93 protein-coding genes (1 of these 93 cut by a window edge) are annotated in these 114,709 nt (G+C 65.2%); 53 read left to right on the top strand and 40 right to left on the bottom strand.

The genetic code is table 11. From position 1 onward, the window contains the following. Positions 1-479, top strand: partial view of a porin gene (locus U5A57_RS07080; protein ID WP_321909389.1) — the 3' portion only. The gene continues 691 nt to the left of window position 1, outside the view; only the last 479 of its 1,170 coding nucleotides appear in the window; its start codon lies off the left edge, out of view; it ends in the stop codon at positions 477-479. A 119-nt stretch (positions 480-598) separates the two neighbouring features. After that, entirely contained in the window at positions 599-1,357 is a 759-nt protein-coding gene (locus U5A57_RS07075) for a class I SAM-dependent DNA methyltransferase (RefSeq protein WP_321909833.1), read from the top strand. A 32-nt stretch (positions 1,358-1,389) separates the two neighbouring features. Here the strand turns inward: U5A57_RS07075 and U5A57_RS07070 are convergent, their stop codons facing one another. Further along, positions 1,390-2,535, bottom strand: a complete 1,146-nt coding sequence (locus tag U5A57_RS07070) for an alanine--glyoxylate aminotransferase family protein (protein ID WP_321909832.1) — start codon at positions 2,533-2,535, stop codon at positions 1,390-1,392. A 345-nt stretch (positions 2,536-2,880) separates the two neighbouring features. Here U5A57_RS07070 and U5A57_RS07065 point away from each other — a divergent pair, with 345 nt between their 5' ends. After that, on the top strand, positions 2,881-3,282 hold the full coding sequence (locus U5A57_RS07065) for a PaaI family thioesterase (protein WP_321909387.1): 402 nt from the start codon (positions 2,881-2,883) through the stop codon (positions 3,280-3,282). Between the two features lie 85 nt (positions 3,283-3,367). Here U5A57_RS07065 and U5A57_RS07060 read toward each other — a convergent pair whose 3' ends face one another. The 3 genes from U5A57_RS07060 to U5A57_RS07050 all read right to left on the bottom strand — a co-directional run bounded on the left by U5A57_RS07060 (position 3,368) and on the right by U5A57_RS07050 (position 6,211). Beyond that, entirely contained in the window at positions 3,368-4,162 is a 795-nt protein-coding gene (locus tag U5A57_RS07060; protein WP_321909385.1) for an ABC transporter ATP-binding protein, read from the bottom strand. Position 4,163: 1 nt separating this feature from the next. After that, positions 4,164-5,060: an ABC transporter permease gene (locus U5A57_RS07055; protein WP_321909381.1), complete on the bottom strand. Its 897-nt coding sequence runs from the start codon at positions 5,058-5,060 to the stop codon at positions 4,164-4,166. Between the two features lie 161 nt (positions 5,061-5,221). Beyond that, positions 5,222-6,211 carry an ABC transporter substrate-binding protein gene (locus U5A57_RS07050; RefSeq protein WP_321909379.1) on the bottom strand — a complete coding sequence of 330 codons (990 nt, stop codon included), beginning with the start codon at positions 6,209-6,211 and terminating at the stop codon, positions 5,222-5,224. 1,007 nt (positions 6,212-7,218) lie between these two features. Between U5A57_RS07050 and U5A57_RS07045 the strand changes: the two genes are divergently transcribed. The 5 genes from U5A57_RS07045 to U5A57_RS07025 all read left to right on the top strand — a co-directional run bounded on the left by U5A57_RS07045 (position 7,219) and on the right by U5A57_RS07025 (position 12,151). Continuing rightward, a complete protein-coding gene (locus U5A57_RS07045; RefSeq protein ID WP_321909377.1) occupies positions 7,219-8,334 on the top strand; it encodes a branched-chain amino acid ABC transporter substrate-binding protein in 1,116 nt (371 codons plus the stop codon). 143 nt (positions 8,335-8,477) lie between these two features. After that, positions 8,478-9,404 (top strand): high-affinity branched-chain amino acid ABC transporter permease LivH, encoded by a 927-nt coding sequence (gene livH / locus U5A57_RS07040; protein ID WP_028213765.1) that lies wholly within the window; start codon positions 8,478-8,480, stop codon positions 9,402-9,404. Between the two features lie 7 nt (positions 9,405-9,411). Next, complete coding sequence (locus U5A57_RS07035; protein WP_321909374.1) at positions 9,412-10,683, top strand: high-affinity branched-chain amino acid ABC transporter permease LivM; 1,272 nt, start codon at positions 9,412-9,414, stop codon at positions 10,681-10,683. Beyond that, a complete protein-coding gene (gene livG, locus U5A57_RS07030) occupies positions 10,680-11,450 on the top strand; it encodes a high-affinity branched-chain amino acid ABC transporter ATP-binding protein LivG (RefSeq protein ID WP_321909372.1) in 771 nt (256 codons plus the stop codon). Before U5A57_RS07035 ends, livG begins: the two co-directional genes overlap by 4 nt. Beyond that, entirely contained in the window at positions 11,450-12,151 is a 702-nt protein-coding gene (locus U5A57_RS07025; protein WP_321909370.1) for an ABC transporter ATP-binding protein, read from the top strand. The genes livG and U5A57_RS07025 overlap by 1 nt, the downstream gene beginning before the upstream one ends. A gap of 95 nt (positions 12,152-12,246) precedes the next feature. Here the strand turns inward: U5A57_RS07025 and U5A57_RS07020 are convergent, their stop codons facing one another. Continuing rightward, positions 12,247-13,458 (bottom strand): helix-turn-helix transcriptional regulator, encoded by a 1,212-nt coding sequence (locus tag U5A57_RS07020; protein ID WP_321909368.1) that lies wholly within the window; start codon positions 13,456-13,458, stop codon positions 12,247-12,249. A gap of 409 nt (positions 13,459-13,867) precedes the next feature. On the opposite strand from U5A57_RS07020, the gene U5A57_RS07015 reads away from it, so the two are divergent. Next, on the top strand, positions 13,868-14,470 hold the full coding sequence (locus U5A57_RS07015; protein WP_321909367.1) for a DUF4337 domain-containing protein: 603 nt from the start codon (positions 13,868-13,870) through the stop codon (positions 14,468-14,470). A 5-nt stretch (positions 14,471-14,475) separates the two neighbouring features. On the opposite strand, the gene U5A57_RS07010 is transcribed toward U5A57_RS07015, so the two are convergent. Beyond that, a complete protein-coding gene (locus U5A57_RS07010; RefSeq protein ID WP_321909365.1) occupies positions 14,476-14,961 on the bottom strand; it encodes a hypothetical protein in 486 nt (161 codons plus the stop codon). 135 nt (positions 14,962-15,096) lie between these two features. Then, positions 15,097-15,525: a DUF2501 domain-containing protein gene (locus U5A57_RS07005; RefSeq protein ID WP_321909830.1), complete on the bottom strand. Its 429-nt coding sequence runs from the start codon at positions 15,523-15,525 to the stop codon at positions 15,097-15,099. A 710-nt stretch (positions 15,526-16,235) separates the two neighbouring features. Here U5A57_RS07005 and U5A57_RS07000 point away from each other — a divergent pair. Next, the gene (locus U5A57_RS07000) at positions 16,236-17,480 is read left to right on the top strand and encodes a transposase (protein WP_321909363.1); all 1,245 of its coding nucleotides are present in this window, start codon (positions 16,236-16,238) and stop codon (positions 17,478-17,480) included. A 57-nt stretch (positions 17,481-17,537) separates the two neighbouring features. On the opposite strand, the gene U5A57_RS06995 is transcribed toward U5A57_RS07000, so the two are convergent. Continuing rightward, positions 17,538-19,058, bottom strand: coding sequence for a mannose-1-phosphate guanylyltransferase/mannose-6-phosphate isomerase (locus U5A57_RS06995; RefSeq protein WP_321909361.1), 1,521 nt, complete (start codon positions 19,056-19,058; stop codon positions 17,538-17,540). 498 nt (positions 19,059-19,556) lie between these two features. Between U5A57_RS06995 and U5A57_RS06990 the strand changes: the two genes are divergently transcribed. From U5A57_RS06990 to U5A57_RS06945, 10 genes are all read left to right on the top strand, one after another. Then, positions 19,557-20,936 carry an undecaprenyl-phosphate glucose phosphotransferase gene (locus U5A57_RS06990; protein WP_321909359.1) on the top strand — a complete coding sequence of 460 codons (1,380 nt, stop codon included), beginning with the start codon at positions 19,557-19,559 and terminating at the stop codon, positions 20,934-20,936. A 77-nt stretch (positions 20,937-21,013) separates the two neighbouring features. Beyond that, entirely contained in the window at positions 21,014-22,429 is a 1,416-nt protein-coding gene (locus U5A57_RS06985; RefSeq protein ID WP_321909356.1) for a UDP-glucose/GDP-mannose dehydrogenase family protein, read from the top strand. Between the two features lie 50 nt (positions 22,430-22,479). Beyond that, positions 22,480-22,929 (top strand): low molecular weight phosphotyrosine protein phosphatase, encoded by a 450-nt coding sequence (locus U5A57_RS06980; protein ID WP_321909354.1) that lies wholly within the window; start codon positions 22,480-22,482, stop codon positions 22,927-22,929. Further along, complete coding sequence (locus U5A57_RS06975; RefSeq protein WP_321909352.1) at positions 22,926-24,101, top strand: polysaccharide biosynthesis/export family protein; 1,176 nt, start codon at positions 22,926-22,928, stop codon at positions 24,099-24,101. The genes U5A57_RS06980 and U5A57_RS06975 overlap by 4 nt, the downstream gene beginning before the upstream one ends. A 60-nt stretch (positions 24,102-24,161) precedes the next feature. Further along, positions 24,162-26,408, top strand: a complete 2,247-nt coding sequence (locus tag U5A57_RS06970) for a polysaccharide biosynthesis tyrosine autokinase (RefSeq protein WP_415764722.1) — start codon at positions 24,162-24,164, stop codon at positions 26,406-26,408. Between the two features lie 40 nt (positions 26,409-26,448). Next, the gene (locus tag U5A57_RS06965) at positions 26,449-27,375 is read left to right on the top strand and encodes a glycosyltransferase family 2 protein (RefSeq protein ID WP_321909347.1); all 927 of its coding nucleotides are present in this window, start codon (positions 26,449-26,451) and stop codon (positions 27,373-27,375) included. A 34-nt stretch (positions 27,376-27,409) separates the two neighbouring features. Next, positions 27,410-28,555: a glycosyltransferase gene (locus U5A57_RS06960; protein ID WP_321909346.1), complete on the top strand. Its 1,146-nt coding sequence runs from the start codon at positions 27,410-27,412 to the stop codon at positions 28,553-28,555. 2 nt (positions 28,556-28,557) lie between these two features. Then, on the top strand, positions 28,558-30,051 hold the full coding sequence (locus U5A57_RS06955) for an O-antigen ligase family protein (RefSeq protein ID WP_415764586.1): 1,494 nt from the start codon (positions 28,558-28,560) through the stop codon (positions 30,049-30,051). Further along, positions 30,048-31,268 carry a glycosyltransferase family 4 protein gene (locus tag U5A57_RS06950; RefSeq protein ID WP_321909344.1) on the top strand — a complete coding sequence of 407 codons (1,221 nt, stop codon included), beginning with the start codon at positions 30,048-30,050 and terminating at the stop codon, positions 31,266-31,268. Before U5A57_RS06955 ends, U5A57_RS06950 begins: the two co-directional genes overlap by 4 nt. A gap of 31 nt (positions 31,269-31,299) precedes the next feature. Then, positions 31,300-32,457 carry a glycosyltransferase family 4 protein gene (locus U5A57_RS06945; RefSeq protein WP_321909343.1) on the top strand — a complete coding sequence of 386 codons (1,158 nt, stop codon included), beginning with the start codon at positions 31,300-31,302 and terminating at the stop codon, positions 32,455-32,457. Positions 32,458-32,539: 82 nt separating this feature from the next. On the opposite strand, the gene U5A57_RS06940 is transcribed toward U5A57_RS06945, so the two are convergent. The 3 genes from U5A57_RS06940 to U5A57_RS06930 are packed head-to-tail and all read right to left on the bottom strand — an operon-like array spanning position 32,540 to position 35,658. Next, positions 32,540-33,496 carry a GDP-mannose 4,6-dehydratase gene (locus tag U5A57_RS06940; protein WP_321909342.1) on the bottom strand — a complete coding sequence of 319 codons (957 nt, stop codon included), beginning with the start codon at positions 33,494-33,496 and terminating at the stop codon, positions 32,540-32,542. Next, a complete protein-coding gene (gene gmd, locus U5A57_RS06935) occupies positions 33,483-34,526 on the bottom strand; it encodes a GDP-mannose 4,6-dehydratase (protein ID WP_321909340.1) in 1,044 nt (347 codons plus the stop codon). Before gmd ends, U5A57_RS06940 begins: the two co-directional genes overlap by 14 nt. Positions 34,527-34,563: 37 nt before the next feature. Further along, positions 34,564-35,658 carry an acyltransferase gene (locus U5A57_RS06930; RefSeq protein ID WP_321909338.1) on the bottom strand — a complete coding sequence of 365 codons (1,095 nt, stop codon included), beginning with the start codon at positions 35,656-35,658 and terminating at the stop codon, positions 34,564-34,566. Positions 35,659-36,003: 345 nt separating this feature from the next. Between U5A57_RS06930 and U5A57_RS06925 the strand changes: the two genes are divergently transcribed. Genes U5A57_RS06925 through U5A57_RS06915 form a run of 3 tightly spaced genes read left to right on the top strand, consistent with a single transcriptional unit; the run spans position 36,004 to position 42,214 of the window. Then, positions 36,004-38,235 carry a hypothetical protein gene (locus tag U5A57_RS06925; protein WP_415774587.1) on the top strand — a complete coding sequence of 744 codons (2,232 nt, stop codon included), beginning with the start codon at positions 36,004-36,006 and terminating at the stop codon, positions 38,233-38,235. A gap of 29 nt (positions 38,236-38,264) precedes the next feature. After that, on the top strand, positions 38,265-39,731 hold the full coding sequence (locus tag U5A57_RS06920; RefSeq protein WP_321909336.1) for a flippase: 1,467 nt from the start codon (positions 38,265-38,267) through the stop codon (positions 39,729-39,731). Beyond that, entirely contained in the window at positions 39,728-42,214 is a 2,487-nt protein-coding gene (locus U5A57_RS06915) for a glycosyltransferase family 4 protein (protein WP_321909334.1), read from the top strand. Before U5A57_RS06920 ends, U5A57_RS06915 begins: the two co-directional genes overlap by 4 nt. A 595-nt stretch (positions 42,215-42,809) precedes the next feature. Here U5A57_RS06915 and U5A57_RS06910 read toward each other — a convergent pair. Beyond that, positions 42,810-43,991 (bottom strand): acyltransferase, encoded by a 1,182-nt coding sequence (locus tag U5A57_RS06910; protein WP_321909332.1) that lies wholly within the window; start codon positions 43,989-43,991, stop codon positions 42,810-42,812. Positions 43,992-44,190: 199 nt separating this feature from the next. Here U5A57_RS06910 and U5A57_RS06905 point away from each other — a divergent pair, with 199 nt between their 5' ends. The 4 genes from U5A57_RS06905 (at position 44,191) to U5A57_RS06890 (ending at position 49,281) form a co-directional block, all read left to right on the top strand. Continuing rightward, entirely contained in the window at positions 44,191-44,334 is a 144-nt protein-coding gene (locus tag U5A57_RS06905) for a hypothetical protein (protein ID WP_199272116.1), read from the top strand. Between the two features lie 264 nt (positions 44,335-44,598). Beyond that, entirely contained in the window at positions 44,599-45,489 is an 891-nt protein-coding gene (gene galU / locus U5A57_RS06900) for a UTP--glucose-1-phosphate uridylyltransferase GalU (protein WP_321909330.1), read from the top strand. A 372-nt stretch (positions 45,490-45,861) separates the two neighbouring features. Further along, on the top strand, positions 45,862-47,484 hold the full coding sequence (locus U5A57_RS06895; protein ID WP_321909328.1) for a S53 family peptidase: 1,623 nt from the start codon (positions 45,862-45,864) through the stop codon (positions 47,482-47,484). Positions 47,485-47,607: 123 nt separating this feature from the next. Then, a complete protein-coding gene (locus U5A57_RS06890) occupies positions 47,608-49,281 on the top strand; it encodes a S10 family serine carboxypeptidase-like protein (RefSeq protein WP_321909326.1) in 1,674 nt (557 codons plus the stop codon). Between the two features lie 17 nt (positions 49,282-49,298). On the opposite strand, the gene U5A57_RS06885 is transcribed toward U5A57_RS06890, so the two are convergent. Beyond that, positions 49,299-49,823: a nucleoside 2-deoxyribosyltransferase gene (locus U5A57_RS06885; RefSeq protein ID WP_321909324.1), complete on the bottom strand. Its 525-nt coding sequence runs from the start codon at positions 49,821-49,823 to the stop codon at positions 49,299-49,301. Between the two features lie 308 nt (positions 49,824-50,131). Here U5A57_RS06885 and U5A57_RS06880 point away from each other — a divergent pair, with 308 nt between their 5' ends. From U5A57_RS06880 to recD, 10 genes are all read left to right on the top strand, one after another. Continuing rightward, positions 50,132-51,439: an MFS transporter gene (locus tag U5A57_RS06880; protein ID WP_321909322.1), complete on the top strand. Its 1,308-nt coding sequence runs from the start codon at positions 50,132-50,134 to the stop codon at positions 51,437-51,439. 193 nt (positions 51,440-51,632) lie between these two features. Beyond that, positions 51,633-52,541 carry a transporter substrate-binding domain-containing protein gene (locus tag U5A57_RS06875; protein ID WP_321909320.1) on the top strand — a complete coding sequence of 303 codons (909 nt, stop codon included), beginning with the start codon at positions 51,633-51,635 and terminating at the stop codon, positions 52,539-52,541. A gap of 145 nt (positions 52,542-52,686) precedes the next feature. Beyond that, on the top strand, positions 52,687-53,928 hold the full coding sequence (locus tag U5A57_RS06870; protein ID WP_321909317.1) for an NAD(P)/FAD-dependent oxidoreductase: 1,242 nt from the start codon (positions 52,687-52,689) through the stop codon (positions 53,926-53,928). Between the two features lie 103 nt (positions 53,929-54,031). Continuing rightward, positions 54,032-55,267, top strand: coding sequence for an autotransporter strand-loop-strand O-heptosyltransferase (locus U5A57_RS06865; protein WP_321909315.1), 1,236 nt, complete (start codon positions 54,032-54,034; stop codon positions 55,265-55,267). A gap of 151 nt (positions 55,268-55,418) precedes the next feature. Next, positions 55,419-56,300: a sn-glycerol-3-phosphate ABC transporter permease UgpA gene (gene ugpA / locus U5A57_RS06860; RefSeq protein WP_321909313.1), complete on the top strand. Its 882-nt coding sequence runs from the start codon at positions 55,419-55,421 to the stop codon at positions 56,298-56,300. Between the two features lie 13 nt (positions 56,301-56,313). Then, on the top strand, positions 56,314-57,159 hold the full coding sequence (ugpE, locus tag U5A57_RS06855; RefSeq protein ID WP_321909311.1) for a sn-glycerol-3-phosphate ABC transporter permease UgpE: 846 nt from the start codon (positions 56,314-56,316) through the stop codon (positions 57,157-57,159). A gap of 25 nt (positions 57,160-57,184) precedes the next feature. Next, on the top strand, positions 57,185-58,276 hold the full coding sequence (locus tag U5A57_RS06850) for a sn-glycerol-3-phosphate import ATP-binding protein UgpC (protein WP_321909310.1): 1,092 nt from the start codon (positions 57,185-57,187) through the stop codon (positions 58,274-58,276). Between the two features lie 228 nt (positions 58,277-58,504). Then, positions 58,505-62,089 carry an exodeoxyribonuclease V subunit gamma gene (gene recC / locus U5A57_RS06845; protein WP_321909307.1) on the top strand — a complete coding sequence of 1,195 codons (3,585 nt, stop codon included), beginning with the start codon at positions 58,505-58,507 and terminating at the stop codon, positions 62,087-62,089. Then, positions 62,086-65,922 (top strand): exodeoxyribonuclease V subunit beta, encoded by a 3,837-nt coding sequence (gene recB / locus U5A57_RS06840; RefSeq protein ID WP_321909305.1) that lies wholly within the window; start codon positions 62,086-62,088, stop codon positions 65,920-65,922. Before recC ends, recB begins: the two co-directional genes overlap by 4 nt. Further along, positions 65,919-68,120, top strand: coding sequence for an exodeoxyribonuclease V subunit alpha (recD, locus tag U5A57_RS06835; RefSeq protein ID WP_321909301.1), 2,202 nt, complete (start codon positions 65,919-65,921; stop codon positions 68,118-68,120). Before recB ends, recD begins: the two co-directional genes overlap by 4 nt. Positions 68,121-68,198: 78 nt before the next feature. On the opposite strand, the gene U5A57_RS06830 is transcribed toward recD, so the two are convergent. From U5A57_RS06830 to U5A57_RS06810, 5 genes are all read right to left on the bottom strand, one after another. Then, positions 68,199-68,624, bottom strand: coding sequence for an organic hydroperoxide resistance protein (locus tag U5A57_RS06830; RefSeq protein WP_092000433.1), 426 nt, complete (start codon positions 68,622-68,624; stop codon positions 68,199-68,201). 69 nt (positions 68,625-68,693) lie between these two features. Next, positions 68,694-68,822: a hypothetical protein gene (locus U5A57_RS06825; protein ID WP_321909297.1), complete on the bottom strand. Its 129-nt coding sequence runs from the start codon at positions 68,820-68,822 to the stop codon at positions 68,694-68,696. A gap of 93 nt (positions 68,823-68,915) precedes the next feature. Next, positions 68,916-69,482: a TetR/AcrR family transcriptional regulator gene (locus U5A57_RS06820; protein WP_321909295.1), complete on the bottom strand. Its 567-nt coding sequence runs from the start codon at positions 69,480-69,482 to the stop codon at positions 68,916-68,918. Positions 69,483-69,584: 102 nt separating this feature from the next. Continuing rightward, positions 69,585-70,220 (bottom strand): LysE family translocator, encoded by a 636-nt coding sequence (locus U5A57_RS06815; RefSeq protein WP_321909292.1) that lies wholly within the window; start codon positions 70,218-70,220, stop codon positions 69,585-69,587. Between the two features lie 112 nt (positions 70,221-70,332). Then, positions 70,333-71,055 carry a CerR family C-terminal domain-containing protein gene (locus U5A57_RS06810; RefSeq protein WP_321909290.1) on the bottom strand — a complete coding sequence of 241 codons (723 nt, stop codon included), beginning with the start codon at positions 71,053-71,055 and terminating at the stop codon, positions 70,333-70,335. Between the two features lie 95 nt (positions 71,056-71,150). Between U5A57_RS06810 and U5A57_RS06805 the strand changes: the two genes are divergently transcribed. Genes U5A57_RS06805 through U5A57_RS06795 form a run of 3 tightly spaced genes read left to right on the top strand, consistent with a single transcriptional unit; the run spans position 71,151 to position 75,391 of the window. Next, on the top strand, positions 71,151-72,290 hold the full coding sequence (locus tag U5A57_RS06805; RefSeq protein WP_321909289.1) for an HlyD family secretion protein: 1,140 nt from the start codon (positions 71,151-71,153) through the stop codon (positions 72,288-72,290). Continuing rightward, the gene (locus U5A57_RS06800) at positions 72,223-73,869 is read left to right on the top strand and encodes an MDR family MFS transporter (RefSeq protein WP_321909288.1); all 1,647 of its coding nucleotides are present in this window, start codon (positions 72,223-72,225) and stop codon (positions 73,867-73,869) included. The genes U5A57_RS06805 and U5A57_RS06800 overlap by 68 nt, the downstream gene beginning before the upstream one ends. A gap of 16 nt (positions 73,870-73,885) precedes the next feature. After that, positions 73,886-75,391: an efflux transporter outer membrane subunit gene (locus U5A57_RS06795; protein WP_321909286.1), complete on the top strand. Its 1,506-nt coding sequence runs from the start codon at positions 73,886-73,888 to the stop codon at positions 75,389-75,391. Here U5A57_RS06795 and kdgR read toward each other — a convergent pair. The 3 genes from kdgR to kduI all read right to left on the bottom strand — a co-directional run bounded on the left by kdgR (position 75,388) and on the right by kduI (position 77,987). After that, positions 75,388-76,209: a DNA-binding transcriptional regulator KdgR gene (gene kdgR, locus U5A57_RS06790; RefSeq protein ID WP_321909284.1), complete on the bottom strand. Its 822-nt coding sequence runs from the start codon at positions 76,207-76,209 to the stop codon at positions 75,388-75,390. The genes U5A57_RS06795 and kdgR overlap by 4 nt on opposite strands. A 127-nt stretch (positions 76,210-76,336) precedes the next feature. Continuing rightward, positions 76,337-77,107: a 2-dehydro-3-deoxy-D-gluconate 5-dehydrogenase KduD gene (gene kduD / locus U5A57_RS06785; protein ID WP_321909282.1), complete on the bottom strand. Its 771-nt coding sequence runs from the start codon at positions 77,105-77,107 to the stop codon at positions 76,337-76,339. 43 nt (positions 77,108-77,150) lie between these two features. Continuing rightward, positions 77,151-77,987 (bottom strand): 5-dehydro-4-deoxy-D-glucuronate isomerase, encoded by an 837-nt coding sequence (gene kduI, locus U5A57_RS06780; RefSeq protein WP_321909280.1) that lies wholly within the window; start codon positions 77,985-77,987, stop codon positions 77,151-77,153. 289 nt (positions 77,988-78,276) lie between these two features. Here kduI and kdgT point away from each other — a divergent pair, with 289 nt between their 5' ends. Beyond that, complete coding sequence (gene kdgT, locus U5A57_RS06775; RefSeq protein WP_321909278.1) at positions 78,277-79,293, top strand: 2-keto-3-deoxygluconate transporter; 1,017 nt, start codon at positions 78,277-78,279, stop codon at positions 79,291-79,293. A 51-nt stretch (positions 79,294-79,344) separates the two neighbouring features. On the opposite strand, the gene U5A57_RS06770 is transcribed toward kdgT, so the two are convergent. Together U5A57_RS06770 and U5A57_RS06765 are read right to left on the bottom strand one after the other, a co-directional pair. Further along, entirely contained in the window at positions 79,345-79,887 is a 543-nt protein-coding gene (locus U5A57_RS06770) for a cytochrome b (RefSeq protein WP_321909276.1), read from the bottom strand. Further along, a complete protein-coding gene (locus tag U5A57_RS06765; RefSeq protein ID WP_321909274.1) occupies positions 79,884-80,942 on the bottom strand; it encodes a catalase family peroxidase in 1,059 nt (352 codons plus the stop codon). Before U5A57_RS06765 ends, U5A57_RS06770 begins: the two co-directional genes overlap by 4 nt. A gap of 224 nt (positions 80,943-81,166) precedes the next feature. Here U5A57_RS06765 and U5A57_RS06760 point away from each other — a divergent pair, with 224 nt between their 5' ends. Then, the gene (locus tag U5A57_RS06760) at positions 81,167-81,565 is read left to right on the top strand and encodes a GFA family protein (RefSeq protein ID WP_321909272.1); all 399 of its coding nucleotides are present in this window, start codon (positions 81,167-81,169) and stop codon (positions 81,563-81,565) included. A 32-nt stretch (positions 81,566-81,597) separates the two neighbouring features. Here U5A57_RS06760 and U5A57_RS06755 read toward each other — a convergent pair whose 3' ends face one another. Both U5A57_RS06755 and U5A57_RS06750 read right to left on the bottom strand, forming a co-directional pair. Beyond that, a complete protein-coding gene (locus U5A57_RS06755) occupies positions 81,598-83,040 on the bottom strand; it encodes an NAD-dependent succinate-semialdehyde dehydrogenase (RefSeq protein ID WP_158760264.1) in 1,443 nt (480 codons plus the stop codon). 200 nt (positions 83,041-83,240) lie between these two features. Further along, positions 83,241-85,481, bottom strand: coding sequence for a TonB-dependent receptor (locus U5A57_RS06750; RefSeq protein WP_321909270.1), 2,241 nt, complete (start codon positions 85,479-85,481; stop codon positions 83,241-83,243). Positions 85,482-85,564: 83 nt separating this feature from the next. Here U5A57_RS06750 and U5A57_RS06745 point away from each other — a divergent pair, with 83 nt between their 5' ends. Continuing rightward, positions 85,565-85,783 carry a hypothetical protein gene (locus U5A57_RS06745; protein ID WP_321909269.1) on the top strand — a complete coding sequence of 73 codons (219 nt, stop codon included), beginning with the start codon at positions 85,565-85,567 and terminating at the stop codon, positions 85,781-85,783. On the opposite strand, the gene U5A57_RS06740 is transcribed toward U5A57_RS06745, so the two are convergent. Continuing rightward, the gene (locus U5A57_RS06740) at positions 85,780-87,909 is read right to left on the bottom strand and encodes a phosphocholine-specific phospholipase C (RefSeq protein WP_321909268.1); all 2,130 of its coding nucleotides are present in this window, start codon (positions 87,907-87,909) and stop codon (positions 85,780-85,782) included. The two genes, U5A57_RS06745 and U5A57_RS06740, sit on opposite strands and share 4 nt — an antisense overlap. Before the next feature lie 161 nt (positions 87,910-88,070). On the opposite strand from U5A57_RS06740, the gene U5A57_RS06735 reads away from it, so the two are divergent. After that, positions 88,071-88,379: a hypothetical protein gene (locus U5A57_RS06735; protein WP_321909266.1), complete on the top strand. Its 309-nt coding sequence runs from the start codon at positions 88,071-88,073 to the stop codon at positions 88,377-88,379. A gap of 252 nt (positions 88,380-88,631) precedes the next feature. Here the strand turns inward: U5A57_RS06735 and U5A57_RS06730 are convergent, their stop codons facing one another. Then, entirely contained in the window at positions 88,632-88,979 is a 348-nt protein-coding gene (locus U5A57_RS06730) for a DUF1330 domain-containing protein (protein WP_321909264.1), read from the bottom strand. Between the two features lie 164 nt (positions 88,980-89,143). Here U5A57_RS06730 and U5A57_RS06725 point away from each other — a divergent pair, with 164 nt between their 5' ends. Beyond that, positions 89,144-89,362 (top strand): hypothetical protein, encoded by a 219-nt coding sequence (locus tag U5A57_RS06725; RefSeq protein ID WP_321909262.1) that lies wholly within the window; start codon positions 89,144-89,146, stop codon positions 89,360-89,362. A 67-nt stretch (positions 89,363-89,429) separates the two neighbouring features. On the opposite strand, the gene U5A57_RS06720 is transcribed toward U5A57_RS06725, so the two are convergent. Next, positions 89,430-91,550, bottom strand: coding sequence for a tetratricopeptide repeat protein (locus tag U5A57_RS06720; RefSeq protein ID WP_321909261.1), 2,121 nt, complete (start codon positions 91,548-91,550; stop codon positions 89,430-89,432). Here U5A57_RS06720 and U5A57_RS06715 point away from each other — a divergent pair. Further along, on the top strand, positions 91,549-91,752 hold the full coding sequence (locus U5A57_RS06715) for a hypothetical protein (RefSeq protein ID WP_321909259.1): 204 nt from the start codon (positions 91,549-91,551) through the stop codon (positions 91,750-91,752). The two genes, U5A57_RS06720 and U5A57_RS06715, sit on opposite strands and share 2 nt — an antisense overlap. A gap of 115 nt (positions 91,753-91,867) precedes the next feature. Further along, positions 91,868-93,244: an LLM class flavin-dependent oxidoreductase gene (locus U5A57_RS06710; protein WP_321909257.1), complete on the top strand. Its 1,377-nt coding sequence runs from the start codon at positions 91,868-91,870 to the stop codon at positions 93,242-93,244. Positions 93,245-93,397: 153 nt separating this feature from the next. On the opposite strand, the gene U5A57_RS06705 is transcribed toward U5A57_RS06710, so the two are convergent. Beyond that, positions 93,398-94,462: an alcohol dehydrogenase gene (locus U5A57_RS06705; protein ID WP_321909825.1), complete on the bottom strand. Its 1,065-nt coding sequence runs from the start codon at positions 94,460-94,462 to the stop codon at positions 93,398-93,400. Between the two features lie 192 nt (positions 94,463-94,654). On the opposite strand from U5A57_RS06705, the gene U5A57_RS06700 reads away from it, so the two are divergent. Continuing rightward, positions 94,655-95,071 carry a MarR family winged helix-turn-helix transcriptional regulator gene (locus U5A57_RS06700; RefSeq protein ID WP_321909255.1) on the top strand — a complete coding sequence of 139 codons (417 nt, stop codon included), beginning with the start codon at positions 94,655-94,657 and terminating at the stop codon, positions 95,069-95,071. A 64-nt stretch (positions 95,072-95,135) separates the two neighbouring features. After that, complete coding sequence (locus U5A57_RS06695; RefSeq protein ID WP_321909253.1) at positions 95,136-95,285, top strand: hypothetical protein; 150 nt, start codon at positions 95,136-95,138, stop codon at positions 95,283-95,285. A 50-nt stretch (positions 95,286-95,335) separates the two neighbouring features. Here the strand turns inward: U5A57_RS06695 and zwf are convergent, their stop codons facing one another. Together zwf and U5A57_RS06685 are read right to left on the bottom strand one after the other, a co-directional pair. Then, positions 95,336-96,811: a glucose-6-phosphate dehydrogenase gene (gene zwf, locus U5A57_RS06690; protein WP_321909251.1), complete on the bottom strand. Its 1,476-nt coding sequence runs from the start codon at positions 96,809-96,811 to the stop codon at positions 95,336-95,338. Between the two features lie 234 nt (positions 96,812-97,045). Continuing rightward, positions 97,046-98,389, bottom strand: coding sequence for an Nramp family divalent metal transporter (locus tag U5A57_RS06685; protein ID WP_321909249.1), 1,344 nt, complete (start codon positions 98,387-98,389; stop codon positions 97,046-97,048). Positions 98,390-98,647: 258 nt separating this feature from the next. On the opposite strand from U5A57_RS06685, the gene U5A57_RS06680 reads away from it, so the two are divergent. The 3 genes from U5A57_RS06680 (at position 98,648) to U5A57_RS06670 (ending at position 101,944) form a co-directional block, all read left to right on the top strand. Then, positions 98,648-99,634, top strand: coding sequence for a beta-propeller fold lactonase family protein (locus U5A57_RS06680; RefSeq protein ID WP_321909247.1), 987 nt, complete (start codon positions 98,648-98,650; stop codon positions 99,632-99,634). Between the two features lie 13 nt (positions 99,635-99,647). After that, on the top strand, positions 99,648-100,655 hold the full coding sequence (locus U5A57_RS06675; protein WP_321909245.1) for a sterol desaturase family protein: 1,008 nt from the start codon (positions 99,648-99,650) through the stop codon (positions 100,653-100,655). Positions 100,656-100,822: 167 nt separating this feature from the next. Next, positions 100,823-101,944, top strand: a complete 1,122-nt coding sequence (locus U5A57_RS06670; RefSeq protein ID WP_321909243.1) for a 3-deoxy-7-phosphoheptulonate synthase — start codon at positions 100,823-100,825, stop codon at positions 101,942-101,944. Between the two features lie 14 nt (positions 101,945-101,958). Here the strand turns inward: U5A57_RS06670 and U5A57_RS06665 are convergent, their stop codons facing one another. From U5A57_RS06665 to dbpA, 6 genes are all read right to left on the bottom strand, one after another. Next, positions 101,959-102,594, bottom strand: coding sequence for a DUF2894 domain-containing protein (locus tag U5A57_RS06665; protein WP_321909241.1), 636 nt, complete (start codon positions 102,592-102,594; stop codon positions 101,959-101,961). Beyond that, positions 102,584-103,231, bottom strand: coding sequence for an OmpA family protein (locus U5A57_RS06660; RefSeq protein ID WP_321909240.1), 648 nt, complete (start codon positions 103,229-103,231; stop codon positions 102,584-102,586). The genes U5A57_RS06665 and U5A57_RS06660 overlap by 11 nt, the downstream gene beginning before the upstream one ends. After that, positions 103,228-106,107, bottom strand: coding sequence for a DUF802 domain-containing protein (locus U5A57_RS06655; protein WP_321909238.1), 2,880 nt, complete (start codon positions 106,105-106,107; stop codon positions 103,228-103,230). The genes U5A57_RS06660 and U5A57_RS06655 overlap by 4 nt, the downstream gene beginning before the upstream one ends. 22 nt (positions 106,108-106,129) lie before the next feature. After that, complete coding sequence (locus tag U5A57_RS06650) at positions 106,130-106,843, bottom strand: DUF3348 domain-containing protein (RefSeq protein WP_321909237.1); 714 nt, start codon at positions 106,841-106,843, stop codon at positions 106,130-106,132. Between the two features lie 145 nt (positions 106,844-106,988). Continuing rightward, positions 106,989-107,639: a DsbA family oxidoreductase gene (locus tag U5A57_RS06645; RefSeq protein ID WP_321909236.1), complete on the bottom strand. Its 651-nt coding sequence runs from the start codon at positions 107,637-107,639 to the stop codon at positions 106,989-106,991. 107 nt (positions 107,640-107,746) lie between these two features. Continuing rightward, positions 107,747-109,144 (bottom strand): ATP-dependent RNA helicase DbpA, encoded by a 1,398-nt coding sequence (dbpA, locus tag U5A57_RS06640; protein ID WP_321909235.1) that lies wholly within the window; start codon positions 109,142-109,144, stop codon positions 107,747-107,749. Between the two features lie 596 nt (positions 109,145-109,740). Between dbpA and U5A57_RS06635 the strand changes: the two genes are divergently transcribed. Next, on the top strand, positions 109,741-110,898 hold the full coding sequence (locus U5A57_RS06635) for a porin (RefSeq protein ID WP_321909233.1): 1,158 nt from the start codon (positions 109,741-109,743) through the stop codon (positions 110,896-110,898). A gap of 192 nt (positions 110,899-111,090) precedes the next feature. On the opposite strand, the gene U5A57_RS06630 is transcribed toward U5A57_RS06635, so the two are convergent. The 3 genes from U5A57_RS06630 to U5A57_RS06620 form a co-directional block, all read right to left on the bottom strand. Then, entirely contained in the window at positions 111,091-112,359 is a 1,269-nt protein-coding gene (locus U5A57_RS06630) for an MFS transporter (protein WP_321909232.1), read from the bottom strand. Positions 112,360-112,420: 61 nt separating this feature from the next. Beyond that, a complete protein-coding gene (locus U5A57_RS06625) occupies positions 112,421-113,230 on the bottom strand; it encodes a siderophore-interacting protein (RefSeq protein WP_321909229.1) in 810 nt (269 codons plus the stop codon). A 68-nt stretch (positions 113,231-113,298) separates the two neighbouring features. Continuing rightward, positions 113,299-114,033 (bottom strand): PadR family transcriptional regulator, encoded by a 735-nt coding sequence (locus U5A57_RS06620; protein ID WP_415764611.1) that lies wholly within the window; start codon positions 114,031-114,033, stop codon positions 113,299-113,301. Positions 114,034-114,709: the final 676 nt, after the last annotated feature.

Below are 114,709 nucleotides of genomic sequence, written 5' to 3'. Positions count from 1 at the left end.
CGGCGGTGAATCGCGGCTATGCGTCGGCGCGCGCGGTGCAGAACATCGCCGCCGCCGGCAACTACACGCTGGGCGATTTCACTTTCGGCTTGAATTACACCAACGTGCAATATCTGGCGGGCGGCAGCGCGGCGTTCGCGAACACGGCCGTGTTCAACACGTACGGCGCACTGGCCGCATGGCGCGCGACACCGGCGTTCGATCTCGCGGGCGCGTTCTCGTACACCATGGCGGCGAAGGCGAACGGCATCGCGAACGCAGCGCGCTACCAGCAATACTCGCTGCGCGAGTCGTGGCATCTTTCGAAGCGCACCACGCTCTATGCGCTGCAGGCGTATCAGCGCGCGAACGGTCAGACGCTCGGCGCCACAGGCGCTATCACCGGCGCCGTGGCGACAGTGGGGGACTCGCAGAACGCAACGCCTTCGTCGACGAACGCGCAGTTTGTCGGCATGGCGGGGATTTCGGTGCTGTTCTAGTCCGGCCGGACCTACCCGGCCAGGTAGGTCCGGCTGGGTAGGTGTAGCCTGATGCGGCGTTGGTCCGCAGGCGTGAAACGATGGACAATAGCGTACCCAATCGCCATCCAACCGCTCTCATGTCCACCGACGACAAGAACACCACCCCAGCGCCCAACGAACCGCCCGGCCGCGCCAGCTACACGCAGTTCGCCGATCGCTACGCCGAGCAGGCCCCCGTCAAGCCGCACAACGCGCTCTACGAGCGTCCCGCCACGCGCTCCCTGCTGGGCGCGGTGGCGGGACTCGACGTGCTCGACGCGGGCTGCGGGCCCGGCATCGTGAGCGCGGAGCTGGCGGGCGAGGGTGCGCGCGTGCAGGCCTTCGACGTTACGCCAGCGATGGTCGAACTGGCGAAGACGCGTTGCGCGGGCCTTGCCGTCGAGCTCACGCAGGGCGATCTCGCGCAGCCGCTTGAATGGCTCGCGAGCGCTTCGGTCGACCGTATCGTGTGCTCGCTCGCACTCGATTATGTCGAGCACCTCACGCCGACGTTTCAGGAGTTTCACCGCGTGGCGCGCCCAGGCGCACTGCTGGTGTTTTCGATGTCCCATCCCATGCGCGACTGGATCGACACGCGCACGCGCGGTTCGCGCACCTACTTCGAGACGACGCGCTTCGGCCTGCATTGGGGCGGCTTTGGCGAGCCGAAGCCTTGGGTGGAAGCATTCAGGCGCCCGCTTGCCGATATCTTCAACGCGCTCATGGAAACGGGTTGGGCCATCGACCGCGTGCTCGAACCCGTGCCGCAAGCGGAAATGAAGGCGGTATCGCCGGCGCTGCACGCAGAACTCGTGCAGTCGCCGGCGTTCATCTGCGTTCGCGCGCGGCGTGTTTGAGTGTTTGAGCGGCCGTGCGGCGCAATGAGCGCTTAACGGCGTGTTTCGCGCGAGCCGGCCGAAAGCGACTCTTCGAGCGCGGCAACACCGGCAGGCAGATCGACCTTCACGCCGAGGTCGCTCATCGTGCGGCCAAGCGCGTGCACGGTGCGGAAGAGATTGTGCTCGCGGCACTGCTCGCCCATTTGCCCGATGCGAACGATCGGGAGACCGAACGATCCGGCAATCTCAACCTGATATTGCTGCGAGATGTGGTTGCACACCTCGCGCGCGGTCGCGCCTTCGGGCAGCTCGATGCCGACCACGGAATTCAGGCGGCACGTTGGCGGCGTATAGAGCGCGAGGCCCAGCGCGCTCACGCCGCTTTGCAGCGCGAGCGAGCAGCGCAGGTGGCGCGCAAAGCGCTTTTCAAGCGTTTCCGTGCACACGAGGCGCAGCGCCTCGTGCAGCGCCAGCACGCCCGAAACGGGCGCGGTGTAGTGGTAACCGGCGTTGTGCCAGAAGTTTTCGGCGAGCATGGCGTCGAGGCACCAGTGCGTGTTCGGCGCGGTGCGCGTGCGCACGCGCTCCCATGCGGCGTCCGAGAAGGCAATGAGCGACACGCCGGGGATCGACGAGAGGCCCTTTTGGCCGCCCGTGATCACGACGTCGATGCCCCAGGCGTCCATTTCCAGCGGCATGGTGCTCAGCGTGCACACGGCGTCGACCACCACGAGCGCGCCGGCGGCCTTGGCAAGCTGCACGATTTCCTTGAGCTCACGATTCCAGACCGTGTTGGACGTTTCGCCATGGACGATCGTGACGACTGCCGGGCGCGTGCGCTCGATGGCCTGCGCGACGGCTTCGAGCGAGGCGATCTCGCGGTTGGCCACGTCGAGCGTGGTGACTTCGGCGCCCACGCGGCCCGCCATTTCGGCCATGCGCTGGCTGAAGAAGCCGTTGACGATGGAGAGCACGCGGGTGCCGGGCCACGCGAGGTTCGAGATCGCCATTTCCATGGCCGCCGAGCCCGGTCCGGCTACACCGAGCACCCAGTTCGAGTGCGTCTGGAACACGTAGCGCGCCATCGCCTTCACCTGGTGAATGACGCGCGCCATGGTGTCGCCGAGGTGATTGATGACGACGGTGTTGGCCTTGGCCACGGCGTCGGGAATCGGCACAGGGCCCGCACCCATCATGAGGAGCGGCTCCTCGGGCAGGATGCGGTCGAGCGTATCGACAGTGGGGCAAGGCACGGGCGCGGCCCCGGCCGCCGCCGCCGCGGCAGCGCGCGAAGGGGTCAGCGGATCGGAGTGGAGCGCGTTGTCGTTCATCTTGGGTACCTTGATTGACCGGGAAGTGAGTTGCGTGGGAGGCGCGGATCGTGCGCCTTCAGGCAGTGTTGTGCGGCGCGGCAGTGCTGGCCATGTACAGTTGCGCGGAATTTCGCTGAACAGTCGTTCGGGCGGCATTGCTGCGCTGCGGCCTTCGTACAGCCACCCTATAATCGATCGCATCGCCCGATAATGCAAGGAAGACAGCGTATGTCGCAATTCGCCGTGGACAATCCATTTCTTGAAACGCTCGGCGTGAGCGTCGCGCAGTGGCGCGAGGGTTATGCGGAGCTTGTCATGCCTATCGACGCCTCGAAGCTCAATCGCCAGGGCGTGCTGCAAGGCGGCGCGATTGCCACGCTGCTCGACGCGGCGGCTGGCTATGCGGGGTTGTTCGCGCCGGTTGGCGACGCACCGCGCCATGGCTTCACGCTCTCGCTCACGACCAACTACCTCGACAAAGGCCTTGGCCAGTTCGTGCGCGCGAAGGGATTTCTGGAGCGTGGCGGCCGCTCGATCTTCTTTGCGCGCGCCGAGGCATGGGTGGACGATCAACTGCTGATTGCGAGCGCGCAGGGGACGTTCAAGTATTCGTATCCGAAGAAGGCTTGAACGGTCGTCATGCCGGGTTGAAAAAGCCCGCCGTCTCGATCGAGGGGCGGGCCTGGCGTGAGCGGCGGTTTTTTGCGGAAGCGCGTTATCCCAGCAGCAGCGCGTCGTCGTCGAGCTTCTCGTGGCGATTCTGCTCGAACATGCGCAACAGGTCCGGCACGTCGAGTCCGCGGCGCGCATCGCCCGAAACGTCGAGCACCACCTGACCCTGGTGCAACATCACCGTGCGCTGGCCGTAGTCGAGCGCCTGGCGCATGCTGTGCGTGACCATCATGGTCGTGAGCTTCGCTTCCTCCACGATACGCGCGGTCAACTCCAGCACGAACGCGGCCGTTTTCGGATCGAGCGCGGCCGTGTGCTCGTCGAGCAGCAGGATGCGCGAAGGCTGCAGCGACGCCATCAGCAGACTGACCGCCTGGCGCTGGCCTCCCGACAGCAGGCCGATGCGATCGGTCAGACGATTTTCCAGGCCCAGATTCAAGAGTCGCAGCTTCGCGCGAAACAGTTCGCGGTCCTGCCTTTTCAGGGCGGGACCGAAGCCGCGGCGCTTGCCGCGCGCCATCGCGAGCGCCATGTTCTCTTCGATGGTGAGCGCCTCGCAGGTGCCGGCCATCGGGTCCTGAAACACGCGGGCGACGAGAGGCGCGCGGTCCCAGGCCTGTTGCTTCGTGACGTCGTGGCCGTCGATGGTGATCGTGCCGCTATCCACGCGCTGGTCGCCGCTGATCGCGTTGAGGAAAGTGGACTTGCCTGCACCGTTCGAACCGATCACGGCCACGAACTGGCCGCTCGGAATCTCGAGCGTGAGCCCGCGCAGCGCGCGCGTTTCGATCGGCGTGCCGGGGTTGAAAGTCAGTTTGAGGTCTTTGGCGCTGAGCATTTCATGCCCTCCCGTTCTTGCGGCCAAACAGTTTCTTGCGCGTGGCGGGGAGCACGAGCGCGATCGTCACGAGCACGGCGGTGACGAGATTCAGGTCCTGCGCTTTGAGGCCGATGAAGTCGCTGTTGAGCGCGAGCGCAATGAAGAAGCGATACAGGATCGCGCCGAGCACAGCGGCGAGCGTGGTGAGCACGAGGCGGCGCGCGGGCAGGACGCTCTCGCCGATGATCACGGCTGCAAGCCCGATCACGATGGTGCCGATGCCCATCGAAATGTCCGAGCCGCCCTGGGTTTGCGCGAAAAGGGCGCCGGCCAGTGCGACGAGCGCGTTGGACAGCGCCATGCCGGCGAGCGTTGCGCGGCCCGTGGCGATGCCCTGCGCGCGCGCCATGCGCGGATTCGCGCCCGTTGCGCGCAGCGCGAGACCGTATTGCGAAGAGAAGAACCAGTCGAGCCCGAACTTCGCGGCCAGCACGACGACGAGCAGCGCGAGCGGGCGCAGCACGTAGTCGGGCAGCCAAGCGGGCTGGATGATCGTGAATACCGTGGCTTCGGAAATGAGCGGCACGTTCGGCGCGCCCATCACACGCAGGTTGATCGAATAGAGCGCGATCATCATGAGGATGCTCGCGAGCAGATCCATGATCTTCAGGCGCACGTTGAGCCAGCCCGTAATGAAGCCGGCGATTGCGCCCGCAACGATCGCACAGGCGGTCGCGAGAAACGGATCGTGGCCCGCGGCGATCAATGTGGCCGCCACGGCGCCGCCCAGCGGAAAGCTGCCGTCGACGGTGAGATCGGGGAAGTTGAGGATGCGAAACGAGATCAGCACCCCGAGGGCCACGAGACTGAAGATCAAGCCGATCTCGAGTGCGCCCAGAAGCGAGTAGAGGGACATGAGGAGAAATCCTGTTGCGGTCTGCGGCGGCGGTGCACCGGAGTCGACGCGCGGCGCACCGCCCGGATGGGGCAGCGCGCCGTTGTGCATCGTCGTTACGCAAATGAGCGGCCTTTATCGGGCCTGGCAGTGTGGCGCGTGCGATGCGCCACGCCTGCGGCTTACTTCACGACCGTGGTCGCGTCCTTGAGCAGGTCGGCCGAGAGCGTCACGCCTTGCTTTTGCGCGGCGGCCGGATTCACGAACAGTTGCAGCTTGCTGCTGGTTTCCGAGGCGATTGCGCCCGGCTTCTCGCCCTTGAGAATACGCACGACGACCTTGCCCGTTTGATGACCGAGGTCGCTGTAGTCGATACCGAGCGCCGCGATGGCGCCGCGCTTCACGCTGTCCGTATCCGAAGCGACGAGCGGAATCTTCGCGTCGTTGGCGACCTTCACGAGCGCTTCGTACGCCGAAACCACGTTGTTGTCGGTGTTCGTGTAGATCACGTCGACCTTGCCGATCAGGCTCTTCGCAGCCGGACCGATGTCCACGGTGCGCGGCGCGGCGGCTTCCTTCAGCGTCATGCCTTGTTGCGCGAGCAGTTCCTTGAGCGCCTTCACGACCACGACCGAATTCGCTTCGCCGGGGTTGTAGACCATGCCGACGGTTTTCGCGTTGGGCACGACGCGCTTGATGAGCGCGACCTGCTTGTCGAGCGGCAGCTTGTCGGACACGCCGGTCACGTTCGTGCCGCTCGGCGTCCACGTCTTGACGAGTTGTGCGGCCACCGGATCCGTCACGCCCGAGTACACCACGGGCACGGACTTCGTTGCGGCCACAACGGCCTGCGCAGAAGGCGTGGCGATCGCAACGATCGCGCTCGGGTTGTCGCCCACGAACTTGCGCGCGATCTGCGCGGCGGTGCCCGTGTTGCCTTGCGCGCTCTGGTATTCCCACTTGAGATTCTTGCCGGCGTCGTAGCCGGCGGCCTTCAGTTCGTCGCGCACGCCGTCGCGGATCGCGTCGAGTGCCGGGTGCTCGACGATTGACAGCACTTCCACGGTCGCGGTTTCGGTGGCGCGTGCGGCGCCCGAAGTCAGCGCGAGCGCGGCGGCGCCGGCGATCAGGGAAAGGGTGGCGGCAACGGTTGCCTGCTTGAAGGTCTTCATGCGGTTTGATCTCCCCCGAGTGCTGGGTTCTTGCGGTTTTTTCGGATCTGCAGGGTGCGGCGTCGCCGGCTTCACGCGTGGCGGGAGCACGCGGCATGCGCCGTCGTGGTGCATGCGGGCGCGGCGAGGGAGCGAGGATACCACCGACTCTTGCGGGGCTGGAACGCGTTGGCGGGGCAGTGAGGCGGCCGCGCGACGGTGCCGTGAAGATTTATTCGAGATCGCACAATCCGATTATGGGGAAACGCTGTGCTTTAACGAAAAGTTTCTCACTTTCGGGGTTTGGGTGAAAAGTGCGGGTGAGGTGGAGGGTGATATGGATTGTGTATTTTTTCAAAAATTGCATTTTAAGGTTATTGTAATATTTATCCTTATAAATCAATGATTTGGCGTGTTTTGCATTTAGGGTATTCCCGGTATCTCGATAATGTGTTCGATGATTTTTGTGTGGTTATCGATTGATATTTATTTTATTGATTCGCGCGATTCGTCGATCAGATCTCGTTGAAAATTAAAATAACCGAAAAAGCCCTGTAAAAATCAGAAATCCTGTCATTCCGTACACCCGCATCAGCCGGTCGTCTCAGGGCGGAGAGTGGTCCGCAACCCGCATGAAAGGGCATTTTCCCGAGCTTTTTCAAGCGCTTTCCGGAATCCCCCTCAATTGACCGATGTCAAAAGTCAAGTCGATATCCGAAAAAACCCTTAGTTGCCGTGAAAATGGATTATTGATAGCATCCGCGGGTCGCTGATTCAGGCCGGTCCACCTTACCGGTACGAATTGCAGCGAACGGGGCAGGCGGATCGCTTGCGCAACAGAGTCTGTAACTCAGCAGTCTCTCCGAACTCAGCCGCCTACCAGGGCGCTGATACACGCCGGGCCCCGTCACGTCTTTTTCTCTGGTGCTCGTCGTGGTTGTTCCCCATTGAATGTCATTGGGGCGCTGTTCGTTTGCGCAGGTCATTCCGTCTGACCGGTTGACCCGAAAACAATCGAGGAGCTCCTGATGACGTTGTCCCGTCTTACCGCTGTTTCCGTGGCTGCCGCGCTGCTCGCATTTGGTGCAAGCGCAAACGCCGACACCGTGAAGATCGCCATTGCCGGCCCGTTCAGCGGCCCGGTCGCCCAGTACGGCGACATGGTCAAGGCGGGCGCGCTGACTGCCATCGAGCAGATCAACGCCGCCGGCGGTGTGAACGGCAACAAGCTCGAAGCCGTCCTGATGGACGACTCGTGCGAGCCGAAGCAGGCTGTCGCCGTCGCCAACAAGATCGTTTCGCAGCACATCCAGTACGTGGTTGGCCACGTTTGCTCGGGCTCGACGATTCCCGCCTCGGACATCTACGAGAACGAAGGCGTTGTGATGGTCACGCCGTCGGCCACCGCGCCGCAGCTGACCGAAGGCAAGAAGCGCCAGTTCATCTTCCGCACGATTGGCCGCGACGACCAGCAAGGTCCGGCAGCCGCCGCCTACATCATCAACAAGGTCAAGCCGAAGAAGGTCGCGATCCTGCACGACAAGCAGTCGTACGGCCAGGGCATCGCCACGTCGGTCAAGGCCGCGCTCGACAAGGCACACATTCCCGTTGTCGTGTTCGAAGGCATCAACGCCGGTGATTCGGACTACTCCGCAGTCGTCACGAAGCTCAAGTCGCAAGGCGTGGACTTCGTCTACTTCGGCGGTTACCACCCGGAAATGGGCCTGCTCATGCGCCAGTCGCGTGAACAGGGCGTGAAGGCTACGTTCATGGGTCCGGAAGGCGTGGGCAACAAGGACGTGACGGCCATTGCCGGCCCGGCTTCGGAAGGCATGCTCGTCACGCTGCCCGCCGACTTCGCTTCGGACCCCGCCAACGCCAAGCTCGTGAAGGCATTCGCCGACGCCAAGCGCGACGCGAACGGCCCGTTCCAGATGCCGTCGTACGCTGCGGTTGAAGTGATCGCCGACGGCATTGCCGGTGCGAAGAGCACGGACCCGACCAAGGTTGCCGCCTACCTGCACAAGAACGCGTTCAGCACGCCGATCGGCAAGGTCGAATACGACGCACAGGGCGACCTCAAGTCGTTCCGCTTCGTCGTCTACACGTGGCACAAGGACGCCACGAAGACCGCCGCGAACTGATCCCGGCGCTGCACGCAGCAAACGCCCCGCTCCTGGTGGCGGGGCGTTTTTGCAGCGGTTGCGCGCGCAACTAAAGCAACAGGATCGGTTTCAAAGGTCTCTCCAAAGGTCTCTTATCGGCTTCACGGCCGCGGGGCTTACGCATGAATGATTTTCTTCCGCAGTTCACCCAGCAGCTCGTCAACGGGCTCACGCTGGGCGCGATCTATGCGCTGATCGCCATCGGCTACACGATGGTCTACGGCATCATCGGCATGATCAACTTCGCTCACGGCGAGATCTACATGATCGGCGCTTATGTGGGCCTCGTCACGCTCACGGCCATCGGCACCTCGGCGGGTTATCCGCTGCCGCTCGTGCTGGGCGCGGCGCTCATTGTCTCGGTGCTCGTCACCGGGCTCTACGGTTTCGCGGTCGAGCGGGTGGCGTATCGGCCGCTGCGCGGCGGCCCTCGCCTCGTGCCGCTCATCTCCGCCATCGGCATGTCGATCTTTCTGCAGAACTACGTGCAGATCGGGCAGGGCGCGCGCGACGTGTCCGTGCCGATGCTCATTTCCGGCGCGCTCGACTTCAACATGGGCGGCAACTTCGAAGTGACGATTCCGTACGCGCGCATGTTGATCGTCGGCGTCACGCTCGTGCTGATGATCGCGCTTACGCTCTTCATTTCGCGCTCGCGCATGGGCCGCGCGTGCCGCGCCTGCGCCGAAGACATGAAGATGGCCAACCTGCTCGGCATCGACACGAACCGCGTGATCTCGTTCACGTTCGTGCTCGGCGCGATGCTCGCGGCGGTGGGCGGTGTGCTGATCGGGCTCACGATCGGCAAGCTCAATCCGTATATCGGCTTCATTGCGGGCATCAAGGCGTTTACGGCCGCGGTGCTGGGCGGTATCGGCAGCATTCCGGGCGCGATGCTCGGCGGCGTGCTGCTCGGTCTCGCCGAAACCCTCGCTTCGGGCTACATGCCCGCGGAGTACAAGGACGTCGTGGCCTTCGGCCTGCTCGTGCTCGTGCTGCTCTTCCGTCCCACCGGCCTGCTCGGCAAGCCGGACGTCGAAAAGGTGTGAGGTCGATATGAGCCAAACTGTTTCGGTACGGGTGCCCGCTCAGGGTGCCAGCTCGTCGCAGACGGTGAAGGGCGCGCTTGCCGCCGCTGTCGCGACCATCATCCTCACGGCGCCCATTCTCGGCCTGCAGCTCACGCTCGACGGCTATCAGGTCGTGCTGCAGCAGCACTGGCGTCCGGTCTGGATCGCGGCTGCCGTGGTGTTCGTGTTCCAGCTCGCCAAGCCGATGTTTGTGCGCGCAACGAGTAACGTGCGCCTGCCGAAGGCCCCCGCGCTCGGCGCGCGCCAGCAGCGCGTGGCGATCTGGGTGCTGCTTGCGTTCGGCGCGGTGTTTCCGTTCATGGGTTCGCGCGGCGCGATCGACGTCGCGACGCTCGCTCTCATCTACGTGATTCTTGGTCTCGGCCTCAATATCGTGGTGGGTTTCGCAGGTCTGCTCGACCTGGGCTACGTGGGCTTCTACGCGGTGGGCGGCTATACGTATGCGCTGCTCAACCAGTACTTCGGCTTCACGTTCTGGGAATGCCTGCCGCTCGCGGCGCTCGCAGCCGCTACGTTCGGCTTCGTGCTCGGCTTCCCGGTGCTGCGCCTGCGCGGCGACTATCTCGCCATCGTCACGCTCGGCTTCGGCGAGATCATTCGCCTGCTGCTCAATAACCTCACGAGCATCACGGGCGGCCCGGACGGCATTTCCAGCATTCCCAAGCCCACCGTGTTCGGCTTCGAAATGGCCCGCCACGCCAGTGTGGAAGGCGCGAAGACGTTCAACGAATTGATCGGCATCGAGTACAGCGGCGAGCACATGGTGATCTTCCTGTACCTGCTCGCGCTCGTGCTGGTGGCGTTCACGCTGTTCGTCACGAGCCGCCTGCTGCGCATGCCGATGGGCCGTGCCTGGGAAGCGCTGCGCGAAGATGAGATCGCCTGCCGCTCGCTGGGTTTGAACCCAACGCGCATCAAGCTCTCGGCGTTCACGCTGGGCGCTTCGTTCGCGGGTCTCGCGGGCGCGTTCTTCGCGGCGCGCCAGGGGCTCGTCACGCCCGAGTCGTTCACGTTCATCGAGTCGGCGCTCATTCTCGCCGTGGTGGTGCTGGGCGGCATGGGTTCGCAACTGGGCGTGGTGCTCGCCGCGATCCTGCTCACCGCGCTGCCCGAAGTGGCCCGCGGCTTTGCCGAGTACCGCATGCTGATCTTCGGTCTGGTGATGGTGCTGATGATGATGTGGCGTCCGCAGGGCCTGTTGCCCGCAAGCCGTCCGCACGTGGAGTTGCCGCAATGAGCGCACAAGCGTTGTTGAAAGTAGCGGGCCTGCAGATGCGCTTCGGCGGTCTGCTGGCCGTGGACGGCATCGACTTCGACGTGCGTCCCAACGAGGTGTTCGCGATCATCGGGCCGAACGGCGCGGGCAAGACCACAGTGTTTAACTGCGTGGGCGGTTTCTACAAGCCGACCGCGGGCGCCATCGTGCTGGAAGGCCACGCCATCACTGGCCAGCCGAGCCACCAGGTCGCGCGCCGCGGCCTCGTGCGCACGTTCCAGAATATTCGCCTCTTCAAGCAGCTCACCGTGCTCGAAAACCTCATGGTCGCGCAGCACCTGAAGGTGAACCGCAACATGCTGAGCGGCCTGTTCGCGACGCCCGCGTATCGCCGGGCCGAGCGTGCAGCGCTCGAGCGCGCCGCGTACTGGCTCGAACGCGTGGGCCTGAAGCCGGTGGCGAATCGCGAGGCGGGCACGCTTTCGTACGGCCATCAGCGCCGGCTCGAAATCGCGCGCTGCATGATCACCGACCCGCGTCTGCTGATGCTCGACGAACCTGCTGCCGGTTTGAACCCGCAGGAAAAGGTCGAGCTGCAGCAGATGGTGGACGGCTTGCGCAACGAGTTCGGAATCTCCGTACTCCTGATCGAACACGACATGAGCCTCGTGATGGGCGTGTCGGACCGCATTCTCGTGATGGAGCACGGCAAGCCGATCATGATCGGCAAACCCGACGAAGTGCGCAACGACCCGCGCGTGATCAAGGCCTATCTCGGAGAGGACTGATGCTGAAGCTGGAAAAGGTCCATACCCACTATGGCGCGGTGGAAGCGCTGGCGGGCGTGTCGATCGAAGTGAACAAGGGCGAGATCGTCACGCTGATCGGCAGCAACGGCGCCGGCAAGACCACGCTCATGATGACCGTGTGCGGCACGCCGCGCGCGTCGGCCGGGAAAGTGACGTTCGAAGGCGAGGACATCACGCGCATGCCCACGCACGACATCATGCGCAAGGGCATGGCGATTTCGCCGGAAGGGCGCCGCGTGTTCCCGAGCCTCACGGTGCTCGAAAACCTGCAGATGGGCGGCTTCTTCGCCTCGCAGCACGAGATCGATGCGGGCATCGAGCACGTGTTCAAGCTGTTTCCGCGTTTGAACCAGCGTGCGAAACAGCGTGCGGGCACGATGTCGGGCGGCGAGCAGCAGATGCTCGCCATCGGCCGCGCGCTCATGAGCCGTCCGCGTTTGCTGCTGCTCGACGAACCCACGCTCGGCCTCGCGCCGCTCGTGATCGCGCAGATCTTCGACATCATCCGCACGATTCGCGAGGAAGGCGTGACGGTGTTCCTCGTCGAGCAGAACGCGAACAAGGCGCTGCATGTGGCCGATCGCGGCTATGTGCTGGAGACCGGACGCGTGGTGCTCGCCGACAGCGCCGACAACCTGCTCGCCAACGACAATATCAAGCGCGCATATCTGGGCGGTTGATCGTCTGAGGTCGTGCCGCGCTGCGGCCCGCGCAATCCGCGTTCATCGAACGTGGGTTGCGCGGGCCGTTTCTTTTATGGCACCCGGAACATGCTTCAGTCGCCGCGTGCAATCGCAAGCTGCGCGATCAGCCGCATCAGCTCGGCCTGGCGGCGCGTGGCGGTTTTCGCAAAGACGTGATGCAGATGCGTGCGCACGGTGGAGGGCAGAACCTCCAGCGCCTCGGCCACGTCTTTCGTGTTGAGGCCCTTGCCGACTTCGCAGGCCACGCGCGCTTCGGCAGGCGTGAGGCCGAACAGCGCGACGAGACGCGTTTCCACGCCGCGCCGCGACGACTGCGGATCGATCACGATCAGCATGGCCGTGCCAGCGCGCGCGGCTTGCGCGCAGTAGTCGGCGCGCCGGTGCGCGCCCAGCGGCGAAATGAGCGCCTGGAGCGGCTCGTCGGGCGGCTGGCGGGCGATCAGCATCGCGCCGCCCGTGCGGTCCCGTGCGTCGCGTCCGGCTGCGCGCGCGATCAGCGCGTGCAACTGCTGCGTGGCAGCGGCCGTGGCGGCGCTGAGTGTGCCGTGTTCGGTGCGCAGCCCGTTTGCGCGTGCGAGCTGCGCGGTGGCGGCGCGATTCGCGAACACGATGTGCGCATCGGCATCGACGATCAGGACGCCGTGTGCGAGCGCGTCGAGCGCGTCTGCGGGCGCATAGCCGCTTTTGTCGTACGAGGCGACGGTGCGGGCGGTGTGCCGCTGCACGCGCAACGCGTTGCGCAGATGCGGCAGCAGCTCGCGCAGGGCGTCCAGTTCGTCTTCGCTATAGAAGCGCTTTTCGTGGCGCAGTGCGCCGAGTACGGCGGCCATGTCGCCTTCGCGCAGCACGTTCGCGAAGGCCACCGTGTAGAAGCGTTGCGGGCGCACCCACTCCTGCACGAAAGCGCTGCGTTCCAGACTCCCCTGCGGGTGGATCATCGTGTCGGTGACGAGTGTGCCGGCGGCCCAGCGGCGCGCCTGCGGCACGATCGGATCGAAGCCGCCGTAGTACTGCGCATACGAGTGGGCAAACGAAGCGTCGATGCCGTCCCACTCGGCGAGCGAGAAGGTGCTTTCGGGCGGCAGCATGGTGAGATTTACGTGTTGCGCGCCGATGCGCTGGGCAATGCGCGCACAGACATCCGGCCAGCGTTGCGCGTCGAAACCGGCGTCGTAGATCGCGTCGATCAGGCCGCCCGTTTCGTCCGGCCCGGAAAGCCTCACGCGCGCACGGTGTGCAACGGTATCGATAGCCGCAGCGTGCGCGGCCGTTGTAGGCCCCATGGCGGTCTCCCAGGCTGGAATATATTCACGGCAGAAGGCCTCAAGGCATGCCTTGCGACGTTGCATATAGGGCCATGTGGCACTGCAACGACGCCGGTGGCGCGAAGGGGCAAACTGAGGCGTCAATCCACGTTTGCAAACGGCAGGCGGGAGGGGATGCGCTGCAGCATCCCGGGGTACCTATTCTGAATGAATAGACGATAAAGCCTACGTTTCGCTTTCGTCAGAAGACATTTCGGGTTTCGTTACATCCAATGCATTCCGGGTACTGGACAAGCGCGCTGCGCTCACGATAATTGAGCGTCCCATATCAGGCGCGCTGCACGGGGGAAAGGCGGCGCGAGCCGCCGGAGCGAAGGGCGACAGGGCGACGAATTGGTGAAAGTCAGATCAAGCGGAGAGTCTTTGGATGTCTGAAGAGTACGAAGTGCATGGGCCGCACGACCACGCGGTCGAACACGCCGCGGCGGGCCATGGCGGGCACGGCGAGGGCGACCCGTTCCCGGGCCGCATGGCGGTGATGACGGCGATCCTCGCTTCCATTGGGGCGATCTTTGCCTACCAGAGCGGCAACAGCGAGAACCAGGCGCTCTATTACAAGAACGAAGCGGCGATTCGCAAGACCGAAGCCGCGAATCAATGGGCCTACTATCAGGCGAAGGGCGAGAAGCAGAATCTGGCGGAACTGGGCGCGCAACTTTCTGCGCTCGCGCCGAATTCGGAAGCCGCGCAAAAGCGCTTTGCCGCCGACGCCGACCGCTATCGCCAGCAGAAGGAACCGATCCGCGCGAAGGCGGAGGCGCTCGAAAAGATCGTCGAGCAGGACGATGCGCTAAGCGAGCAGGTGCTGCACGGCCATCATCGCTGGGCGCAGGCCACGACGCTCATTCAGATCTCGATCGCGCTCACGGCCATCACGCTGCTTACGCGGCGCCGCTGGCTGCTCAATACGTCGGTGGGCGTGGCCATCGTTGGCGTGGGCCTGGGCGCATTGGCGTTCTTCGGCGGCTGAGTTTTTCAACCGCCGCACACGATCGCCGTGAGGAGCAACGGCACGACCGATTGCACCGTGGCGTCGCTGTTGGCTTCGCGCACGCGCGAGCGCACCTTCTCCGCGGGCGCGGACACGACGACGCCATAAAGCGGCGAGGCGATCTCCTTGCCCGCGCCTCGCTTGAAGAGCGTGTCGTCGCGGTCGTAGCCGAGTACCACGTAAATGGGAAAGCCGAACGCGCTCAGGCGGGTGCCGCGCACGGGGCTGAACGCGTTGACCGAATTCGCTTCGACGCGCGTCGGCTCGGGTTCGATGGATTTGTCGTCGATAAGCGACGAAATGAACGTGTGGGGATCGGACTTGCAGTCGAACTGCTGGTCGCGTGTGCTGGTTTGCGCATGCGCGACCAGCGGCGCCAGCAGCGCGGCAAAAGCGGCAAGGCCGCTAAGCGCGGCCCGCAGCGTAATCGCCGGGAACGCGAATATCACGGAAGTTTGGCGCTTGGTCATGGCTACGAGCAGCAATGCCGGGAGAAGTCCGGTTGACTCTATTCGACACCCGGACTTCGTTCGTGTTCAAAGCTTACGGCACATAAATTGCGCGGGGCGTGCGCCCGCACACATCCGCATGCGCGATCGCGGCCGTTACAGCATGGATTTCGCCTGGCTCAGGATCTTGTCGCAGACCTGCTTCGTGGCCTGCTCCTTGAGGCCGCTACCCGTGAGGTCGAGCTTCTGCCCATTGCCGGCCGTGAGGATGCCGCTCGTGCCCTGCGTATAGCCGCTGTCTGTGGTGTTCGCGCCGCCGGGCAGCTTGCTCAGCAGCGAGTCCTTCACGTTGCTCGCGGCGTCGGCGTTCAGGTAATTGTTCTTGATGCAGTACTGCAGCACGCCGGTGACATTGCCGAGACTGCTCGAGGTGAGCGAGGACGCGGAAAGCGAACTGCCGAGTCCGCCCAGATTGCCGAGCGCGCCCTGTGCCGAGCCGCCGCTGCCGCCCTGGTTGAGCAGGTTGCCGAGTTGCGCCTGTGCGCCGCCCCAGGGGGCGAGCAGCGCCAGAGTCAGGGTGGCCATCAGCGCCGTGGCAATGCGCGGCGTGGCGACGCCCGGAACAGAGGTTTGCATACACGAATCTCCGTGGTAGTTCAGTGCGCCCTTACTATAGACGGATTCGTTTGCGCGGCTTCGCTACGTGACGCCGCACGGGCGTTCGGACGGTAGGGGTGCAACCTGTGCAAAGTACGGTCGCCGCATCTCGCCGTGACCGTTTTGTGTTGCATCCGATGATTTCATCGGCATGTCATTTGTTGCGGGCACAACGATGGCGATGCGGGAGCGAACCGGGGTGTCCGAAGAGGGGGGTGTGTCTCAAGTGGTATGCATGCGTTTGGAATTGCGCACGACGCGGACCACGCGCGGGCTACGCAACGAATGCGCCTGTTACAACTGTATCGACGCTGTAAAACACCACGTTTACAGGCCTTTTCTGGCAATATTCCCGACGATTCAAGCGGGAGATTGTTTCTAACCGTAACACTTATTACGGTCCTCCTCATCGGCTGGTTTCAGGTGGTATGCTTCCTGCACAAATTCTCCCTTGCACGAGTGAGACCACGTTTATTGCGTCAATACAGTGAAAGAACGCACTGCCAGAGTGCGCGCAGCGACGCAAATGAACACGTCATATAAGCATATGGTGCAACCGAGCTAGCCAACGCGGGCAGCAAGATCCGCGAGCCGATGCTCCGTCACTGCAGCCCCGGTCCGGCTGCGTGGAGAACAGCATGAATTTCGAAGAACTGAGCGACGACGAGTGGATGCAGGTGTCTTCGCTCGTGTCAGATGAACCTCCTATTAGACTCAACCGGCGCGGCCGCCCTCGCGCCGAGCCGCGCGTCGTGGCCAATGCCGTCCTCTGGATTCTCACCACCGGTGAGTCGTGGTCGCGCCTGCCCGCGCGTTATCCGTCCGGGCCCACCTGCCGCCGTCGTTTCGAGGAATGGCACGGCAGCGGCACGTTGATCGAACTGGTCGAGTTGCTCTCGCAACGCGGCCGCAAGTTCGTTTATGTGCCCCAGCCGGTGCAGGCCGATGCGCAACCCGTTGCAGTCGCAGTCGAGGAAGTCGCCGAGGACGACGGCCAGCCGGCCGTGTTCTGGAAGAGCCCCGAAGCCTGGCAGGCGCCCGCCGCGCTCGCCGACGCGCCGCTGGCCGACCCCATGGAAAGCATGATGCGTCAGCTCGCTGGCGGAGAGCCGGCGTTGCCCGTTTCGATCGACGCGCCTGTCGTGTCCAGCGCAACGACGGCAACGACGGCAAAGGCTGTTGCGAGTGCGACGCGTTCGCAAAGTGAAACCGCATTCGCACCGTTCTCGCCTTCGCGCGTGAACAAGCCTGCTGCGACTCGCGCAATGCCGCGCGACGCGTCGCATCGGGTCGCACACCCGGCGGGCGGCGTCGTGCAGGTCGCGGAATGGCGCGGCTATACGATGAGCCTGACCGTGCAGCCCGTGCGCAACCGCATGTTTCGCGGGGCCGTGGAGATCCTCAAGGATGGCAAGCGCATCGAGCGCTCGGGCCTGATCGGGCCGCCGTTCCAGGATCGCGAATCCGCGCGCAATTTCGCTTTCGACTGGGCGCGTGAATGGCTCGATCGCGAAGGCTCGGCCGAGTCCGAGTCCGGCGTGTCGTGGCCGGGCTCGCATCTCGCGAGGCATGCCGCCTCGACGGGCGCGGCACAGAGCGGCTCGCGAACCACGTCGGCGAACGCCGCGCCGCACGCGAGCGTTCAGAGCACGAGCGTGACGCGTGGTGACCCGTCGAATGCCGCCGCCGCACGCGCGTTGCCTCCGGCCGTGCCGGGCAGCGTGCGGCTCACGCCGCTGCAACCGCCGGTCCAGCGTTACACCGCCAAAGGCGCACTGCTTGCCAGCGGCGAGTCTCACGAAGCCAATACGGCGTCGTCCGGCACCGCCGAGCGCCGCACTGCCGGCACCACCGGAACGCGCTACCGCACGCTCTCGCGCTGATCTTGCGAGGCCGCGCGCGGTGCGCGCAGCCTTCCTGCATGGCCTCTACTGCTTTCTTCACTGCCTGCCGTACTGATCGTCCAGACGCACGATATCGTCCTCACCGAGATACGAGCCCGACTGCACCTCGATGATCTCGAGCGGCATCTTGCCCGGATTTTCCAGTCGATGCGACACGCCCAGCGGGATATACGCTGACTCGTTTTCCGAAACGATGAAGCGTTCTTCCCCGCGCGTGACGAGCGCCGTGCCGCGTACGACGACCCAATGCTCGGCGCGGTGGTGATGCATCTGCAGCGACAGGCGTGCGCCCGGCTCGACCACGATCCGCTTGACCTGGAAGCGCTCGCCGCTGTCCACGCTGTCGTAGTGGCCCCACGGACGATGCACGAGGCGGTGTGCCACGGCTTCCGTGCGGCGCTCCTGCTTCAGACGTTGCACGATCTTCTTGACGTCCTGGGCGCGCGAGCGGTCGGCAACGAGGAGAGCGTCGGGCGTCTCCACGATCACGAGGTCCTTCGTGCCGAGGCAGGCCACGAGCCGACCGTCCGCATGCGCGAAGGTGTCGGTTGCGCCTTCGAACATCACGCGGCCTTGCGCGACGTTGCCTTCGTCGTCCTTCGGCGAAACTTGCCAGACGGTGTCCCACGAGCCGAGGTCGGTCCAGCCGGCCGTGAGCGGCACGACTACGCCGCTTGCCACAGACGGGTCGCCGGCGAGCGGCTCCATCACGGCGTAGTCGATCGAGTTCGAAGGCGAACGTGCGAACGCTTCGCTATCCACGCGGAAGAAGTCGCCGTCCGCCTTGCCGTGCTCGATCGATTGTGCGCATGCGGCGTAGATAGCGGGATGGAAATGGCGAATCGCCTTGAGCCAGGTCGATGCACGCACGATGAAAATGCCGCTGTTCCACCAGTAGCGCTGCGAAGCGACGTATTGCTGCGCCAGCTCGAAATAAGGCTTTTCGACGAAGCCGTTCAGACGCCGCGCACCATTGGGCTCGGTGCTCGCGAGCGGCTCGCCCACGTGAATGTAGCCGTAGCCCGCTTCGGGATGCGTGGGCACGATGCCCATCGTTACGATCTGCCCGTTCGCCGCATGACGCACGCCTTCGGCCACCGCGTTCTGGAACGCTTCGAGGTCGGCAAGCGCATGGTCGGCCGGCATCACCACGAGAATGCCGTCCTCGTGCGAGGCGACGACCGACATGGCGGCGATCGTGAGCGCGGGCGCCGTATCGCGGCCCACCGGCTCGAGGATCAGACGCGCGCGCTTGCCTGTCGCGCGAACCTGGTCGGCGGTGGTGAATCGATGTTCTTCGTTGCAGACGATCAGCAGTTCCTCTGCGAGCGTCACGCGCTCGGCGAGCGCATCGAGGCGGCCCGCGGTGCTGGCAAGCAGCGACTGCTCGCCCACGAGGTTGATCATCTGCTTCGGATATTGCTCGCGCGACAGTGGCCACAGTCGCGAGCCCGCGCCGCCCGCAAGCACGACAGGGCATACCTGCAATGCGCTGCGCGTTTCGGCACGCGTCTGGGACGCTTTTGCCGATGCCGTAGCGGAACCCGTATCCGTCATCTCGCTCTCCTGTAAAAGGTATCGGTGATGCGATTTGTAGCATGCTTAAAATCGTCATAAATCGAGTCGTAAAGAAGAAAACGGAAAATATTGGAATTAAATTTAAATTGCATAAGCGATGAGTCTAAATATCGATAAAAAATTCAATAAAAAATAGGCTGTATGCCTATGAAATTTCTTGTCGAAACCCGAAATTTCACACCATGACAGGAAAAATCTGCCGGAACGATCGGGGTTATGGGTCAATACGGAGGCGGATTCCGGCAATCTTTGCCGACAAAATTCGCAAAAAATTGACCTGAAAGCGACGAAACAATTAGAGATACTTTTGAGGCTTGCGGGCGGAATTTTTATCGCGCCTTATTAGGGTTTATTCGGATCAGAATTAGCGGCGCCCTGCGTTTTTTGCGGCGACGCTGTCCCAGAAACTTTTGAAGAGAACGGCCACGATGTGCAGTGCGTGGCCGCGATTCATTTTTTTAACCCGAGGTGCCGGACATGCTCAGCGTTCTAGCCAGAATATTCGACGTTGCCGCCATTGCTGCTGGAGCGTTGCTCGCGGCCGCCTTGCATCGTGGCCAGCTCGTGCCGCTCACCGACGCGGAGAGCGTGGCGCTCGCGTTCAACTGCGTGCTTGCGATCTGGATGTTCCCGGCGTTCGGCATCTACAAGTCGTGGCGCGGCAAGTCGCTGTACGCGCTCTTTGCCCGCGTGTGCGCCGCATGGCTCGCAGTAGAGGGCACGGGCATCCTGCTGAGCTTCAGCCTGCACCGCGCCGATTCGCTCTCGCGCCTGTGGCTCGCGTACTGGGTCGTCGCCTCGGTGGCGTTGCTGATCGTCTCGAAGGCGCTCGTGCACATGGTGCTGCGTGGCATTCGCCGCGAGGGCTACAACCAGAAGGCCGTGGCCGTGGTGGGCGGCCCGCGCAACGGGCGCTTCCTGATCGAGCACATGCGCTTTCACCCGGAAGCGGGCTTTCATCCCGCGATCGTGTTCGACGAGGACAGCGACGCGGACGGCGCCGCCGCGATCGAAGGCGTGCCTGTGGAGCGCAACCTCCAGGCGTTGCTCGCGTTCGTGCGCGAGAACGAAGTGCGCGAACTGTGGCTCGCGTTGCCGATTACCAAGGAGCGCACGATCCATCGCATCGTGACGGCCTTGCGCAACGACTTCGTGAACATCCGCTTCATTCCGGACGTGCGCAGCCTCTCGTTCTTCAGCCAGCCCGTGGTCGACCTGCTCGGCGTGCCCGCCATCAATCTCGCGGCCTCGCCGGTCACGGACCTGAGCGTGCTGCCCAAGCGCGTGTTCGACATCGTGTTCGCGGGCGGCGTGCTGGTCGCGCTTGCGCCGCTGCTCGCCGCGATTTCGTTCGCCGTGAAGCTCACGTCGAAGGGCCCGGTGTTTTTCAAGCAGCGCCGCAAGGGTCTGGATGGCAACGAGTTCGAGATCTACAAGTTCCGCTCGATGAAGGTCCACGCGGAAGTCGCGGGCCAGATCACGCAAGCGCGCCGCAACGATCCGCGCGTGACGCGCGTGGGCGCGTTCCTGCGCCGCACGAGCCTCGACGAGCTGCCGCAATTCATCAACGTGCTCAAGGGCGAGATGTCGGTGGTGGGGCCGCGCCCGCACGCGCTTGCGCACGACGACATCTACAAGGACCTCGTGCGTGGCTACATGGCGCGCTACCGCATCAAGCCTGGCATTACCGGCTGGGCGCAGGTCAACGGCTTTCGCGGCGAAACCGATCGCGTGGAAAAGATGCGCGACCGCGTGCGCTTCGATCTGCACTACATGCAGCACTGGAGCTTCGCGCTCGACCTGCGCATCGTGGCGATGACCATGTGGAAGGGTTTCGCAGGCCAGAACGCATATTGAGGCGAAGCGAGTGCGCGCACGGCTAGTGTGCGCAACGGTTCGCATGACAGGAAGAACCAATCACTTTTGAGGTGGGCATGAATCTGACGATCATTGGCAGCGGTTATGTGGGTCTCGTGACGGGCGCTTGTCTTGCCGACATCGGCAACGACGTGTTCTGTCTCGACGTGGACCAGCGCAAGATCGACCTGCTCAACCAGGGCGTCGTGCCGATTCACGAGCCGGGTCTGAAGGAAATCATCGAGCGCAATGTGCGCGCGCGCCGGCTCAAGTTCTCGACCGATGTGGAAGCGGCGGTCGCGCACGGCGACGTGCAGTTCGTCGCCGTGGGCACGCCGCCCGACGAAGACGGCTCGGCCGATCTGCAATACGTGCTGGCGGCCGCGCGCAATATCGGTCGTCACATGACCGGCTTCAAGGTGGTGGTGGACAAGTCCACGGTGCCGGTGGGCACGGCCGCGCTCGTGCACGACGCGATCGCCTCCGAGCTGCGCAAGCGCGGCGAAAGCCACATGTTCTCGGTGGTCTCGAACCCCGAGTTCCTGAAGGAAGGCGCGGCCGTCGAGGACTTCGCGCGGCCGGATCGCATCGTGCTCGGCTGTAACGACGACGTGCCCGGCGAGCGCGCGAAAGAAGTCATGAAGCGGCTCTACGCGCCGTTCAACCGCAATCACGAGCGCACGCTCTACATGGACGTGCACTCGGCCGAATTCACCAAGTACGCGGCCAACGCCATGCTCGCCACGCGCATTTCGTTCATGAACGAACTCGCGAACCTGGCCGACCGCGTGGGCGCCGATATCGAGGCCGTGCGCCGCGGCGTGGGCTCGGACCCGCGCATCGGCTACGACTTCCTCTATGCGGGTTGCGGCTATGGCGGCTCGTGCTTCCCTAAAGACGTGAAGGCGCTCATGCGCACCGCCGAGGATTTCGGCGAGCCGCTGCAGATCCTGCGCGCCGTGGAGTCCGTCAATGAAGCGCAGAAGCAGGTGCTCGCACAGAAGATCGTCACGCGCTTCGGCTCCGACCTCACGGGCCGCACGTTCGGCGTCTGGGGTCTCGCGTTCAAGCCGAACACCGACGACATGCGCGAGGCGCCGAGCCGCACGCTCATCGCCGAACTGCTCGCGCGCGGCGCCACGGTCAAGGCTTACGACCCGGTTGCGACCGCAGAGGCGAAGCGTGTTCTCGCGATCGATCTCGCGCACGCGCCGGAACATCAGGCGCGGCTGTCGTTCGTGACCGACGCGATGGAAGCCGCGGGCGAAGCGGACGCCGTTGTGATCGCAACGGAATGGAAGGTCTTCAAGGCGCCCGATTTCGAAACGCTTAAGCAGCAGTTGAAGATGCCGATCGTGTTCGACGGCCGCAATCTCTACGAGCCGTCGGCATTGCAGGAACTCGGCATCGAGTACCACGCCGTGGGCCGCGCGAGTGCGACGCAGGCAAGCCGCGCGCGCGCCGAAACCGCCGCCACGCAGGCGCTGGCCTGAGCGCTGCCGGGCTACGCATCGCGCATGTCAAGGAAGGGAGTCACGCGACCATGATCAAGAACGTGCTCATCGTTTGCCACGCCAACGTCTGCCGCTCGCCGGCTGCTGAGCAGCTCTTTCGCGAGCGTCTGCGCGAGCAGCAAGGCTCAGGGGCGGAATCGTTTCAATCGGCGGGCCTGCGTGCGCGCGACGGCGACGACATGGACCCCGTGATGCAGTGGCTCCTTGCCGAGCGCGGCATGAAGGTGGGCGAGCATCAGTCGCGCCGCCTCACGAGCCGCCTCGTGCGCTCGGCCGACCTCGTGCTCGTGACCGAGCGCCGTCAGGTCGCCGCGGTCGAGCGCATTGAACCCACCGCGCGCGGCAAGGTGTACGCGCTCGGTAACTGGGAAAACTCTGATGTCAGCGATCCGCATGGGCTCCACGAGTCCGCGTATCGCAAGAGTCTTGAATTGATGGATCGTATGGTTAAGGGATGGTTGAGCCGAATATGCCAATGACAAAACTGAAACTGACGGCGGTAGTCGCGTTGAGCGTCTTCGTTTCCGCGTGCGCAACGGCGCCCGGCAACTATCTCGACACGTCGAGCCTGAAAGAAGCGCCGAACAACCAGCCGCAGCAGCAGTTCAACGTGCAGCTCATCACGCAGCAAGTCGTGCTGCAGCAGGCGCAGGCGGCCGCCACCGCGCCGAAAGCGCCGCTGCCGCCCTCGAAGTTCGCAAGCGCCGCCGACTACGTCTATCACATCGCGCCGCAGGACATTCTCGGTGTGACCGTGTTCGATCACCCCGAGCTTTCGACGCCGCAGGGCTCGACGTTCTCCACGGGCGGCAACACCACGCAGACTGTGGGTCAGGCGCTCACGCAGCCCTATACCAATGCGCTCTCGGGGCAGTCCGACCCCTACGGGCAGACCGTGTCGAAGGACGGCACGATCTTCTTTCCGTTCGTGGGCCGCGTGATGGCGGCGGGCAAGACGCCCTCGCAGTTGCGTGAGCAGCTCGCGGCAGGACTCGGGCCCTACGTGAAGAACCCGCAGGTGGACGTGCGCGTGCTCGCCTATCGCAGCCAGAAGGTGCAGGTCACGGGCGACGTGAAGACGCCCGGCCCGCTCTCCATGAGCGACGTGCCGCTCACGCTCGTCGACGCCATTACGCGCTCGGGCGGCACGACCGACAGCGCCGACATCAACCGCGTGCGCCTCACGCGCGGCGGCAAGCTGTACACGCTCGATGCGAACCGCATGCTCGACGGCGGCGACACGACTCAGGACGTGATGCTGCAGGACGGCGACGTCATCAATATTCCAGATCGTTCGGATAGCAGAATATTCGTGATGGGTGAAGTGAAGACGCCGACGCAGACGAGCCTCATCCGCGGCAATCTGACGATCGCCGACGCGCTCACCCAGGCGGGCGGCATTCTCGATACCGACGCGAACCCGCGCCAGATCTTCGTGATGCGCGGCATGAAGGACAACCCGACGCAACCCGAGATCTACCGTCTCGACATGACCAAGCCCGACGCGATCATGCTTTCGTCGCAATTCCAGCTCAAGCCGCTGGATGTGGTGTACGTGGGCACGGCCGCTTCGACGACCTTCAACCGTGTGTTGCAGCAGGTGCTGCCGACCATCCAGACCGTCTTCTATCTGAAGCAGATCGCGAAGTAAGCGCGTGATCAAAGCGCTTCCTGGGAAGACGCAGGAGCAACACCTAAACAACGGGATTGAATCGTGACCCTACAAGCCAATAGCCAGGCGGCCCCGGCGGCCCGCACCGAGGAAGAGGACGTCGTTCTCGGCCAGTTGCTGCGCGTCATCATCGACGACATCGGCTGGCTCATCGCAATCGCGGCGGCGGTGATCGCCATGGCCGTGTTTTATTGCTTTATCGCCAAGCCGGTCTATACGGCCGACACTCAGGTCCGCGTGGAGCCTTCCGACTACACGTCGCAGGCCCTCACGCAAACGCAAACGGGCGCGAACATCAGCTCCGGATCGTCGGCGGGCAGTTTGCCCACGGACGCCGAGATCCAGATGATCAAGAGCCGCAGCGTGGTCGAGCCGGTGGTCAAGCAGTTCAAGCTGAACACCACCGTCACGCCGGTCATGCTGCCGTTGATCGGCAGTCTTTCCGCACGCCTCGCGACGCCGGGCACGCCCGCGCGTCCGTGGTTCGGGCTCAGCAACTGGCTCGGCAGCTATGCGTGGGGCGGCGAGGTCATCAATATCGACTCGGTCGAAGTCACGGCCGGGCTCGAAGGCAAGAAGCTCACGCTCACCGCGCTCGATAACGACCGCTATGTGATCTCGACGCCGGACGGCGCGCGCCTGCTCGAAGGCACCGTTGGCCAGGTCGAAGAGGGCGGCGGCGTGAAGCTGCTCGTGAGCAAGCTCGTGGCGCGTCCGGGCACGCGCTTCAAGGTCGTGCGCCTGAACGACCTCGACGCGATCAGCGGCTTCCAGAACGCGATCCAGGTGCAGGAGCAGGGCAAGCAAACGGGCGTGATCGACATCTCGCTCGAAGACAACGACCCCGAGCACGCGGCGGCGATTGCCAACGCGGTGGCGCAGTCGTACCTGCGCGAGCACGTGGCGACCAAGCAGGCCGACGCGAGCAAGATGCTCGACTTCCTGCGCAGCGAACAGCCGCGCCTGAAGGGTGACCTCGAAAACGCCGAAGCGGCGCTCACGGCGTACCAGAGCAAGTCGGGTTCGATCAACGCGAGCGACGAAGCGAAGATCTATCTCGACGGCAGCGTGCAATACGAGCAGCAGATTTCCGCGCTGCAACTGCAGATCGCCTCGCTGCAACAGCGCTTCGGCGACCAGCATCCGGTGCTGATCGCGGCGCGCCAGCAGCTCGCGCAGCTGCAGGCGGAGCGCGCGAAGTACGACACGAAGTTCCGCGACCTGCCGGCCACGGAAGTGAAGGCCGTGCAACTGCAGCGTGACGCGAAGGTGGCAGAGGACATCTACGTGCTGCTGCTCAACCGCATTCAGGAGCTTTCCGTGCAGCGTGTGGGCACGGGCGGCAACGTGCATATCATCGATCCGGCGTTGCGCCCCGGCAGCCCGTCGAAGCCCAAGAAACTGCTGATCGTTTCGGCGGCGTCGCTGCTCGGCATCATTCTCGGCACGGGCTTCGTGCTCATGCGCCGCAACATGTTCAAGGGCATTGTCGATCCGGACCAGATCGAGCGCTCGTTCCAGCTGCCCGTGTACGGCCTCGTGCCGCTTTCGCCGGAGCAGCTGGCGCTCGAAAAGCGCGGCCCGGTGCGTGGCGGCTCGCGCCTGCGCGAAGTGCTCGCCAACGCGCGCCCCAAGGACCTCACGGTCGAAAGCCTGCGTAGCCTGCGCACCTCGCTGCAGTTCAGTGTGATGGACGCGCGTAATCGCGTGGTCATGCTGACGGGTTCGGTGCCCGGCGTCGGCAAGAGCTTCCTGACCGCGAACCTCGCCGTGCTGCTCGCGCATTCGGGCAAGCGCGTGCTGATGATCGACGGCGACATGCGCCGTGGCGCGCTCGAACGTCATCTGGGCGGCCCGCAGGAAAACGGCTTCTCCGAGCTGCTTTCGGGGCAGATTGCGCTGGACGAGGCGATTCGCGCGACCGAAGTGGACAACCTGCACTTCATCTCGTGCGGCCGTCGTCCGCCCAACCCTTCCGAGCTGTTGATGTCGCCGCGTCTTGGCCAGTACCTCGAAGGCCTGTCGAACCGCTACGACGTGTTGCTCATCGACACACCGCCGGTGCTCGCCGTGACCGACGCCGCCATCATCGGCGGACATGCCGGCTCGACGTTCCTCGTGTTGCGCTCGGGCCTGCACACCGAAGGCGAAATCACCGAGGCGCTCAAGCGTCTGCGCAATGCCGGCGTGCGCGTGCAGGGCGGCGTATTCAACGGCGTGCCGGCACGCACGCGCGGCAACTATGGCTACGGCTATGCGAACGTGCGCGAGTACCTGAGCGCATGACGTCTACCCACCTATCCAGCACAGCAAAGGAGAACACGCGATGAAAGTGACCGTGCTCGTGCCGACGTATCGGCGTCCTGACGATCTGTCGCGCTGCCTTTCGGCGCTCCTGCGCCAGCAGCGCGCGCCCGACGAAATCGTGGTGGTGGCCCGCGCCGACGACGAGGCCACGCACGCGTGCCTCGCCGAACATGTCACGCCCCGCGTGCTGAACGTGGAAGTGGCCATTGTCAAGGAGCCGGGGCAGGTGGCGGCGCTCAATCGCGGCATCGAGGCTGCGACGGGCGACGTGATCGCCATCACCGACGACGATGCCGCGCCGCGCGCCGACTGGGTGGCGCGCATTGCGGCGGCCTTCGAGTCCGACCCGAAGCTCGGCGCGCTCGGCGGACGCGACTGGGTGCACGAAGACGGGCGCATGATCGACGGCGAGCGCACGCTCGTGGGCAAGCTGCAGCGCTCGGGCCGCATCGTCGGCAACCATCATCTGGGTGCGGGCGGCGCGCGCGAAGTGGACCTGCTCAAGGGCGCGAACATGAGCTATCGCCGCGCGGCGATCGGCGACCGGCGTTTCGACCGGCGCCTGCGCGGCACCGGCGCGCAAACGCATAACGACATGGCATTCAGCATGAGCGTGAAGCGCGCGGGCTGGAAGCTCGTGTACGACCCGCTCGTGGCCGTGGACCATTATCCCGCGCCGCGCCCGGGCGAAGACCCGCGCAATGCGCAGACGCTCGCTTCGATCCGCAACGCCGCTTACAACCTGCATCTGATCCTGCTCGGCCATCTCACGCCGCTGCGCCGCGAAACTGCCTGGTGGTGGTATGCGCTGGTCGGCACGCGCGTGTATCCGGGCCTCGTGCACACGGGCCTGAGCGCCGTGCGCGGCGATTCCGCGGGTGCGGCGTTCGCACGCTGGCGCGCGGTGCGCGGCGGCGCACGAGAGGCGCGCCGCGCGCTCGTTTGAGCGGCGCGGCCAACGACTATACGGAGGACCCCGAATGAGCGGTACGCAAGTCCACGTCCACCTTTTCTATGGCGCCGATCCGCGCCGCTATCGCAAAGGCGAGAATATCGGCAGCCTGTACGGATACCATCACGCGGAATCTGCGGAATTCGCGCTCAATTACGCGCAGGACGCGAGCGAGAGCACGCCCATGCGCTTCGTGCGGCGCGGCCTGAAGGCGGCGTTCGGTTTCGACTTCATTCACGCATGGCGCAATCGTCGCGCCATTCTGCAGTCCGATGTGATCTGGACGCATACCGAGCAGGAGCATCTGGCTGTGGCGCTGGTGCTGCTGATGAACGCGAAGAAGGGCGGCGCGCGCCCGCTGCTGCTCGCGCAGAGCGTGTGGCTGCTCGACCGCTGGCCGGGCTATGGCGCGCTGCGCCGCGCGATTTACAAGCGGCTGCTCAAGCGGGCCGATCTGCTCACCACGCTCGCGAGCGAGAACGCCGCGCTGTGTGGCGAGTACTTCGGGCGCGAGGCGCGACACGTGCTCTATGGGCTGAACACCAACGACTTTCCGCTGCGTGCGCCTTCAGAATGGAAGCCGCATACGCCGGTGCGCGTGGCCGCGATCGGCAACGACCGCGATCGCGACTGGACCACGCTCGTGAGCGCGCTCGGCAACGATACGCGCTACCAGGTGCGTATCGCCACGCGGCGGCGCATGCCGGCATCGGCGCGCGCGGACAACGTCGAAATCGTGCGCGTTTCCGGCATCAAGCAGCAGCATGCACTCTATGACTGGGCGGACATTATCGTCGTGCCGCTGCGTCCCAACACGCACGCTTCGGGCATCACGGTGATGCTCGAAGCCGCGGCGCTCGGCAAGCCGATGATCGCGACGAAGGTCGGCGCGCTCGAAGACTACTTCGACGACAAGGCCGCGTCGTATGTGGAACCGTTCAACGTCCAGCAGTTGCGCGATGCAGCGAACGCGCTCGTGGCCGATCCGGCGCGCGCGCTCGGCCAGGCGCGTGAAGCCAGTGAGCAACTGCGCACGCGCGATCTCACGACGCAGCACTTCGCGAGCCAGCACGCGCAGCTCACGCGCGAGATGCTGCTCGAGCGCGACGCGCTCAATGGCGGATCGATGGCGGGCGAACCCCAAGGCCGGGGCGTCGCTGCGCGCGGGATGTGATCATGGATGTCACGACCGCTATCCCTGCACCGGCGCCGCAGCCTGCGAGCCCGCAACGCGCCCGCCGTGGGGGCCTGCGCAGCCTGATGGGCCGCGATACGCTGCCGCCGCTGGCCCTGTGGGTGCTCACGGCGCTGCTGATCGGCGCGCACCAGGGCACGGTGCTCACGCTCGCGTTCCCCGTGCTTTCGATCGCGGTGGGCTTCTGGCTCTACTTCGTGAACCCGGTGCGCTATATCGGCTTCATGTGGTGGCTGTGGTTCCTGAGCCCGGAAGTGCGGCGTCTGGCCGACTACGGCAAGGGCGGCTTCACGCCCACGAGCCTCATTCAGGTCGCTCCGCTCGCCGTGACGATGATCAGCGGCATTTCGCTGCTGCGCTACTACCCGATTCTCGGGCAGCGGCGCGGCCTGCCGCTCCTGCTCGCGCTGCTCGGCATCGGCTATGGGTTCGCTGTGGGCGTAGTGGGCAGCGGCCCGGCGGCGGCCGTCTATGACCTCGCGAACTGGATCTATCCGTTCCTGATCGGCTTTCACATCATGGTGCTCACGCGCCAGTACCCCGAATGCAGCAAGACCATCATCAACACCTTCATCTACGGCATGCTCGTGATGGGCGCGTATGGTCTCGTGCAGTTCTTCATCATGCCGCCGTGGGACGCCATGTGGATGATCGGCTCGGACATGAACTCGCAGGGCGACCCCGTGCCGCTCGGCGTGCGCGTGTTCAGCACGATGAATTCGTCGGGCCCGTTCGCGTTCGCGATGATGGGCGCGATGGTGTTCGTGATGGCCGCGCAGCATCGCGTGCGCTGGGTCGCGGCTGGGTTCGGCTTCTTCTCGTTCGCGCTCTCGCTCGTGCGCTCCACCTGGGGCGGCTGGGCGATCGCGATGGTCATCCAGCTGATGAAGTCGAGCAACAAGGTGCGCATTCGCATCATCGTGAGCGCGGTCGTGCTGGCGGGCGTATGCGTGCCGCTGCTCACGTTCGGTCCGGTGGCGGACCGCATGCAGCAGCGCCTGAATACGCTCGTGAATCTGAAGGACGACCAGAGCTACGAGGCGCGTAACCAGTTCTATGCCGACTTCGCGAAGAAGGCCTTCACCGACGTGACGGGCGAGGGCCTGGGCGCCACCGGCGCATCGACGAAGCTCTCCAGCAACAACGGCCAGCTTGGGCAGTACGGCAGCTTCGACAGCGGTGTGATGAACATTCCGTTCGTGCTCGGCTGGCCCGGCACGCTGCTTTACATGTCGGGCGTGCTGTGGCTGATCGTGCGCGCGGTGCGCGTGTCGTTTCGCCTGCAGGAGGACCGCTACGTTTGCGCGTGCCTGAGCCTCGCGATCTCGATCTTCGCCATGCTCGTCTTCACCAACTCGCTCGTGGGCACCGGCGGCCTGCTGCTCTTTTCGAGCGTGTTTTCCATTCTCAGCGCGGGACATTGGACGAAGCTGCAACGCCAGGCCAATGTCCGCACCACGGAGGTCTCCGATTGAGAGTCGCAATCGTCACGCATGTCGTGCGCCACAATGACGGCCAGGGCCGCGTCAATCATGAAATCGCGCGCGCCGCGCTCGACGAGGGGTTCGAGGTGACGCTGGTCGCCTCGCACGTCGCGCCCGAACTGCTTGCCCACCCGAAGGTGAAGTGGGTGAACGTGCAACCCTCGCGCGCGTGGCCCACCAACCTGCTGCGCCAGCAGGTGTTCGCGCTGAAGAGCGCACTGTGGCTGCGCCGCAACCGGCGCGCATACGACGTGCTCCATGTGAACGGCTTCATTACCTGGGCGCACGCCGACGTGAACACCGCGCACTTCGTGCACGGCGGCTGGGCGCGCAGCAAGTATTACCCGTTCGGTCTTACGCGCGGCGTGTGGTCCGCTTACCAGTTCGTGTATACGCGCGCCAATGCGGTGCTGGAGCGCTGGGCGTACCGGCGCTCGCGCGTGATCGCCGCAGTCTCGCGCAAGGTCGCGGACGAAATCCGCGCGTCGGGCGGCCACCCCGTGGAGCGGCTCGACGTGATTTACAACGGCGTGGACACGCGCGGCTTTTCGGCCGCGAGCGCCGACCGCGCGAAGTTCTCGCTGCCCGCCGATGCATTCCTGCTGCTTTTCGTGGGCGATCTGCGCACGCCGCGCAAGAACCTCGGCACGGTGCTGCACGCGCTCAAGCATATGCCCGGCAACGTGCATCTGGCCGTGGCCGGCTACCTGCCGGGCAGCCCGTATCCCGATCTCGCGCGCGAGCTTGGCATCGAGTCTCGCGTGCATTTTCTCGGCCTTGTGCGCGAGATGCCCACGCTCATGCGCTCCGTCGATACCTACGTATTTCCTTCGCGATACGAAGCAATGAGCCTGTCGCTGCTCGAAGCGATGGCGGCGGGCTTGCCCGTCGTGACGGCGCGCACGGCGGGCGGCGCGGAAATCATCACGCCGGAGTGCGGCATCGTGCTCGACGACCCCGACGACGTGCCCGCGCTCGCCAATGCCGTGAAAACGCTCGCCACCGACACACCGCGCCGCCTCGCAATGGGCGCGGCCGCGGCGGAACTCGCCACGCAATTCGGCTGGGCGCGTATGGCTGCGCAATACATCTCGCTCTACCGGCAACTGGCCGGCGACGCGAGCGAGGCCGTGCGCCGCGAAGAACCCGAGTTCGCTGCTGCGACGCTGCCGGGCGGTCAACCGCTCCAGCGCGCAGAAACCCCCTGATAACCGCACACGTGCAGAACAAGGACACGCGATGACCACACACTCCATTCAATCGCTGCAAATCGGCATGCACTGGTTTCCCGAGCGCGCAGGCGGGCTCGACCGCATGTACTACTCGCTGGTGGGCGCGCTGCCCGGTGCGGGCGTGCGCGTGCGCGGCGTCGTGGCCGGCTCGCCCAAGGTGGCAGAGGACAGCGGCGGTGCGATCCAGGGCTTCGGCTCCGCTTCGCGCTCGCTGCCGTTTCGCCTGATGGACGCGCGCCGCGCGTTGCGCAGCGAGATTCGCCGCCACCGTCCCGACGTGATTTCCTCGCACTTCGCGCTGTATACCTTCCCCGGACTCGACGTCACGCGCGGCATTCCGCAGGTTTCGCACTTCCAGGGACCGTGGGCCGACGAGAGCTTCGTGGAAGGCGCGGCCACGCTGAGCCAGCGCATCAAGCACTCGCTGGAGCAGTCGGTGTATGAGCGCTCGTCGCGGCTCATCGTGCTTTCGAAGGCGTTTGGCGACATTCTCACGCGCCGCTACGGCATTTCGCCCGAGCGCGTGCGCATCGTGCCGGGCTGCGTGGATACGGCGCATTTCGACCCGGCGTGCTCCTCCGGCGAGGCGCGCCTGAGGCTGCAGCTGCCGCAGGGCCGCCCGATCATCCTGGCCGTGCGCCGCCTCGTGCGCCGCATGGGTCTGGAAGACCTGATCGATGCGATCAAGATGGTGAAGCAGCGTCATCCGGACGTGCTCCTGCTGATCGCAGGGCGCGGCCGTCTGGAGTCCGAACTGCAGCAGCGCATCGATGAAGCGGGTCTGGTCGATAACGTGAAGCTGCTCGGTTTCGTGCCCGACGCGCACCTGCCGTCGCTCTATCGCGCCGCAACGCTGAGCGTGGTGCCGACGGTCGCGCTGGAGGGCTTCGGGCTGATTACGGTGGAATCGCTTTCCGCCGGCACGCCGGTTCTGGTGACGCCAGTGGGCGGCCTGCCGGAAGCGGTGGCAGGGCTGTCACAGGACCTCGTGCTGCCGGCCACGGGCGCGAACGCGATTGCCGATGGCATCGACGGCGCGCTTGCTGGGCGCATCAAGCTGCCGGATGAAGCGGCATGCAAGGCGTATGCGCGCGAGCACTTCGACAACGCCGTGATCGCGAAGCGCGTGGCCGGTGTTTATGCGGAAGCGATTGCTACCCACTGAAGCGGGTCGTTAGACCAAAAGAAAACCGCCGCTCGGGAGAGCGGCGGTTGATGTGTCGACGAGAGAAAGCGCGCAGTGCGCGCTATTGCGTTTCGAGCACGCGTTCGCGGGCTTCTTCGTACATCCAGCGCAGCGTGTCTTCTAGGTGCTTGCGCGAGCTGTCGCCGACGATCGAGCGAAGCTTCGCGTTCGAGCCGATCAACTGGCGCACCTCGTTGGCGCGCACGAAACGTGGATCGACATGCACCTCGATCTCGTAGCCGGCAATGCGCGCAAGCATGCCGAGCAGCGCGCCGAGCGTTTGACCACTGCCCGAGCAGACGTTGACAGTGACGCCGCGCGGCGCGACTTCGACAAGCCGCGCATAGGCGTTCACCACGTCGCGCACATCGGAGAAGTCGCGGGCTACGTGAAGGTTGCCAAGCGAAATCTGCTTTTCGCCGCGCGCATAGTGCTCGACGATCTTCGGGATCAGGAAGTCCGGCGACTGGCCAACGCCTGTGTAGTTGAACGGGCGCGCGATGATGATCGGCAATTGCGCCTGAAAACGCTTCGCGACGTATTCCATCGCGAGCTTGCTGACTGCGTAGTCGTTGGCGGGTTGGGGTTCGACGTGCTCATCGATCACGCCGTTCGTGGCGTTGCCATAGACATTCGCGCTGCTCGCCAGCAGCACGGCGCGCGGCACGTGCTTTTGCTGCGCGAGGGCTTCGAGCAGATTGCGCGTGCCGACCACGTTCACGAGATACGTGCGTGCAACGTCGCTGTCGGCCACGTGGGCCAACGCGGCGAGATGCACGACCACGTCCGGTTGCACGGACTCGAGCGCATGGGCGATGGCGCCGCGCTCGAGCAGGTCGGCTTCGATCGCCGTGGCGCCGAACGGGAAGGCCTCGGCGCTGAGCGATTCTCCGGCCCGGACGGTGCCCCAGACACGGTAGCCGTCCGCCGCGAGGCGGGCGGCCATATAGCGGCCCGTAAAGCCGCCAATGCCCGTGATGAGCGCGCGCGGACGGCTAGCGGAATCAGAATGTGTCATGGCGTTCATTGCGCGCAAGGTCGGCCGTGACCATCATCTGGCAGAGCTGCTCGAGCGAAGTCTGCGGCTGCCAGCCGAGCTTTTGCTGCGCCTTGGTCGGGTCGCCAATGAGCAGATCGACTTCGGCCGGGCGGTAGTAGCGCGGGCTCACACGCACGAGCGTGCGGCCCGTGGCGACGCAAATGCCGGTTTCGCGCTCGCCCTTGCCCGACCATTCGAGCTGGATGCCCGCTGCCGTGAACGCCATCTTCACGAAGTCGCGCACGGTTTCGGTGCGGCCCGTGGCGAGCACGTAGGTGTCGGGTTCATCGGCCTGCAGCATGCGCCACATGCCTTCGACGTATTCGGAGGCGTAGCCCCAGTCGCGCTTGGCGTCGAGATTGCCGAGTTCGAGCATGTTGAGCTTGCCGAGCTTGATCTTGGCAACGCTGTCGGTGATCTTGCGCGTGACGAACTCGCGCCCGCGCAGCGGCGACTCGTGATTGAAGAGAATGCCGCTCGTCGCGAAGATGTCGTAAGACTCGCGATAGTTGACGGTCGACCAGTGCGCGAACAGCTTGGCCACGCCATAGGGGCTGCGCGGATAGAACGGCGTTTCTTCGCATTGCGGGATCGCCTGAACCTTGCCGAACATTTCGGAGGTCGAAGCCTGATAGAAGCGTGCTTTCGGATTCACCACGCGAATCGCTTCGAGCATGTTCAGCACGCCAATGCCGGTGACTTCGGCGGTCGTAGCGGGCTGGTCGAACGACACGCCCACGAAGCTCTGGGCCGCGAGGTTGTAGACCTCCTGCGCTTGTGCGCGCTCGACGAGGCGCAGGGTCGAGCCCGCATCCGTGAGGTCGTGTTCGACGAGTTCGAGCGAAGGATGGTCGAGGATCCCGAGCTCGTTCATGCGCCAGAAGTTCACGGAGCTGGTGCGGCGATACGTGCCGGTGACGTTGTAGCCCTTGTCGAGCAGAAGGCGCGTGAGGTAGGCGCCGTCCTGGCCGGAAACACCGGTGATGATCGCTTTGCGACGTTCGTTCATGTGATGTGTCCTTGAAATAGCGAACGGGATTCAGGAATTACGATTGCGGGCTCGACTGGCGCACGCGCGCGGTGATGTCCACCGGCTTCGCCGCCGAGCGGCGGCGCGGGCCGCGCGTGAGGCGGCGCTCGAAGAGGAACCAGCTCGCACTCGCATAAGCGAGCGTGAGGACGAGCGCAATCGCGGCGCTCTCGATGCGGCCGTAGTGAAGCGGCCACACGGCATAGAGAATCGTGAGGTGAATGAGGTAGATCGTGTAGCTGATCGTGCCGACATACACGAGCACCGGGTTCGACAGCAGGCGCCGTACGATGCCTTTCGACTGCAGCGCGAACACGACGATGGAGGTGCAGAGCACGAGCGAGATGCTATAGAGCGTCGCGTTCGAGAGCGGCGTGTTCATCGCGCGAAAGCGCGGGTAATGCAGGTGCAGCCAGGCCAGCGCGCCGAGCGCGGCAAAGAACAGCACGGCGGCGGGCCATTTGAAAGGCTCGAGCGCGTTGCGGTCGCGGCGCACGAGCACGGCTAGCAGTGCGCCGGCGGCCAGCAGGTCCATGCGGAACGGCGTGAGATAGTAAATCGGCCAGTACGTGTCGAACCACGGCGTCGCGACGGCGCGCAGCACGGGCACGAGCAGGATGAGCGCGGCGGCCACGAGCGCCATGAGGCGCTGCGGCAGGAGCAGCACGACGAAGGGCCACACGATGTAGAACTGCTCTTCTACGGCGAGCGACCAGAGAATGTTGAGGCTGTCGTGTCCGCTCTGGCCGAGCGCGTCGCCGATATTGGTGGCGAAGAACGCATACCACGGCCAGTAGTGCGCCCAGCCGAAGCCGAACAGCAGCGACGACACCACGAGCAGCAGCACGTAAGGCGGCAGAATGCGGCGCAGCCGGCGCGCATAGAAGTAGCTGAAATACGATTGCCCGCGCGCCTTGCGCTCGAGCAGGATGCCGGTGATCAGAAAGCCGCTCAGCACGAAGAACAGGTCGACGCCCATCCACAGCGGCGCGTGCAAGGCGTGCTGCGCGAACACGGCGAGCACGGCGAAAGCACGCAGACCGTCCAGCTGGACGATGCGGTGGGAATGGTCGGCGGGGCCTTGTTGATGGACCAGGCGGCTAACGGTCATCGGTTCTCCGGTGAGTTCATGCATGCACGATTACTGTGCGATTCATTCTAGAAAGAATTAAATCTTCAAAAAGCCGAAATATATTGGCATTGGATTTTTAATTTTAATTGCCGGAGTTTGTCCGATATGAAATACGCATGGCTGTCCGGAAATGAGGCCAGGTCAAGCTGCATAGGCCTTACAGGCTTCACGCCCGGGCTCTGGGATTTATTTCCGGCGCACTCGGAAATGGGTCATAAATACTGAATTTTTTTGAATTATTTTCCCTTTTTTGGAGGCGATTTTTCATACGGTTTGTGCGGCATGATCCAGGCAGATTGCCGTCATCAGACCGGAGGAATTGCCTTGCCGTTATCGAATCCCGATCGCCGTTTGCGCAGGACGTTGGCGCTGGCCGCGACGTGCACGTTTATCTGCACGTCTTCGGTCCAGACCATCGCCGCGCCGCAGCTCAACGTGACGACCTCGTGGATCGGCAACACCTTTGGCAACGGCCAGGGCACGTGGATGCAAATCAACGTCACGGCCATTGCCGTCACACCCGAAGGCAAGGTCTTCACCAACGCCCCGTGGGACGAGAGCGGCGCCGAGATCAGCGCGTACCAGGACGGCAAGCCGCTCGGCTTTGCCGGCGGCACGCATGGGTGGGGCGGCGGCGGCGGCAACGCGGTGGCCGTGAATCATCGCTATCTGTATGCGGCGGTGGGTGTGGGTAACGAGAAGGGCCATCTCGTCGGCAGCGGCATCTGGCCTGCGAAGGGCAGCCAGTGGTACGGCATCACGCGCCGGCCGCTCGACGAGCCCAAACGTGCGGCCGCGTTTCAGGCTTCGCCCGATCCGCTCAATCCGCATGCGCAGCTTTCGGCGTCGTTTCTGAAGATCAACGAAGTCCCTGCGGGCACGCCTGCCGACATTGGCGGCCTCGCCGCTACGGATTCGACGCTCTACGTGAGCAACACGCCGATGAACCGCATCGAGGTGTACGACGCGAACTCGATGCAGCGCAAGACGCAATGGGAAGTTGAGGCGCCGGGACGTATCGCGCTCGCGGCCGACGGGTCGGTGTGGGTGCTCACGGGGAGTGGCGCGGGCAAGGGCGCTGCCCAGCCGCGCGTGGCGCATTACTCGGCAGATGGCAAGCGCCTCGACGACACGCTCGCGCTGCCCGACGATGCGGTGCCCGTGGATCTCGCGTTCGATCCGCAGCAACGCCTGCTGATCGCCGATAACGGGCCGCGCCAGCAGATTCTCATCTTCACGCGCAACGGCAAGACGTGGACGCAGAGCGCCACGCTTGGCGAACGCGGCGGCATCTTCTCGGGTGTCGCGGGCATGCCGGGGCCGGGCCGGTTCAATGGCCTGACGGGCGTCGGCACCGATGCGCGCGGCAACATCTACGTCTCGACCAACGGCGTGGGGCCGCAACACGATGGCAGCATCGGCGCGGGCCTTGGCGCGACGCTGGAAGCGTATACGCCCGCAGGCAAGCGCCTGTGGAACCTGGAAGGCCTGCTCTTCGTAGATGGCGCCTGGGTGGACCCGCAGCGCCCCAACAGCGTTTATACGGGCAACAAGCGCTTCGAACTTGATTTGTCGAAGCCGGCGGGGCAAGACTGGAAATATGTCGGATTCCTGTCTAATCGGTTCCGCTATCCCGACGACCCGGTTTTTCACACCGACCAGTGGCCGGGTCTGCCGACCGCGCGCGTGTTAGACGGGCACACGTTCCTGTTCCTGACCGACATGTATGCGGACCACCTGAAGATCTATCGCTTCGACGCGCAGCGCGACGGCGAGACCGCGATTCCCTCAGGCTTCATCGCGGGGCGCGGCCGCGGGGTGCAAAACGTGCCGAATGCGCCAACGGTACCGTCGGCCGGCGACTGGATCTGGCGCGATACGAACGGCAACGGCGCGTTCGACGCCGACGAATTCACGCGCAATCCGGGCCGCGATCACCTTGCAGGCGGGTGGGGCTGGTGGATCGACACGCGCGGCGACATCTGGCGCGCGCGCGACGACAAGGGCATCTGGCGCTTTCGCTTCGGCGGTCTCGATGCGAAGGGCAACCCGATCTACTCGTACGACAAGCTCGACAAGTACGCGATTCCCGCGCCGTTTGCCGAGGTGCATCGCGCGATCTACGAACCGCAGACCGACACGCTCTATGTGACGGGCTACACCGCCGACGCGCCCCACGATCCCGGCTTCTGGAAGGAAGCGGGGCGCGTGCTGGTGCGCTACGACAAGTGGTCGAGCGGCCACCCCGAGCAGCGCTACATGCTGCGCCTGCCGTGGGACCCGAAGGCGAAGCCGCCTGTCACGCCGGCAGGGCTCACGGTGGAAGGCCAGTACATGTTCGTGGTCGAGCCCGCGGGCAACGTGCACGTGTACGACAAGGACAGCGCGAAGGAGATCGGCACCTTCGGCCCGGGCGCGGAAGTGGGCAATACCTCGGGTTGGGTCGACGTGCCGTTCGGCATCACCGCGCATCGCGAAGCAAACGGCGAATACCTCGTGTTCGTCGAGGAAGACGCGCGCGGCAAGGTCCTCATGTACCGCTGGAAACCGGCCTGACCCTCACGGGCCACGCAACTGGATACCTAATGGATAAAGGAATACTGCGCAACGTCGCAATCAATCTGTTCGGTCTCGTGCTGCCGACCTTCGTGTCGCTCGTCACGGTGCCTTCGTATATTCGCCTGCTCGGCGTGGAGCGCTACGGCGTGATCGCGCTCGTGTGGACCTTGATCGGTTACTTCAGCGTGCTCGATCTCGGCATGAGCATGGCCGCGCAGAACCAGATCTCAAAGGCGTATGCGTCCAAAGATGCCGATGCGTGCGAGCGTGTGTTCTGGAGCGCGTTCTGGCTGAACTTCACGACCGGCGCGATCGGCGGCCTGCTGATCTATTCGGGCGGCGCGCTCTATACCGCGTATTTCACGCACGTCACGCCCGAACTGCGCCACGAGGTCTATCTCGCGCTGCCCTGGCTCGCCGTGGCGATTCCGGTGGCGAACGTGTCGTGGGTGTTCGCTGGCGCGATCAACGGCGCGGAGCGCTTTGGCATCTACAACACGAACCAGACGCTCGGCACGTTCCTGTTCCAGCTGCTGCCGCTCGCCGCCGCCTGGGCGTACGAGCCGAATCTGCAGACCGTGCTGGCCGCCGCCGTGTTCGCGCGTCTCGCGGCCGCCATCCTGCTTGGCCGCTCCGCGCTGCGCGTACTCGGCATTCGCAAGGTGCGCGGGCCGCGCCTCGATACCTCGAAGGCGCTCTTCAATTTCGGCGGCTGGATGCTGGTTGCGAGCGTCACCACGATGGTCGCGGACTCGCTCGACCGCGTGATGCTGGGCGCGGGCCTCGGCGCGCGCTTCGTCACGTATTACACCGTGCCGCAGAACCTCGTCACGCGCCTGAACATGGTGCCCAATGCGCTCGTGCGCACACTGTTCCCGCGCCTCTCGGCACTCGGTCGCGAGCATGCGGATGAAATCGCCGCGCAGTCGCTGCAATTTCTCAATGCCGTGTTCACGCCCATCGCCATCGGCGCGATCGTCGTGCTCGCGCCCTTCCTGCATGCGTGGGTGGGACCGGTGATCGCCGAGCATGGCGCGCCGGTTGGACGCGTGCTGATCATCGCCGTGTGGCTCGTCGGGCAGGCGGGCGTCACGCGCATTCTCATCCAGTCGCAAAACAATCCTGCCGCTGCCGCACGCGTGGGGCTCGTGGAATTGCCACTCTTTGCGGGCCTGCTGTGGCTCGGCATTTCGCGTTTCGGTTTGCCGGGCGCGGCGGCCGCCGTACTGTTTCGCGCACTGTTCGACTACGTCGTGCTGTTGTGGCTGTCGCGCATTCATAGCCGCACGATCATCGTCGATATGTTTGCACACCTGAGTTTTCTTGCCACGGCGCTTGCTCTTGCGTGGTGGCTGCCGGACGCGCTGTACGCCATCGGCGCCGGTGTCGTGCTGGCGCTCGGCAACGTGGTGTGGTCGGTAGCGACCACGCCCATGCTGCGCGGCTACGCCCGTTCCCTTCTCTTTCGACTGAATTCACGGAAAAGCGCATGAGTCACGAACTGATCGACGAAGCGGCGCCGTCCGAAAGCGCCGCCGCGCCCATTCAACGGCGCGACGCCACCGAACCGCGACGCGCCGAAACGGGCGCTGTCATGCCGCTGCGGCCCTTGCGGCCAGCCCTCGCCGCGGGCCGCGCGCCGCGCGTGGCCATCGTGCACGACTGGCTCGTGACCTACGCGGGCGCGGAGCGTGTGCTCGAGCAGATCCTGGCCTGTTTTCCCGACGCGGACCTGTTCTCGGTCGTCGACTTCGTCGATGCGAAGGATCGCACGTTCCTGCGCGGCAAGCGCGCCACGACCTCTTTCATTCAGAAACTGCCCGGCGCGCGCAAGCGCTACCGCGCGTACCTGCCGTTCATGCCGCTCGCCATCGAGCAACTCGACGTGTCGGGCTACGACGTGGTGATTTCGAGTAGCCACGCGGTAGCCAAGGGCGTGCTCACGGGACCGGACCAGTTTCATATCAGCTACGTGCATTCGCCGATCCGCTATGCGTGGGATCTCCAACATCAGTACCTGCAGGAGTCGAGCCTCACGCGCGGCCCGAAGTCGATGCTCGCGCGCCTGATCCTGCACTACATCCGGAACTGGGACGTACGTACGGCGAATTCGGTGGACCAGTTCGTCGCCAACTCGGAGTTCATCGCGCGCCGCATTCAGAAGGTGTATCAGCGCCAGGCCGAGGTGGTGTACCCGCCCGTGGATGTCGACGCGTTCGAGCTGGAAACGCAGAAGGAAGACTTCTATGTGACTGCCTCGCGACTCGTGCCGTACAAGAAGATCGACCTGATTGTCGAGGCGTTCTCGCGCATGCCTGAGCGGCGCCTCGTGGTGATCGGCGACGGTCCCGACATGAACAAGGTGCGCGCGAAGGCTACGCCCAACGTGGAAGTGCTCGGCTATCAGCCGTTCGCGGTGCTGCATGACCGCATGCGGCGCGCCAAAGCCTTTGTGTTCGCGGCGGAAGAAGACTTCGGCATTTCCGTGGTTGAGGCACAGGCTTGCGGCACGCCTGTGATTGCCTTCGGGAAGGGCGGCGCGCTCGAAACGGTGCGCGACACCGGTTCGCGGCCCACGGGCATCTTCTTCGAAGAGCAAAACGCGGACGCGATCATCGCGGCCGTCGACTCATTCGAAAGCGATCCGGGGCGATTCCGCGCCGAGGATTGCCGCGCGAACGCCGAGCGCTTTTCTTCGCGGCATTTCCGCGAGCAGTTTTTCGCGCGCGTGGCGAAGGCGGTGCCGGCGATCTCGCAGGCGGGCTCCGCGCACGGCGCGCCGCCGTTCGAAGTCGACGTGGACGCAACGGAGTCGCCGCGTGTACTCGCGATCGACCAGAGCGGTGTGCTGGGCGGCGCCGAGCTATCGCTGCTCGAAGTGGTGAAGGGCTTGCGCTCGCGTATCGACGTGCTGCTCTTTAACGACGGCCCCTTCAGGGAGGCGCTCGACAAGGCTGGCGCGCGCGTGGAGGTGCTCGATTCGGGCGCATTGAGCAAGGTGCGGCGCGATGGCGGTGCGGCGCCGCGTCTGGGTGTGCTCGCGGGCATTGCCGCGCTCGTGCGCGAGACGCGCCGCCGCGCCCGTGAAGCTGACGTGCTTTACGCCAACACGCAACGCGCCATGGTGATTGGCGTGCTTGCGGGCAAGTTGGCGCGTAAGCCGGTGGTCTGGCATTTGCGCGACATCGTGAGCGACGAGCACTTCGGCCGCGTGCAGCGCGCCGTGATCAAGGGCTGCGCGAAGCTGGGGCTCGCGCATGTGATTGCGAATTCGCATGCTTCGGCGAAGGTGTTTGCGCAACTCACGCGATTCGATGCGAAGCGTATCGATGTTGTGCATAACGGGGTGGATGAATCGCCGTTCCGAGCGCTTGCGCGTGTGCCGCAGGCGCAATTGCGTGCGCAGATCGGGTTGCCCGAGGAAGCGTTCCTCGTTGGCGCGTTTAGCCGGCTTGCGCGCTGGAAAGGGCAGCATGTGCTGCTCGAAGCGTTGCTCAGTGAGCCGCGGGCGCATGCTGTGTTTGTGGGCGCGCCGCTGTTTGGCGAGGACGCCTATGCGGCGGAGTTGCGTGCGTTTGTCGATGCGAATGGGTTGCAGGCGCGTGTGCATTTTCTTGGTTTTCGGCATGATATCGCGGCGTGTATGCGTGCTGTCGATGTGATCGCGCATACGTCTATTACGGCTGAGCCGTTCGGGCGTGTGGTCGTGGAAGGCATGCTGGCGCAGCGGCCGGTTGTGGCTTCGCGTGATGGTGGTGTGACCGAGATTGTCGAGCACGGTAAGAGTGGGTTGCTCTGCACGCCTGGCGATGCGAAGGAACTGGCTGCGACTATCGGCAGGTTGCATGATGATGCGGGTTTGCGTGAAGCGCTTGCCGCGCAAGGGCTCGCTACTGCGCGGGAGCGGTTTGGGAAGCAGCAGTATGTCGAGGCGGTCGAGCGGGTGCTCGATGGGGTTGTTGCGCGGGGGAAGTAAAGGGTTTTTGGCTCCTTGGCGCTTTGGCCTTTCCTTGTTTTCGCGGCGGTATGCAGGCGTTGCCCCTGTGCGGGGCGGCACCTACTTTTCTTTGCAGCGGCAAAGAAAAGTAGGCAAAAGAAAGCCGCTCAAACCGCCAGCGCCAGCCACAGTTCACATCGCGCCACCAAGGGTTAATGGCTCCGGAGCGTCTGTCACCTCGCACCACCGAACTCAGTGACAAGGCGCTCATCCTTCCGGCGGCGCTACGCGCGCCGAAGGGCATAACCTAAAGCCATTGGTGCGCTTGCCTTCCGCCAAGAATGACAACGCCCCCTGGTTTCCCTTGCAGACCCAACCGCTGCGCGCGTAGCGAGCAGCGGGAACGGATGAGCCCCTTGTCACTAACGAAAATGGTGCGAGATGACAGACGCTCCGGAGCCATTCACCTTTCGTGGTGCGATGTGAACTGTGGCAGGCATTAGCGGTTTGAGCGGCTTTCTTTTGCCTACTTTTCTTTGCCGCTGCAAAGAAAAGTAGGTGCCGCCCCGCACAGGGGCAACGCTGGCATACCGCCGCGAAAACAAGAAAAGGCCAAAGCACCAAGGACCCACGATCAAACGGCGACCCGCCTCCTAAGCCGCGCGGCAGCATTCAGCGCAGGCCGCTCGAAGAGCCGATAGAACACCCAGCCAACAGGAATCACGGCGAGGGTAAAACCGAACGACGGCCAGATCGAAGTCTGCAACTCGGAGCGAAACAACAGCGACCCGAGCAGCACGAACAGTGGCAAATGGATGAGATAGAGCGAGTAGCTGAAATCGCCGAGTTTGGAGAACAGCAGGTGGAGCATGCCAGGAGAAGCAGGCTGCGCAAGCGCCTTCACGAGATAGCAGGCAAACGCACACGCCCAGAGCTGGAACGCGCCAAACTGGCCAAAGTGAAACGCCACGCATCCGGCCACGGCGAAAAGCGCCGCAGCGGGATAGGCAAACCGGAACCCGGAAGACCCACGCAAGCGCACTTCGGCGATCCATGCGCCGAGCATCCACGAGAACCAGTACGACGTGAAGACGACGATGTCATGCCGCTCCAGCGTCAACGCAGACACCACGTTGATGAGCGCCACAGCAGCGAGCACGACATTCAGCCCAAACCGCCGGCGCGCAGCAAAAAGCAGCGGATAGAGCAGATAAAACTGCACTTCGAGCGAAAGGGTCCAGAGCGCGCCGTTAGAGCCATACGTCTTACCGGCCACGCCCTGCAGCGAGAACAGATTGACGAAGAAGTCCCGCACCCCGATGCCATTGATCTTGTGGCTCACAGGAAAGAGCGAGAGGCTGACCGAATCCACAGCCAGCGTGAGCAGCAACGCCGCGAGCAGCACCGGATAAATGCGCACGAAACGGCGCAGCCAGAACTGCCGCGCGTCGAGCCGGAAATTGGGGTTTGCATTCAGGCGCGCGGCGCCGCTGCGGTGAATGCAATACCCGCTAATGACGAAGAAAATCGGCACACCCGCCGATCCCCAGGCAATGGGAAACGTAAGCCACGCGGCGATCGTGCCTGGGCTCGCGAGACTCGCGTGCAACTGGTGAAACGCACCCATGCCGATCCAGGTCACCTGGCGGCAATGGAAATAGGCCACCAGCAGGGCCGCAAAACCGCGCAGAGCCTCGATCAGTTGATCGCCTGCAAGCTCGCGCGCCGCGGTCAAGGGCCGCGCCGCAGAGGACACAGCAGCGGCGGGAAGCGCAGACGCAGGCGGCATGGCAGTTTGGAGTACGGGATCGCTCATCGGTGTCAGCCGGTCCTTGGGGAGAGTACCCGGCGATCTTAGGGGCGCGCGCGCGAGTGAAGTAAGCAAAATATTTTCAAAATGTATTCGAGCGGTTAAGAGAAATGGAGAAATAAGTGGATTGAAAATCAAAGCAGTTTATTTGTGGAATTTGAAATGCTAGTTTGTGTGTGATCGACTATGGTCGCTGGAGAATCCGATGAACCTGCACTTGCTGGCCGGCGTGGCCGTGCTGTTGATACTCGTGGGGGTATCCGCATATCGTGAGGCCTTGCGCAATGAGCCCATCCGGCGCGCACGCACGCGTTCCGGCGCCTTGCCGCCCGCCGATGAAGCGGAGTAGACTGCGCCCGAACGAGACGCGTCACCGACACAAGCCGGATCAGGAAATTCATGCCGATTCGCTCTAAATTATTCGGAATGAATGGAAATAATTTCCGGTGTTAAGCTTGAATCTTACAATCTGAATTTATTGGCCTTTTTTATTCTTTAAAAGGCGGTAAACAATCTTGTTCAATACAAGAATCTGCCAGTGCAGAACCTCGGGGAAGTCGGCTTGCCTCGCTGCGAGACCGAGACTCAAACGAACGATCTGGGAATGGACATCATGCTCAAAGTAACCAAAGCGGTATTTCCTGTTGCAGGCCTGGGGACGCGCTTCTTGCCCGCCACCAAGGCGAGCCCCAAGGAAATGCTGCCGGTCGTCGACAAGCCGCTCATTCAGTACGCGGTGGAAGAGGCGATCGCTGCGGGGATTACCGAAATGATCTTCGTGACCGGCCGCAGCAAGCGCGCGATCGAAGACCATTTCGACAAGTCGTACGAGATCGAATGCGAACTCGAAGCCCGCAACAAGCAAAAGCTGCTCGACCTCGTTCGCAGCATCAAGCCCGCCAATGTGGACTGCTTCTACGTGCGCCAGGCCGAGGCGCTCGGTCTGGGCCACGCCGTGCTGTGCGCGGAAAAGCTCGTGGGCGGCTCGCCGTTCGCCGTGATCCTGGCGGACGACCTGCTCTACAGCCCCACGCCCGTCATGAAGCAGCTCGTGAACACGTTCAATCACTATCACAGCTCGGTGATCGGTGTGGAATCGATCGCACGTGAAAACAGCGCGTCGTACGGCATCGTCGATGGCCGCGAGTGGGAAGAGGACGTGTTCAAGCTGTCGGGCATCGTCGAAAAGCCGGCGCCGGAAGCCGCGCCCTCGAATCTCGGCGTGGTGGGCCGCTATGTGCTGATGCCCACGATTTTCGACCATCTGCGCTCGCTGAAGCCGGGTGCGGGCGGCGAGCTGCAGCTTACCGACGCATTGCAGTCGCTGCTCACCGAAGAGCAGGTGCTCGCGTACCGCTATATGGGCACGCGTTTCGACTGCGGCAGCAAGCTCGGCTACCTCAAGGCAACGGTGGAGTTCGCGCTGCGCCATCCGGAGGTGAAGGACGAGTTCGAGGCGTATCTGCAAACGCATCTGCCGGCCGCGCTCGCTGCTGCGGCATAACCACTCCGCAGCGGCGCAACCACGCTACGGGGTCATTCGAAGCGCGCGGGCTCAGTGCCCGCGCGCTTTTTGCACATCTTGTCTTCCTCCCCAACGACCTCCTGGCATGGCCATGCGCTTGCGCCCGGAGAGATTTGCAATCGTCATCGGTGTATAACGATTCTGGCGGGCACGCCGAATGCGCACAACGTTTCGTTTGTGCTCGCGCTGCGCCGTTGGCCGCATCGTGCGGTGGCGATGCTGCATGAATATCCCAACGATTGTCGTATGGCATGCCGGGCTGGTTTGGTGCGCGCAATTGCGGTGATTCAACGCGCGTCCGGGCGCCAGAGTCCAGTCACAGGCACGCGCTTCACGAAGGAGAAACCGGCCATGACCAGGCACCTTCCCGTGGCAGGCAGCGAACATCCCGCGCCCGCTGGCGCGCAGTGCGTCGGCGCGTGCGACCCGGCGGAGCGCTTCAAGATCGTGTTGATCCTGCGGCGTCAGGCGTCGCCTGAATTTCACGAGCTGGTCAACCGGCTCACCGCCAACGACCCCGCCGCCAAGCCGGTTTCCCGCGAAGAGTATGAGCGGCGCTTTGGCGCCAGCACGGCGGATATCGAGCGTGTCGAACAGTTCGCGAAGGCGCACGGCCTCGCCGTGGACCACGCCGACGCCTCGGCGCGCCGGGTCGTGCTCTCGGGCACGGTACAGCAGTACAACGCCGCCTTTGGCATCGATTTGCAGCGTTTCGAACATCAGGTCGGCAAGACCACGCATCATTTTCACCAGCCGAGCGGCCCTCTGCATTTGCCGCAAGACATGCACGAGGTCGTCACCGCCGTCGTGGGGCTCGACAATCGCGCGAAGGCGCAGCCGCACTTTCGCTTCGTGCCGACGAGTCTCGCCAATGCGCCGGCTGCTGGCGCACCCATCCGTCCGCCCATCCGTGCCGCGCGCGCGGTGACCCGGTCGTTCACGCCTTTGCAGCTTGCGGAGCTTTACAGCTTTCCCGCAGGTGACGGCAGCGGCCAGTGCATTGCAATCGTCGAAATGGGCGGCGGATACGACACGGCGGACCTCACCGCGTATTTCAAGGCACTGGGCGTGAGCGCGCCGCGCGTGGAGGATGTGTCGGTCGATCAGGCGACGAATGCGCCGACCGGCGACCCCAACGGGCCCGACGCCGAAGTCACGCTCGACGTGGAGATCGCGGGCGCGCTGGCTCCCGGGGCGCTCATTGCCGTGTATTTCGCGCCGAACAGCGAGGCCGGTTTCGTGGATGCGGTGAGCGCGGCGCTGCACGACAGCCAGCGCAAGCCATCGGTCATCTCGATCAGCTGGGGCGCGCCGGAGTCGGCGTGGTCGCAGCAAACGCTCGGCGCGCTGAACGACGCCATGCAAACGGCCGTCGCGCTCGGCGTGACCGTGTGTGCGGCCTCAGGCGACAGCGGCTCGTCGGATGGCGTGGGCGACGGCGCCGATCATGTCGATTTCCCCGCGTCGAGCCCTTATGCGCTCGGCTGCGGCGGCACGCACATCGCGGCATCGAACGGACGCATCTCGCAAGAGACCGTGTGGAGCGACGGCGAAAACGGCGCGACCGGCGGCGGCGTGAGCGCGACGTTCGCGCTGCCGGACTGGCAAAAGGGTCTGCGCGTCGTGCGCGGCAGCGGCGGGGCCGGTGCGCTGGTGCGTCGCGGCGTGCCCGATGTCTCAGCCGATGCCGACCCAGCCACAGGCTACGAGGTGCGCGTGGCCGGCGCGGATACGGTGGTGGGCGGCACGAGCGCGGTCGCGCCGCTGTGGGCTGCGCTGATCGCGCGTATCAACGCGGCGCGCGGCACGCCCGTGGGCTTCGCGAACGCGAGGCTCTATGCGCAGCCCGGCGCCTTCAACGACGTGACGAGCGGCAGCAATGGCGACTTCTCCGCGGCGCCCGGCTGGGACGCCTGCACGGGCCTCGGCACGCCGGTCGGCAGCAAGGTGGCGGCGGCACTCGGCTCGACGTAGGATGAGCGCGGCGCGCCGCCCCGGCGAGAAGGAAATGGCGAGCGCATGCGAGTTGCATGAAAGGTTGCCATTCGAAGCTGCATTCACGGTCTCAAACGCGAACACTCAGAAAGTGGAGACGACATGAACGACGAAGCGCAGTCCACCAAGGGCAACGGCGGCGCTCAAGGGGCCAGCCCCGCGAGCGGCAACGGCAAGCATCGCTCCCAGGCCGACCAGCCGTGCTTCGATCCCACCGCTTACGGCAACGGTCCCGACGACTTCGTCACCGACGTGACCGAGAATGCCGCAATCACGCACCACGCCATTCAGATCGGCAAGGAAGTCATCGCCTATACGGCTACGGCCGGTCATCTCGTGACGGTCGATCCGAGCAGCTCGCAGCCCAATGCCAAGATGTTCTACGTGGCGTTCACGAAAGACGGCGTGCAGGCGCAGGACCGTCCCGTCACGTTCTTCTACAACGGCGGGCCGGGCTCGTCTTCCGTGTTCGTGCTGCTCGGCTCGTTCGCGCCCAAGCGCATCAAGACCTCGATGCCGGGCTTCACGCCGCCCGCGCCCTATACGCTCGAAGACAATCCGGACAGCCTGCTCGACAAGAGCGACCTCATCTTCATCAATCCCGTGGGCACGGGCTATTCGGCCGCGATCGCGCCGCATCACAATCGCGACTTCTGGGGCGTGGATCAGGACGCGGATTCGCTCAAGCAGTTCATCAAGCGCTACCTCTCGGCGAACGATCGCTGGAATTCGCCGAAGTTTCTTTATGGCGAATCGTATGGCACGGCGCGCAGTTGCGTGCTTGCCTACCGGCTGCACGAGGATGGCGTGGATCTGAACGGCATCACGTTGCAGTCGTCGATACTCGATTACACGCAAAGCGGCAATCCGGTGGGCGCGCTGCCCACGGCGGCCGCCGACGCCTGGTACCACAAGCGCCTTGGCGTGACGCCCGCGCCGAAGGACCTGCAGGCGTTCGCCGCGCAGGTCGCGCAATTCGCGCGCACCGATTATCTGCAGGCGCTGTCGAAGTTTCCCGATCCCAGCGACAAGGGCATTCCGGCCACGCTGAAGACGCTGTCGCAATACACGGGCATCGACACGCAAACGCTGGAGTCGTGGAATCTCGACATCGCCTCGTACGACAGCCGCGGCAATTCGCTATTTCTCACCACGCTCATGAAGGACAAGGGCGTGGCGCTCGGCTCGTACGACGGCCGCGTGACTGCCATCGACACGGGCATTGCCGGCAATATCGACCCCAACTCGGGCGGCAACGATCCCACCATGACGGCGGTGAGCGGCGTGTATACGGCGATGTGGAACAGCTACCTGAACGAGCAGCTGAAGTTCCGCACGAACTCGTCGTTCACGGACCTGAACGATCAGGCATTCAAGAACTGGAACTTCGGCCATATCGATCCGACGGGCGCGCAAAAGGGCGTGGATGCACAGGGCAATATCGTGCTCTACACGGCCGGCGACCTGGCGGCGGTGATGGCGCTGAACCCGGATTTGCGCGTGCTTTCGGCGAACGGCTACTACGACTTCGTCACGCCGTTCTACCAGACCGTGATCGACTTGCAGAAGATGCCGCTCCTCGACCAGAAGGTGCGCGATAACCTGAGCGCACGCTTCTATCCGTCGGGGCACATGGTGTATCTCGACGCCGGCTCACGCACGGCGCTCAAGGCCGATCTCGCGAAGCTCTATCAGGTCGCCGTGACGGACCGCCCCGCGGTGGCGCGCATCCGCGCCCTCCAGCGCATGAGCACGATGAGCACCATGCATCATTGAGGCGGGGGCGTACGCTCTCAACGCGTGCGCCCTTGCGCCATGGCTTCGAGGCACGCGCGCGCGTCGCCCTGCACGAGGCGCGCCGCGCACGCGATCATCAGGTTCTTGGCGAGGCCGAAATCTTCCACCAGATAGCCGCGTTCGCACACGCGCCCCTGCGCGTCGGGCACCGAAGGCACGCGTTCGATGAGCGTGCCCTGGTCGGACGTGTAGGCCCAGACTTCCTTGCCTAGTGCTGTTGCATAGCCGATCTCGAAGGCGGTGCCGGAGTCGGGCTCGCCGGGGCCGCGAAAGTCGTTCACATTTGCCATCACGATATCGGCGGCGCGGATCGCTTCGACGTTCGCGCGATAGATCCACGCGGCGAGGCGCGGGCCGTCGAGGTCCGGCGGCACTTGCGCGTCGAGCGGATAGACGCCCTCGAAGCCATATTCCGCGCACGCAGAGACGAGGCGGGCGCCGTGCTCGAGCGCGTCGCGCCGGAAGACGTCGAAGCCGGCGAGATACACGCGCGGGCGGCGGGGCAGCGGGGTGGAAGTCATGGCGCGCGGTTCTCCATGCAAGCGGTTCGTCGAGAGCGAGTTCGACGATTCTAGCGCCAGGTCCCGGGGCAGCGGCGTTTCGGGCGTATTCCCGTTACTTACAAACAGTTGACAGTAATTGTTGCGTCTCGCTACGATGATGCGCTTTGCATGCTATCGTGCGGCGTTGCGCGCCGCGCAACTGCGCGCATCTTGTTGTGGGCGCAACGTATTGGGGACAAACCTCGGGGTTGAAACCCGGCCAATGCGCCCTCGTTTTCCTTGGCCCTTGCCGTTTGCGGCTTGGGCTTCGCACCATGTCGGAGACCATGAATACGATCGCCGGCGGCCAGTCGAAGGCCGCACTACACAATCTCGAAGCGGGCGCCTATTCCAAGGCGACGCTGCGCCTGTTGCCGTTTCTTTTCCTCTGCTATGTGGCCGCGTATCTCGACCGCGTCAACGTAGGCTTCGCCAAGCTGCAGATGCTGAGCGACCTGCAGTTCAGCGAAACCGTGTACGGTCTCGGCGCGGGCATTTTCTTTATCGGCTACTTCTTCTTCGAAGTCCCAAGCAATATTCTCATGCACCGCGTGGGTGCGCGCGTGTGGATCGCGCGCATCATGATTACGTGGGCCGTGCTTTCGGCGGCCACGCTGCTCGTGAAGACGCCCACGCAGTTCTATTTCGTGCGCTTCCTGCTGGGCGTGGCCGAGGCCGGCTTCTTCCCTGGCATCGTGCTCTATCTCACCTACTGGTTTCCGGCCGCGCGCCGCAGCCGCATGAACGCGCTCTTCATGATCGGCATTCCGATCGCGGGCGTGCTGGGCGGCCCGCTTTCGGGCTGGATTCTCTCGGCGTTCACCGGCACGAACGGCTGGGCGGGCTGGCAGTGGCTCTTCCTGATCGAAGCCGTGCCTTCGCTCGTGCTGGGCGTGATTACGCTCTTCTATCTGCCTAACGGCATTCGCGCGGCGAAGTGGCTCTCGGAAGACGAGAAGGCCGTGCTCGAGCGCAATATCGAGCAGGACCAGGCCGGCAAGGGCCACGCATCGATCGGCTCGGTGTTCGCCAACGGCCGCGTGTGGCTCATGGCCGTGATCTATTTCTGCTGCATGATGGGCCTTTACGGCATCAGCTTCTATCTGCCCACGCTCATCAAGGCGAGCGGCGTGAAGAGCGCGCTCGACGTGGGCCTGCTCACCGCCATTCCGTACGCGTGCGCGGTGTTCAGCATGCTGTTCGTGGCGAAGAGCGCCGACCGCACGGGCGAGCGCCGCTGGCACTTCGCCATCGCTTCGCTGGCTTCGGCACTCGGCCTGTATTTCAGCACTGTGTTCGGCAACAACGTGCCGCTCGCCATGCTCGCGCTCTCGGTGGGCGCGGCTGGCATGCTCGCCACGATGCCCGTGTTCTGGACCTGGCCGAGCGCGATTCTCGCGGGCGGTTCGGCCGCCGCCGCCATCGGCATGATCAACTCGATCGGCAATCTCGCGGGCTTCGTGAGCCCTTCGATCATCGGCTGGATGAAGGACGCGACGCAAAGCACGAATGCGGGCATGTACTGCGTTTCGGCGGCCATGGTGCTGGGCGCGGTGCTGGCGCTGCTGCAGCCGAAGAAGATCGTCAACGGCTGATGGCGTTTGCCCCGAAGATTGCGCAGCATTGAGCTAGAAAAGCAGCGGCAAGGTCCGCTGCTTTTTTTTCGTCGTCGGCTTAACATCTCGGGAAAGCCCTGGTATTTCCCACATGTTGCGCGATGATCGATTCTGACGACATATGTAGGCTTTGAACGCGCAAGACAACGATACGCGAGTAGAGGACCGACTGATGAACGCACTGAAGCTGCTGTCGCTGGCTTGCTGGTCCTTCGCGGCATGCATTGCGCTACTGCAGCCGGCGGCCGCCCAGGTTGCGCAGCCCACGCTCGACAAGATCCGCGCGGCAAACATCATCGCCGTTGGGTATCGCGAGACTTCGGTCCCGTTCTCTTACGTGATTGGCGACAACCAGGTGATCGGCTTTTCGCAGGACATCTGCAACAAGGTGATCGACGCGGTCAAGCTCCGGACGAAACGCCCGAATTTGCAGGTGCATTTCATTCCCGTTACTTCACAAAACCGCATTCCGCTCGTGCAGAACGGCACCGTGGATCTGGAGTGCGGCGTCACGACGAACCTGAAAGCGCGCGAGGCTCAAGTGAGCTTTTCCAATACGTTCTTCATTGCGACCACACGCCTGCTCACGCACAAGAATTCGGGCATTCACGACTTTCCCGATCTCGCGGGCAAGACGGTGCTCACGAACCAGGGCACGACGTCCGAGCGCATCCTGCGGCGCATGAACCTCGACAAGCAGATGAACATGCGCATCATCAGCGCGCGCGACTATGCCGAGGGGCGCGCCACGCTCGAGTCGGGGCGCGTCGTGGCCTACATGATGGACGACGTGCTGCTCGCCGGTACGCGCTCGCTCACGCAGAAGCCGTCCGAATGGGTGATCGTGGGTACGCCGCAATCGTTGGAGGCTTATGCGTTCATGATGCGCAACGGCGACCCCGAATTCCGGCAACTCGTGAACGACACGATGGCGGGGATCATGAAGAGCGGCGAAATCAACGCAATGTACGCGAAGTGGTTCGAGAAGCCGGTGCCGCCCAAAGGCGTGAATTTCGCGTTTCCGATGAGCGGGCAATTGCGTGCGCTCTATGCCGCGCCGAACGATCGCGCCTTCGACTAAGCGCCGCGTGCGTGTGCGAACCATGAGATGATCTCGTTCCTGGCGCGGCGCGCGGCGTGGATTCAAGTGCATGAATGAGTCCTGACCGCCGATGCGCGCGATGAATCGATTAATAGGTAAAGAGCAGGATCAAGCGGGAGCGGACATGCAAGAAAACGGCAGCACAGTGGTGATCGTTGGGGCAGGGCATGCGGGCGGCAACGCCGCGGCGCTGCTGCGGCAATATGGATTCGACGGCCGCGTGGTGCTGGTCGGCGAAGAACCGGTGCCGCCCTATCACCGGCCGCCGCTCAGCAAGGCCTATTTGAAGGGCGAGGCCGACGTCGAGCGCTTGTGGCTCAAGCCGCGTGCGTTCTATGACGAGCAGCGCATCGAGCTGAAGCTCGGCGCAAGCGCGCAGTCGCTCGACCGCGCGAACCGCACGCTCACACTCGCCGACGGCAGCCACGTTCAATACGACAAGCTGATTCTCGCCACCGGCTCGACGCCGCGCGCGTTGACGGTGCCGGGCCACGATCTCGCGGGCGTGATCGCGCTGCGCTCGCTCGCGGACGCAGACGTGCTGCGCGAGCGCGTGAAGCCGGGCGAAAAGCTCGTGGTGATCGGCGCCGGTTATATTGGCCTCGAAGCGGCAGCGGCGGCGCGCCAGCTCGGCCACGAGGTCACCGTGCTCGAAGCGGCGCCGCGCGTGCTGGGCCGCGTGGCGGGCGAGACCGTTTCCGCGTTCTACGCGAACGAGCATCGCGCGCAAGGCGTGGAACTGCGCCTGAACGCGACGATCGAGGCGCTCGTGGGCGAGGGCGGCAAGCTCACCGGCGTGAAGCTGGCCGATGGCGAGATCGTGCCCGCCACGCTTGCGCTGGTCGGCATCGGCATTCTGCCGAACGAGGCGCTCGCGAAAGCGGCGGGCATTGTGTGCGCCAACGGCATCCAGGTGGACGACGACGCGCGCACGAGCGACCCCGACGTGTTCGCCATCGGCGATTGCGCGCACCGGCCGCTTGCGCACTATGGCCGCGCGGGGCGCCTGGAAAGCGTGCACAACGCGGTGGAGCAGGCGAAGCTCGCGGCCGCGGCGATCGTCGGCAAGCCGCGTCCCGCGTGCGACGCGCCATGGTTCTGGTCCGATCAGTACGACCTCAAGCTCCAGACGGTGGGCCTGCTCGAGGGCTATGACGAGGCCATCGTGCGCGGCGACCCCGTAGCGCGCCGCTTCGCGGTGTACTACCTGAAGGACCGCGAACTGCTCGCGGTCGACGCCGTCAATTCGATGCCCGACTTTCTGTGCGGCAAGAAGCTCGTGGGCAAGGGTGTGAAGCTCGACCTCGACGCGCTGCGCGATCCGGCCACGGATATGGGCAAGTTTGCCGCTGCGGCGCTTGCCTGAGCCGCGCGTTCAACGATGAAGTCAGGGGGCGGCGACGTCCCCGTTATTTTCGCGACCGGGATACGCTGCGTCGGTTCAACCGTCCCAGCAGCCCGATCGCCCGATGCATCCCTCCACTCACCCCTCTCCAGGCGCCCAGCGCGGCCTCCAGTCCACCGCTTTCGCGCAGCCCGGCCCCCCCGCGCTGGCGGGCCCGGAAGGCATCCGTTACGACTTCAATTTCGGTTGCCGCGTGCAGGTGCCGAAAGACGGCTGGCGTGTGCGCATGCACGATCTCGACACGGCCAATGTGTTGTTCGACGAGGTGTTGCACGCGGGCGAGATCGCCGCGAGCCGCCGCAAATACTATGTGCGCTTCCTGCTGGAGGTATTCGACGGTCCGCGCTGCGTTTTTTCGCATGCCTTCGATGCGGCAGGGCGCCACGTGCGCGTGGAAGTCGGATCGGGCGCGATTGGCGATGCGATCGCCTGGATGCCGGCATTCGAGGTTTTTCGCGCGCGCCATGGGTGTGCGCTGACCGTGCGGATGGCGGCCCCGCTGCATGCGCTGTTCGAGGCGAGCTATCCCGCCATCGCGTTCACGGCTGCCGCTGCCGCCGAAGTTGAAACCGGCGAGCCCGTCTACGCGACTTACCGCGTCGGCGCGTACCGGCCGCTCTCCGACCGCGATCACCAGCCGACCGACCTGCGCGTAAGCAATTTGCAGGACTTCGCTTCGTACATGCTGGGCGTGCCGGCGCTCGAACGCCGCCCGCGCGTTTCCGTCGCGAGCCCCGAGCGTGTCATTGCCGGGCGCTATGTCTGCATCGCCACGCAAGCCTCTTCGCAGTGCAAATACTGGAACAACCCGCATGGCTGGCCGGCGCTCGTCGCGCACCTGTTGGCGCGCGGCTACCGGGTGCTGTGTATCGACCGCGACCGCGAATATGGCTTGCCCGGTGAACTGAACGTCATGCCCGAAGGCGCCGAGGATTTCACGGGCGCGCGAGCGTTGACGGAGCGCGCGAGCCTGCTCGCCCATGCCGACTTTTTCGTGGGCCTTGGCAGCGGGCTCTCGTGGCTCGCATGGGCCGTGGGCGTGCCGGTCGTGCTGATCAGCGGCTTCTCGCACCCGAAGGCGGAATTCCACACGCCGTGGCGCGTGATCAACTTTCACGCCTGCAATAGCTGCTACAACGACACGCGCTACGAGTCCGACGACACCGACTTCGGCTGGTGCCCGCGCCATGCGGGCGACGCGTTCCGCTACCAGTGCACGAAGGCCATTACGCCGGCGCACGTGATCGGCGTGGTGGACCGGCTCATCACCACGCTTGGTGCAACACACCGAGACGAATAGCGTTTCAAACCGCGCTTTGATCCGCACTGTCATGACTCTCGGCTAGAATGCGAACGCGGCGCCGCCCAGGAGGCGGCTCAATTCGATCAACAAGCCGCGCCAACTGGCGTTCGCGCCCAGCCGAACGCCGCCACTCGAGGAGAGTGACGCAATGGAACAACGCTCCCGCTTTGGGGCGAGCCTGCTGCCGTACCTGCTCGTCGGCCCGCAGCTTGCGGTGACCGTGATCTTTTTCCTGTGGCCGGCCGGGGTGGCGCTGCTGCAGTCCACCCAGGCCCAGGACGCCTTCGGCACGTCGTCGGTGTTCGTCGGCTTCGCCAACTTCACGCGGCTCCTGCACGATCCGCTCTATCTGGCCTCGGTCCAGACCACGCTCGTTTTTACGGCGCTCGTCACGTTCGGGGGCCTCGCCATTTCGCTGCTGCTGGCGGCCATGGCGCACCATGTGACGCGCGGCAAGCGCTTCTATCAAACGTTTCTCATCTGGCCGTATGCGGTCGCGCCTGTCATTGCCGCCGTGCTGTGGGGCTTTCTGTTCAACCCGAGCATCGGCCTCGTGACCTTCGCGCTCGCGCGCTTCGGCGTTACGTGGAATCATGCGCTCAACCCCGGCCAGGCCATGACGCTCGTTGTGATCGCATCGGTCTGGCAGCAGATCAGCTACAACTTTCTGTTCTTCTACGCGGGCCTGCAGTCGATTCCGCAATCGCTCTTCGAGGCGGCCGCCATCGACGGCGCGGGGCCCGTGCGGCGCTTCTTCGGCATTGCGTTTCCGCTGCTTTCGCCCACGAGTTTCTTTTTGCTCGTCGTGAACGTGGTCTATGCGCTCTTCGACACCTTCCCCGTGATCGACGCCGCAACGGGCGGCGGCCCCGGCCAGGCCACGCGCACGCTCGTGTACAAGATCTTCGACGAAGGCTTTCGCGGCCTCGACATCGGCAGTTCGGGCGCGCAGTCGGTCGTGCTGATGCTGATCGTCACGGCGCTCACGATCTTCCAGTTCCGCTTCATCGAACGACGCGTGCAGTACTAAGGGGTATGAGCTGATGGTCGAAAACCGCAAATACTTCAACCTGTTCTGCCACGTCATGCTGCTGCTCGGCGTGGCGGTGGTGGCCTTCCCCGTGTACGTGGCGTTTTGCGCCGCCACGATGAACGAGAAAGAAGTCTTCTCGGTGCCGCTCTCGCTCGTGCCGAGCACACACCTGTTCGCGAACATGGCCACCGTGTGGAACGTGGGCACGGGCAGCGCCGCGAGCCCGTTCGGCGCGATGCTCCTGAACAGCGTCATTACGGCGCTCGTGATTTCAGTAGGCAAGATCGCCATTTCGATCATCTCGGCCTATGCGATCGTGTTCTTTCGCTTTCCGTTCCGGCGTCTCGCGTTCTGGCTGATCTTCGTGACGCTCATGCTGCCCGTGGAAGTGCGCATCTTCCCCACGGTGCAGGTTGCGGCCACGCTGCATCTCACGAACACCTACGCGGGCCTCACGCTGCCGCTCATCGCTTCGGCCACCGCCACGTTCCTGTTCCGCCAGTTCTTCCTCACGCTGCCCAACGAACTGATCGAGGCCGCGCGTATCGACGGCGCGGGTCCGCTGCGTTTCTTTTGGGACGTGGTGTTGCCGCTATCCAAAACGAACATCGCGTCGCTGTTCGTCATTACGTTTATTTTCGGCTGGAACCAGTATCTGTGGCCGATCCTCATGTCGAGCACGGCCTCGATGACGACCGCCGTGGTGGGCATCAAGAGCATGATTTCGAGCGGCGACGCGGCCACGCAATGGCATCTCGTGATGTGCGCGACGATGATCGCCATGCTGCCGCCGCTCGTGGTGGTGCTGGCCATGCAGCGCTGGTTCGTGCGCGGCCTCGTGGATGTGGAGAAATAAGCATGAATGCAATTCGGGAGACGGCATGGCGGCATTGAGCATACGGGGCGTCACGAAGTCATACGACGGCGCGCAACAGGTGTTGCACGGCATCGACGTGCAGGTGGCGGACGGCGAATTCATGGTGCTCGTCGGCCCGTCGGGCTGCGGGAAGTCGACGCTGCTGCGCATGGTGGCGGGCCTGGAGACCATCACGTCGGGCGAGATCGCCATCGGCGAGAAGGTGGTCAATCGCGTGGAGCCCAAGGATCGCGACATTGCGATGGTGTTCCAGAACTACGCGCTTTATCCGCACATGACGGTTGCGCGCAACATGGGCTACAGCCTCAAGTTGCAGGGGCTCGACCGCGCAGCGATTGATGCGCGCGTGGCGGCGGCCGCTGAAATCCTGGAACTGGGCAAGCTGCTGGAGCGCAAGCCGCGCGAGCTTTCGGGCGGGCAGCGCCAGCGCGTGGCGATGGGCCGCGCGATCGTGCGCGAGCCTTCGGTGTTTCTGTTCGACGAGCCGCTCTCGAACCTCGACGCGAAGCTGCGCGTGCAGATGCGCCTTGAAATCCAGCGTCTGCATGCGCGTCTACGCACGACGAGCCTTTATGTCACGCACGACCAGATCGAGGCGATGACGCTCGCGCAGCGCGTGATGGTGCTCAACGGCGGGCGCGCGGAGCAGATCGGCACGCCCAGCGAAGTGTACGACCGGCCCGCTTCGATGTTCGTGGCGAGCTTCATCGGCTCGCCGGCCATGAACCTGCTGCGCGGGCGCGTGAGCGACGACGGCCAGCGCTTCGAAATCGAGGGCAACGGGCCGCATCTGCCGCTTGGCGATGCGCCGGCCTGGCTGCCGAAGGGTGCGCCATGCGTGCTGGGCGTGCGGCCCGAGCATATGCACGCGCGCGGCGCCAACGAGCCGGTCACGCTCGAAGTCGAGACCTGCGAATTGCTCGGCGCGGACAACCTCGCGCACGGCCGCTGGGGCAGCGCCGATGTGGTGGTGCGCCTGCCGCACGAAACGCGGCCCACGCCCGGCGAGCGGCTGGCGGTGCACTTGCCGCCGGCGCGCCTGCATTTCTTCGATCCGGCTACCGGTAAGCGCCTGGGCCCGGCCGCGACGGCCTGACGAGGCTGGCACCCAAACCGCGGCCTGCGCGCGAATGCGCCGCTCGCCGCGGTCCCGATTGTCGTAAACTGTCGCATCACGCGGGCGCAATGCCGCCTGCGCAATTCGTATCGGTAAGTACCGGCACCCAACACGAACTGGCGACATGGCCGCAATCCCTTTTCTTCGCTTTCTCGCCCAGCCTGCCCAACGCGTGCCCAATGTGCGCCACGCGCGCCGGAGCCTCGCTTGAGCGCGCGCGAACTGCCCACGGGGCTGATGCTCGTTCATGGCAATCAGCCCGAGCGCATGCGCGACCTGATCGTGCACTGGATCGGCCAGAACCCGGTCGCGCCGCTCGAAAAAGAAATGTTCCTCGTGCAGAGCAACGGCATCGCGCAGTGGCTCAAGCTCGCGTTCGCCGCCGACCCTGAGGAGGGCGGTTGCGGTATCGCGGCGGCGTTCGAAATGTCGCTGCCGTCGCGCTTCCTGTGGCAGGTGTATCGCGCGGTGCTCGGCAACGACGCGGTGCCCGCGGTCTCGCCGTTCGACAAGTCGCGCCTCGTCTGGCGTCTCATGCGCATGCTGCCGGCGCTGCTCGACGAGCCTGGTTATGAGCCGCTCAAACGCTTCATGGCCAACGACGAGGACCAGCGCAAGTGCTTCCAGCTCGCGCAGCGCGTGGCGGATTTGCTCGACCAGTACCAGGTCTATCGCGCGGACTGGCTCGCCGCGTGGGCCGCGAATGAGGACGTGCTGATCGATGCGCGCAACGTGCGTACGCCGCTGCCCGAGGAGGCGCGCTGGCAGGCCGCGCTTTGGCGCGCGCTGCTCGCGGACGTGAGCGCGCAGGCACCGGACGGCATCGGCCTGCGCGACACGGGCCGTGCCGCCGTGCACGAGGCATTCATGGCGCGCGCGCAGTCGTGGCAGGAGGGCGACGCGCGGCCGAAGGGGCTGCCGCGCCGCCTCGTCGTATTCGGCATTTCGAGCCTCGCGCGCCAGTCGGTCGAAGTGCTCGCGGCGCTCGCGCGCTGGAGCCAGGTGCTGATGTGCGTGCACAACCCCTGCATGCACTACTGGGCCGACATCGTCGCCGACCAGGACCTGCTGCGCGCGCGCCACGCACGCCAGCGCCGCCGCGCGGGCGCGCCGGACCAGCTCGACGAGGCGCAGCTGCATCTGCATTCGCAGCCGCTGCTCGCGGCGTGGGGCAAACAGGGGCGCGATTTCATCGGCCTGCTCGACGAATACGATAGCGACGAAGCGCGCGAGACCTACACGCCGCATTTCACGCGCATTGGCCAGCGTATCGATCTGTTCGACGGCGAAGACGCGCTCACGTTGCTCTCGCAGTTGCAGGACGACATTCGCGATCTGCGTCCGCTTGGCGAGACGCGCGAGCACTGGGAGCCTGTCGACGTACAGGAGGACGAATCAATTCGCTTTCACGTTGCGCATAGCGCGCAACGCGAAGTGGAGATTCTGCACGATCGCCTGCTAGCCGCGTTTGCGGCGGACCCGACGCTGCGGCCGCGCGACGTGATCGTGATGGTGCCCGACATCGAGGTCTACGCGCCGCATATTCAGGCCGTGTTCGGCCTGCTCGACGGCAACGACCCGCGCAGTATCCCGTTCAGCGTGGCCGACCGCGCGCAGCGCGCGTTCGACCCGCTCATCGGCGCGCTGGAAATGCTGCTGTCGCTGCCGTACTCGCGCGTGACGGTGAGCGACGTGCTCGACCTGCTCGAAGTGCCGGCCGTACGCGCACGCTTTGGCATCGATGTCGAAGACGTGCCGACGTTGCGCAACTGGATCGACGGCGCAAATATCCGCTGGGGACTGCACGCGGGCCAGCGCGCGAGCCTCGGGCTGCCCCAGGCCGACGAACTGAACGCGCCCAATAGCTGGGCGTTCGGCTTGCGGCGCATGCTGCTGGGCTACGCCGCGGGCGAGCGCGCGGGAGCATGGCGCGACATCGAGCCGTATAGCGAAATCGGCGGCCTGGACGCCGCGTTGCTGGGCCCGCTCACGCGCCTCGTGGATGCGCTCGATCACGCATGGCGCACGCTGCGCGAGCCGGCCACGGTGGACGCGTGGTGCGAACGTCTGCGCGACTTGAAGGCGGCCTTTTTCGCGGCCCAGGACGAAGACGCCTACACACTCGACCGCCTCGACGGCGCGCTCGAAACGTGGCGCGAAGCCTGCGACGAAGCCGCGCTCACGCAGGCGTTGCCGCTTGCCATCGTCGCGGAGAACTGGCTCGCGGCGCTCGAAGGCGGCGGCCTCTCGCAGCGCTTCTTCGCGGGCGCGGTGACGTTCGCCACGCTCATGCCGATGCGGGCCATTCCGTTCCGGCGCGTGTGCCTGCTCGGCATGAACGACGGCGATTATCCGCGCAGCCGCACGCCGCTCGACTTCGACCTCATGCGCCGCGACTACCGCCCGGGCGACCGCTCGCGCCGCGAAGACGACCGCTATCTGTTCCTCGAGGCGCTGCTCTCGGCGCGCGACCATCTGCACGTTTCGTGGATCGGCCGCAGCGTGACCGACAACACGCCGCGCCCGCCTTCGGTGCTGGTGGGGCAGTTGCGCGATCATCTGAAGGCCGGCTGGCGGCTCGAAGGCGAGGAAGATGCCGATGGGGACGCGCTGCTCGAAGCGTTGACCATTGAGCATCGCTTGCAGCCATTCAGCCCCGACTATTTTCCGCCGCGTCCGGAAGAGGCCACGCTCTACACCTATGCGCACGAGTGGGCCAAGCCCGCTGACGCGCGGCCCGCAGCCGAAGCCAACGCTCAAGTGCTCGCGCCCGCCGAACGCGACGAGCCGCTTTCGATTCGCGAGCTTGGCGAATTTCTGCGCGAGCCGGTGCGCAGCTTCTTCCGGCAGCGTCTGCGCGTGGCCTTCGAAAGCGAAGACGCCGCGAGCGAGAATCACGAGCCCTTCGAGGTGGATGCGTTGCAGGCGTGGCAGTTGCAAAACGAGCTGATCCGCGCGCAGGTCAAGGCGATGGAGCGCGGCGAAGACGATCTCGAACCGGCCGCGCTTGCGCGCCTCGAGCGCATGCACCGCAGTGGCGATCTTGCGACGGGCGGCTTTGGCGAAGTGATCGGCGAAGAACTGCTTGCGCCCATGCCCGAGCTGTTCGCCGAATATCGCAAGGCGCTCGCGCGCTGGCCCGAGCCGCTCGAGCATCAATACGAAATTCGTCTCGATGCGATGCTGGAAGGCCGCACCGTTTCGCTAGACGACTGGCTCGGCGATTTGCGCGCGGGTCCGGAAGGCGCGCTTGGCCGCGTGATTCTGGAGCCGGGCACGGTCGTGAAGGACGGCCGTTATCGAAGCGATCGTCTCGTGCCGTATTGGGTCGCGCACGTTGCCGCACAGATCGCGGCCGGGCCGGTGACCACGGTAATCGTGAGCAAGGTTGGCGTGGCAGAGTTTGCGCCGCTCGATGCGCAGGTTGCGCGCGACTATCTGCTCGCGTTGCTTGCCGCGTGGGACGATGGCGCGCGCCGGCCCCTGCCGCTGGCGGTGAAGACGGCGTTTGCGTGGCTGCGCAAGTTGCCGGACAGCTTCGACGGCGCGCGCGCCACGGTGCCGGCCGAAGCGTGGGAAGCCGCGTGCGCGGCATATGAAGGCAATGGACGCACGCCCGGCGAGCGCGAGACGAATCCGTATCTGCGCCGCGCCTTCCCCGATTTCGAGGCGCTTGCCGCCCACGACGATTTCATCACGCTCGCCACGACGCTGTTGCTGCCGGCGAGCCGCGCGCCGCTCAAGTCGTCGCGTGCGAAGCGGGCCTCGAGCGAGGCAGGAGAAACGGCATGAATCCGCTCGGGACCATGGATGCACACGCGCTGGAGCCGCTGCGCTTCCCGCTTTACGGCAGCCGCCTGATCGAAGCCAGTGCGGGCACCGGCAAGACCTTCACGATCGCCATGTTGTACGTGCGCCTCGTGCTGGGTCACGGCGCGCTCAACGCGGCAAGTGGCGAGACGGATGCCGATGACGAGACGCGCACGGCAGGCCGCGCGCTCACGCCGCCAGAGATTCTCGTGGTGACGTTTACCGACGCGGCGACGAAGGAGCTGCGCGAGCGCATTCGCGCGCGCCTCATCGAAGCGGCCGAGTGCTTTCGCGTGGAGCCGGAAGACGTGCCAGAGCGGGAGCCCGGCGTCGACCTGTTGCACGATCTGCGTGAAGAATACTCGCCGGATCAGTGGCCGGCCTGCGCGCGGCGCCTGCAACTCGCGGCCGAATGGATGGACGAGGCTGCCGTCTCGACGATCCACGGCTGGTGCAACCGCATGCTGAGCGAGCACGCGTTCGACAGCGACAGCCTCTTTTCGCAGACGCTCGAAACCGACCAGACGGAATTGCGCGCCGAAGTCGTGCGCGACTACTGGCGCACCTTCATGGCGCCGCTCGACGCGGCGAGCGCCGCCGAAGTGAGAGCATGGTTCGCGAGTCCGGACGAATTGCACAACGCAATACGCGGGCTGCTTCCCCACGCTGATCTTTTGCCGGAGGCAAGCGACCCTGGCGCTGCGCTCGCAGACGCCCGCAGACGCGCGCGCGACGAACTCGAAACGCTGAAGGCGCCGTGGCCCGTCTGGATCGACGAGGTCGAGGCGCTGCTGAACGCGGCGCGTGCGGCCAAACAGTTCGACGCCAGAAAGCTGAATTCGAAGCACAGCGAAACGTGGATCGGCAAGCTGCGCGACTGGGCCAACGATCCCGAATCCGCGCACCCGGGCTTCGACGACAAGGCGGCCGTGTGGACGCGCCTCACGCCCGACGGCCTCGCCGAAATCTGGGTGAAGGGGGAACCGCCGGACCATGCGGCCTTCGTGGCGATGCAAACGTTGCGCGAGTCGCTGGCCGCGCCGCCCGAGGCGAAGCAGGACCTGCTGTGCCACGCCGCGCGCTGGGTGGCGCGCCGCTTCGAGGAGGAAGAAGCGCGCCGCTCGCAAATGGGCTTCGACGATCTGCTCACCCGGCTGCGCGCGGCCCTGCAGCGCGAGAACGGTGCGCGTCTGGCGGAAATCATCCGCAAGCAGTACCCGGTCGCGCTCATCGACGAGTTTCAGGACACGGACCCGGTCCAGTACCAGATCTTCGATGCGGTCTACCGCATTGCCGAGAACGACACTGAAACGGCAATCGTCCTGATCGGCGACCCGAAGCAGGCGATCTATGCGTTTCGCGGCGCGGATATCTACACCTACCTGCGCGCGCGCCGTGCCTGCGAAGGGCGGCTCTATACGCTCAAGAAGAATTTCCGCTCCACGCGCGCGATGGTCGAGGCGGTGAACCGCTGTTTCGAGGCGGCGGAATCGCGGCCCGAGGGCAGCGGTGCGTTTTTGTTTCGCAGCCCTGATGGACGCGAGAACGCGTTGCCGTTCGTTGCCGCCGATGCACATGGACGTGCCGAGAAGCTGGTCGCTGCCGGCGCGGCGCTGCCCGCGCTCAACGTTTTCTGGATGCCGCCTGCCGCGGAGGGCAAGCCGCTCAGCAAGGGCGCGTATCTCGCGGGCATGGCGGGGAGCTGTGCGACCGAGATGGTGCGCCTGCTCAACCTCGGTCAGGAACATGCAGCGGGTTTCTCGGGCGAACACGGCATGCGGCCGTTGCAGCCGGCCGACATGGCCGTGCTCGTCAACAACCGCAGCGAAGCGCAGGCGATACGCGAAGCACTGGCCGCGCGCGGCGTGCGCAGCGTCTATCTCTCGGATCGCGATTCGGTCTACCAGACGCCGCAGGCGGAAGAGCTGCGCTACTGGCTGGCGGCCTGCGCCGAGCCCGACGACGGCCGCCTCGTGCGCACGGCGCTCGCTACGCCCACGCTGGGGCTCGAATGGGCCGAACTCGACCGGCTCGGGCACGACGAGATCGCGTGGGAGTCGCGCGTGCTGCAGTTCCGCGAGTACCGCGAATGCTGGCGCAGGAAGGGCGTGCTGCCGATGTTGCGCCGCCTCTTCAACGATTTCCATGTGCCGCAGCGCTTGCTTGGCGACGCGGCTGGCGCAGGACTCAACGGCGAGCGCGCGCTCACGAACCTGCTGCATCTCGCCGAACTGCTGCAACAGGCGAGCACGCAGCTCGATGGCGAACACGCGTTGATCCGCTATCTCGACGAGCAGCGCGAAGACGAAAGCGCAGGCGGCGGGGGCGACGCACGCCAGTTGCGTCTGGAGAGCGACGCGGGGCTCGTGCAGGTGGTCACGATTCACAAGTCGAAGGGTCTCGAATACCCACTCGTGTTTTTGCCGTTCGCGTGCGCGCACCGCGCCGTCAAGCCCGACGACGTGCCGTTCAAGTGGCACGACGACGCAGGCGAATTGCGCGTGACGCTCGAGGCGGACCCGCGCGTGCTGAGTCAGGCCGATCGCGAACGCCTCGGCGAAGATCTGCGCAAACTCTACGTTGCGCTGACGCGCGCGCGTTACGCGACGTGGGTCGGCTACGGACCGGTGCAGGGCGTCGAGGCGAGTGCATTCGGTTATCTCATGGGGGGCGGCGCGGCGATTCCTGCTGAGGAAACCGAAGCATTGCTCGACGCGTTGCGCGGACCGTGCGCGGATATCGCAGTGGCGAGCGCTCCCGAAGCGCGTCGCGACGTGCTCGCGCTGCGCGACACCGGCGCCGTGCGCGGCGAGGCGCGCACGCTTGGCTCACGCGAGCGCGAACGCTGGTGGATCGCGAGCTATTCGAGCCTGAAGACGGTCGAAACGTCGATCGGGTCGGGCGTTCCCGTCGAAGCGGACGACTCGCGCGGCGCGCCCGACACGCGCAGCGAGGACGTGTTCCTCGAACTGCTCGATGCGAGCGTGCCACCCGAGGACGACGAAGCGCTCGCGAGCGCGGGGCAAACGCTCGTCGCCCCCGCGCTCGCGCCGATGCACGGCTTCGAGCGCGGCGCGGACGCAGGCACCTTCCTGCACGAACTGATGGAGTGGGCGGCCAACGAAGGCTTCGCCGAAATCGCGCAAGACGAAGCGCGCGTGCGCGACATGGTGGCGCGCCGTTGCAGCGTGCGCGGCTGGTCGCACTGGATCGAAACGCTTACGGCGTGGATGCTGGAACTCGTGCGCACGCCGCTGCGCCTGCCCGATATCAAAGGCGAGCGCGTGTCGAGCGTGGCGTTCGCGCAGTTCGCGCCCGGTGCGTACATGGCCGAACTGGAGTTCTGGGTCACGGCCCATGCCGTGGATACGCTGGCAATCGATGCGCTCGTCACTGAATTCACACTGGATGGCGAGGCGCGCCCCGCGCTCGACGCTGCCACGCTCAACGGCATGCTCAAGGGCTTCATGGATCTCGTGTTCGAACACGAAGGCCGCTACTACGTGGCCGACTACAAGTCGAACTGGCTCGGTCCCGACGACGCTTCGTACACGAGCGCGAAAATGCGCGCGCAGATTCTCCACTCGCGTTACGAGCTGCAATACGTGCTCTATTTGTTCGCGCTGCACCGGCTGCTCAAGGCGCGCTTGCCCGATTACGACTACGACCGCCACGTGGGCGGGGCCGTGTATCTGTTCCTGCGTGGCGGCCGCGCGCCGGGGCAGGGGCTGCATTGCGAGCGGCCGCCGCGTGAGTTGATCGAACGACTCGACGCGCTCTTCGCGCGTCGCAACGCGCTGGAGGACGTGGCATGACGAGGCGCCGCACCAAAGGGCAGGACGGCCTCACCGGCGATCTGTTCGAGAATCTGGACATGCCGGAGATCGAGCCGCAACCGGGGCGGGGCGCCGCGCGCGAAACGGCCGTGCACATGCTCGGTGTGCTCGACAACTGGGTGGAGCGCGGATGGCTGCGTACGCTCGATGCCGCATTCGCGCGCTTTCTGTGGACCGAAGCGCCGCACAGCGAGCCGTTGTTGCTGCTCGCGGCCGCGCTGGCGAGCCATCAGCTCGGGCGCGGTCATGTGTGTCTCGACCTGAAGGCCACACTGGAAGATCCCGCGTTCGCGCTTTCCCTGCCGCCCGATGGACCGCAGGTGCTGGCCGCGGTGCCGGCGCAGCCGCCTGCCGAAGTGCTGGCGGGCGTCACGCTCGCGCAATGGCGCGCGGCGCTCGCCGCGCCCGATCTGGCCAGCGAAGAGACCGCGGCTACCGACATTGCGCAAGGCAACGCGCCGCTCGTGCTCGTGGGCACGCGGCTTTATTTGCGGCGCTACTGGCAATACGAGCAGGACGTGCGCGAGGGGATCGAGCGCCGGCTTGGCCGCGCCGCACGGCTCGAAGCCGCGCTGCCGCTCGACGTCGCGCGCGCGGCGCTCGACGCGCTGTTCGCGCCGCGCAGCGGCGAGACACGCGCCGCCGACTGGCAAAAGCTCGCCTGCGCGCTCGCCGCGCGCAGCGCGTTCAGTATCGTCACAGGCGGCCCGGGCACAGGCAAAACGACCACGGTCGTGAGATTGTTGGCACTCCTGCAAACACTCGCGCTGGGCCGTGCGGCGCAGGGAACGCCTGCCACGCGGCCTTTGCGCATTCGGCTCGCCGCGCCCACCGGCAAGGCCGCGGCACGTTTGAACGAATCGATTGCGGGCGCGGTCGAGCGGCTGCCGTTCGACGCGCTGCAGGCGCATGTCGATGCTGAGGCGCTGCGCAAAGCGATTCCGACCGTCGTGACCACGCTGCATCGCGTGCTCGGCACGCGGCCCGGCAGCCGGCGCTTCCGCCACGACGCTGCGAACCCGCTGCCTGTCGATGTACTCGTGATCGACGAGGCCTCGATGGTGGACCTCGAAATGATGGCCGCCGTGCTCGACGCGCTGCCGCCCACCGCGCGGCTCATCCTGCTTGGCGACAAGGATCAGCTCGCGTCGGTCGAAGCGGGCGCGGTGCTCGGCGAACTGTGCGATCGGGCGCGCGAAGGCCATTACACGCAAGCGTCGCGCGCGTGGCTCGAAGCGGCCACCGGCGAGCGTATCGAAGCCGCCATGCTCGACGCGCACGGCCTGCCGCTCGACCAGGCCATTGCGATGCTGCGCGAGAGCCATCGTTTTGCATCGGAAAGCGGTATCGGCGCGCTGGCCGAACTCGTCAACACCGGCGACGCCGTGGGTGTCGCGAAGATCTGGTCACGCGGCTACGAGGATCTCGCGCGGCTCGTGTGTCCCGCCGACGATGACGGCCCGTTGCGCGCGCTGATCGTCGATGGCCGCGTGGGCGAGCAAAGCGCCGCCCAGCGCCAGGGCTACCGGCACTACCTGGAAACGATGCGAACGACCCGGCCCGAACCCGGCGCCACGACCGATGCGCTGTCCACCTGGGCCGCGGGCGTGCTCAAGGCGCACGGCGCGTTCCAACTTCTGTGCGCGCTGCGGCGCGGTCCGTGGGGCGTCGAAGGCCTGAACCGGCGCGTCGCGCGCCTGCTGCAGGAAGAAGGACTCATCGAACCGCACGGCGACTGGTATGCGGGCCGGCCCGTGCTCGTCATGCACAACGACTACGAGCTTGGGCTCATGAACGGCGATATCGGCATCGCGCTGGCGTTGCCCGTTGCGGCAGGCGAGCCGCCCGTGTTGCGCGTGGCGTTCCCGGCGGGCGACGGTTCGGGCGGCGTGAAGTGGGTGTCGCCGAGCCGCCTGCAAGGCGTGGAAACCGTGTTCGCGCTCACCGTCCACAAATCGCAGGGCTCGGAGTTCACGCACGCCGCGCTCGTGCTGCCCGATACGTACAGCCCCATTCTCACGCGCGAACTCGTCTACACCGGCATCACGCGTGCGCGGTCGTTTCTTACGCTGGCTGTGCCCGAGGGCCGTTCCGTGCTCGATCGCGCGGTGCTCGCCAAGGTGCAGCGCGCAAGCGGCCTCATGGCAGGGCTCGCGCGCGACGCGCAGGCCGCGTGAGCGGTAAGCAAAACAGTCGAGGGCCGCTTATGGCGACCCTCGACTTGTGCTGCATCTCGCTCGCGTGGAGCGTGACGCTTAAACGATCGTGAGCGTCACGTCGATGTTGCCGCGCGTGGCGTTCGAGTACGGGCACACGATATGGGCCTTGTCGACAAGCGCCTGGGCGGCCGCGCGGTCCATGCCGGGCAGCGAAATCTTCAGTTCGACTTCAATGCCGAAGCCATTCGGAATCTGGCCGATGCCCACGTTGCCGGTGATCGAAAGATCGGCGGGCAGGGCGATCTTGTCGCGTGCCGAGACGAACTTCATCGCACCGATGAAGCACGCGCTATAGCCCGCGGCGAAGAGCTGCTCGGGGTTCGTGCCGTCGCCGCCCGCGCCGCCGAGTTCGCGCGGCGTGGTGAGCTTGAGGTCCAGATGGCTGGCGGGGATGACGGCGCGGCCATCGCGGCCGCCGGTGACGTTGGCTTCGGCGCGGTAGAGGACTTTTTCGATCGACATGACAGGCTCCTTTGAGCAAAGACGGCTCGGTAAAGGTAAATAAGGGTACGGCGGAGTACAGCGTCCAATTTACTGGTGGAAGGCGACAGCCATGTGCACCAGGGTCCAGCAGAAGAGCAGCGCTTGCGAATTTCCGGTCGTCAGCTTTTGCATTCTATCTATTGCCAGATAGATTTCCGGCCGTCGAAACACACTCATGATGCTCCTCCTTTTAGCTATCTATCAGAAGATAGAATAAAGGGGCTAATAAAAGAGGCGGCTAGCCGCCCCGCATTACGGGCAAAAAATCCTTCACTGCGCCACGCGCCACATGGCTTCGACATCTTCGAGGCGCGACTTCGTATGAAACAAGCGGCTTGCCAGCACGCTGCCCTGCAAGGCCGCGAACAACGTGCGGGCCGCGCTTTCGGGCTTGCCCTTCACGACCAGCGTGCCTTCTTTCGCGCCCTGGGCCAGCACCTCGGCCAGCCAGTTTTCGTTGGCGCGGAAGAATGCCTGCACAGCCTGACGCACTGTTTCCGGCAGCGACTCGATGTCGGCGGCCAGCATGCCGCACAGGCAGATCTGGTGGCCGTCGCCGAGCGTCTTGCCGAAGAGCCGCGTGTACGTAGCGAGCTTTTCGCGCGCCGGGAGCGCTGCGTCGATCGACTGCAATCCCGCCATGACTTCGCCGCTGTACTGACTCACCGCCTCCAGCACCAGGTCGTCTTTCGACGGGAAGTAATAGTGGATGCTCGACGTTTTCACGCCCACCAGCTCAGACAGGTCGCGGTAGCTGAACCCGTTGTACCCCCGCAGCATCATGAGCGTGATGGCGTGGTCCAGAACCTGCTCCCGCACTGTCAACTTCGTATCCATGGACTCTAATTTATCTACTGGAAGATAGATTGTCAAGCGCCTCATGCAAAAAAATTTCGGGGCGCCGGGCGCGACCGCTGGGCCGCGTCCGGCAGGGCAGTGTCAGATACCGCGATGTCCAGCGCTGAAAACAAGGCGCAGGCCCAGCGCCGCAATGGCGCCAGCGGCAATGCGGTCGATCCAGCCTTTGGCGCGCAGGTAGAGATCGCGCGGACGCTGGCTCGAAAAGCACAGCGCGACGACCGTATACCAGCCGGTTTCGATCGCGAACACGAGCGGCGGCAACGCGAAGTAGCACCACAGCGGCGGGTTATGCGGCAGGAGCGCTACGAAGATGCCGCCATAGGCAATGGCCGTTTTCGGGTTGCTCAACTGGGTGGTCAGGCCGCTCCAGTACGACTTGCCGGGGCGCTCGTCCGCTGCGGCCGTCTTGCTTACCGTGACCGGCGTGCCGGCGCCGCGCCAGATGCGCGAAGCGATATAGAGCAGATAGGCGCCGCCCGCAATCTTGAGCGCAGCGTACAGCCAGGCCACGGTGGCGAGCAGGGTGTAGAGCCCGGCGAGCGCGATGCCCGCGAAGCAGATCGCACCCGTGCCCATGCCGAGCGCAGTGGCGACGCCGTCACGGCGCGATAAACCGATCGAGTTGCGCGCGACGAGTACGAAGCTCGGGCCAGGGCTCATGGCCCCGAGTAGAACGGCGAGGAGAATGCTGGCAACGGCGGCGAGAGGAGACATGCTGGCGGCTCCATGCGAGAGGGAATCCCGAACACTAACATGCGCAGCAACGCGCCGCGAGGGCTCCCCGCTGGCGCCGCAGGCGTGTGCCGGCCGCCTGAATAATGCTTAGTTATTCTGAGCGATTGTGCTTGTCGCGCTCGCGATTCCAGTGGTGCAGCAGCACACGCGTTTGTTCCGCGATGCTCGCCTTCAGGAAGTCGGCCTTCGCGCGGTCGATGTCGTCCCAGCCTAGCATCGTGAGCGTGGAGCGGCGCGCGATGAAGAACAGCAGAAACTGCCCGTACAAACTGAACATGCGCACCACGGTGAGCGGATCGTCGGCCGGCATGCCGGTAATGCGCTCGAGCAGTTGCACGTTGATGGTGTTCAGCGGCGTGCGCACGCGCTCACGCAGGATTTCCGAGCCGATCTCCGGCTCGCCGCCGCCCTGTTCGCGCGCGAAGAAGAGGCGCTGGTCCGGCCCGTGCTGCTTGACGAAGGAACGGTCGGCCACGGCCGACTGGATGTCGATGAACGCGTCGATCAGCGCTTCGATGTCCGCGTTGCGTTCGAGCGCAACGCGTGCGCGCTGCACGGCCGGCGCAAACGACTGCCACGACTCGTCGGCGATCCACTCCGCGCAGGCGCGGTAGAGGCCTTCCTTGTTCTCGAAGTAATACTGCAGCGCCGGCGCGTTCACCCCCGCGCGCGCGGCGATATCGCGCGTGGAGGCGCCGTCGAAGCCGTGCTGCCCGAACAGGCTGATCGCCGCCTCGATGATCTTGCGGCGTGTCTCGTCGCCACGCGCATAGCCTCCTTCGGGCGAACGTCGCAGTTTCTTACCTTCGCTCATGCATTTCCTTTCGTATCCCTGCGAAATATAACACTTGACACAGTTTTTCCAAGTGGAATAATTTTGCCGACTGGAATAAATTGAGAAACAACAATATGTCTACGACTGCAGGCGCGCCCGGACGCGATGTGCCGGACGCCGCCACCGCGCCCGCGCGAAGCGGCGCGAAACGAACGATTCTGATCCTGCTGGGACTCGCGGCGCTCGTCGCCGCGGCGGTGTGGCTTGGCCACTGGTGGGTTGTCGGGCGCTTCATCGAATCCACCGACGACGCCTATCTGCAGGCCGACAGCGTGACGATCGCGCCGAAGGTGAGCGGCTACGTCACCGATGTCTACGTGGCCGACAACCAGGCCGTGAAGGTGGGTGATCCGCTCGTGAAGCTCGACGCGCGCCAGTATCAGGTCGCGCTCGACCAGGCGCAGGCCACTGTCGACGCGCGCACGGCTGACATCGAGCATGCGCAAGCGCAGATTGAGCAGCAGCGGGCGAACGTCGTTCAGGCACAGGCGCAGCAGGAAGTCGCCCAGGTGAGCCTGCGCCACGCGAACGACGAAGTGGCGCGCTACGCACCGCTCGCGGCCACCGGTGCGGAAACGACCGAGCGGCTGGCCGAACTCAAGAGCGAACGCGACAAGGCGCAGGCCACGCTCGCCGCCGACGCTGCCGCCGTCACGTCCGCCCGCTCGCAGATCTCGGCGGTGAACGCCCAACTTTCGCAGGCGCGCGCGCAGCTCGAAGCGGCGCGTGCGAGTGCCGCGCAGTCGCAACTCGACCTCGACAACACGGTGGTGAAGAGCGCGCTTGCGGGCCGCGTGGGCGACCGCAGCGTGCGCGTGGGCCAGTACGTGCAGCCGGGCACGCGCATGCTGACCGTCGTGCCGGTGCAAAGCACTTACCTCACAGCGAACTTCAAGGAAACGCAGATTGGCCGCATGCGCGCGGGCCAGCCCGTGGAACTGCATGTCGACGCGCTGCCTGGCCACACGCTGCACGGCGTGGTGGACAGCTTCTCGCCGGGCACGGGTGCGCAGTTCGCGCTCTTGCCGCCGGAGAACGCCACCGGCAACTTCACGAAAATCGTGCAGCGCGTGCCGGTGCGCATCCGCCTCGAAACCGGGCCGGAAACGCGCAGCGTATTGCTGCCGGGCATGTCGGTGACGGTCGATGTCGACACGCGCTCCGCGCGCGAGGACGACCGCCGTATCGATCAAGAGAACCACCGTGGCGAATAAGGCTACGGCAGCAGTGCCGCATCCGCATGGCGAGCGCGCGAGTGTAGCCGACTGGATCGCCGTGGCGGCGGGCGCGCTCGGCGCGTTGATGGCGACGCTCGACATCTCGATCACGAACTCGGCGCTGCCGCAGATCCAGGGGCAAATTGGCGCGACGGGCACCGAAGGCACGTGGATCTCCACGGGCTATCTGATGTCCGAGATCGTGATGATTCCGCTCGCCGCGTGGCTCACGCGTGTATTCGGACTGCGTAATTTCCTGCTGGCGAACTCGGCGCTCTTCATCGCTTTTTCGATGATGTGCGGCTGGTCGAACACGCTTGGCATGATGATCGCAGGGCGCATTGGCCAGGGCTTCACTGGGGGCGCGATGATCCCGACCGGCCAGACCATCATCCGCACGCGCCTGCCGCTTTCGCAGCTGCCCGTGGGCATGACGGTGTTCGGCCTGATCGTGTTGCTCGGCCCGCTGCTCGGGCCAGTCGTGGGCGGCTGGCTCGCGGAGAACATCAGCTGGAGCTGGTGCTTCTTCATCAACCTGCCGGTGTGTCTCGCGCTCATCACGCTGCTGATCGTCGGGCTCGAACCCGACCGGCCGCACTGGGAATCCTTTCTCAAGGCGGACTGGCTCGGCATTATCGGCTTGGCGGTGGGGCTTAGCTCGCTGACCGTCGTGCTCGAAGAGGGGCAGCGCGAACGCTGGTTCGAGTCGCACTTCATCGTCACGCTCACGTGGGTCACGCTCGCGGGCATGGCGCTCATCGCGCTTTCACAGTTCACCGCGAAAAGGCCCATTCTGCGCCTCTCGCTCATGCGCAATCCGCGTTATGCGAGCGTGATCATCATCGTGTTCGCGGTGGGGGCCGGGCTTTACGGCATTTCGTACCTGCTGCCGCAGTTTTTGAGCCTCGTGGCCGGCTACAACGCCCAGCAGTCAGGCGCGATCATGCTGCTTTCGGGGCTGCCCGCGTTCCTCGTCATGCCGATCTTGCCGCGCTTGCTGGGCAAGGTGGATTTCCGCATCCTGGTCGTGTCCGGTCTGTTGCTCTTCACGCTGAGCTGCATGCTCGACATTTCGCTCACGGCGCAGAGTGTGGGCCACGATTTCGTGTGGTCGCAGCTCGTGCGCGGCGTGGCGCAGATGCTCGCGATGATGCCGCTCAACCAGGCTTCGATGGCGGCGGTGTCGCGCGAAGATTCCGGCGACGCGGCCGGGCTCTACAACATGGCGCGCAACCTGGGCGGCTCGGTCGGCCTTGCGATCATCGGCACGCTCATCGACCGGCGCGAGGCTTTTCATAGCGCCGTGCTGCGCGAATCGCTGAGTGCCAATTCGATCATCGGCCAGGAGCGTGTGGCTTCGAGCGCGGCCAGCTGGTTCACGCAGACAGGCGACATGGCGCACTCGCAAATGCAGGCGCTCGGCCAGATTGCGGCGCAGATCTCGCAGCAATCGATGGTCATCACGTACTCCGAAACATTCTGGGTGCTCGGCATCGCACTGGCGGCATGCGTGCCGCTCGCGCTCCTGCTCAAGAAGCCGCAGCCCGGCGCGCAAGCGCCGTCCGGCGGCCACTGAAGATTATCTCTGACTCATGACGGCAACCCGTTACTCCCGTTTTCCCTATACCGCGTTGAGCGTGCTCGCTGCCGCCTGCGCGCTGGCCGCTTGCACCGTGGGCCCCGACTATCGCGGCGCACCGGCCGTAGCGCCCGAAGCGGCGAATTCCGCGTCGTTCATGCGCACACCGGCGCAAGGCGTGACACCCGCGCGTGCGCCGAGCCAATGGTGGCTCGCACTGAACGACCCGCAACTGAATACGCTGATCGAAGCAGCGCTCGTCCACAATCCCGATGTGCGCGCGGCGCAGGCGCGTTTGCGCGCCTCACGCGCGCAACTGCAGCAGCAACGCGCCGCCGAACTGCCGAAGGTCGGCGCAAGCGCGGCGGCGATCCGCATGCGCGAGCCGAACCTGAGCGCATTGACGTCGGGCAGCAGCTCGGGGCAGAGCGGTTCTTCGGGCGGCGGCCCGATCACGTTCTACACGGCAGGCTTCGACGCGTCTTGGGAAATCGACCTGTTCGGCGGCACGCGCCGCGCCGTGGAAGCGGCGAGCGACGAGGCCGATGCCGTGAACGCCGATCTTGCGGACACCCAGGTATCGCTGGCCGCCGAAGTCGCACAGGCCTACATCGACCTGCGCGACGAGCAGCAGCGCCTCGCCATCGCGCAGCACACGGCGCAACTGCAGCAGGAGATGCTCACGCTCACCGAGCAGCGCCGCGCAGGCGGCACCGCCGCCGAAGTCGACGTGGAGCGGCTCACCACGCAGGTGGAAAACACGCGCTCCACCCTTACGCCGCTCGCGGCGCAAGTGGAAATATCGCTGGATCAGCTGGCGGTGCTCACGGGCAAGGCGCCTGGCGCGCTGGACGCGGAGCTTGCCACGGCGCAGCCGCTGCCCACGCTGCCCGCAAGCGTGCCGGTGAGCGATCCCACCACGATGCTCGCGCAGCGCCCCGACATTCGCGCGGCGGAGCGGCGTCTCGCCTCGAGCAACGCGCAGATCGGCGAGCACGTAGCGGACTTCCTGCCCAAGCTCACGCTGTTCGGCGACCTCGGCTTTTCGGCGGCGGAGCCGGGCCACCTGTTCCGCAAGAACAATTTCAGCTGGGTAGGGGCGCCGTATCTGCAGTGGAACCTGTTCGACTTCGGGCGCACGTTGGGCGCGGTGCGGGGCGCAGAAGCGTCGCGCGACGAAGCCGAAGCGCGCTACGAAAAGGCCGTGCTCGCGGCGCTGCAGGATGCAAACGCTTCGCTCTCGCGCTATGGCTATCAGCGCGAGCATCTCGTGACCTTGCAGAAAGTGCAGGTTTCCGCCGAGCGTTCCGCGACGCTCATGCGCCAGCGTTATCGCGCCGGGGCGTCGAGCCTCGTCGATCTGCTCGACACGCAGCGCACGGAATTCACCGCGCAGCAGAACGTGGTGTCGGGCCAGGCCGATCTGCTCAAGGACTTCGTATCGCTGCAGAAGAGCCTGGGTCTCGGCTGGCAGACCACGACGACGGCCACGGCCGCTGCAGGGGCAACGCCGGGCTAACCGGGTTCGGCGCTCGCATGCTCGTGCGCGGCCGGCTCGCAATAGCCGAGCCGCGCCGAGATCGCCGCGCCCGCGCGCTTGAGCAGGGCGACATAGTGCGCTTTCGTGTCCGCGCCGCAGCGCATGGTCGGAAACGAGATCGAGAGGCCGGCGATCACATGCCCGAAGCGGTCGAACACCGGCACGGCCAGGCACTGCAAACCCTCTTCCTGTTCCTCGTTGTCTTCGCCATAGCCTTGTTCGCGCACGTGCGGGAGTATGTTCAGCACCGCGTCGGCGGAAGTCAGCGTTTTTTGCGTCGACTTTCTGAATTCCAGATGCGAGAGCGTTTTCTGCGCGTTGGCGGGCGGCATGAACGCGAGCAGCACCTTGCCGATGGCCGTGCTATGCAGCGGATTGCGCCTGCCGATGCGCGACTGCATGCGCAGGCCGTAATCGCAGTCGATCTTGTGGATGTAGATGATTGCGTCTTCGTCGAATGCGCCGAGGTGCACCGCTTCGCGCGTGGCCTGCGCGATACGCCGCATTTCGATGTCGGCCTCGCGCACGAGGTCCACGCTTTCGAGCGCCTTCGCGCCCAGTTCGAACAGCCGGATCGTCAGACGATAGCGGTCGGTTTCGACTTCCTGCGCGACATAGCCTAGCGCCTTCAGCGTTTGCAGTACGCGGTGCACGGTGGTTTTGGAAAGCGCGAGGCGCTGCGAAAGCTCGCTGATGCCGATCGGCCCCTTCTCGCCGAGCGCGCCGAGGATCGCGAACACGCGGCCGATCGACGAGACCGATTCGCCTTTTTCCGTGCTGCTGTCCGTTTCGTTCATTGCGTGCTCCTGTGCGCCGCGCTGCCCCATACCCGAATTTGCTGCTTTTTCTACGCTTGCCGCCATTGTTGCTGGTCCCTGTGACTCTCTGATGGGAGCATACCGCGTCCCACGCGCGCCGCGCGGACTAGCGCGCAAGCCAGCCGCCGTCCACGGCGAGCGTGTGGCCGTGCACGTAATCCGACGCCGCCGAGGCGAGAAACACCACGGGCCCCGCGAGATCGTCCGGTGCGCCCCAGCGGGCGGCGGGAATGCGGTTGAGGATCTCGCCGTTGCGTTGGGCGTCGTCGCGCAACGCGGCGGTGTTCGCGGTCGCCATATAACCGGGCGCGATCGCGTTCACGTTGATGCCGTGCGCGGCCCATTCGTTCGCGAGCAGGCGCGTGAGGCCCAGCACGCCGCTTTTCGAGGCCGTATAGGAAGCGACGCGAATGCCGCCCTGAAACGACAGCATCGACGCGATATTGATGATCTTGCCGCCGCTGCCCTGCGCGACGAACTGGCGCGCCGCCGCCTGGGCGAGAAAGAACACGCTCTTGAGATTGACGTCCATGACGGCGTCCCAGTCGTCCTCGCCGAAGGTGAGGGCGTCATCCCGGCGAATCACGCCGGCATTGTTCACGAGGATGTCGACCCGTCCACAGGCTTCGACCGCTGCGTGCACGATGTCCTCCACCGGCGCGATCGAACCGAGGTCGGCACGCACGTCGACGAAGCGGCGTCCCAGGGCCTCGACGCGTGCAGGCGTGTCGCCGGGCCCGGCGCGGCAAACGCCGACGACGTCGCAACCGGCCTGTGCGAGTGCGAGCGCCATGCCGGCGCCGAGCCCCGTGTTGCTGCCGGTGACGATGGCGATCTTGCCGCTGAGATCGAATGGATTGAACGTGCTGGATGCCATGAGTGCGCGGGCCTCGTATCGTGGATCTATGCCAGAGCGTGGTTCAGCGCAGGTCGCGTTCCGCAAGATGGTCCATGTCGCCGAACACCTGGTTCTCGCCGACCATGCCCCAGATGAACGTATAGGCGCGCGTGCCGACACCCGAGTGAATCGACCAGCTCGGCGAGATCACCGCCTGCTCGTTGTGCACGAGGATGTGCCGCGTTTCATGCGGCTCGCCCATCATGTGGAAGACCGCGGCGTCGTCGGCCACGTTGAAATAGAAGTACACCTCCATGCGCCGCTCGTGCGTGTGGCACGGCATGGTGTTCCAGAGGCTTCCGGGTTCGAGTTGGGTCATGCCCATCGAGAGCTGGCAGGTAGGCAGCACCTCGGGCACGATGAACTTGTAGATCGTGCGGCGGTTGCTCGTGGCGGCTTCGCCGAGTGTTTGCGGAGACGCTTCGGATAACGAAATGGTACGTGTGGGGTATGCGGTATGCGCGGGTGCGCAATTGAGGTAGAACTTCGCGGGCCGCGCCGGATCGTCGCTGCCGAATGCGACCGCCTGTGCGCCCTTGCCGATATAGATCGCCTCCTCGTTGCGCACCGTGTGGCGCACGCCATCCACGTCGACCCAGCCGTCGCCGCCAATATTGATCGCGCCCAGTTCGCGCCGCTCCAGCAGATAGCTCACGCCGATCGACTTGCCGAGCGCGGCGCTCACCTCGACCGCGCGCGTGGCCGGAAAAGCGCCGCCCACAATGATGCGGTCCACGTGGCTGTAGGTGAGTTTCAGCGCATCGGGTTCGAATACCTGTTCGATCAGGAACTCGCGACGCAATCCCGCCGTGTCGAGCGTCTTCGCGTAGTCGCTGTTGAGGCTTTGTCTGACTTCCATGCCATGTCTCCGTTGGATGGGCGGCGCGCCGTCTCTCGTGGACTATAGTGCAGATTCACATTTTCGGAACGTCGGTCCGGAAATGTTGCGACGCCGTAGCACGCTTGGCAAGCGGTCTGCCCAGATAGTGAATCATTCGCGGGTAAACGTTGATGATTTTCGGCTCAAAAATCGGAACAGCGTTCCTTTCGCGCTGCTATCCTGTTTCCGGAAAGGGAGCACCGCGAGAAAAAGCCGGGCGCACCAACGTGCCGATCCGGCAACCGGATGCAAGGTCCACGGAGGAGACATGAAGCTGAAGAAGGCGATAGACCGCATACCCGGCGGCCTGATGCTGGTGCCGCTGCTGCTCGGCGCCTGTGTTCACACGTTCGCGCCAGGCGCTGGCAAGTACTTTGGTTCGTTCACCAATGGATTGATCACCGGCACCGTGCCGATTCTCGCGGTGTGGTTCTTCTGCATGGGCGCGACCATCGACCTGCGCGCCACCGGCACCGTGCTGCGCAAGTCCGGCACGCTGCTCGTCACGAAGATGATCGTGGCCTGGATCGCCACGCTGGTCGCCGCGCGTTTCATCCCGATTGACGGCGTGAAGACCGGGCTCTTCGCCGGGCTCTCGGTGCTCGCCATCACGACGTCGATGGACATGACCAACGGCGGTCTCTATGCGGCCGTGATGCAGCAATACGGCACGAAAGAAGAGGCGGGTGCGTTCGTGCTGATGTCCGTCGAGTCGGGGCCGCTCGTGAGCATGCTCATTCTCGGCGCGACCGGTGTGGCCTTTTTCGAGCCGCGGCTTTTCGTGGGCGCCGTGCTGCCGTTTCTGGTCGGGTTTGCGTTAGGCAATCTCGACAGCGATCTGCGCGAACTGTTCGGCCGCTGCGTGCATCCGCTCATTCCGTTCTTCGGCTTTGCGCTTGGCAACGGCATCGATCTGAACGTGATCGTCACGAGCGGAATTCCGGGCGTGGTGCTCGGGCTTGGCGTGATCGTCGTGACCGGTATTCCGCTGATTCTCGCCGACCGGCTGATTGCGGGCGGCAACGGCGCGGCGGGCCTCGCGGCTTCGTCCACGGCGGGCGCGGCGGTCGCGAATCCGGCCATCATCGGAGAGATGATTCCGAGTTTCAAGCCGCTCGTGCCGGCGGCAACCGCCATGGTCGCCACCGCCTGTCTTGTGACGGCGATCCTCGTGCCGATGCTCACGGCACTGTGGGTGCGTCGCCGAAGCGCGCGCGATGCGCTGCTTCAGGAACTCATGGAACCGCCCGTGCCGCCAGTGGCCGGACGCGACGCTCACATTTGATGTAAAGGCGAGGTTCCCGCGCGCGGGAACCTCGCTTCGTCCACGTAGCGCTCAGCGCACTTCGCCACGCGCCATGCTGGCGAGCACGCCGTCGCGGCGAATGAGCGCGTGAAAGAGCGCAGCCCCCAGATGTAGCAAAACGGTCGCGTAGAGCGCCATGGCAAGCCATGTATGCGCGGCGCGCAGCCAGGCGTAGAGCGTCACGTCGTGCGGTACGATGGGCGGCAGGTGCACGCCGCCGAACATCACGATGGGATAGCCGCCTGCGGACAGCATCGACCAGCCGATCAGCGGCATCGCGATCATCAACGCATAGAGCGCGAGATGCGAAGCGTGCGCGCCAAGGCGCTGCCAGATCGGCAGATCGGCGGGCAACGCCGGCGCACCGCGCGTGAGCCGGACGTAGAGGCGCAGCAGCACGAGCGCAAGCAGTGCGATGCCTAGCGGCCGGTGGAGCGCGAGCAGGGTGTCATGCAGCCGCGAGACCGTCGCGACCATCCCCACGCCCACGAACAGCATCGTGACGATCAGGACTGCCATCGACCAATGCAGAAGGCGCTGGAGTGCGCTGAAGTGTTGGCCCGGTTGTTTCATGGCTGCGCGCCTCCATGCGATTGCGCGAGGTTGGCTTCCTCATGCGTGCGTCGATTGAACGAAACGGAATACGCTGCCGAGCGGGCGGCGAGCAAGGGATCGTCGGAAGGCTTCAGGCCGTTGGGCAGGATGGTCGGATCGTAGTTCACGTCGCGGCACATACCATTCGCCTGCGGTTCGGCGCTCTGCAATACCAGTGTGCCGGCGTCGATTTGCTGGCGGTCTGCGGGCCATCCCTGCGTGGCGTCGTTCGTGGGGTCGCCGGGTGCGGCGACCGTGAGCACCAGATGCCAGCGTAGCGGGCCCGCTGCGAAACGCGTGAAAAAGTCGTCGGCGAGGAAGTTCGGATCGGCTTTTTCTGCGGGTGTTTGCGGTGCATAGGCCACTTCGGGCACGGTCTGCCAGCGCACGGCGCGCTGGTTGCCTGCGGCATCGGTTGCAATGAATGCGTTGACGCTATAGAACGCTGTGTTCGCGAAACTGGAGGAGGGCGGGTTCGCCTTCAGCCAGTTGCGGAACGGCAGCGTTTCCGGGTTCGCCTGGAAGAAGGCGTCGAGTTTCGCGGGGTCGGGCTTGCCCGTTGCCGGGTCGGGTTTCGAGGCGACCAGCTGGCTATAGAACTGCTGCGGAGTGCGAACGATAAAGATGGGTACGGAATTCATGCCGGTGCGCCACTGCTCGCCATCCTGCTGTTGGAAGAGCAGCGCCATGCTGCGCACGGGCGTGCTCGCGTCGGGCGCGGCGGGGTTGCTGCCGGGAATGGCGAAGCGTCCGATCACGGGCGTGCGTCCGGGCGCGAACACGGCCGCTCGCGAGACTTGTGCGCCGTTGCCGTTGCTCTCGAACCAGCCTTCCACACAGAGCCCCTTGGCGTGATTGCGCCGATAGCCCGCATGGATGCCGTAGTTCGACTCGAAGGTATTGATGATATGCGGCGCGGTGAGGCGTTCCGGCGTGAGCCAGCCGGCCGTCCATGCAAATGCCGCGCCAGCGCAACCCACCACAGCCGCAATGGCCGCGAGCCGGCATGGCACGCAGATCGGGGCGCGGTTCACGGGCGTGCTCCCGTGCGCGCGTGCCGCAACGCGATCGAAAGCGAAAAGTGTGCGAGTGTGTGCATGATGGATCCAGTCGAGGGCGTGAAGGCCGTTACTGGCGTCAACAATACGTCATTGCGATTTATTCCGTGTGCGAAGTGAAATCGTGCAACGATGCTCGGGCGCGCTGTGATTACAGCGCTGAAAGCGGTGGTCACAATCGATGTGCAAAGGAGAGAGCGATGCTGACTGGCGGCTGTTTATGCGGCAAGGTCCGCTACCAGATCTCAGCTGCGCCGATTGGCAGCACGGTGTGCCATTGCGTGGATTGCCGGCGCGCCTCGGGTGCGCCGTTCGTCGGCTGGGTCAGCGTGCCGTGGAGTGCGTTCCGTCTAGTTGCGGGCGCAACGAAAACGCATGTATCCAGTCCGGGTGTGGAGCGCGCGTTCTGTGCGGACTGCGGCACGCCGCTCACCTACCGCCATGCGGCGTTCGCGGGCGAGATCGACGTGGCGACGGGCACGCTCGATCGTCCCGATGACGCGCCGCCCGAGCATCACACCTGGACCTCGCAAAAGCTGGCGTGGGTGCAACTCGCGGACGGCTTGCCACAATTTCCGCGTGCGCTTCCCGAGCCGTAAGCGGCCGGGAAGCGCGCTTCAACGAGAAGCGATCAACGATGTTCGGTAACGAACTTCGTGACGAGGTAGGCTTCCATCGCTTCGCTGCCGCCTTCCGAGCCGTAACCGGAATCCTTCACGCCGCCAAACGGCGTTTCCGGCAGGGCGAGGCCGTGGTGGTTGATCGACAGCATGCCGGTTTCCACGTCGTCGGAGAGTGCGGCCGAAGTCGCGCTCGAACGCGTGTAGGCATACGCGGCGAGACCGTACGGCAGACGGTTCGCTTCGGCGATCGCGTCCTTGTAGCTCGAGAAACGCGAGATCGGCGCGATCGGGCCGAACGGCTCTTCGTTCATGATGCGCGCCGAAAGCGGCACGTCGGTGAGCACGGTCGGGGCGAAGAAGTAGCCTTCGCGGCCCACGCGTTCGCCGCCCGTCAGCACCTTTGCGCCCTGTTCGCGCGCGTCGGCCACGAGGCGTTCCATTGCCGCGAGGCGGCGGTCGTTCGCGAGCGGGCCCATCTGCACGCCGTCTTCGAGACCGTTGCCGACCTTGATCGCGCGCGTGGTCGCAACGAAGTGCTCGACGAACTCGTCATACGCGGCGTCTTCCACCATGAAGCGCGTGGGCGAGATGCAGACCTGTCCCGCGTTGCGGAACTTCGCGCTCGCGAGCAGCTTGGCGGCGCGTGGAACGTCGGCGTCGGCGAACACGATGGCCGGGGCGTGGCCGCCCAGCTCCATCGTGGCGCGCTTCATGTGCTCGCCGGCCTTCGAGGCGAGCAGCTTGCCCACCGGCGTCGAGCCCGTGAACGAGATTTTGCGGATGGCCGGATGCGCGATCAGGTACGACGACACTTCCGCAGGCACGCCGAACACGAGGTTCAGCACGCCTGCGGGCAGGCCCGCGTCGGCGAACACCTTCACGAGTTCGGCGCAGCTGGCCGGCGTTTCTTCCGGTCCCTTGAGCACGACGGTACAGCCCGAGGCGAGCGCGGCCGACACCTTGCGCACGGCCTGGTTGAGCGGGAAGTTCCACGGCGTGAACGCGGCGACCGGGCCCACCGGCTCGCGCGTGACGATCTGGCGAACGGCGTCCGAGCGCGACGGGATCACGCGGCCATAGGTGCGGCGGCCTTCTTCGGCGAACCAGTCGATCGTGTCGCCGCCCGCGAGCGTTTCGAGCTTCGCTTCGCCAAACGGCTTGCCCTGTTCGCGCGTCATGATCGCGGCGATGTCGTCGGCGCGGTCGCGCAGCAGTTGCGCGGCGCGGCGCATGAGCTTGCTGCGCTCGAGCGGCGAAACCTTGCGCCATTCGCGGAACGCGCGCTCGGCCGCGGTGGCCGCATCGGACAGGTCCTGCTCGCTCGCGAGGCTCAGGCGGCCGATTTCCGCTTCGGTCGCGGGGTCGATCACAGCAATCGTCTTCGCGCCGGCGCGCCATGCGCCGTCGATGTAGATCTGGGTGTTGGGATAGGGCTTCACGCTGGAACTCATGATGGGACGATCCTTTTCAACGGTTCAACGACAGGCTCCCGCCGCGCGCACGGCAATGCGCGCAGGCGGGAGCCGGAAAATGCGGAGCGCCCATTGTGCCACTGGATCGCCGATGCTGCAGGGCGTGCAAAAGGAAAGGGCCCATGTCCGGAGACATTGGCCCTTTTTAACCCACACTATGAGAAAAGCGCGTCAGCCCGTCAAAATTCGAGCGTTGCGTTGGCAACGAAGGTGCGCGTGGCCGACGGCATCACGTAATAACCCCACGCCGCGGTCCAGTAGCGGCGGTTGAACAGGTTGTTCACGCCAGCGCGCAGCGTGACGTCCTTGCCGGCCACCTGGGTTTCGTATTTCGCGCTCAGGTCCCACGTCGTATAGGCGGAGACGAACTGCGTGTTCGCGGCATCGACGGCCATATTGCCGACATATTTGCCGCCGAACGCGACCGTGAGCGCGCGCAGGTACGACGGGTTGTACTCCACGCGGCCCGTGAGCGTGAAGCGCGGCGTGGCGTACACGCGCTTGCCTTCCACGCTCGGGTCGTCCACGTCCACGGCCTTTGCGTCGAGCCACATCACGCCGCCCAGCACGCGCCAGTCGTTGGCGACCTGCAGCCAGCCGCTCGCGTCCACGCCGTCGTAGCGCTTCGTGCCGCTCTGCACGAAGACGTTCGCCGTATTGGTGTACTCGTAGCCCTGATCGACGCGGAACAGCGCGAGGTTGGCGCCCCAGTCGCGATGGTCGGCCTTGAAGCCCACTTCGTACTGCTTGCTCTTGAGCGGGCCATAGGTCTGCGGATAGTTGGCATTCGTGTTGCTCGCCGCGCCGCCTTGCTGCAGGCCTTCGACATAGCTCGCGTAGAGCGTCGAATTCGGGTCGAGCTTGAACATGAGCGCGGCCGTTGGCGTAACCGGATTTGCGCTGTAGCTCGACGCCTGCGACTGATCGGGGTTGTAGGTGGTGTCGCGGAACTGCGTATAGCGCAGACCCAGCAGCGCGGAGAGGCGCGAAGTGAGTTGCACGGTGTCGCTCGCGTAGAGCGCGGTTTGCGTGGTGATCTCGTGGCGGTACAGGTTCTCGCCGATATGCACCGCGTCGTTCGTGAGCAGCGTGCTGCCGTAGATATTGCCGACGCCGAGGAAATAGCCGTCGTTCCAGCCTTCGCTGTTGTCGTATTCGTTTTGCTGCGACTGGTAGCTCGCGCCCACCACCACGTCATGCTTGAACGGGCCGGTGTTGAATGTGCCCTGCACGTTGGCATCGACGTTCTGATAGAAGTAGCGCGTCAACGCGGCATACAGCGTGTTGTAGTAGTCGCCTTGCGTGTTGAAGACGGAGAGCAGGCTGTCCGAGTTGTAGCGGTTTTCCTTGGCGAAGCGGTACTTGATGTTCGCGTGCCAGTTCTCGGAGAAGCGATAGTCGAGCCCCGTGCCGAACGAGGCGATCTCCGTTTCGTACCAGTTTTGCGGCTGCGTGAGCTGGCGCGTGACCTTGCTCGCGTCGGGAATGCCCAGCGGATTGCCGTTCTCGTCGGAGCCGAAGTAGATGCCGAACAGCGTGCCGGTGGTCTTGCGCTTCTGGTAGAACGCGTCGACCGTCCACGTGAGATCCGGCGTGATGCGGTAGTCGAGCGCAAGCGAGGCCACCTGGCGGCGCACGTGACCGTTCGCTTCGGCGGTGTTGCCGTCTTCGTTCACGAGATTGAGGCGATAGCCGAACTGCTTGTCCGGGCCGAAGCGGCCGCCCAGGTCGATCTTCTGGCTGAGCACGCCCGCCGACTGGTAGCCGATCGAAAAGCTGCGGTACGGGTCGTCGGTCGGTCGCTTGAGCACGTAGTTGACGATGCCGCCCGGGTTGGCGAAACCGTACATGAAGCCCGAAAGCCCCTTGAGCATCTCGACTTGCTCGAACTGTTCGAGCGAAAGCTCGGTGTCCCACGAGGGGAAGTTCTGCCCGTCCACCTTCACGCCGTTGAGCATGTCGACCGGCAAGCCGCGAATGCTGAACGCCGAGTTTTCGCCGGTCATGTTGTTGCCGACATCGGTCACGGCCGGGTCGTACTTGAAGAGGTCGTTGGCCGTGGAGGCGAGGCGATCCTTGCCTTCCTCCGTTGTCACCACGTTGGTCGAGAACGGCGTGTCCACCTGCCTGCGATTGCCGAGCGCGCCCGCGCTCACGCGATCGGGCGAGGCCGCCTGGCTGTCGCGCGCGGCGCTGACCTTGACGGTGGGCAGGGCCTGGGTGCTGCCGGTTTGCGTGCTGTCTTGCGTTTCGGCCTGGGCATTTTCCTGCGCCCAGCCAGGCGTGGAAAGCGTGATGAGCGTAACGCCGGCGCTGACCAGCAGCGCGGCGCTGAGTTGGGCACGGCGGGCGCGCGGAGCGCATGAACGGAAGCGAACGGTGTCGAGGCGGGAGCAGCGTGCGGCGGCAGGATTATGCATATTGTTCTGATGAATTGATCGCGACAGATGCGGCGGAAAGGTGGTCTTGATGCGTAACCGCCTTGAAAGCGTCCGGAATATTAATGCAAATGATTCGCATCTACAATAAAAAGCATAAAGCAACCCGTAAGGTTGCAAAATCGCCGCATCTTGAAGCGCCATTCCTTGCGCTTGCCGCACTTTTATGCGTTTCGGGCGGGGCAGCCCTACCGCAACGCCTTGGGCAGACAGGTAAAAAAAACGGCGCCCGAAGGCGCCGCAACAAGGGAAACAGAAAAGAAAACAGCTTGCGCTGGGCTTAGCTCAGCTTGGTGACCGGCGTGACGGCCGCGGGGTCGCTGATGCTCGGCCGGCCGTTCTCGACGTGTCCGGCGAAGCGCCAGGCGAACGTCGCATCGTCGCGGCTCGTGACCGTGAGGTCGTACCAGTGATGGCTCGAAGCGAGGATCCACGGCTCCTCGATGAAGCCGCCCGCCGGCACGACCACGTTGCGCTCGTGTGCGCCGTAGGCGTTGTCGGTCACGTTGAGGTGCGCGACGCTGGTCCCGGCGTTCGTGAACTTGAGGAAGAGGTTGCCGTTGGCCACGTCGTAGTGCGCCGTTACGGCAGGCGCCGGTGCGCGGCCGGACTTGCCCGGGCCCGATTGCGCGGCCGTGCCCGCGAAGCGGCGCACGAAGCCGTTCGGACCATGCACCTCGAACGCGTAGACGCCGTTCGTCGCGCTCAAGTCCCACGTTTCGTCGAGCGCCTTGCCGGCTTCGACCGTATAGCGCCACGGGCCGTCGCTGCGGTTCGTGCCGTACACGTAGAAGTGCGCGCCCTGGCGGCCCGTGTTCGCGAACGTGATCGAAAGCGTGTTGTTCTGCGCGTTGGCCTTCGCGTTCACATGCAGCTCGTAGGGCAGTGCGCGCGCGTAACGCACGCCGGGCTCCTGCGCGTCGATCGGCAGCGGCGTGGCCGGCACCGTGGGCGCCGAGTTGGCCGAGCACTGGTTGTCGGCGAGCGTCATGTAGTTGCTCGTGTCGGGCAGCGTGGGCATCGTGGCGTCGGGCGTGCGGAAGTCGAAGCACGTGGTGAGGTCGCCGCACACCGCGCGGCGCCATGCCGTGATGTTGGGCTCCTGCACGCCGAATCGCGCTTCGATGAAGCGGATCACCGAAGTATGGTCGAACACCTGCGAGCACACGAAGCCGCCCTTGGTCCACGGCGAGACGACCGTCATCGGCACGCGCGGCCCGAGGCCGTAGGGCAGGCCGTCGGCGGTGTACTTGCCGCCGCGCAGCGGGTTGACCACGTTGTGGATCTCGCCTTCCACGCTCACCGTCGACTTGCCCTGCGTGGACGTCGTGGGCGGTTGCGGCGGCACGATATGGTCGAAGAAGCCGTCGTTCTCGTCATACATGATGAAGAGCACGGTCTTGCTCCACACATCGGGGTTCGACGTGAGCGCTTCGATGATCTGCGAGGTGTATTCCGCGCCATAGGCCGGCGTGTACTTCGGGTGCTCCGAGAACGCCGCGGGCGGCAGCAGCCACGAGACCTGCGGCAAATTATTCTGGAGTACGTCGTTTTTCAGATCGGCGATCGTGCGCACCGTTTGCGCGCGCTGGTAGAGCGCGGAGCCCGGCTGCGCGTTGATGAAGTTCGCGAAGTTCTGCAGGATGTTCGTGCCGTAGTTGCCGTTCAGCGGGTCGCTGCCGTTCGTGCCCTGCTGATAGATCTGCCAGGAGATGCCGGCCGCCTGCAGGCGCTCGGGGTAGGTCGTCCACGAAAGCAGCTGGTAGGTGGGCGGCACGTCGCCGTCCACGTAGTCGTTGTTGTCGAGCAGCGGGCCGCCCATCGTGCCGGTCGGATCGACCATGCCGGTCATCAGATACGAGCGGTTCGGGTGCGTCGGGCCAGGCAGCGAGCAGAAGTAGTTGTCGCACACCGTGAACGCATCGGCCAGCGCGTAGTGGAACGGAATGTCCGCGCGCAGGTAATAGCCCATCGTCATGTCGGTCTTGTACTGCGGCCACTGGTTGTACAGGCCGTTGTTGATCGCGTACTGCGTGGGGTACCACGAGTGGTCGAGGTCGCCCACGCATTGCGCGCTCGTCTTGAACGTGTCGAGGTGGAACGGCAGCACGGGCTTCGTGGCATCTTCCTTCGAAGGCTGATACCACACCGGCAGGCCGCCCGGCAGCGGAATCGGCAGGCGGTCGTTATAGCCGCGCACGCCGCGCATATGGCCGAAGTAATGGTCGAACGAACGGTTCTCCTGCATGAACACGACGATGTGCTCGACATCGCGGATCGTGCCCGTGCGCGAATTGGCCGGAATGGCCAGCGCATTGCGGATCGATTCGGGAAGAACGGTCATCGCTGCGGCTGCGGCGCCCGACTGCGCGACGGTCTGCAGGAAACGGCGACGGCTGGTTGACGTCATTGTTGTTCACCTTTCTGCTTGAGGTTGGAGTGTCGTGCCCGACGGTGTACTGGCACAGGTGCACACAGGGTGCAGTGCTTCAATGGCTGGACGTTGCTGAACTGCTGGAGTCGCTGCCGTTGCTGGCCTGGGTCTGCGCGCTGTCTCCAGGCGCATAGCTCATGACCGGCGTGACCTGGTCGCTGTCGGCGGCGAGGCTGGCCCGCGCGCCTTGCGCGGGGTCGCTCGCGGTGTTCGCGGCGGGTGCCGCATTCGCGCCGTATGCGGGGATGGCGCTCGGGTTAGCCGAAGCGTTCGTCGATGCATTCGCCGACGTGTTCGCCGACGTGTTCGCCGACGTGTTCGCGTCGGGCGTCGGCAACGGCGTGATTCGCGCGCTATTGGCCAATGGCGATGGCGAAGGCGATGCCGTAGCGGCGCTCTGGCTTTCCGATGCATCCGGCGTCGATGAAGCTGCGGACGAGCCATAGCCCGGGCCGCATGCATCGAGCATGATGGTTGCGAGTACAACGATCGCCACGGTCGACAGGGTCGTCGACACGCGGTTGGGACGGCGTATTCTCATGTGCGCATCCGTTCTGTGGGGATGGGTCGCGCACAGTTTCGCTGTCGATGAAGAAAGAATTGTGAAACACGCGAAAACGTTTGCGAGCGATGAATTTGCTTTGCAAACGTGGCGCGCGAAAATCATTCGCCGCCGATTGGCGGCTAACGAAATGCTTTCACTTTGCGGGGCTGTTTTCGTGAGCGGGACGCAGCACGTCGGTCGCGCGATGCGGCATCTCGACCTGATCGATCAGGAACACTTCGCCGTGCGAGTGTTCCGCGCGCAGCGGCAGGATCGCCTGATAGGCGCTGGAGCGATACCACGCGCGCGCGATTTCGCGGCTCGCGAACTCGATCATGATGAGATCGCCGGAAAACTTGCCCTCGAGCCGCTCCACGCGCCCGCCGTGAATGATGAAGCGGCCGCCGAAAGGGGCAAGCGTGGCGTCGATCTTCTCCAGGTATTCGACAATCTCGGGGCAAGGTTCGACGTCGCGCAGATGGGCAATGGCGTAGGCGGTCATGGCAGGTCTCGTGAGCGTGAAAGGGTGGGCCAACGCTTGCGAGAATAGGGCGCGCAGGGCGGGGAATCGATTACCTGGGAGGTAATGCGGCCGCTGCGGCGGGGTAAAATACATGACCATCCACAGCCCGGATCGAGACGTTTTCGCTTTTCGTCACCGCCGCCATGAACCCGTCACCCGAGAATAAACCCGCGCGCAAGCCGCCGCCCAAGTGGCTGCTGAACACCCTCACGGCGCTCGTGGGCGTGCTCACGCTCGCGCTGGGTATTGGCTGGCTCATCTACAAGTGGGTGGTCGACCTGGAGGTACCGTACTTCGCCATTCCGCTCGTGATGTGCGTGCCGGTGATCGTCGCCGTGGCGTTCCGCAACATCTGGGATTGAGGCGCGCGAGCGCCTTGCTCGTCCCCCGAATCTCCGAGCCGCGTTTCAAACACGGTTCAAACACGGTTCAAACGCCAAAGCGCTCCGCACACGCCGCGCGCACGCGCTCCACAACGGCGCTCCATGCTTCGTTCATGCGCTGGCGGAACAGGCGCATCGTGCCTGGGTACCACGGCGAATCTTCGCGCTCGTGCATCCAGCGCCAGTCCAGATCGTATTGCGGCAGCAGCACCCAGCACGGCTTGCCGAGCGACGCCGCCAGATGCGCGGTAGACGTATCCACGCAAATCACGAGATCGAGCTGCGCGATGATCGCCGCCGTATCGACGAAATCGCGCACGTCGCTGCCGAGGTGCAGCAGCGGCAGGCTCGCAGGCGGATTCTGCGCTTCGTCTTCGCCCTGGCCTTTTTGCAGGCTCACGAACTGCGCCCCCGGGAGGTTCCACAGCGGAGCGAGCGCGGCAAGCGATGGCAGCGAGCGATGGGCGTCGTTGAAATGCTTCGGGTTGCCCTTCCAGACAATGCCGATGCGCGGGCCCGGCGCGAGCGTGGCGAGGCGCGCGCCCCAGTGTTCGACGAGCGCGGGCTCGGGCGTACAGGCGAGCGGCGCGGGGATCGTCTGAAGCGTCGTGCCCAGAAGGTGGGGCACGCTGATCGGGCTCACCCAGCAGTCGAACTGGCCGGCCGCTGCCGCACCGGCTTCATGGTCGAGCACGGCGTCGATGCCTTCCACGCCGCGAAAGAGCCGGTGCAGCGGCGGCTGGCAGGCGAATGCGACGTGCGCCGCGCCCTGCGCCTTGAGCACGCGCGCATAGCGCCCGAACTGCAGCATGTCGCCGAGGCCGTCTTCCTGCCACAGCAGCAGCGACTTGCCAGCGAGCGGTTCGCCCTGCCAGGCCGGGCACCGCAGCAGGCGTTGCGTTGCGTAATGCACGAAACCGGGCATCGTATAGCGGCATTCGTAGCGCGCGAAGCCTTCCTCGAAGCGCCCCATGCTGATGAGCAGCGTGGCGAGGCGGAATTTCGCGTCGCCGTATTCGGGGTTCGCATCGAGCGCGCGGCGGTAGCCGGCCTCCGCTTCGTCGAGCCGGCCGAATTCCTTGTGCAGGCTCGCGATATTGAAGTGCGCCTCGGCGAAATCGGGCCGCACGGCCACCGCCTCGTTGAGCACTTCGAGTGCTTCGCCGCGCCGCCCGAGCGCCATCAGCACGCAGGCGAGATTGTTATAGGCCTCCACGCGGCCCGGCAGGCGGCGCACCGTCTCGCGATACGCCGCTTCGGCCTCGGGCAGCCGCTCGAGCGTATGCAGCGCGACGCCGAGGTTGTAGTGCGCCTCGGCGTGGTTCGGCGCGAGTGCGAGCGCCTGGCGAAAGGCGGCTTCCGCTTCGGGCACGCGCTTGAGGTCGGTGAGCACGCAACCGAGGTTGTTGAGCGCATCGACGAAACCGGGGCGAATCTGCAATGCAAGGCGCGCCGCGAGTTCGGCTTCCGCGAGTTTGCCGGACGCCTTCAGCAGCATCGCGAGATTATTGAGCGCTTCCGGATACTGCGGCTGGATCAGCAGGGCCTGGCGAAAGGCGTCGGCGGCTTCGTCGCCGCGCGCCGCGTCACGCAGTAGTGCGCCCAGCGCGTTGTACGCCTTTGCATGGCGCCCATTCGCGGCGATGGCGGCGCGCAACGCGCTTTCGGCTTCTGTGTGGCGGTCTTGTCCTTGCAGCAGCAGGCCGAGGTTGTAGTGGGCGTCGGCGTGAGCTGGGCGGTGCGCGAGCACGGCGCGAAAGGCGGCTTCCGCTTCGGCGTGGCGGGCCTGGCGCTGCAGCACGACGCCGAGGTTGCTGCGTGCGTCGGCGTCGGCGGGCGTAAGCATCAGCAGCCGTTCATAGAGGGCCTCGGCTTGATCGAGTACGCCAAGCGCCGCAAAGAGCGCGGCGAGACCGCTATATGCCTGCGCGAAGTCTGGCTTTGCTGCGAGGCAGCGCTGCCACAGCGCCTCTGCGCGAGCCGCGTCGCCCATGCCCATTGCGCTCAAGGCCGCGAGATTGAGCGCCGGCGCGAGCGCCGCGTCGTCGGGCGGCGGGCCGATGTGCGGGTCGAGCAAGGCGAGGGCATCGGCAAAGCGGTGCGTTTCGCACAGCGCATTGGCTTCGCGCAGGAGGTCGTCGAGGGCGGGCGCGAGGGGCGTCGTCATGGTCACAGTGGAAATCGTCGGGGCCGGTGCGCGACGCCTGGGCGGCACGAACAATGGGGCAGTGTCGAGCTTACGACAGCTCGGGCTCAGGCAACGGCGCGAACTGAGCGCTTACGTTGCCGTTATTCAGCCGATCAAGCGTGCCGGGCGCGCAAGGCTTGCAGAGCGCTTGCAGGCGGGCGCGGGCGTGGGTGCATCGTAAGGCGCGCCGTTTTGCGCGCGCAGGCATATCGATGTGGCGATTTCTTCGTGGCGACAGGCCGCCGCGCGCAAGAGAATGAGCCGGGTCCTATTTCTCGCGCGCAACGCCTGTCATCATGAGCCAATCTGCTGGAACACGGCGCGGTCATCTGCGTCTCGGCGCTTTTCTCTATCCCACTGGCCACCATATCGCGGCATGGCGGCATCCGCATGCGAATGCCAACGCGGGCAGCGATTTTCGCCATTACGTCGACCTGGCGCGCATAGCCGAAGCCGCGAAATTCGATCTGGTCTTTCTCGCGGACGGCTCGGGCACACGCGGCGACAACACCGACTTCCTGAGCCGCACCGCGCACAGCTATGTCGCGCAATTCGAGCCGATCACGCTGCTTTCGGCGCTCGCGGCGGTCACGGAGCGCATCGGCCTCGTCGGCACGGCATCCACAACATTCAACGAGCCGTATCACATCGCGCGCAAGTTCGCTTCGCTCGATCACATCAGCGGCGGGCGCGCAGGGTGGAATCTCGTCACGTCGTCGAGCGAGCACGAGGCGCGCAACTTCGGCTTCGACGAGCATCTCGCGCATGCCACGCGCTACGAGCGCGCCGCCGAATTCGCGCACATCGTGGAAGGGCTGTGGGACAGCTGGGACGATGACGCTTTCCTGCACGACAAGGCCGCCGGCCGCTTCTTCGATCCCGCGAAGCGCCATGTGCTCGCGCATCGCGGCGAATTCTTCAAGGTGCGCGGGCCGCTGAACGTGGCGCGCGCGCCGCAGGGGCGGCCCGTGGTCGTGCAGGCGGGTTCTTCCGAGGCAGGCAAGGCGCTCGCCGCGCGTACGGCTGAAGTAATTTTCACCGCGCAGCAGAGGCTGGAAGACGCCGTGGCGTTCTACGCCGACGTAAAGGGCCGCATGGCGCAATACGGACGCGACCCGGGCGATCTGAAGATCATGCCGGGCGTGATGCCGATTGTCGGGCGCACCGAGGCTGAGGCGCGCGAGAAGTTCGAGGCACTGCAGGCGTTGATCGACCCGGCGGTGGGGCTCGCCATGGTGTCCACGTTGACGGGCGGCTTCGATCTATCGGGCTACCCGCTCGACGGCCCGATTCCCGAACTGCCGGAAACCAATGCGAGCAAGAGCCGCCAGGCGCTCACGCTGACGCTTGCGCGCCGCGAAAACCTGACGCTGCGCCAGTTGTACCTGCGTGTTGCAGGCGCGCGCGGGCATTGGCAACTGGTTGGGACACCAGAACAAATTGCCGATGCGCTCGAAGAGCGCTTCGTGAACTACGGCGCGGACGGCTACAACGTCATGCCCGCGCTGCTGCCCGACTCGCTCACCGATTTCGTCGAGCTCGTGTTGCCCGAACTGCGGCGGCGCGGTCTCTTTCGCAGCGAGTACGAGGGGCGCACGCTGCGCGAGCATCTCGGCTTGAAGCGGCCCGGCTCGCGACATGTGCGTGAAGAGGCGCTCGAGCCGGGCGTTTGATGCCGTTCGCGACAGTTTGATCGCGCTCATTCAAGGTGGAGTCAATCCGCAGCGCGTGTCGCGGCCAAGGCCGAAATGACCTGTGACCGGCGAGTCGCAACGCGTTGGCAGGCAAGCGCCCGCCGTTCACGGCGGCGCGCTTGCGCGCCATCATCAGGGCACCAGCACCTGGCGCCCGACCACCTTGCCCTGCACGAGCGCTTCGAACGCCTCGTTGATTTCCGTGAGCGGCCGCGTGGTGACCGGCGAGGGCTGCATCTTGCCTTCGCGCATCAACGTGACGAGTTCGCGCAACTCGGGCAGCGTGCCCACGTAGCTGCCTTCGATCTTTAGCGGCCGCATCGGGATGATGGGCAGCGAAAGCGTGAGGTCGCCGCCCATCAGGCCGACGATCACCACGTGGCCGCCGCGAGCGCACGAGTCGAGCGCGAGCTTGACGGTGGGCGTTGCGCCCACGAGGTCGAGCACCGCGCGTGCGCCGCCGCCCGTTGCCGCGACGACCTGCTGCACGGCGTCGTCCGCGCGCGCGTCGATGGCGGCGAGCGCGCCGGCCGCAAGCGCGGCTTCGCGCTTGGCGGGGTCCACGTCCACGACGATCGCGCCTTGCGCGCCCGTCGCCTTGAGCACTTCGAGGGCCATCATGCCAAGGCCGCCCGCGCCGATCACGACCACGGGGCCTTCGTGGATACGCGCGCCGAACTTCTTCACCGCCGAATACGTCGTCACGCCCGCGCACGCGAGCGGCGCGGCCTTCGCGGGATCGAGGCCGGCGAGGTCCACGAGATAGCGCGGGTGCGGCACGATCACGTAGTCGGCAAAGCCGCCGTCGCGCAGCACGCCGAGCGACTGCGGCTTCGCACAGATGTTCTCCTCGCCGCGCTTGCAGGCCGCACATTCGCCGCAGCCGATCCACGGATGCACGACGGCCGACGTGCCTGCTGCGAGCGCTTCTACTGCACCTTGCGCATCGGGGCCGAGCGCCACGACTTCGCCGGAGATTTCATGGCTCGGCGTGAGCGGCAGCTTGATGCCGCGGTCGGCGAGCGAGAGCTTCTTGCCGCCGCCCAGGTCGTAATAGCCTTCCCAGATGTGCAGATCGGAGTGGCACAGGCCCGCGGCCTTCACGCGCAACAAGACTTCGGTGCCCTTGGGTTCGGGCACGTCGCGCTCGACCAGTTCGAGCGGCTTGCCGTGATGGACAACGCAGTAACAGCGCATTTGCATCGATGTCTCCGTGAGTGTTGTGTACGACGGTCAGGCACAGCCAGGCGATTGCGATCCCTTCGCATCATAGCGGATGCGTTAGATATTCGTCCGACCGTTCTATTTCCCTTTGATTGAGCGGAGACCTGTCATGCGCAATATGCGTGGATCGTTGCATAGCTAACTATATTGAGTTATCCTCTGCGCATGTTCGATCATTGCCTTTACTTCAACACCACGGCGCTCGCGCGGCGCCTCGAGCGCGAATGGGCGGAAGCCTTCGAACGCTTCGAACTTACGCCGCCGCAGGGTTTCATGCTGCGCGCCGTGCTGGAGCGTCCCGGTTCGCTGCAGCGCGAACTGGCCGATCTGCTTTCCATCGCGCGGCCCACGGCCACGCGCGTGCTCGACGGCCTCGAGGCGCGCGGCTATGTGGAGCGCCACCGCACGGAAGGCGACGGCCGCGAAGTGGCGATCGTGCCCACGGCGCAGGCCATGGCGATTCGCGAGGCGCTCAACGCGGCGAGCGCGGCGGTCGCGAGCCGCCTGAAGCGCACGCTCGGCGGCGAGGCATTCGTGGATACGGTGTCGCGCCTGCGCACCGCGCGCGCGACGTTGGGCTGAAAGCACTGGGGCGCGCGTGATGCGCAGCCTTGAAGCAAGGAATTAAAGAGTAGGGAGTGGCATCATGCGGCGCATCGGCGCTTTCTGTATTTCAACCTGGCTTGCGGCCGCGGTTCTTTTTCTCGGGCGCCATTCGGTGCCGATGATCGCGCTGAGCGGCGTGATCGTGTTCGCCGGCTTCGATCTTTTTCGTCCCGATTCGGGGGACCAGTAACACAGTGCTGCGAGCGCCGCGCGTTGCGCGCGGCGCTCGCGTCCTTCACATCACATCTCTTCGGCCCACGACAGGTTTTCGCGCGCGAGCAGCGCCGACGACGCCGCCGGCCCGAACGTGCCCGCCGTGTAGGTGCGCGGGCGATCGTTCAGTTCCTTCCAGCCGTTGAGAATCGGCTCGACCCACGTCCATGCGGCTTCCAGTTCGTCGCGGCGCATGAAGTGCGTGAGACGGCCGCGGATCACGTCGATCAGCAAACGCTCGTACGCTTCTGCGCGGCGCTCGGGAATAGCCTGCTGCAGGTCGAGATTCAGGCTCACCGGCAGCATGTTCATGCCGCTGCCCGGTTCCTTCGCGAGCATCTGCAACTGGATCGACTCTTCCGGCTGAAGCTGGATCACGAGACGGTTGCCATAGTTGCGCGGGCCGCTCGGGAAGATCGAGAACGGCAGGTCCGCGAATTCGATCACGATTTCCGACTGGCGCTTCTGCAAGCGCTTGCCCGTGCGCAGGAAGAACGGCACGTTGGCCCAGCGCCAGTTGTTGATGTGCGCGCGCAGCGCGACGAACGTTTCCGCCTTGCTGTCGGCCGGCACGTTGTCTTCTTCCAGATAGCCCTTCACCGGCTGGCCGTCCACGGCGCCCGCCGCGTACTGGCCGCGCACGGTGTCGCGCGCGATGTCGGCAAGCGACATGGGGCGCAGCGAGCGCAGCACCTTGAGCTTTTCGTCGCGCACGGCGTCCGGGTCGAGCGAGACGGGCGGCTCCATCGCCACGATGCACAGCAGCTGCAGCAAGTGGTTCTGCACCATGTCGCGCAGCGCGCCCGTGTGATCGTAGAAGCCCGCGCGGCTGCCCACGCCCACGGTTTCCGCCACGGTGATCTGCACGCTGCGGATGTACGGCGCCTGCCACAGCGGCCCGAAGATCGGATTGCCAAAGCGCAGCACCATCAGGTTCTGCACCGTTTCCTTGCCCAGATAGTGGTCGATCCGGTAGATCTGCGACTCGGCGAAGTGCCGGCCCACCGACTCGTTGATCTCCTGCGCCGAGGCGAGATCGTGGCCGAGCGGCTTTTCGAGCACCACGCGCGAACTGCCGTCGATCAGACCGGCCGCCGTGAGGTTGTCGCAAATCGTCGTGAACAGTTCGGGCGACGTGGAGAGATAGAACACGCGCAGCGCATGCTCGCGCGACGCCGCCTTCAGGTTCCCGTAAGAGGCGGCATCGTTCACGTCGATGATCACGTACTGGAACAGGTTCAGATAGCGGTCCCACGCTTGCGCGTCGAATGCTTTCGCGTCGATGAACGGACGCGACTGCTCTTCCATGAACTTGCGATAGTCGTCGATCGTCCAGTTCTTGCGGCCCACGGCGATGATGCGCGTTTCCGGCGGCAGGTTGCCGTGCAGGTGCGCCATGTAGAGCGCGGGCAGCAGTTTGCGCGCGGCCAGGTCGCCTCCGCCGCCGAAAATAATCATGTCGACGGGCTGTTCGGGCAAGGCTTGGGCAGGCTGATTCGTCATGGCAGGTCGGAGGTGACGCGCGCTCGGGTAACGATGTCGGGCACGACCGTTAGACGGCTAGCGCGCGGTTGCAGAACCCGCACCCGTCGCAAGAGCGGGCGCGGCGAAAACGCTAATGGTGCATGGTTTCGCGCGAGTTTGCACGCGTGGCGCGAGCGCGGTGTTGCGCGACACCGCTTCGGTAATAAACCGACCGGCCGTTCATGCATGCATCGCGCGGCATTCAGCTGATCATTAGCCGAGCCCCGGCACCGCCACGCCGAAGGTCGCGAGCACCAACGCCACATTGAGCGCGAGCACCGTGAGCGCGCCCGCCACGGCTGCCACGGCCGTGAGCGCGCGATTACGATGGGGTCCCATCACGTCGCGCCGGCACGTGAGCCACACGAGCGCGGCCATCGGGAACGGCAGCGCGAGGCTCAGCACGACCTGGCTCATGACGAGCGCCTCCGTGGCGTTCACGCCGAGCGCCACCACGACGAAGCTCGGCACCATCGTCACCGCGCGGCGCAGCCAGAGCGGGATGCGGAAATTCACGAAGCCTTGCATGATCATCTGTCCCGCGAGCGTACCGACCACGGAACTCGAAATGCCCGAGGCGATCAGCGAGACGAGGAAGATGCTGGCGGCCGCCGCGCCCAGCAGCGGGGCGAGCGTGCGGTAGGCGGTCTCGATTTCGGCGACATCGGCATAGCCCTGGTGGAACGCGCCGGAGGCCATCACCACCATCGCCATGTTGATGAGCCCGGCCACCGAAAGCGCGGCCACGACCTCGACGTTGGAAAACTTTACGAGCCGCTTGCGCTCGGCGTCGTTGCGCGCGAGCACGCGCGCCTGGGTGAGCCCCGAGTGCAGAAAGAGCGCATGCGGCATGACCGTTGCGCCGATGATGCCGACCGCGATCGTCACGGCTTGCGCGTCGGGCAGGCTTGGCGTGGCGAGGTGACGCAAGAGGCTCGGCCACTCGACCGGCGCGATGAATAGCTCCAGAACATAACAAATGCCGATCACGCCCACGAGCGCGCCGATCAGGAGTTCGAGGGGCCGGAATCCCGCGCGCTGCAGGAACAGGAGCGCATAGGTGACGACGGCCGTCACTGCCATGCCCGCGAGCAGCGGCAGATGAAACAGCAGTGCAAGGCCGATCGCGCCGCCGAGGAACTCGGCGAGATCGGTGGCCATGGCGGCGATCTCGCTCACGATCCACATGAACCACACGAGCGGCGCGGGCAAGTTGTCGCGGCACAGTTCGGCGAGATTGCGCCCCGTGGCGATGCCAAGTTTCGCGGAAAGCCCCTGAAACAGCATGGCGATCACGTTGGCGAGCAGCACGACCCACAGCAGCGCGTAGCCGTAGCGCGCACCGGCCTGGATATTGGTCGCGATATTGCCGGGATCGATATAGGCGACGGAGATGACCACGGCCGGACCCGCGAGCGGCAGCAGAAGGGCGACGCCGCGGCGGCGTCCTTCGAGCGCTTCGCGCACCGCGGCGGCCGTGCTGCGGGACAGGCCGTCGGGCGCGCGCAAGCCGGTGTCCGCGTTATTCGCGCGGTCGTCGCGGGCGCGATGATCCATGCAACTTCTCGCACGAGAAAGAGTCTGTTAGCGCATCCCAATGCCATGACCCTTGCACGGAGCAGACGCGAATGCGCCCGCAAATGCGGCAAATGTGTTGCAAAGGCGTCATCGGAATCGGGCCCTCATGCGTTAAGCAGGCAATCCGCGCGCCTGCCTTGGCACTATCTCAGCACAAACCGGCGCAGCGCGCCTTCGCTGCTCTCTTTCCCTTACGAAATGCCTGAATTCCCGATCTTTTCGAATGCACCGGCTCACATGAAAAAAACGCTCGCTTCCGCGCTGCTGATGAGCGGCCTCGCATGGGGCGCGCTCGCCCACGCCGACGACAAGGTCATCGTGCTCGACTCGGGCGAGGCGAAGCTTTCGCTCATCGACGAGGCGAGCCGCACCGTGGTCGGCACCGAACCCACGGGCAAGGAACCGCATCACCTGATGATCACGCCCGATGGCAAGTCGCTCATCGTCGCCGATTCGGTGTCCAACGACCTGCTGTTTCTCGACCCGCATACGGGGCAGGTACAGCGCCGCCTGGAAGGCATTGAAGATCCGTATCAGCTCGGCTTCTCGCCCGACCGCAAATGGTTCGTGACCGCGGGCCTGCGGCTCGACCGCGTGGACGTCTATCACTACGACGGCCAGAACCTCACGATCGCCAAGCGCATTCCGCTCGCGAAAACGCCGAGCCACATCACGTTCGCCTCCGACAACAAAACGGCGTTCGTCACGCTGCAGGACACGGGCGAAGTGGCCGCGATCGATCTGCCGACGCAAACGGTGCTCTGGAAGCTGCACGTGGGCAACACGCCCGCGGGCCTGTGGATGACGCCCGGCGACAAGTATCTGCTCGTCGGCATGACGGGCGAGGACAACGTGGCCGTGGTGGACTGGCACAACCGCACGGTCGTGAAAAAGATCCAGACCGGCCGCGGCGCGCATAACTTCCGCAATCTGGACGATGGCAAACATATCGCCGTGTCGAATCGCGTAGAGAGCACGATCAGCATTCTCGACTACACGACGCTCACCAAAGTGGCCGACATCACGGGCCTGCGCCCCGGTCCCGACGACATGGAGCTTTCGGCGGACAAGCGTTACCTTTGGGTGACGTTCCGCTTCGCGAAGCACGTAGGCGTGATCGACCTGACCACGCGCAAGCTGATCGACACGATCGCGGTGGGCCGCTCGCCGCACGGCATCTACTTCGCGAACAGCGCGCCGTTCTACGCGCCGAACCCGGACTGATTGGGGAGTCTCGATGCTCGACACGCTGCTTTCGCAGGCCGACAACCTCGTTTCGTGGCTGCAGACGCTTGTCTACGTGGACGTGGTGCAGCCGATCTTCTACAAGATCGGCCTGATGGGCTATGACGAGGACACCTACGACGCGCTCTACTGGGTGATCGTGGGCGTGCTGCAGATCTGTGCCTCGTATGTGCTGCTGCGCCCGCTCGAAGCGCTGCGTCCCGCGGAAAACTGGGGCGATCGCAAGGCGTTGCGCGCCGACGTCTGGTACACGTGGATCGCGAAGCTCGGCATTCTGAACATCGCCTTCTTCTTCTTGCTCACGCCCGTGTTCAATCACTGGCAGAGCCTGATGGCGATCCACAACGTGCCGAACATCGAAGTGGACAGTCTCTGGCCCGGCGTGACCGACAAGCCGCTCGTGTCGTTCCTGATTTATCTCGTCGTGCTCGACTTCGCGGGCTACTGGTATCACCGCTGGCAGCATCGCTTCGGCGTGTGGTGGGAACTGCATGCCGTGCATCACAGCCAGCAGCAGATGTCGCTGTGGTGCGACGATCGCAATCATTTCCTCGACGACATCGTGCAGGCCGCGTTCTTCGCGGGCATCTCGCTCTTTATCGGCGTGCCGCCCGCGCAGTTCGTCGTGCTCGTGGCCGTGAGCAACTTCATGCAGAGCGTGCAGCACGTGAATGCGCGGCTCGACCTTGGCTGGCTGCTCGAGCGCATCGTGGTGAGCCCGGCGTTTCATCGGCGTCATCACGCGATCGGCTACGGCCACGAAGGCACGCGCTACGGCTGCAACTTCGGCGTGCTGTTTCCGTGGTGGGACATGCTGTTCCGCACGGCGTCGTGGAACAAGCAGCACGAGCCCACCGGCATTCGCGACCAGTTGCCCGTGCCGCAGGGCCGGGGCGCGAACTATGGCGAAGGGCTGCTCGCGCAGCAGTGGTTTGCGCTCGTGCGCATCGCGCGGCGCCTTGCGGGCAAGGGCTATCCGATGGGAGACGCGGCGCGCTGACGGGAAGCGCGCAGTGTCATGGCCCTCATGCGAGGCGGTCTTCGGGCCGCCTCGTTTCGTTTCAGGATGACGTTTCGGGATGCCGCTGGCGCGCCGGATGCGATAATCGCGCATTCATCCCCCACACATGCATGATGCGCGCGTCAAAGGCGCAGTTGGAGAACATCTTGAGCCGTATCGACAATCCGCAGCACGACCAGGAAGTCGGCGTGGCCGACGCCACCCAGGACACGACCCGCATCGACGACACGCGCATCGGCGCCGTGCGTCCGCTCATTTCGCCCGCGCTGCTGCTCGACGAGCTGCCGGTGCCGCAGGACACGCAAAACCTCGTCGAAACGAGCCGCGGCGAGATCGCCGAGGTGCTCGCGCAGCGTGACGACCGGCTCGTGGTGGTGGTGGGCCCCTGCTCGATTCACGACCACGACCAGGCCATCGAATACGCGAAGCTCCTGAAGGCGAAGGCCGACACGCTCAAGGACGAACTGCTGATCGTCATGCGCGTGTACTTCGAGAAGCCGCGTACCACGGTGGGCTGGAAGGGCTATATCAACGACCCTCGTCTCGATGGCAGCTTCCGCATCAACGAGGGCTTGCGCGCGGCGCGCCAGCTGCTGCTCGACATCAACGCGCTCGGCCTGCCCACGGCCACGGAATTCCTCGATCTGCTGAGCCCGCAATTCATCGCCGACCTCGTGGCGTGGGGCGCGATCGGCGCGCGTACGACCGAAAGCCAGAGCCACCGGCAGCTGGCTTCGGGCCTCTCATGCCCGATCGGCTTCAAGAACGGCACCGACGGCGGCGTGCAGGTGGCGAGCGACGCCATCGTCGCGGCGCGCGCGAGCCACGCGTTCATGGGCATGACGAAGATGGGCATGGCCGCGATTTTCGAAACGCGCGGCAACGACGACTGCCATGTGATCCTGCGCGGCGGCAAGAGCGGGCCGAACTACGACGCGGCTTCCGTGGCGGCGTGCTGCGCATCGCTTGCGAAGGCGGGGCTGCGCGAGCAGGTCATGATCGACTGCTCGCACGCGAATTCGAACAAGGCGCATCAGCGTCAGATCGACGTGGCGCGCGATATCGGCGAGCAACTGGCGGGTGGCGACAAGCGCATTATCGGCGTGATGATCGAGAGCCATCTCGAAGAGGGCCGCCAGGACCAGAAGCCGGGCGTGCCGCTCAAGCGCGGCGTGTCGATTACCGACGCGTGCATCAGCTGGGCGCAAACGGCGCCGGTGCTCGATGGGCTGGCGCAGGCGGTGCGGGAGCGGCGCAAGGCGGGGTGAGGGCGCTAACGCCCCTAGCGCCCCTTGCGCGCCCCTTTCTTCGCCGCCGTCGCCCGCGGCGCCTCCTTCACCGGCGCCGCAACGCCCACACTCGCATTCAACTGCTCGAGCCACGAAAGCGCATCGGCATAGGCGAGAAACTGCTGCAGATACCCCGGCGACACCTCGCGCATGAGCGAGAGCGCGCGATGCACGAGGCTGCTCGAATTGAGCGGCCCGGCGTTTCTGGGCACCTGGTCCAGCGACTGCCGCAACTGCTTTTCGGAGCGCACGCGCGACCATGTTTGCCGGAAGTATTCGACCAGCTCCGGGTCCGGCTCGTGCCGCACCCGCGTTGCCGGTTGTGCGGGCTCCGCACGCGCGAGCGAATCGACGAGGCGGCCCAGTTCGCTCCTCGCCCTCTCGTCGCGGAGCGTGTGCGTGATTTTCGAGTCCTCGCGCGCGAGGTCGTCGGCAAAGGCGCCCAGCAGTTGCGCGAGCCGCGCGTCGATGAGCCGCCGCGCGTCGCCCGCATGCGCGGCGGCGCGCCGCTCCAGCGCCTCGATCAAATGAAAGCGCACCGGGTCGAGCTGGTCCGCGCCGCGGGCGCGCCAGGCGTCGAGCAGGGCGCGTGCGTCAGGGGCCGACTGCGGGCCCATGTCATTGACCATGCTTGCTCTCGCCGACGGTCGGCCGCGGCACCGGCGCAATCTCCACGCGGCGGTTCTTTGCGCGGCCGGTCTCGTCGGTGTTGGCGCTCACCGGCTGCTCGGAGCCGAACGCGGCCGCGAACACCGACGACGCGGGAACCCCTTCGTCGATGAACGCGCGCGTGACCGTCAGCGCGCGTTCGGCCGAAAGCTCCCAGTTATCCGCGAAGCGGCGGTTGCCGGCGTGCACTTGCTGGTCGTCGGCGAAACCGCTCACCATCAGGATTTCATCGCGAGTCTTCAAGTACGCCGCGAGCGGACCGGCAAGGCTCTTGAGCAGATCGCGGCCCTGCGGCGTCAACTGGTCCGAGTTCAGCGCGAACAGCACGCTGCCGCTAATGCCGATGCGGCCGTTCACGAGCGTCACGCGCCCCGCCGCGAGCGGGCCCGCGAGCGCTTCTTCGAGCGTCTTGCGGCGCTCGGTTTCGGCCTTGCGTTGTTTCACCTCGTTCGCGAGCCGGCTCGACAGTTCGAGCTGCATGCCGACCACGCCGACGAGGATCAGCAGGAACGCGCCCAGCAGCACCGACATCAGGTCGGCGAACGCGGGCCAGACCGGCGCGGCAGGGGCTGCGCCGCCGTCGATTTCGTCGTTCATGCCGCATCCGCTCCGGCGGTCGCGCGCTGGCTGGCGAGCTGCTGCAGGTTCTCGACGATCTGCTTCTGCGACAGCATGCTCAGGTCGATGACTTCACGCGCCTGCGCCACGTAGTAGGCGAGCTGGTCGTCGCTGCGCGCGAGCGACTTGTCGAGCGCGGCCTCGATGCGCTCCAGATGCGCCACGAGCTTGTCGTTCGATTCGCCGAACACGCTCACGGCCGCGCCGAACGCGTCGCCGAGGCTCGCCACTTCGACGGCGCTGCCGCTCACCTGCGCGGCAATCGCGCCCAGCTTGCCGCTTTCGGCTTCGACGTTCGCGCTGAACTGGGCGCCCACGCGTTCGAGCAGATCCGACGACGTGGAGACGAGCGCGTCGATTGCCGAGCGCTGCTCGGTGGAGGCGCGGTTCACGGCGTCGAGCAGCGTTTCGAGCGTGGCGAGCAGGCGATTGCGCTCGTCGAGCATCGCGGTGTCGCGAACCATGCTGTCTGAGAGCTTCTGGCGCAGCTCGGCGATGACTTCAGCCGCTGCTTGCGGGGCGGCCGACGCGGCCTGCACGAGGCTGCCGATTTCGGCGATCGTGCTGGCGTTATGGGCCTGCGACTGCGTGGTGATGTCGCTGGCGGTCCGGGCGAGCGCCTCGCAGATTTCCTGCTGGCGCTGCGCAGTGGCCGCGCTCGTGGTTTCCCATTGCTCGCGCAATGCGGCGGACATCGTGGCTAGCGTGGCAGTCCATGCGGCGAGACGTTGCTCGTCGCGCGAGGAGATCTCCGTGTGCAGGTTCGCGGCGGCCTGCGGTGCTTCAGCCGCGGCTTGTACCAGGCGATCGATCTCGGCGATCGTATTCGTTGCGTGGCGTTGCGACTGCGCGGCGATCTCGTTCGCGTGTTGCGCGAGCGTCGCGCAGACTTCCTGCTGGCGTTGCGCAGTGGTTGCGCTCGTTGCTTCCCACTCCTGGCGCAATCCGGCCGCCATCGTCGCGAGCGACGCCGTCCATGCTTCGACGCGTTGCTCGTCGCGCGCCGAAATTTCCGCATGCAGGTTCGCGGCAGCCTTCGGTGCTTCCGAAGCGGCATCGACGAGACGATCGATCTCGGCAATCGTCTTGCTCGCGTGCTGCTGCGATTGCGCGGCGATCTCGTTCGCGGTTTGCGCGAGCGCCGCGCAGATTTCCTGCTGACGCTGCGCCGAAAGCGCGCTAGCCGCTTCCCACTCCGCGCGCAGCCCGGCGGCCATCGTCGCGAGCGACGCCGTCCACGTTTCGATGCGTTGCTCGTCGCGCGCCGAAATTTCCGCATGCAGGTTCGCGGCAGCCTTCGGCGCCTCCGAAGCGGCATCGACGAGACGGTCGATTTCGGCAATCGTCTTGCTCGCATGCTGCTGCGACTGTGCGGCGATATCGTTCGCGGTTTGTGCGAGCGTCGCGCAGATTTCCTGCTGACGTTGCGCCGAAACCGCGCTCGTTGCCTCCCACTGCGTACGCAGTTCGGCACCCACGGTCGCGAGCGCTTTGGCCCAGCTTGCGAGCCGCGCTTCGTCGCGCGCGCCGAGCTTCGTTTGCAAGTCCGCATGAGATGCGTCGAGCGTGCGCAGCAGCGACGCCGAATGCTGTTCGAACGTGGCCGCCGCCGTGGCGAGCGCCTGCTGGTTGCCCGTGGCGAGTTTTTCGCCGGTGCGCTCCTGCTGCTCGAGCGCCGCCTGCCAGGCCTGTGACATCGTTCCCGAAGCGCTTTCGAAGCGCGTCGAGACGCCGTCGAGCAGCCCGGCGGCACGTTGCTCGAAGCTTGCGTTGAAGCGCTCCAGCGCGCCGCCCAGGTCGGCGGCCAGCGCCTCGTTGGTCTGGCGGTGTTGCGCGAGCGCGCGGTTCCAGATCTCGGCGACGTTTGCCGTCGACGCCTCGAAGCCGCTTGCGAGCCCTTCGAGCTGCTGCTGCACCGCCTGCGTGAGCGCACCCTGCATCGACGCCGATTCGCGCGCGAGGCCCGCCATGGTCGCTTCCACCACCGGCTGCAGCGCCGCGCCCGCGGCACGCGCGCTTTCGGCGGCGCTCGACTTGAGCGACTGGCCCACGGAAGCCGCGAGGCGGCTCCAGGCGGCTTCGGCGTTCGCGGCGAAGGCCTGTTGGGTGGCGATCTGCTGTTCGTGCTGCGCGGCGCCCTGGCGCTCGATCAGCGTCATCAGCGCGCCGAGCTTGTCGACCAGCGCGGGCATGGCGTCGGCCTGGCGCTGCAGCAGCTTGAACGAGGCTTCGCGCTGATGGGCCGGCGAGAAGGCGCGCAGCGTCGTCGCGATCTTCGCGTCGAGCTGCTGCGCGGCCGCGATGCGCTCGCGGCGGCACAGCGCGGAGAGCAGGCCGAGCATGGCGGAAGTGGCCACACCCGCGATGGAGGTGCCGAACGCGAAGCCGAGGCCGTTCACCGGCGCGGCGAGCGAGGCGCGGATCGCATCGAGGTCGGTGGCGCTTTCCAGCGCCGCGCCCGTGCCCTTGAGCGTCACGACCATGCCGAGCAGCGTGCCGAGCATGCCGAGCAGCACCAGCAGGCCCGTGAGGTACGGCGCGAGCGCCGGGCCCGGCAGGGCCGCGCGCTCGCCTTCGACACGCGCGCGCACCGCGTTGCGCAGGCCCGGATGCACCGTGTCGAGCCAGCCGGCCAGGCGCGCGGGCGGCGCGTTCAACTGCGCGAGCGCCTGGACGAGCGTGGTCGTGGCCTGCTGAAAGCGATAAAGCTCCCAGGCGCCCGCGACATAGCACGCGCCGATCAGCAGCGTGACGGCGCTCGCAAGCGGGTTGGTGAGCGCGTAGCCGGCGCCGATCCAGCACACGGCGGCGAGACCCACGACGAAGACAACAGGTTCAATGCGAATTCGGGACATAGCGCGGGACATAGCGTTTGGGTTAGCTGGTGCGAAGGGCGGCAAGCAGCCCTTCCACCGGTTGAAACCGAATCTCAAGTTCGGCGAGCAACACGCTCTGCATATCTTTGCGAAAGCCGGCGAGCCACGCGTGCGGCGCAGCGCTTTCCGCGTCGGTTTGCGCAGCGGCGGCCGCCGCGCGCTGCCGCTCGAAATGCGCGCCGAGCAGCGCGGGCACGCCGGCGAGCAGGCTGCGCTCGCGCGCGCCGAGCGCCTGTTCCATGACGGCATCGACGGTCGCAAGGCGCGCGAGCGCAGGCGCGCGGGCGGCCAGCGCGGCGCGCAAACGGGCGCGCAGCGTGGCGATGTCATTCTCCATCGCCTGCTGCAGGGCCAGGTAGCGCTGGCGGAAATCCGCGAAATTGGGTTCCACATCGGCTGGCGGGCTGGCGGCCTGCGTGCGGCGACCATCGCGCCGCGCGGGCGCGCCTTCGCCAGCAATGGCCTTTCTCAGCGCCGCGCGCACGCGCTCGCTCTGGCTTTGTTCGGCACTGGCGCCGACGCGCGTTGCTGGCGCACCGCCCGGCGTTTGAACGTTCAGCGCCGTCGAAAGCGCGATAGCGTCCGTCCAGCCGAGCCACTGGCTCAGCTGGTCCGAGATCGATTGCCGGGATTCGGGCACCTCGGCTTCGCCGAAGCGCGCAAGTAAGCGAACGAGCGTCGGGCCGCTCAACGCGAGGCGTTGCGGGGCTAGCACTTTTCCACCTGGGCAAAAAACCCGCTAGTTTACACGCCCGCGAGCGGGCGGCCGGCATCGGCGGTTTGCCGGGCGCCTGAACGGCGCCGCCGCGAGCGGTGAAAGCGCGGCTCTCGCGGGCGCGAGGCCACGCCGCGCGGGGGCTTCAGGCCTTGGCGCTCTCGTCCAGAATTTGCTGGATGGCTTGCTCGAAGGTTTCGACGGGCTGGCCGCCGCTGATCAAATACTGCTGGTTGAAGATGATCCCCGGCACCGACTGGATGCCCGCCGCCTGGTATTCGTGCTCTTCGGCGCGCACCTCGTCGGCGTACTGGCCGCTTTCCAGGACTTCGCGCGCGCGAGCCGCGTCGAGCCCCACGGACTGCGCCGCCGCGACGAGCACCGCGTGGTCGCTCGTGTCCTTGCCCTCGCCGTGATACGCACGCAGCAGCGCGAGCTTGAGCGGCAGCTGCTTGCCTTCGATGCCGGCCCAGTGCAGCAGGCGATGTGCGTCGAACGTGTTGTAGATGCGCTCGCGCGGCCCGAACGAGAAGCCGACGCTCGCGCCGCGCTCACGGATCATGGCCTGCGTCTCGGCGATCTGTTCGGGCGTGCGGCCGTACTTCTTGCCGAGATACTCGACCACGGATTCGCCGCCCGGGCCCATCTGCGGATTCAGTTCGAACGGATGCACGACGATCTGCGCATCGACCGTGTCGCGCAGACGCTCGAGCGCGAGATTCAGCGACGAGAGGCCGATCGCGCACCACGGGCACGCGATGTCGGAGACGAAATCGATTTTGAGCGTTTGTTTCATGGCTTTCCTGATCCGGTTGAGCGCGGAGTCACTGGGGCGCAGTGCATGGCGGGTGCGCAAACGGCGTGCGCACCCGGCGCGGATGATTCGTCAGCGTGTACGGGGGCTTATTCGTCCATCATGCGGGCTTTGACCTTCTTGCCCTTGACCTTGCCCGCGTTGAGCTTGCGCAGCGCGTCGCGCGCGATGCTGCGCTCCACGGCCACGTAGGTCGAAAAATCGGTCACGTTGATCTTGCCGATCTGCGCGCCGCTGAAGCCCGCTTCGCCGGTGAGCGCGCCCAGCACGTCGCCGGGACGGATCTTTTCCTTGCGCCCGCCGAGGATCTGCAGCGTTTCCATCGGCGGCAACAGCGGCTCGTTGCTGGCGGGCTTCAGCTCCGCGAGAGGGCTCCACTCGACTTCACGCTTGAGCGCCTGCTCGATGCCGCCCACGCGGCCCATTTCGTCCATGCTCGCGAGGCTGAGCGCCCAGCCGTCCTGGTCGGCGCGGCCCGTGCGGCCGATGCGGTGCACGTACACCTCGGGGTCGGGCGTCACGTCCACGTTGATCACGGCTTCGAGCTGCGCGATGTCGAGGCCGCGCGCGGCCACGTCGGTGGCCACGAGCACCGAGCAGCTGCGGTTGGCGAACTGGATCAGCACCTGGTCGCGCTCGCGCTGGTCGAGCTCGCCGTGCAGCGCGAGCGCGTGAAAGCCCTGCGCGCGCAGCACGTCGAGCAGGTCGCGGCATTGCTGCTTCGTGTTGCAGAACGCGAGCGTGCTAACCGGCCGGTAGTGATTGAGCAGCATGCCCACGGCGTGCAGGCGCTCGTCTTCCGTGACTTCGTAAAAGCGCTGGCGGATCTTGCTGTCGTCGTGATGTTCTTCGAGCTTGACTTCCTTCGGATTACGAAGGAACTGCTGGCTCAGCTTCGTAATGCCTTCCGGGTAGGTCGCCGAAAAGAGCAGCGTTTGACGCTCCTTCGGGCATTGGCGCGCCACGGTGGCGATGTCGTCGAAGAAGCCCATGTCGAGCATGCGGTCGGCTTCGTCGAGCACGAGCGTATTGAGCGCGCCGAGCGCGAGGTTGCCGCGCTCCAGATGGTCCATGATGCGGCCAGGCGTGCCCACGACGATGTGCGCGCCATGTTCGAGGCTCGCCGCCTGCGGACGCATGGGCGTGCCGCCGCACAGCGTGAGCACCTTGATGTTTTCTTCGGCGCGCGCGAGGCGGCGGATCTCCTGCGTGACCTGGTCGGCCAGCTCGCGCGTGGGGCAGAGGATCATGGCCTGCACGTCCTGGCGGCGCGCGTCGAGACGCGAGAGCAGCGCGAGCGAGAAGGCGGCCGTCTTGCCGCTGCCGGTCTTGGCCTGGGCGATCAGGTCGTGGCCCGCGAAAGCGATGGGCAGGCTCGCGGCCTGGATCGGCGTCATGTCGACGTAGCCGAGGCGCGTGAGGTTGGCGAGCGTGGCGGGCGCGAGCGGCAGCTCGCTAAAGGGCGTTGCAGTGGCTTTGTTTGTCATGACGGGGTCTCGCGCCGGACGGGTGAGGGCGACGCGGCCGTTCGGTAGAAGTGGCGTCGATGCGGGTGGTGCGCGCGCAATGCGCGCGAGCGTTCCGGGATTTTAACGGATGCGCGCGCTCGCGCCCGCGCGCGTGCCGCGCGAGGGGAATGACGGGCGCCATAGAGGAGGCCGAAAACGTCTCGTTTGATAATCGCGATTTCACGCAATAATAATCGCCGCATATGGAAATAATGCACGCGCGCGATATGACTGGTATTGTCGTGATAAAGTTCAACTCATCAAGGAAATTTTAATTTCCCGAAATACCCGGCAATTAAGCCGATTTCCACAATAATCGAATTCCAGTGCCGATCCGGGCGTCGCGTGATTGCCACACGGCCTATTCAGGCTGATCGGTGCATTACTCCGTATTTCCCATTTACAACAGGCACTTACGGAATTTTCGTTCGATATTTCCAGATTTAGCAAATATCTGTTACAGCGTTTGCCAAGGCGATTTAAAGCCTTTGACACGTAGACTTCGCCCGGGATTGCCGGTGTGGCTCCAATACCCGGAGCCGCTTCAGCGCGGTCTGAATGTCATAAGGAAAGTCATGAAGAATACTTTGATTATCGCGGGCGTCCTCGGCGCTTTCGCAGCCTCCGCTCACGCACAAAGCAGCGTTACTCTCTACGGCGCACTGGATGCGGGTATCGTCTATGCGAACAATGCAGGCGGCCACGCCGCATGGAACCAGGGTAGCGGCACCGTTGGCGACACGTACTTCGGCCTGAAGGGCAGCGAAGACCTGGGCGGCGGTCTGCACGCGATCTTCACGTTGGAAAACGGCTTCAACCTGAACAACGGCAAGGACACCGAGAGCGGCACGATGTTCAACCGTCAGGCGTTCGTCGGTCTGCAGAGCGACCGCTTCGGTACGCTGACGCTCGGCCGCCAGTACGACTCGATGGTCGACTACCTCGCTCCGCTGTCGGAAACCGGCTCGGGCTACGGCAACAACCTCGCCGCTCACCCGTTCGACAACGACAACCTCGACCACTCGTTCTCGATCAAGAACGCGGTCAAGTATCAGAGCGTCAACTACCAGGGCTTCAAGTTCGGCGGCATGTACGGCTTCAGCAATGACGCCGGCCAGTTCGCGAACAACCGCGCATGGAGCGCGGGCGCATCGTACGGCAACGGCCCGCTGAACTTCGCGGCTGCCTACCTGCAGATGAACAACTCGCCGACGAACACGAACGCCAACGGCGCGAATTCGGCTTCGAACGGCAACAACTTCAATCTGTCGGCACAAACGCAACGCACGTTCGGCGCAGGCGTGAACTACAACTACGGCCCGGCAACGGTCGGCTTCGTGTGGACGCACACGCAGTACGAAAACCTGATCGCTGGCGGCCAGGGCGGCAACACGTTCTCGATCCCGTCGGGCACGAACCTGCACATGGACAACTTCGAGCTGAACGGCGCCTACGCGCTCACGCCGGCTCTCGCCCTGAACGCGTCGTACACGTTCACGGACGGCAAGGTCACGGGTTCGAACGGTTCGGGCGATCCGAAGTGGCACACGGTTTCGCTGACGGCTGACTACTCGCTCTCGAAGCGCACCGACGTGTACGCTGGCGCCGTGTACCAGCACGCTTCGGGCAGCCTCGGCGACGCCGGCGCGAACGTGGCGATGATCAACACGCTGTCGCCGTCGACCTCGCAGAACCAGGTCGCCGCAACGGTGGGTCTGCGTCACCGCTTCTAAGCATCACTGGCTCGCTCCCTCGTGGAGCGACGAAGCGCGAGCACCCGATCGGCCGGTCGGGGCCCGCGCTTCACGCGGGCCATACCCTTGGCCCGCTGCTTCATCCGCTTTCTACCTGAAGCACGACCGGTTCACGGTGCGTGGCGCGCTCATAAGGCGCGCCACGGCTGTGAACCGGTTTTCTTTTGTGGCTCAGGATTTCACAGCCGCTGGTGCGACGCTTGCCGCAGGCGCGGCTACGTCATTCGGCACGTCTTCCGTCGCTCCCCGCACCCGCGAAACCCATAGCACCGCCACGCATGTGAGCGCCGCCGCGATCCAGCCGTTCTGCCCAAAGCCGATGATCGCGCCGTGCGCGCCATTCGTGAGCCACTGGCCGCCCAGCCACGCGCCGATGCCCGTGCCGAGCGCCTGCACCGCGCTGTTGGCGCTCAGGAACGCGCCGCGCCGCGCGGGCTCGGGAATGGTGGTGAGCAGCGCCTGCATCGGCACCATGCGGCCCGACATCGAGATCATGAAGAGCGCGAAGAACGCCACGAGCGCGAAGAAGGGCAACGCGGGCAGATGCGTGACGAACAGCACCGGCGCGAGCGAGACGAGCGCCATCACGCGAAACACGCGGCGCTTGCCGTAGCGGTCCGCGAGACGGCCCACCGCGCGCGAGGTCATGAACGTCGCGGCGCCGCCCGCCATGTAGAGCCACGAGAGCTGCTGCGGCGCGACGCCATGATTGCCGACGAGCATCGGCGCGATGAACGGGATCACGAGCATATGCCCGGCCATCATCGTGAAGGTGAGCGCAAAGGCCTTCAGGTGGCGCGGCAACGTGAGCAGCTGCCAGAGATTCGGCAGCACTTGCGCGAGCGGCGTGCGCTGGCCGAGATGCTCGGTGAGCGAGGGCACGACGCGCGAGCCCGCGAGCCAGATCGCCACGGAGAGCGCGACGAGCAGCAGGAACGGCGCGCTCCAGCCGTAATGCGCGCCGAGCAGCACGCCGGCCGGCACGCCCGCAATGGCCGCAATGGAGAACGCCGTCATGATGATGCCCGTGGCCGCGCCGCGCCGCGCGGCGGGAATCACGTCGCTCACGATCGCCATCACGATCGAGCCGAGTATGCCGCCGGTGAGGCCCGCGAACGCGCGCGCTGCGAGCAGCAGATGAAAGTTCGTGGCGAGCGCACAGGCGAGATTGGAGAGCGCGAAGAGGGCATAGGCCACTTGCAGCAGACGGCGGCGATCGAAACGGTCGATATAGGTCGCCGCAAGGAGTCCTGATAGACCCGAGCAGAGCGAATACGCGGAAACGGCCGTTGCGAACGCCGCCGGCGTGATCGCGAACGCATGCATGATCTGCGGGCCGAGCGGCATCATCACCATGAAATCCATGATGACCGTGAACTGCGTGAGCGCCAGCAGCCAGAGCAGCGTGCGTTCGCGTAGCGGTGTGAGAGTAGTGGTCATGTATTGGCTTGGAGCCTGAAAGTAAAAAGGCGCGGCAGGGTTGCCGCGCCAGCAGGATCGATCAGTCGTCGATCGTTTCGTGGGCCGCCTGCGCGCCGCGCCGCCAGTAGGCGGAGGCGCGGATGCGCTTCTTGTCGACGCCACGCTCGTTGCACAGATGCGCGCGCACCGCACGGATTTCCGAGGCTTCGCCAGCGGCCCAGACGTAACCCTCGCCGGGCGGCAGCCACACTTCGGCTACGCCGTCCAGGAGCGGATGCTCCGACTCGCTTTCGTCGCGATAGCACCAGATGGCGTACAGGTCGGCTTCGGTGGGCAGCTCGATGCGGGCTGCGCGGTTCGCCACTTCGACGACTACGGCCACACGCGCGCCGGGCGGCAGTTCGGTGAGGCGCCGCTGGATCGCGGGCAGCGCCGTTTCGTCGCCGATCAGCAAATGCCAGTCGAAGCCCGTGGGAATCACCATGGAGCCGCGCGGGCCGCCCACGCCGAGATACTGGCCGGGCTGCGCCTGTGCCGCCCATGCGGTGGCCGGGCCGGCTTCGTGCAGTGCGAATTCCAGATCGAGCTCGTTACTTTGCGCATCGAAGCGGCGCGGCGTGTAGTCGCGCATGGCGGGACGCTCGACGCCATCGGGGTAGGCGACGCCGTCAGGACCCAAAGTTGGCACTACTGGCTTTTCTTCGCCAGCGGCGGGGAAGAACACCTTGACGTGATCGTCGAACGACGCCGAGACGAAGTCGCTCAGGTCGCCCGTGAGTGTCACGCGCACGAGCGCGGGCGAGAGCGCGGTGACGCGCGCCACGCGCAACAGTCGGAACTTCAGCGGGTGACGTACACGGACGACTTCGAGTTGGGACGGGTTCTGCATGTATGGCTCCGATGTTGGGGTGGTGCGGCGTGGCCGCCGCGTGGCGCGTGACGAATCGATGTGGCGTGTCAAACGCCTTCGCCCTCGCTGCCGTTTTCAATTTCCTGGGTGGCGCGCGCAAGAATCGCGGCGATGCGGCGCTGCTCTTCCGGCGCGACGTCGGTGCGGCGCAGCAGTGCGTGCTTGAGCGCGCGGCGTGCTTCGATCAGTTCGCGCACCCAGCCGCTGCCTTCGGCGGGATCTTCGCCGGCCATCGCGCGGCGCATGACTTCCATCTTGCGGCCGAAGTGCGTGAGCTTCGCGAGGATCAGGTCTGCGCGTTCGCGGTTGGTTTCGAGGTACGTGCGGCCTTCGGGCGAAAGCTCGTAGCGCTTGCGGTTGCCCTCCAGCGTCACGCTCACGTAGCCCAGTTCTTCCAGATACGTGAGGGCCGGATAGACCATGCCGGGGCTCGGGCTGTAGAAGCCGTTCGAACGCGCGTCGAGCGCCTTGATGAGCTCGTAGCCGTGGCTCGGGCGCTCGGCGAGCAGCACGAGCAGCATGAGCTGCAGGTCTTCGGAGCTGAACTTGCGGCCACGGCCGAAACCGTCGCCGTCGCCGAAACCGCCGAAACCGCGGCCGAAACCTTCGCCGAAGCGGTCGCCAAAGTCGCCGGGACCTTCGCCGCCGCGATGGCGGCCCATGGCGTGACGCAGCGCGTGAAGCGCCTGCATGGCCGGGTGACGGCCGCCGAAGAAAGCGCGCGGATCGCGCGCGGCGTGGCCGTGCCGGCCGGTATGACCAAACTGCAGATGGTGGCGCATAGGGCCTCCTTATCGCTAGGGTGTCTTAAAACATGTCTTAAGATATATATCTTAAGAGTGTTTGTCAAAGAGAATATTTGGGGGGCGGAGCGTGCGACGCAGTCTGCGGCGACCCCGCGGATGCAGGTCAGAAGAGCATGGGGCCAGATTACCGGAGGCGCGGTCCACGGGTAGCGAATCCCAGGTACCTTGATTCGGCCGCCCGCTCAACGTCTTCGCCGAGCGTACTTGCCAGTGGCGTGGATGGCGCAAACGGGTCCGAGTGACGGGCGTTGGGGGCGGTAGCGTGAGACGGAACGCCAGCGCCGTTCGGAGCACGCGTGCCAGGCGTTCGGGGCGGCGATAAGGCCGGTTAGCGCAATGGCGTATCTGCTCATCGTGCGCGCGCTTCCTGTGTCAGCCGGATCCAGTTGGCGCGAAAACCAGAAAGGGCGACGCGGTGTTGCGCGCCGGGCAAAGCGCGCAAAGGACGGTTTTGGGGAAATGTGTGTGTGATGGTTTCCTGCGACGCGGAGGGCGCTTGTCGACCCTTTCCCGTCATTCGTTCCCGTACGCTCTCGATGGCAGCTATCGGGTGCCCTGCAGACATCCGTGCGGGCATGCCAGCCGACGCGTGCGTGACCATCCCGATTGCATCGGTCCAGTGCGGGAACCGAATCGAGCTGTAGCATTAATG

This window comes from Paraburkholderia sp. J11-2 (genome assembly GCF_905220185.1).
Lineage (GTDB): Bacteria > Pseudomonadota > Gammaproteobacteria > Burkholderiales > Burkholderiaceae > Paraburkholderia.
This window is presented reverse-complemented; position numbering and strand designations above follow the sequence as displayed.

What these genes read in the sequence shown, in the direction of transcription:
- U5A57_RS07075 (WP_321909833.1), top strand. Translation starts at nt 599, where the DNA reads ATGTCCACCGACGACAAGAACACCACCCCAGCGCCCAACGAACCGCCC.
- U5A57_RS07070 (WP_321909832.1), bottom strand. Translation starts at nt 2,535, where the DNA reads ATGATGGGTGCGGGCCCTGTGCCGATTCCCGACGCCGTGGCCAAGGCC.
- U5A57_RS07065 (WP_321909387.1), top strand. Translation starts at nt 2,881, where the DNA reads ATGTCGCAATTCGCCGTGGACAATCCATTTCTTGAAACGCTCGGCGTG.
- U5A57_RS07060 (WP_321909385.1), bottom strand. Translation starts at nt 4,162, where the DNA reads ATGCTCAGCGCCAAAGACCTCAAACTGACTTTCAACCCCGGCACGCCG.
- U5A57_RS07055 (WP_321909381.1), bottom strand. Translation starts at nt 5,060, where the DNA reads ATGTCCCTCTACTCGCTTCTGGGCGCACTCGAGATCGGCTTGATCTTC.
- U5A57_RS07050 (WP_321909379.1), bottom strand. Translation starts at nt 6,211, where the DNA reads ATGAAGACCTTCAAGCAGGCAACCGTTGCCGCCACCCTTTCCCTGATC.
- U5A57_RS07045 (WP_321909377.1), top strand. Translation starts at nt 7,219, where the DNA reads ATGACGTTGTCCCGTCTTACCGCTGTTTCCGTGGCTGCCGCGCTGCTC.
- livH (WP_028213765.1), top strand. Translation starts at nt 8,478, where the DNA reads ATGAATGATTTTCTTCCGCAGTTCACCCAGCAGCTCGTCAACGGGCTC.
- U5A57_RS07035 (WP_321909374.1), top strand. Translation starts at nt 9,412, where the DNA reads ATGAGCCAAACTGTTTCGGTACGGGTGCCCGCTCAGGGTGCCAGCTCG.
- livG (WP_321909372.1), top strand. Translation starts at nt 10,680, where the DNA reads ATGAGCGCACAAGCGTTGTTGAAAGTAGCGGGCCTGCAGATGCGCTTC.
- U5A57_RS07025 (WP_321909370.1), top strand. Translation starts at nt 11,450, where the DNA reads ATGCTGAAGCTGGAAAAGGTCCATACCCACTATGGCGCGGTGGAAGCG.
- U5A57_RS07020 (WP_321909368.1), bottom strand. Translation starts at nt 13,458, where the DNA reads ATGGGGCCTACAACGGCCGCGCACGCTGCGGCTATCGATACCGTTGCA.
- U5A57_RS07015 (WP_321909367.1), top strand. Translation starts at nt 13,868, where the DNA reads ATGTCTGAAGAGTACGAAGTGCATGGGCCGCACGACCACGCGGTCGAA.
- U5A57_RS07010 (WP_321909365.1), bottom strand. Translation starts at nt 14,961, where the DNA reads ATGACCAAGCGCCAAACTTCCGTGATATTCGCGTTCCCGGCGATTACG.
- U5A57_RS07005 (WP_321909830.1), bottom strand. Translation starts at nt 15,525, where the DNA reads ATGGCCACCCTGACTCTGGCGCTGCTCGCCCCCTGGGGCGGCGCACAG.
- U5A57_RS07000 (WP_321909363.1), top strand. Translation starts at nt 16,236, where the DNA reads ATGAATTTCGAAGAACTGAGCGACGACGAGTGGATGCAGGTGTCTTCG.
- U5A57_RS06995 (WP_321909361.1), bottom strand. Translation starts at nt 19,058, where the DNA reads ATGACGGATACGGGTTCCGCTACGGCATCGGCAAAAGCGTCCCAGACG.
- U5A57_RS06990 (WP_321909359.1), top strand. Translation starts at nt 19,557, where the DNA reads ATGCTCAGCGTTCTAGCCAGAATATTCGACGTTGCCGCCATTGCTGCT.
- U5A57_RS06985 (WP_321909356.1), top strand. Translation starts at nt 21,014, where the DNA reads ATGAATCTGACGATCATTGGCAGCGGTTATGTGGGTCTCGTGACGGGC.
- U5A57_RS06980 (WP_321909354.1), top strand. Translation starts at nt 22,480, where the DNA reads ATGATCAAGAACGTGCTCATCGTTTGCCACGCCAACGTCTGCCGCTCG.
- U5A57_RS06975 (WP_321909352.1), top strand. Translation starts at nt 22,926, where the DNA reads ATGACAAAACTGAAACTGACGGCGGTAGTCGCGTTGAGCGTCTTCGTT.
- U5A57_RS06965 (WP_321909347.1), top strand. Translation starts at nt 26,449, where the DNA reads ATGAAAGTGACCGTGCTCGTGCCGACGTATCGGCGTCCTGACGATCTG.
- U5A57_RS06960 (WP_321909346.1), top strand. Translation starts at nt 27,410, where the DNA reads ATGAGCGGTACGCAAGTCCACGTCCACCTTTTCTATGGCGCCGATCCG.
- U5A57_RS06955 (WP_415764586.1), top strand. Translation starts at nt 28,558, where the DNA reads ATGGATGTCACGACCGCTATCCCTGCACCGGCGCCGCAGCCTGCGAGC.
- U5A57_RS06945 (WP_321909343.1), top strand. Translation starts at nt 31,300, where the DNA reads ATGACCACACACTCCATTCAATCGCTGCAAATCGGCATGCACTGGTTT.
- U5A57_RS06940 (WP_321909342.1), bottom strand. Translation starts at nt 33,496, where the DNA reads ATGACACATTCTGATTCCGCTAGCCGTCCGCGCGCGCTCATCACGGGC.
- gmd (WP_321909340.1), bottom strand. Translation starts at nt 34,526, where the DNA reads ATGAACGAACGTCGCAAAGCGATCATCACCGGTGTTTCCGGCCAGGAC.
- U5A57_RS06930 (WP_321909338.1), bottom strand. Translation starts at nt 35,658, where the DNA reads ATGACCGTTAGCCGCCTGGTCCATCAACAAGGCCCCGCCGACCATTCC.
- U5A57_RS06920 (WP_321909336.1), top strand. Translation starts at nt 38,265, where the DNA reads ATGGATAAAGGAATACTGCGCAACGTCGCAATCAATCTGTTCGGTCTC.
- U5A57_RS06915 (WP_321909334.1), top strand. Translation starts at nt 39,728, where the DNA reads ATGAGTCACGAACTGATCGACGAAGCGGCGCCGTCCGAAAGCGCCGCC.
- U5A57_RS06910 (WP_321909332.1), bottom strand. Translation starts at nt 43,991, where the DNA reads ATGAGCGATCCCGTACTCCAAACTGCCATGCCGCCTGCGTCTGCGCTT.
- U5A57_RS06905 (WP_199272116.1), top strand. Translation starts at nt 44,191, where the DNA reads ATGAACCTGCACTTGCTGGCCGGCGTGGCCGTGCTGTTGATACTCGTG.
- galU (WP_321909330.1), top strand. Translation starts at nt 44,599, where the DNA reads ATGCTCAAAGTAACCAAAGCGGTATTTCCTGTTGCAGGCCTGGGGACG.
- U5A57_RS06895 (WP_321909328.1), top strand. Translation starts at nt 45,862, where the DNA reads ATGACCAGGCACCTTCCCGTGGCAGGCAGCGAACATCCCGCGCCCGCT.
- U5A57_RS06890 (WP_321909326.1), top strand. Translation starts at nt 47,608, where the DNA reads ATGAACGACGAAGCGCAGTCCACCAAGGGCAACGGCGGCGCTCAAGGG.
- U5A57_RS06885 (WP_321909324.1), bottom strand. Translation starts at nt 49,823, where the DNA reads ATGACTTCCACCCCGCTGCCCCGCCGCCCGCGCGTGTATCTCGCCGGC.
- U5A57_RS06880 (WP_321909322.1), top strand. Translation starts at nt 50,132, where the DNA reads ATGAATACGATCGCCGGCGGCCAGTCGAAGGCCGCACTACACAATCTC.
- U5A57_RS06875 (WP_321909320.1), top strand. Translation starts at nt 51,633, where the DNA reads ATGAACGCACTGAAGCTGCTGTCGCTGGCTTGCTGGTCCTTCGCGGCA.
- U5A57_RS06870 (WP_321909317.1), top strand. Translation starts at nt 52,687, where the DNA reads ATGCAAGAAAACGGCAGCACAGTGGTGATCGTTGGGGCAGGGCATGCG.
- U5A57_RS06865 (WP_321909315.1), top strand. Translation starts at nt 54,032, where the DNA reads ATGCATCCCTCCACTCACCCCTCTCCAGGCGCCCAGCGCGGCCTCCAG.
- ugpA (WP_321909313.1), top strand. Translation starts at nt 55,419, where the DNA reads ATGGAACAACGCTCCCGCTTTGGGGCGAGCCTGCTGCCGTACCTGCTC.
- ugpE (WP_321909311.1), top strand. Translation starts at nt 56,314, where the DNA reads ATGGTCGAAAACCGCAAATACTTCAACCTGTTCTGCCACGTCATGCTG.
- U5A57_RS06850 (WP_321909310.1), top strand. Translation starts at nt 57,185, where the DNA reads ATGGCGGCATTGAGCATACGGGGCGTCACGAAGTCATACGACGGCGCG.
- recB (WP_321909305.1), top strand. Translation starts at nt 62,086, where the DNA reads ATGAATCCGCTCGGGACCATGGATGCACACGCGCTGGAGCCGCTGCGC.
- recD (WP_321909301.1), top strand. Translation starts at nt 65,919, where the DNA reads ATGACGAGGCGCCGCACCAAAGGGCAGGACGGCCTCACCGGCGATCTG.
- U5A57_RS06830 (WP_092000433.1), bottom strand. Translation starts at nt 68,624, where the DNA reads ATGTCGATCGAAAAAGTCCTCTACCGCGCCGAAGCCAACGTCACCGGC.
- U5A57_RS06825 (WP_321909297.1), bottom strand. Translation starts at nt 68,822, where the DNA reads ATGAGTGTGTTTCGACGGCCGGAAATCTATCTGGCAATAGATAGAATG.
- U5A57_RS06820 (WP_321909295.1), bottom strand. Translation starts at nt 69,482, where the DNA reads ATGGATACGAAGTTGACAGTGCGGGAGCAGGTTCTGGACCACGCCATC.
- U5A57_RS06815 (WP_321909292.1), bottom strand. Translation starts at nt 70,220, where the DNA reads ATGTCTCCTCTCGCCGCCGTTGCCAGCATTCTCCTCGCCGTTCTACTC.
- U5A57_RS06810 (WP_321909290.1), bottom strand. Translation starts at nt 71,055, where the DNA reads ATGAGCGAAGGTAAGAAACTGCGACGTTCGCCCGAAGGAGGCTATGCG.
- U5A57_RS06805 (WP_321909289.1), top strand. Translation starts at nt 71,151, where the DNA reads ATGTCTACGACTGCAGGCGCGCCCGGACGCGATGTGCCGGACGCCGCC.
- U5A57_RS06800 (WP_321909288.1), top strand. Translation starts at nt 72,223, where the DNA reads ATGTCGACACGCGCTCCGCGCGCGAGGACGACCGCCGTATCGATCAAG.
- U5A57_RS06795 (WP_321909286.1), top strand. Translation starts at nt 73,886, where the DNA reads ATGACGGCAACCCGTTACTCCCGTTTTCCCTATACCGCGTTGAGCGTG.
- kdgR (WP_321909284.1), bottom strand. Translation starts at nt 76,209, where the DNA reads ATGAACGAAACGGACAGCAGCACGGAAAAAGGCGAATCGGTCTCGTCG.
- kduD (WP_321909282.1), bottom strand. Translation starts at nt 77,107, where the DNA reads ATGGCATCCAGCACGTTCAATCCATTCGATCTCAGCGGCAAGATCGCC.
- kduI (WP_321909280.1), bottom strand. Translation starts at nt 77,987, where the DNA reads ATGGAAGTCAGACAAAGCCTCAACAGCGACTACGCGAAGACGCTCGAC.
- kdgT (WP_321909278.1), top strand. Translation starts at nt 78,277, where the DNA reads ATGAAGCTGAAGAAGGCGATAGACCGCATACCCGGCGGCCTGATGCTG.
- U5A57_RS06770 (WP_321909276.1), bottom strand. Translation starts at nt 79,887, where the DNA reads ATGAAACAACCGGGCCAACACTTCAGCGCACTCCAGCGCCTTCTGCAT.
- U5A57_RS06760 (WP_321909272.1), top strand. Translation starts at nt 81,167, where the DNA reads ATGCTGACTGGCGGCTGTTTATGCGGCAAGGTCCGCTACCAGATCTCA.
- U5A57_RS06755 (WP_158760264.1), bottom strand. Translation starts at nt 83,040, where the DNA reads ATGAGTTCCAGCGTGAAGCCCTATCCCAACACCCAGATCTACATCGAC.
- U5A57_RS06750 (WP_321909270.1), bottom strand. Translation starts at nt 85,481, where the DNA reads ATGCATAATCCTGCCGCCGCACGCTGCTCCCGCCTCGACACCGTTCGC.
- U5A57_RS06745 (WP_321909269.1), top strand. Translation starts at nt 85,565, where the DNA reads ATGCAAATGATTCGCATCTACAATAAAAAGCATAAAGCAACCCGTAAG.
- U5A57_RS06740 (WP_321909268.1), bottom strand. Translation starts at nt 87,909, where the DNA reads ATGACGTCAACCAGCCGTCGCCGTTTCCTGCAGACCGTCGCGCAGTCG.
- U5A57_RS06735 (WP_321909266.1), top strand. Translation starts at nt 88,071, where the DNA reads ATGACCGGCGTGACCTGGTCGCTGTCGGCGGCGAGGCTGGCCCGCGCG.
- U5A57_RS06730 (WP_321909264.1), bottom strand. Translation starts at nt 88,979, where the DNA reads ATGACCGCCTACGCCATTGCCCATCTGCGCGACGTCGAACCTTGCCCC.
- U5A57_RS06725 (WP_321909262.1), top strand. Translation starts at nt 89,144, where the DNA reads ATGAACCCGTCACCCGAGAATAAACCCGCGCGCAAGCCGCCGCCCAAG.
- U5A57_RS06715 (WP_321909259.1), top strand. Translation starts at nt 91,549, where the DNA reads ATGGTCACAGTGGAAATCGTCGGGGCCGGTGCGCGACGCCTGGGCGGC.
- U5A57_RS06720 (WP_321909261.1), bottom strand. Translation starts at nt 91,550, where the DNA reads ATGACGACGCCCCTCGCGCCCGCCCTCGACGACCTCCTGCGCGAAGCC.
- U5A57_RS06710 (WP_321909257.1), top strand. Translation starts at nt 91,868, where the DNA reads ATGAGCCAATCTGCTGGAACACGGCGCGGTCATCTGCGTCTCGGCGCT.
- U5A57_RS06705 (WP_321909825.1), bottom strand. Translation starts at nt 94,462, where the DNA reads ATGCGCTGTTACTGCGTTGTCCATCACGGCAAGCCGCTCGAACTGGTC.
- U5A57_RS06700 (WP_321909255.1), top strand. Translation starts at nt 94,655, where the DNA reads ATGTTCGATCATTGCCTTTACTTCAACACCACGGCGCTCGCGCGGCGC.
- U5A57_RS06695 (WP_321909253.1), top strand. Translation starts at nt 95,136, where the DNA reads ATGCGGCGCATCGGCGCTTTCTGTATTTCAACCTGGCTTGCGGCCGCG.
- zwf (WP_321909251.1), bottom strand. Translation starts at nt 96,811, where the DNA reads ATGACGAATCAGCCTGCCCAAGCCTTGCCCGAACAGCCCGTCGACATG.
- U5A57_RS06685 (WP_321909249.1), bottom strand. Translation starts at nt 98,389, where the DNA reads ATGGATCATCGCGCCCGCGACGACCGCGCGAATAACGCGGACACCGGC.
- U5A57_RS06680 (WP_321909247.1), top strand. Translation starts at nt 98,648, where the DNA reads ATGAAAAAAACGCTCGCTTCCGCGCTGCTGATGAGCGGCCTCGCATGG.
- U5A57_RS06675 (WP_321909245.1), top strand. Translation starts at nt 99,648, where the DNA reads ATGCTCGACACGCTGCTTTCGCAGGCCGACAACCTCGTTTCGTGGCTG.
- U5A57_RS06665 (WP_321909241.1), bottom strand. Translation starts at nt 102,594, where the DNA reads ATGGTCAATGACATGGGCCCGCAGTCGGCCCCTGACGCACGCGCCCTG.
- U5A57_RS06660 (WP_321909240.1), bottom strand. Translation starts at nt 103,231, where the DNA reads ATGAACGACGAAATCGACGGCGGCGCAGCCCCTGCCGCGCCGGTCTGG.
- U5A57_RS06655 (WP_321909238.1), bottom strand. Translation starts at nt 106,107, where the DNA reads ATGTCCCGAATTCGCATTGAACCTGTTGTCTTCGTCGTGGGTCTCGCC.
- U5A57_RS06645 (WP_321909236.1), bottom strand. Translation starts at nt 107,639, where the DNA reads ATGAAACAAACGCTCAAAATCGATTTCGTCTCCGACATCGCGTGCCCG.
- dbpA (WP_321909235.1), bottom strand. Translation starts at nt 109,144, where the DNA reads ATGACAAACAAAGCCACTGCAACGCCCTTTAGCGAGCTGCCGCTCGCG.
- U5A57_RS06635 (WP_321909233.1), top strand. Translation starts at nt 109,741, where the DNA reads ATGAAGAATACTTTGATTATCGCGGGCGTCCTCGGCGCTTTCGCAGCC.
- U5A57_RS06630 (WP_321909232.1), bottom strand. Translation starts at nt 112,359, where the DNA reads ATGACCACTACTCTCACACCGCTACGCGAACGCACGCTGCTCTGGCTG.
- U5A57_RS06625 (WP_321909229.1), bottom strand. Translation starts at nt 113,230, where the DNA reads ATGCAGAACCCGTCCCAACTCGAAGTCGTCCGTGTACGTCACCCGCTG.
- U5A57_RS06620 (WP_415764611.1), bottom strand. Translation starts at nt 114,033, where the DNA reads ATGCGCCACCATCTGCAGTTTGGTCATACCGGCCGGCACGGCCACGCC.